General features: G+C 32.1%; 114 protein-coding genes and 3 tRNA genes (1 of these 117 only partly in view). 70 read left to right on the top strand and 47 right to left on the bottom strand.

Features of this window, described 5'->3' with window-relative positions; translation table 11 throughout:
- Both ACTPNM_RS01435 and ACTPNM_RS01430 read left to right on the top strand, forming a co-directional pair.
- Nucleotides 1–11: the 3' end of a ribonucleoside-diphosphate reductase subunit alpha gene (locus ACTPNM_RS01435; RefSeq protein ID WP_274638807.1), read on the top strand. The gene continues 2,377 nt to the left of window position 1, outside the view; only the last 11 of its 2,388 coding nucleotides appear in the window; its start codon lies off the left edge, out of view; it ends in the stop codon at nt 9–11.
- Between the two features lie 83 nt (nt 12–94).
- The gene (locus ACTPNM_RS01430; RefSeq protein WP_440122811.1) at nt 95–1,432 is read left to right on the top strand and encodes a deoxyguanosinetriphosphate triphosphohydrolase; all 1,338 of its coding nucleotides are present in this window, start codon (nt 95–97) and stop codon (nt 1,430–1,432) included.
- A gap of 62 nt (nt 1,433–1,494) precedes the next feature.
- On the opposite strand, the gene ACTPNM_RS01425 is transcribed toward ACTPNM_RS01430, so the two are convergent.
- Both ACTPNM_RS01425 and ACTPNM_RS01420 read right to left on the bottom strand, forming a co-directional pair.
- Nucleotides 1,495–2,193 (bottom strand): hypothetical protein, encoded by a 699-nt coding sequence (locus tag ACTPNM_RS01425; protein WP_440120298.1) that lies wholly within the window; start codon nt 2,191–2,193, stop codon nt 1,495–1,497.
- Between the two features lie 85 nt (nt 2,194–2,278).
- Nucleotides 2,279–2,851: a DUF3109 family protein gene (locus ACTPNM_RS01420; protein ID WP_440120297.1), complete on the bottom strand. Its 573-nt coding sequence runs from the start codon at nt 2,849–2,851 to the stop codon at nt 2,279–2,281.
- Nucleotides 2,852–2,960: 109 nt separating this feature from the next.
- Between ACTPNM_RS01420 and ACTPNM_RS01415 the strand changes: the two genes are divergently transcribed.
- The 3 genes from ACTPNM_RS01415 to ACTPNM_RS01405 are packed head-to-tail and all read left to right on the top strand — an operon-like array spanning nt 2,961 to nt 5,587.
- The gene (locus ACTPNM_RS01415; protein WP_274638803.1) at nt 2,961–3,542 is read left to right on the top strand and encodes a MarC family protein; all 582 of its coding nucleotides are present in this window, start codon (nt 2,961–2,963) and stop codon (nt 3,540–3,542) included.
- A gap of 1 nt (nt 3,543) precedes the next feature.
- Nucleotides 3,544–4,158: an FAD-dependent oxidoreductase gene (locus ACTPNM_RS01410; protein WP_440120296.1), complete on the top strand. Its 615-nt coding sequence runs from the start codon at nt 3,544–3,546 to the stop codon at nt 4,156–4,158.
- A 16-nt stretch (nt 4,159–4,174) separates the two neighbouring features.
- Complete coding sequence (locus tag ACTPNM_RS01405; RefSeq protein WP_440120295.1) at nt 4,175–5,587, top strand: endonuclease; 1,413 nt, start codon at nt 4,175–4,177, stop codon at nt 5,585–5,587.
- 222 nt (nt 5,588–5,809) lie between these two features.
- Here ACTPNM_RS01405 and ACTPNM_RS01400 read toward each other — a convergent pair whose 3' ends face one another.
- The 7 genes from ACTPNM_RS01400 to ACTPNM_RS01370 form a co-directional block, all read right to left on the bottom strand.
- Nucleotides 5,810–6,556, bottom strand: coding sequence for a succinate dehydrogenase/fumarate reductase iron-sulfur subunit (locus ACTPNM_RS01400; RefSeq protein WP_274638800.1), 747 nt, complete (start codon nt 6,554–6,556; stop codon nt 5,810–5,812).
- Between the two features lie 9 nt (nt 6,557–6,565).
- A complete protein-coding gene (locus ACTPNM_RS01395; RefSeq protein ID WP_274638799.1) occupies nt 6,566–8,581 on the bottom strand; it encodes a fumarate reductase/succinate dehydrogenase flavoprotein subunit in 2,016 nt (671 codons plus the stop codon).
- A gap of 12 nt (nt 8,582–8,593) precedes the next feature.
- Entirely contained in the window at nt 8,594–9,271 is a 678-nt protein-coding gene (locus ACTPNM_RS01390) for a succinate dehydrogenase cytochrome b subunit (protein WP_274638798.1), read from the bottom strand.
- Nucleotides 9,272–9,453: 182 nt separating this feature from the next.
- Nucleotides 9,454–10,038 (bottom strand): alpha-ketoglutarate-dependent dioxygenase AlkB, encoded by a 585-nt coding sequence (locus ACTPNM_RS01385; protein WP_440120294.1) that lies wholly within the window; start codon nt 10,036–10,038, stop codon nt 9,454–9,456.
- 9 nt (nt 10,039–10,047) lie between these two features.
- Nucleotides 10,048–10,734, bottom strand: coding sequence for an alpha/beta fold hydrolase (locus tag ACTPNM_RS01380; protein WP_440120293.1), 687 nt, complete (start codon nt 10,732–10,734; stop codon nt 10,048–10,050).
- A complete protein-coding gene (locus ACTPNM_RS01375) occupies nt 10,735–11,355 on the bottom strand; it encodes a DUF6973 domain-containing protein (protein WP_440120292.1) in 621 nt (206 codons plus the stop codon).
- A 5-nt stretch (nt 11,356–11,360) separates the two neighbouring features.
- On the bottom strand, nt 11,361–12,161 hold the full coding sequence (locus ACTPNM_RS01370) for an XRE family transcriptional regulator (protein ID WP_440120291.1): 801 nt from the start codon (nt 12,159–12,161) through the stop codon (nt 11,361–11,363).
- Between the two features lie 313 nt (nt 12,162–12,474).
- Here ACTPNM_RS01370 and ACTPNM_RS01365 point away from each other — a divergent pair, with 313 nt between their 5' ends.
- The 13 genes from ACTPNM_RS01365 to ACTPNM_RS01305 all read left to right on the top strand — a co-directional run bounded on the left by ACTPNM_RS01365 (nt 12,475) and on the right by ACTPNM_RS01305 (nt 27,322).
- Nucleotides 12,475–16,026 (top strand): hypothetical protein, encoded by a 3,552-nt coding sequence (locus ACTPNM_RS01365; protein ID WP_440120290.1) that lies wholly within the window; start codon nt 12,475–12,477, stop codon nt 16,024–16,026.
- A gap of 165 nt (nt 16,027–16,191) precedes the next feature.
- On the top strand, nt 16,192–18,855 hold the full coding sequence (locus tag ACTPNM_RS01360) for an HNH endonuclease (protein WP_440120289.1): 2,664 nt from the start codon (nt 16,192–16,194) through the stop codon (nt 18,853–18,855).
- Between the two features lie 5 nt (nt 18,856–18,860).
- On the top strand, nt 18,861–19,286 hold the full coding sequence (locus ACTPNM_RS01355; protein WP_253055538.1) for an SMI1/KNR4 family protein: 426 nt from the start codon (nt 18,861–18,863) through the stop codon (nt 19,284–19,286).
- Between the two features lie 305 nt (nt 19,287–19,591).
- Nucleotides 19,592–20,023 (top strand): TIGR02594 family protein, encoded by a 432-nt coding sequence (locus ACTPNM_RS01350; RefSeq protein ID WP_440120288.1) that lies wholly within the window; start codon nt 19,592–19,594, stop codon nt 20,021–20,023.
- A complete protein-coding gene (locus ACTPNM_RS01345) occupies nt 20,016–20,444 on the top strand; it encodes a phage holin family protein (RefSeq protein WP_440120287.1) in 429 nt (142 codons plus the stop codon). The genes ACTPNM_RS01350 and ACTPNM_RS01345 overlap by 8 nt, the downstream gene beginning before the upstream one ends.
- Before the next feature lie 69 nt (nt 20,445–20,513).
- Nucleotides 20,514–21,671: a hypothetical protein gene (locus ACTPNM_RS01340; protein ID WP_440120286.1), complete on the top strand. Its 1,158-nt coding sequence runs from the start codon at nt 20,514–20,516 to the stop codon at nt 21,669–21,671.
- Between the two features lie 7 nt (nt 21,672–21,678).
- Nucleotides 21,679–21,825 (top strand): hypothetical protein, encoded by a 147-nt coding sequence (locus tag ACTPNM_RS01335; protein WP_440120285.1) that lies wholly within the window; start codon nt 21,679–21,681, stop codon nt 21,823–21,825.
- A gap of 79 nt (nt 21,826–21,904) precedes the next feature.
- Entirely contained in the window at nt 21,905–22,732 is an 828-nt protein-coding gene (locus ACTPNM_RS01330; RefSeq protein ID WP_440120284.1) for a hypothetical protein, read from the top strand.
- 100 nt (nt 22,733–22,832) lie between these two features.
- Entirely contained in the window at nt 22,833–24,098 is a 1,266-nt protein-coding gene (locus ACTPNM_RS01325) for a hypothetical protein (RefSeq protein ID WP_440120283.1), read from the top strand.
- A 215-nt stretch (nt 24,099–24,313) separates the two neighbouring features.
- Nucleotides 24,314–24,913 carry a hypothetical protein gene (locus tag ACTPNM_RS01320; protein WP_440120282.1) on the top strand — a complete coding sequence of 200 codons (600 nt, stop codon included), beginning with the start codon at nt 24,314–24,316 and terminating at the stop codon, nt 24,911–24,913.
- Between the two features lie 143 nt (nt 24,914–25,056).
- Nucleotides 25,057–25,902, top strand: a complete 846-nt coding sequence (locus tag ACTPNM_RS01315; protein WP_440120281.1) for a helix-turn-helix domain-containing protein — start codon at nt 25,057–25,059, stop codon at nt 25,900–25,902.
- Between the two features lie 396 nt (nt 25,903–26,298).
- Nucleotides 26,299–26,856 (top strand): carboxymuconolactone decarboxylase family protein, encoded by a 558-nt coding sequence (locus tag ACTPNM_RS01310; RefSeq protein ID WP_440120280.1) that lies wholly within the window; start codon nt 26,299–26,301, stop codon nt 26,854–26,856.
- Nucleotides 26,857–26,959: 103 nt separating this feature from the next.
- Entirely contained in the window at nt 26,960–27,322 is a 363-nt protein-coding gene (locus tag ACTPNM_RS01305) for a cupredoxin domain-containing protein (RefSeq protein WP_440120279.1), read from the top strand.
- A gap of 78 nt (nt 27,323–27,400) precedes the next feature.
- Here the strand turns inward: ACTPNM_RS01305 and ACTPNM_RS01300 are convergent, their stop codons facing one another.
- The 10 genes from ACTPNM_RS01300 to ACTPNM_RS01255 form a co-directional block, all read right to left on the bottom strand.
- The gene (locus ACTPNM_RS01300) at nt 27,401–28,456 is read right to left on the bottom strand and encodes a class I SAM-dependent methyltransferase (protein ID WP_440120278.1); all 1,056 of its coding nucleotides are present in this window, start codon (nt 28,454–28,456) and stop codon (nt 27,401–27,403) included.
- Between the two features lie 199 nt (nt 28,457–28,655).
- Nucleotides 28,656–29,078: a hypothetical protein gene (locus tag ACTPNM_RS01295; RefSeq protein WP_440120277.1), complete on the bottom strand. Its 423-nt coding sequence runs from the start codon at nt 29,076–29,078 to the stop codon at nt 28,656–28,658.
- A gap of 16 nt (nt 29,079–29,094) precedes the next feature.
- Complete coding sequence (locus tag ACTPNM_RS01290) at nt 29,095–29,313, bottom strand: PLD nuclease N-terminal domain-containing protein (RefSeq protein ID WP_440120276.1); 219 nt, start codon at nt 29,311–29,313, stop codon at nt 29,095–29,097.
- A 102-nt stretch (nt 29,314–29,415) separates the two neighbouring features.
- Entirely contained in the window at nt 29,416–30,708 is a 1,293-nt protein-coding gene (locus ACTPNM_RS01285) for an aminopeptidase P family protein (RefSeq protein WP_440120275.1), read from the bottom strand.
- A gap of 73 nt (nt 30,709–30,781) precedes the next feature.
- Nucleotides 30,782–31,366, bottom strand: coding sequence for a Crp/Fnr family transcriptional regulator (locus ACTPNM_RS01280; protein WP_124587983.1), 585 nt, complete (start codon nt 31,364–31,366; stop codon nt 30,782–30,784).
- 82 nt (nt 31,367–31,448) lie between these two features.
- A complete protein-coding gene (locus ACTPNM_RS01275) occupies nt 31,449–32,228 on the bottom strand; it encodes a DUF4382 domain-containing protein (RefSeq protein WP_440120274.1) in 780 nt (259 codons plus the stop codon).
- A 124-nt stretch (nt 32,229–32,352) separates the two neighbouring features.
- Nucleotides 32,353–33,672, bottom strand: coding sequence for a DEAD/DEAH box helicase (locus ACTPNM_RS01270; protein ID WP_440120273.1), 1,320 nt, complete (start codon nt 33,670–33,672; stop codon nt 32,353–32,355).
- 134 nt (nt 33,673–33,806) lie between these two features.
- Nucleotides 33,807–34,061, bottom strand: a complete 255-nt coding sequence (locus tag ACTPNM_RS01265; protein WP_274638778.1) for a hypothetical protein — start codon at nt 34,059–34,061, stop codon at nt 33,807–33,809.
- A 76-nt stretch (nt 34,062–34,137) separates the two neighbouring features.
- Nucleotides 34,138–35,103, bottom strand: coding sequence for a succinylglutamate desuccinylase/aspartoacylase family protein (locus ACTPNM_RS01260; RefSeq protein WP_440120272.1), 966 nt, complete (start codon nt 35,101–35,103; stop codon nt 34,138–34,140).
- Nucleotides 35,070–35,972, bottom strand: a complete 903-nt coding sequence (locus tag ACTPNM_RS01255) for a RimK family alpha-L-glutamate ligase (protein ID WP_440120271.1) — start codon at nt 35,970–35,972, stop codon at nt 35,070–35,072. Before ACTPNM_RS01255 ends, ACTPNM_RS01260 begins: the two co-directional genes overlap by 34 nt.
- 141 nt (nt 35,973–36,113) lie before the next feature.
- Between ACTPNM_RS01255 and ACTPNM_RS01250 the strand changes: the two genes are divergently transcribed.
- The 34 genes from ACTPNM_RS01250 (at nt 36,114) to atpG (ending at nt 69,010) form a co-directional block, all read left to right on the top strand.
- Complete coding sequence (locus ACTPNM_RS01250) at nt 36,114–38,939, top strand: VPS10 domain-containing protein (protein WP_440120270.1); 2,826 nt, start codon at nt 36,114–36,116, stop codon at nt 38,937–38,939.
- A gap of 53 nt (nt 38,940–38,992) precedes the next feature.
- Nucleotides 38,993–39,205, top strand: a complete 213-nt coding sequence (locus ACTPNM_RS01245; RefSeq protein WP_440120269.1) for a zinc ribbon domain-containing protein — start codon at nt 38,993–38,995, stop codon at nt 39,203–39,205.
- Between the two features lie 133 nt (nt 39,206–39,338).
- The gene (folB, locus tag ACTPNM_RS01240; RefSeq protein WP_440120268.1) at nt 39,339–39,701 is read left to right on the top strand and encodes a dihydroneopterin aldolase; all 363 of its coding nucleotides are present in this window, start codon (nt 39,339–39,341) and stop codon (nt 39,699–39,701) included.
- A 55-nt stretch (nt 39,702–39,756) separates the two neighbouring features.
- Nucleotides 39,757–39,827 (top strand) — tRNA-Cys (locus ACTPNM_RS01235).
- An 80-nt stretch (nt 39,828–39,907) separates the two neighbouring features.
- Nucleotides 39,908–40,441, top strand: coding sequence for a hypothetical protein (locus ACTPNM_RS01230; RefSeq protein ID WP_440120267.1), 534 nt, complete (start codon nt 39,908–39,910; stop codon nt 40,439–40,441).
- A gap of 6 nt (nt 40,442–40,447) precedes the next feature.
- Nucleotides 40,448–40,963 (top strand): hypothetical protein, encoded by a 516-nt coding sequence (locus ACTPNM_RS01225; RefSeq protein WP_440120266.1) that lies wholly within the window; start codon nt 40,448–40,450, stop codon nt 40,961–40,963.
- Complete coding sequence (locus ACTPNM_RS01220) at nt 40,950–41,036, top strand: YegP family protein (protein ID WP_440122810.1); 87 nt, start codon at nt 40,950–40,952, stop codon at nt 41,034–41,036. The genes ACTPNM_RS01225 and ACTPNM_RS01220 overlap by 14 nt, the downstream gene beginning before the upstream one ends.
- 244 nt (nt 41,037–41,280) lie before the next feature.
- Nucleotides 41,281–42,126, top strand: a complete 846-nt coding sequence (locus tag ACTPNM_RS01215) for an MBL fold metallo-hydrolase (protein WP_440120265.1) — start codon at nt 41,281–41,283, stop codon at nt 42,124–42,126.
- 10 nt (nt 42,127–42,136) lie between these two features.
- Complete coding sequence (locus ACTPNM_RS01210; protein WP_440120264.1) at nt 42,137–43,756, top strand: S8 family serine peptidase; 1,620 nt, start codon at nt 42,137–42,139, stop codon at nt 43,754–43,756.
- Between the two features lie 69 nt (nt 43,757–43,825).
- Entirely contained in the window at nt 43,826–44,230 is a 405-nt protein-coding gene (locus tag ACTPNM_RS01205) for a hypothetical protein (RefSeq protein ID WP_440120263.1), read from the top strand.
- A gap of 1 nt (nt 44,231) precedes the next feature.
- Complete coding sequence (locus ACTPNM_RS01200) at nt 44,232–46,082, top strand: M1 family metallopeptidase (RefSeq protein ID WP_440120262.1); 1,851 nt, start codon at nt 44,232–44,234, stop codon at nt 46,080–46,082.
- A 212-nt stretch (nt 46,083–46,294) separates the two neighbouring features.
- Nucleotides 46,295–47,986, top strand: coding sequence for a glutamine--tRNA ligase/YqeY domain fusion protein (locus ACTPNM_RS01195; protein WP_440120261.1), 1,692 nt, complete (start codon nt 46,295–46,297; stop codon nt 47,984–47,986).
- 229 nt (nt 47,987–48,215) lie between these two features.
- Nucleotides 48,216–49,652 carry a regulatory iron-sulfur-containing complex subunit RicT gene (gene ricT, locus ACTPNM_RS01190; RefSeq protein ID WP_440120260.1) on the top strand — a complete coding sequence of 479 codons (1,437 nt, stop codon included), beginning with the start codon at nt 48,216–48,218 and terminating at the stop codon, nt 49,650–49,652.
- Nucleotides 49,642–50,127, top strand: a complete 486-nt coding sequence (locus ACTPNM_RS01185; protein WP_440120259.1) for a gliding motility lipoprotein GldH — start codon at nt 49,642–49,644, stop codon at nt 50,125–50,127. Before ricT ends, ACTPNM_RS01185 begins: the two co-directional genes overlap by 11 nt.
- Complete coding sequence (locus tag ACTPNM_RS01180) at nt 50,127–52,406, top strand: penicillin-binding protein 1A (RefSeq protein WP_440120258.1); 2,280 nt, start codon at nt 50,127–50,129, stop codon at nt 52,404–52,406. The genes ACTPNM_RS01185 and ACTPNM_RS01180 overlap by 1 nt, the downstream gene beginning before the upstream one ends.
- A 55-nt stretch (nt 52,407–52,461) precedes the next feature.
- Nucleotides 52,462–53,163 (top strand): CoA transferase subunit A, encoded by a 702-nt coding sequence (locus ACTPNM_RS01175; RefSeq protein ID WP_440120257.1) that lies wholly within the window; start codon nt 52,462–52,464, stop codon nt 53,161–53,163.
- A gap of 38 nt (nt 53,164–53,201) precedes the next feature.
- Complete coding sequence (locus ACTPNM_RS01170; RefSeq protein ID WP_408028643.1) at nt 53,202–53,555, top strand: four helix bundle protein; 354 nt, start codon at nt 53,202–53,204, stop codon at nt 53,553–53,555.
- Nucleotides 53,556–53,586: 31 nt separating this feature from the next.
- The gene (locus ACTPNM_RS01165) at nt 53,587–54,240 is read left to right on the top strand and encodes a 3-oxoacid CoA-transferase subunit B (protein WP_408028642.1); all 654 of its coding nucleotides are present in this window, start codon (nt 53,587–53,589) and stop codon (nt 54,238–54,240) included.
- A gap of 66 nt (nt 54,241–54,306) precedes the next feature.
- Nucleotides 54,307–55,068, top strand: coding sequence for an exodeoxyribonuclease III (locus ACTPNM_RS01160; RefSeq protein WP_274638763.1), 762 nt, complete (start codon nt 54,307–54,309; stop codon nt 55,066–55,068).
- Nucleotides 55,069–55,075: 7 nt separating this feature from the next.
- Nucleotides 55,076–56,584, top strand: coding sequence for a LysM peptidoglycan-binding domain-containing protein (locus ACTPNM_RS01155; protein WP_440120256.1), 1,509 nt, complete (start codon nt 55,076–55,078; stop codon nt 56,582–56,584).
- Nucleotides 56,585–56,610: 26 nt separating this feature from the next.
- Entirely contained in the window at nt 56,611–57,603 is a 993-nt protein-coding gene (locus ACTPNM_RS01150) for a DUF4837 family protein (protein ID WP_274638761.1), read from the top strand.
- 97 nt (nt 57,604–57,700) lie between these two features.
- Entirely contained in the window at nt 57,701–58,201 is a 501-nt protein-coding gene (locus ACTPNM_RS01145; RefSeq protein WP_273694097.1) for a DUF1761 domain-containing protein, read from the top strand.
- 117 nt (nt 58,202–58,318) lie between these two features.
- Nucleotides 58,319–59,791 carry a DUF5687 family protein gene (locus tag ACTPNM_RS01140; RefSeq protein WP_440120255.1) on the top strand — a complete coding sequence of 491 codons (1,473 nt, stop codon included), beginning with the start codon at nt 58,319–58,321 and terminating at the stop codon, nt 59,789–59,791.
- Nucleotides 59,792–59,812: 21 nt separating this feature from the next.
- Nucleotides 59,813–60,508 carry an ABC transporter ATP-binding protein gene (locus ACTPNM_RS01135; protein ID WP_274638759.1) on the top strand — a complete coding sequence of 232 codons (696 nt, stop codon included), beginning with the start codon at nt 59,813–59,815 and terminating at the stop codon, nt 60,506–60,508.
- A gap of 94 nt (nt 60,509–60,602) precedes the next feature.
- Complete coding sequence (locus ACTPNM_RS01130; protein ID WP_440120254.1) at nt 60,603–62,834, top strand: tetratricopeptide repeat protein; 2,232 nt, start codon at nt 60,603–60,605, stop codon at nt 62,832–62,834.
- Nucleotides 62,835–62,855: 21 nt separating this feature from the next.
- Nucleotides 62,856–63,263 (top strand): bactofilin family protein, encoded by a 408-nt coding sequence (locus ACTPNM_RS01125; RefSeq protein ID WP_099215020.1) that lies wholly within the window; start codon nt 62,856–62,858, stop codon nt 63,261–63,263.
- Nucleotides 63,232–63,462: an AtpZ/AtpI family protein gene (locus ACTPNM_RS01120; protein ID WP_099215021.1), complete on the top strand. Its 231-nt coding sequence runs from the start codon at nt 63,232–63,234 to the stop codon at nt 63,460–63,462. The genes ACTPNM_RS01125 and ACTPNM_RS01120 overlap by 32 nt, the downstream gene beginning before the upstream one ends.
- On the top strand, nt 63,455–63,835 hold the full coding sequence (locus ACTPNM_RS01115) for a DUF6168 family protein (RefSeq protein ID WP_440120253.1): 381 nt from the start codon (nt 63,455–63,457) through the stop codon (nt 63,833–63,835). Before ACTPNM_RS01120 ends, ACTPNM_RS01115 begins: the two co-directional genes overlap by 8 nt.
- Before the next feature lie 124 nt (nt 63,836–63,959).
- Complete coding sequence (gene atpB / locus ACTPNM_RS01110) at nt 63,960–65,078, top strand: F0F1 ATP synthase subunit A (protein ID WP_440120252.1); 1,119 nt, start codon at nt 63,960–63,962, stop codon at nt 65,076–65,078.
- Nucleotides 65,079–65,120: 42 nt separating this feature from the next.
- The gene (locus ACTPNM_RS01105) at nt 65,121–65,309 is read left to right on the top strand and encodes a hypothetical protein (protein ID WP_125066429.1); all 189 of its coding nucleotides are present in this window, start codon (nt 65,121–65,123) and stop codon (nt 65,307–65,309) included.
- 108 nt (nt 65,310–65,417) lie between these two features.
- A complete protein-coding gene (locus ACTPNM_RS01100; RefSeq protein WP_099215025.1) occupies nt 65,418–65,918 on the top strand; it encodes a F0F1 ATP synthase subunit B in 501 nt (166 codons plus the stop codon).
- A 7-nt stretch (nt 65,919–65,925) separates the two neighbouring features.
- Complete coding sequence (gene atpH, locus ACTPNM_RS01095; protein WP_274638755.1) at nt 65,926–66,483, top strand: ATP synthase F1 subunit delta; 558 nt, start codon at nt 65,926–65,928, stop codon at nt 66,481–66,483.
- Between the two features lie 21 nt (nt 66,484–66,504).
- On the top strand, nt 66,505–68,085 hold the full coding sequence (atpA, locus tag ACTPNM_RS01090; protein WP_274638754.1) for a F0F1 ATP synthase subunit alpha: 1,581 nt from the start codon (nt 66,505–66,507) through the stop codon (nt 68,083–68,085).
- 64 nt (nt 68,086–68,149) lie between these two features.
- Nucleotides 68,150–69,010 carry an ATP synthase F1 subunit gamma gene (atpG, locus tag ACTPNM_RS01085; protein ID WP_440120251.1) on the top strand — a complete coding sequence of 287 codons (861 nt, stop codon included), beginning with the start codon at nt 68,150–68,152 and terminating at the stop codon, nt 69,008–69,010.
- Between the two features lie 86 nt (nt 69,011–69,096).
- Here atpG and ACTPNM_RS01080 read toward each other — a convergent pair whose 3' ends face one another.
- Both ACTPNM_RS01080 and ACTPNM_RS01075 read right to left on the bottom strand, forming a co-directional pair.
- The gene (locus tag ACTPNM_RS01080) at nt 69,097–70,158 is read right to left on the bottom strand and encodes a hypothetical protein (protein ID WP_440120250.1); all 1,062 of its coding nucleotides are present in this window, start codon (nt 70,156–70,158) and stop codon (nt 69,097–69,099) included.
- A 139-nt stretch (nt 70,159–70,297) separates the two neighbouring features.
- On the bottom strand, nt 70,298–71,176 hold the full coding sequence (locus ACTPNM_RS01075) for a hypothetical protein (RefSeq protein ID WP_440120249.1): 879 nt from the start codon (nt 71,174–71,176) through the stop codon (nt 70,298–70,300).
- A 194-nt stretch (nt 71,177–71,370) separates the two neighbouring features.
- On the opposite strand from ACTPNM_RS01075, the gene ACTPNM_RS01070 reads away from it, so the two are divergent.
- The gene (locus tag ACTPNM_RS01070) at nt 71,371–74,061 is read left to right on the top strand and encodes an Ig-like domain-containing protein (protein WP_440120248.1); all 2,691 of its coding nucleotides are present in this window, start codon (nt 71,371–71,373) and stop codon (nt 74,059–74,061) included.
- A 49-nt stretch (nt 74,062–74,110) separates the two neighbouring features.
- Here the strand turns inward: ACTPNM_RS01070 and dxs are convergent, their stop codons facing one another.
- Nucleotides 74,111–75,880, bottom strand: coding sequence for a 1-deoxy-D-xylulose-5-phosphate synthase (gene dxs, locus ACTPNM_RS01065; RefSeq protein ID WP_440120247.1), 1,770 nt, complete (start codon nt 75,878–75,880; stop codon nt 74,111–74,113).
- Between the two features lie 38 nt (nt 75,881–75,918).
- Between dxs and rsmI the strand changes: the two genes are divergently transcribed.
- Nucleotides 75,919–76,590 carry a 16S rRNA (cytidine(1402)-2'-O)-methyltransferase gene (gene rsmI, locus ACTPNM_RS01060; protein ID WP_440120246.1) on the top strand — a complete coding sequence of 224 codons (672 nt, stop codon included), beginning with the start codon at nt 75,919–75,921 and terminating at the stop codon, nt 76,588–76,590.
- 3 nt (nt 76,591–76,593) lie between these two features.
- Here rsmI and ACTPNM_RS01055 read toward each other — a convergent pair whose 3' ends face one another.
- The 7 genes from ACTPNM_RS01055 to ACTPNM_RS01025 are packed head-to-tail and all read right to left on the bottom strand — an operon-like array spanning nt 76,594 to nt 80,286.
- Nucleotides 76,594–77,019, bottom strand: coding sequence for a hypothetical protein (locus ACTPNM_RS01055; protein WP_440120245.1), 426 nt, complete (start codon nt 77,017–77,019; stop codon nt 76,594–76,596).
- On the bottom strand, nt 77,001–77,270 hold the full coding sequence (locus ACTPNM_RS01050) for a hypothetical protein (RefSeq protein ID WP_440120244.1): 270 nt from the start codon (nt 77,268–77,270) through the stop codon (nt 77,001–77,003). Before ACTPNM_RS01050 ends, ACTPNM_RS01055 begins: the two co-directional genes overlap by 19 nt.
- Nucleotides 77,267–77,923 (bottom strand): hypothetical protein, encoded by a 657-nt coding sequence (locus tag ACTPNM_RS01045; RefSeq protein WP_440120243.1) that lies wholly within the window; start codon nt 77,921–77,923, stop codon nt 77,267–77,269. The genes ACTPNM_RS01050 and ACTPNM_RS01045 overlap by 4 nt, the downstream gene beginning before the upstream one ends.
- Nucleotides 77,924–77,928: 5 nt before the next feature.
- Entirely contained in the window at nt 77,929–78,591 is a 663-nt protein-coding gene (locus ACTPNM_RS01040; protein ID WP_440120242.1) for a hypothetical protein, read from the bottom strand.
- 4 nt (nt 78,592–78,595) lie between these two features.
- Nucleotides 78,596–79,291: a hypothetical protein gene (locus ACTPNM_RS01035; RefSeq protein WP_440120241.1), complete on the bottom strand. Its 696-nt coding sequence runs from the start codon at nt 79,289–79,291 to the stop codon at nt 78,596–78,598.
- Complete coding sequence (locus ACTPNM_RS01030; RefSeq protein ID WP_440120240.1) at nt 79,282–79,935, bottom strand: hypothetical protein; 654 nt, start codon at nt 79,933–79,935, stop codon at nt 79,282–79,284. Before ACTPNM_RS01030 ends, ACTPNM_RS01035 begins: the two co-directional genes overlap by 10 nt.
- Nucleotides 79,936–79,947: 12 nt before the next feature.
- Nucleotides 79,948–80,286 carry a PadR family transcriptional regulator gene (locus ACTPNM_RS01025; RefSeq protein WP_440120239.1) on the bottom strand — a complete coding sequence of 113 codons (339 nt, stop codon included), beginning with the start codon at nt 80,284–80,286 and terminating at the stop codon, nt 79,948–79,950.
- 149 nt (nt 80,287–80,435) lie between these two features.
- On the opposite strand from ACTPNM_RS01025, the gene ACTPNM_RS01020 reads away from it, so the two are divergent.
- Both ACTPNM_RS01020 and ACTPNM_RS01015 read left to right on the top strand, forming a co-directional pair.
- On the top strand, nt 80,436–81,485 hold the full coding sequence (locus tag ACTPNM_RS01020; RefSeq protein ID WP_440120238.1) for a 2Fe-2S iron-sulfur cluster-binding protein: 1,050 nt from the start codon (nt 80,436–80,438) through the stop codon (nt 81,483–81,485).
- A gap of 21 nt (nt 81,486–81,506) precedes the next feature.
- Nucleotides 81,507–82,184 carry a LysE family translocator gene (locus ACTPNM_RS01015; RefSeq protein ID WP_440120237.1) on the top strand — a complete coding sequence of 226 codons (678 nt, stop codon included), beginning with the start codon at nt 81,507–81,509 and terminating at the stop codon, nt 82,182–82,184.
- On the opposite strand, the gene mgtE is transcribed toward ACTPNM_RS01015, so the two are convergent.
- From mgtE to ACTPNM_RS00995, 4 genes are all read right to left on the bottom strand, one after another.
- The gene (mgtE, locus tag ACTPNM_RS01010) at nt 82,181–83,530 is read right to left on the bottom strand and encodes a magnesium transporter (RefSeq protein WP_440120236.1); all 1,350 of its coding nucleotides are present in this window, start codon (nt 83,528–83,530) and stop codon (nt 82,181–82,183) included. The genes ACTPNM_RS01015 and mgtE overlap by 4 nt on opposite strands.
- A gap of 88 nt (nt 83,531–83,618) precedes the next feature.
- Entirely contained in the window at nt 83,619–84,422 is an 804-nt protein-coding gene (rsmA, locus tag ACTPNM_RS01005) for a 16S rRNA (adenine(1518)-N(6)/adenine(1519)-N(6))-dimethyltransferase RsmA (RefSeq protein WP_440120235.1), read from the bottom strand.
- A gap of 62 nt (nt 84,423–84,484) precedes the next feature.
- Complete coding sequence (locus ACTPNM_RS01000; RefSeq protein WP_099215038.1) at nt 84,485–84,814, bottom strand: DUF4286 family protein; 330 nt, start codon at nt 84,812–84,814, stop codon at nt 84,485–84,487.
- A 44-nt stretch (nt 84,815–84,858) separates the two neighbouring features.
- A complete protein-coding gene (locus tag ACTPNM_RS00995; RefSeq protein ID WP_440120234.1) occupies nt 84,859–86,634 on the bottom strand; it encodes a tetratricopeptide repeat protein in 1,776 nt (591 codons plus the stop codon).
- A 176-nt stretch (nt 86,635–86,810) separates the two neighbouring features.
- On the opposite strand from ACTPNM_RS00995, the gene ACTPNM_RS00990 reads away from it, so the two are divergent.
- Nucleotides 86,811–86,954, top strand: coding sequence for a hypothetical protein (locus ACTPNM_RS00990; protein WP_176550555.1), 144 nt, complete (start codon nt 86,811–86,813; stop codon nt 86,952–86,954).
- A gap of 91 nt (nt 86,955–87,045) precedes the next feature.
- Here the strand turns inward: ACTPNM_RS00990 and serS are convergent, their stop codons facing one another.
- The 3 genes from serS to ACTPNM_RS00975 all read right to left on the bottom strand — a co-directional run bounded on the left by serS (nt 87,046) and on the right by ACTPNM_RS00975 (nt 89,709).
- Nucleotides 87,046–88,320 (bottom strand): serine--tRNA ligase, encoded by a 1,275-nt coding sequence (gene serS, locus ACTPNM_RS00985; RefSeq protein ID WP_440120233.1) that lies wholly within the window; start codon nt 88,318–88,320, stop codon nt 87,046–87,048.
- A gap of 66 nt (nt 88,321–88,386) precedes the next feature.
- The gene (locus ACTPNM_RS00980) at nt 88,387–88,671 is read right to left on the bottom strand and encodes a helix-turn-helix domain-containing protein (protein WP_099215041.1); all 285 of its coding nucleotides are present in this window, start codon (nt 88,669–88,671) and stop codon (nt 88,387–88,389) included.
- Nucleotides 88,672–88,770: 99 nt separating this feature from the next.
- On the bottom strand, nt 88,771–89,709 hold the full coding sequence (locus tag ACTPNM_RS00975) for a bifunctional riboflavin kinase/FAD synthetase (RefSeq protein ID WP_440120232.1): 939 nt from the start codon (nt 89,707–89,709) through the stop codon (nt 88,771–88,773).
- A gap of 193 nt (nt 89,710–89,902) precedes the next feature.
- Here ACTPNM_RS00975 and ACTPNM_RS00970 point away from each other — a divergent pair, with 193 nt between their 5' ends.
- Nucleotides 89,903–92,611, top strand: a complete 2,709-nt coding sequence (locus tag ACTPNM_RS00970; RefSeq protein ID WP_440120231.1) for a TonB-dependent receptor — start codon at nt 89,903–89,905, stop codon at nt 92,609–92,611.
- An 11-nt stretch (nt 92,612–92,622) separates the two neighbouring features.
- Nucleotides 92,623–94,272, top strand: a complete 1,650-nt coding sequence (locus ACTPNM_RS00965) for an SGNH/GDSL hydrolase family protein (protein ID WP_440120230.1) — start codon at nt 92,623–92,625, stop codon at nt 94,270–94,272.
- 31 nt (nt 94,273–94,303) lie between these two features.
- Here ACTPNM_RS00965 and ACTPNM_RS00960 read toward each other — a convergent pair whose 3' ends face one another.
- The 5 genes from ACTPNM_RS00960 to ACTPNM_RS00940 all read right to left on the bottom strand — a co-directional run bounded on the left by ACTPNM_RS00960 (nt 94,304) and on the right by ACTPNM_RS00940 (nt 98,774).
- Nucleotides 94,304–94,531 carry a hypothetical protein gene (locus ACTPNM_RS00960; RefSeq protein WP_440120229.1) on the bottom strand — a complete coding sequence of 76 codons (228 nt, stop codon included), beginning with the start codon at nt 94,529–94,531 and terminating at the stop codon, nt 94,304–94,306.
- Between the two features lie 152 nt (nt 94,532–94,683).
- Entirely contained in the window at nt 94,684–96,231 is a 1,548-nt protein-coding gene (locus ACTPNM_RS00955; RefSeq protein WP_440120228.1) for a glycine--tRNA ligase, read from the bottom strand.
- 109 nt (nt 96,232–96,340) lie between these two features.
- Complete coding sequence (locus ACTPNM_RS00950; protein ID WP_440120227.1) at nt 96,341–97,219, bottom strand: hypothetical protein; 879 nt, start codon at nt 97,217–97,219, stop codon at nt 96,341–96,343.
- Nucleotides 97,220–97,266: 47 nt separating this feature from the next.
- Complete coding sequence (locus tag ACTPNM_RS00945; RefSeq protein WP_440120226.1) at nt 97,267–98,166, bottom strand: hypothetical protein; 900 nt, start codon at nt 98,164–98,166, stop codon at nt 97,267–97,269.
- 47 nt (nt 98,167–98,213) lie between these two features.
- Complete coding sequence (locus ACTPNM_RS00940; RefSeq protein ID WP_440120225.1) at nt 98,214–98,774, bottom strand: class I SAM-dependent methyltransferase; 561 nt, start codon at nt 98,772–98,774, stop codon at nt 98,214–98,216.
- Nucleotides 98,775–98,979: 205 nt separating this feature from the next.
- Here ACTPNM_RS00940 and ACTPNM_RS00935 point away from each other — a divergent pair, with 205 nt between their 5' ends.
- Both ACTPNM_RS00935 and ACTPNM_RS00930 read left to right on the top strand, forming a co-directional pair.
- Nucleotides 98,980–99,519 (top strand): ComF family protein, encoded by a 540-nt coding sequence (locus ACTPNM_RS00935; protein ID WP_440120224.1) that lies wholly within the window; start codon nt 98,980–98,982, stop codon nt 99,517–99,519.
- A gap of 54 nt (nt 99,520–99,573) precedes the next feature.
- Nucleotides 99,574–101,169 (top strand): Ig-like domain-containing protein, encoded by a 1,596-nt coding sequence (locus ACTPNM_RS00930; RefSeq protein ID WP_440120223.1) that lies wholly within the window; start codon nt 99,574–99,576, stop codon nt 101,167–101,169.
- 89 nt (nt 101,170–101,258) lie between these two features.
- Here the strand turns inward: ACTPNM_RS00930 and ACTPNM_RS00925 are convergent, their stop codons facing one another.
- Both ACTPNM_RS00925 and ACTPNM_RS00920 read right to left on the bottom strand, forming a co-directional pair.
- Nucleotides 101,259–101,477, bottom strand: a complete 219-nt coding sequence (locus tag ACTPNM_RS00925; RefSeq protein WP_440120222.1) for a hypothetical protein — start codon at nt 101,475–101,477, stop codon at nt 101,259–101,261.
- A gap of 16 nt (nt 101,478–101,493) precedes the next feature.
- The gene (locus tag ACTPNM_RS00920) at nt 101,494–101,985 is read right to left on the bottom strand and encodes a DinB family protein (protein WP_440120221.1); all 492 of its coding nucleotides are present in this window, start codon (nt 101,983–101,985) and stop codon (nt 101,494–101,496) included.
- A 219-nt stretch (nt 101,986–102,204) separates the two neighbouring features.
- On the opposite strand from ACTPNM_RS00920, the gene ACTPNM_RS00915 reads away from it, so the two are divergent.
- A complete protein-coding gene (locus tag ACTPNM_RS00915; RefSeq protein WP_440120220.1) occupies nt 102,205–103,161 on the top strand; it encodes a helix-turn-helix transcriptional regulator in 957 nt (318 codons plus the stop codon).
- Here ACTPNM_RS00915 and polA read toward each other — a convergent pair.
- Nucleotides 103,158–105,980, bottom strand: coding sequence for a DNA polymerase I (gene polA, locus ACTPNM_RS00910; RefSeq protein WP_440120219.1), 2,823 nt, complete (start codon nt 105,978–105,980; stop codon nt 103,158–103,160). The genes ACTPNM_RS00915 and polA overlap by 4 nt on opposite strands.
- A 172-nt stretch (nt 105,981–106,152) precedes the next feature.
- On the opposite strand from polA, the gene ACTPNM_RS00905 reads away from it, so the two are divergent.
- Nucleotides 106,153–107,379, top strand: a complete 1,227-nt coding sequence (locus ACTPNM_RS00905) for a metallophosphoesterase (RefSeq protein ID WP_440120218.1) — start codon at nt 106,153–106,155, stop codon at nt 107,377–107,379.
- Between the two features lie 87 nt (nt 107,380–107,466).
- Nucleotides 107,467–107,760, top strand: a complete 294-nt coding sequence (locus ACTPNM_RS00900) for a thioredoxin family protein (protein WP_099215056.1) — start codon at nt 107,467–107,469, stop codon at nt 107,758–107,760.
- Here ACTPNM_RS00900 and ACTPNM_RS00895 read toward each other — a convergent pair.
- On the bottom strand, nt 107,757–108,386 hold the full coding sequence (locus ACTPNM_RS00895; protein ID WP_440120217.1) for a polysaccharide deacetylase family protein: 630 nt from the start codon (nt 108,384–108,386) through the stop codon (nt 107,757–107,759). The genes ACTPNM_RS00900 and ACTPNM_RS00895 overlap by 4 nt on opposite strands.
- A gap of 4 nt (nt 108,387–108,390) precedes the next feature.
- Nucleotides 108,391–111,504, bottom strand: a complete 3,114-nt coding sequence (locus ACTPNM_RS00890; RefSeq protein ID WP_440120216.1) for a DUF2723 domain-containing protein — start codon at nt 111,502–111,504, stop codon at nt 108,391–108,393.
- Nucleotides 111,505–111,719: 215 nt separating this feature from the next.
- Here ACTPNM_RS00890 and ACTPNM_RS00885 point away from each other — a divergent pair.
- The 4 genes from ACTPNM_RS00885 to ACTPNM_RS00870 all read left to right on the top strand — a co-directional run bounded on the left by ACTPNM_RS00885 (nt 111,720) and on the right by ACTPNM_RS00870 (nt 113,027).
- Nucleotides 111,720–111,790 (top strand) — tRNA-Gln (locus ACTPNM_RS00885).
- A gap of 95 nt (nt 111,791–111,885) precedes the next feature.
- Nucleotides 111,886–111,956: transfer RNA gene (locus tag ACTPNM_RS00880), tRNA-Gln, on the top strand.
- A gap of 106 nt (nt 111,957–112,062) precedes the next feature.
- On the top strand, nt 112,063–112,440 hold the full coding sequence (locus ACTPNM_RS00875; protein ID WP_440120215.1) for a hypothetical protein: 378 nt from the start codon (nt 112,063–112,065) through the stop codon (nt 112,438–112,440).
- Between the two features lie 104 nt (nt 112,441–112,544).
- Nucleotides 112,545–113,027, top strand: a complete 483-nt coding sequence (locus ACTPNM_RS00870; protein WP_440120214.1) for a DUF4252 domain-containing protein — start codon at nt 112,545–112,547, stop codon at nt 113,025–113,027.
- 104 nt (nt 113,028–113,131) lie between these two features.
- On the opposite strand, the gene ACTPNM_RS00865 is transcribed toward ACTPNM_RS00870, so the two are convergent.
- Nucleotides 113,132–113,479 (bottom strand): arsenate reductase family protein, encoded by a 348-nt coding sequence (locus ACTPNM_RS00865; protein WP_440120213.1) that lies wholly within the window; start codon nt 113,477–113,479, stop codon nt 113,132–113,134.
- Nucleotides 113,480–113,596: 117 nt separating this feature from the next.
- Between ACTPNM_RS00865 and ACTPNM_RS00860 the strand changes: the two genes are divergently transcribed.
- Nucleotides 113,597–114,052 carry a DinB family protein gene (locus tag ACTPNM_RS00860; protein ID WP_274638726.1) on the top strand — a complete coding sequence of 152 codons (456 nt, stop codon included), beginning with the start codon at nt 113,597–113,599 and terminating at the stop codon, nt 114,050–114,052.
- Nucleotides 114,053–114,105: 53 nt separating this feature from the next.
- Nucleotides 114,106–115,254 (top strand): cystathionine gamma-synthase, encoded by a 1,149-nt coding sequence (locus ACTPNM_RS00855; protein WP_440120212.1) that lies wholly within the window; start codon nt 114,106–114,108, stop codon nt 115,252–115,254.
- Nucleotides 115,255–115,343 lie beyond the last annotated feature (89 nt).

Below are 115,343 nucleotides of genomic sequence, written 5' to 3'. Positions count from 1 at the left end.
GTGGATCTTAATTAGAATTAAATTAAAAGTGATAAAGAGAAGTCGAAAGGCTTCTCTTTTTTAGTATTTTCGAAAAAATTTTTTACTCATAATGATGAACTGGGAACAACTCCTTTCTTTAAAACGTTTTGGTGATATCCAAAAACGTGAACGTGCAAAACAAGATGAAACTCGTTTAGGTTTTGAGGTAGATTTTGATAGAATTATATTTTCATCGGCTTTTCGCAGCCTGCAAGATAAAACACAGGTAATTCCATTATCAAAAACTGATTTTGTCCATACACGCTTAACACATAGTTTAGAAGTGTCAGTTGTTGGACGTACGTTAGGACGTAGAGTGGGTAAGGAGCTGTTAGAACGTCATCCACACTTAAAAGAATTAGGATATACTTTTAATGATTTCGGTGCCATTGTGGCTGCTGCATCTGTAATGCATGATATAGGAAATCCGCCGTTCGGACATTCAGGAGAAAAAGCCATTGGAGAATACTTTAAAACAGGAAAAGGGCTTCATTATAAAGATCAATTAACTGATTCGGAATATCAAGATTTAATAGATTTTGAAGGAAACGCCAACGGATTTAAAATTCTTACAGAAAATAGAGATGGAATTCAAGGAGGGTTACGTTTGTCGTATGCAACTCTAGGAGCTTTTTTAAAGTACCCTAAAGAGAGTTTACCAAAGAAACCGACCAATCATATAGTAGATAAGAAATACGGCTTTTTTCAGTCAGAAAAAGATGCTTTTTTAGATGTAGTTGAAGATTTAGGTTTATTAAAAAAAGAATCTGAAAGAATTTCTTATTACCGACATCCATTAGCGTATTTAGTAGAAGCGGCAGATGATATTTGTTATACAATTATCGATTTTGAAGATGGAATCAATTTAGGTTTAATTGAAGAAGATTATGCCTTAGAATACATGATTAAGTTGGTGAAAGATACGATTGATAGCAAAAAATACCATTCATTACAACACACTAAAGATCGGGTAAGTTATTTACGAGCTTTAGCCATAGGAGTATTAATTAATGAAGCAGTGACGATCTTTCTAGATAATGAAGAAACTATTTTAAATGGAACATTTGACAAAGGATTGTTAGATAAGTGTAAATATGAAGCACAGATTAATGATATTATTAAAATAAGTGTTGATAAAATTTACAGAAGCAAAGAGGTTGTTGAAAAAGAAGTTGCAGGATATAAAATTATTGCAGATCTTCTAGATGTTTTTGTAACGGCTTTGAATAATAAGTTTGATAGTAGACAATCTAATTATGATAAGTTAGTATTGAATTTAATTCCACAAGAGTATCAACAAGAAAAAGAAAGCCTATACGATAGAATTATGCAAATTTCTAGCTATGTGGCTGGTTTATCTGATGGGTATGCTATTCGTTTACACAGAAAAATAATGGGGAATATTAGTTAATTAAAACCATATAAAATAAAAAAACGACGCTATTTAGCGTCGTTTTTAGCAATATACCTTTTTTACCAAGTAAAAGTTTCGTTTGTTTCATGATTGGTATATGAACCCGTTCCGTTAGCATTCCAAATATATTTAGCTGTTAAAGAATCGCTTTCATAAACTTTAATAGTTCCTTCTTTAGTAGAAGTGTTAGTTTCTAAATATATTTTTTGATTTTCAGAAATCATTTCTGCTTTTATACTATCACCATTTACCCAAAACTTAAAAGTAGCAACAACAGAGTTTTCATTATACATCGAAAATTCAGCACAACTACCGTCTTTAAGTTGGTATCCACTTATTAGTTTTCCAGTAAAATCAGAACTTTCTACGTAGTAAGAAAAAGTATAACGGTCACTGGTTTCTGTAATAGTGTATTTAACTGTAATTCCGTCAGAAGACCAAGTATAGGTTTTACTACCACTAACATAAGTTCCTTTACCACTTCTTTCAGGTCTTGAGGATGAAGCATTAGAGGGTACTGTTAAAAAAGCAGAAAAACTTTGCCCTAAGTTTTTTACAGCATTAAACTGATATGAAGCTTCTTGTGCGTAAGTGTTTTCAGAGCTTTCTAAAGCAGAAGGTAAATCCATTTGGTTTACTTTCTCTTGAAACTCTTCAGTAACGGTCGCTAGTTCTTTTTCTTGAATTTCATCATCACTACTACATGACGTAAAACTAACAATCAAAGCAAGTAGTAAAAAGGTTGTGATTTTTTTCATAGTATTAAAATTTAAAGATTAACTTTTAAAATAAGTCATAAATTTAATACATTAATTAGAACAGCAATAAGAGAGTTAAATAAAATTATCTGTTTAGCTGTTTCTCAGCTACTTTTTCAAGTTCGTCGTACCAGTTTTGTCCAAATTTTCTTATTAAAGCTTGTTTTACAAATTTGTATACAGGAACACTCAACTCTTTTCCTAAAGAGCAAGCATCATCACAAATTTCCCATTTGTGGTAGTTTACAGCAGCAAACTCACTATAATCTTTTACACGAACAGGGTATAAATGACAAGAAACAGGTTTTTTCCAATCTACAATACCTTGGTTATATGCTTCTTCAATGGCACATAAGGCAGTGCCCTTATCATCAAAAATAACATAGGCACAATCAGCATCATTAATTAAGGGAGTTTCTAGTTCACCAAAATCACTAGTAACCCATGTACCTTGTTTTTCAATTGCTTCAATTCCTTCTTTTCGTAAAAACGGTTTTATCTTAGGGTAAATTTCCTCTAAAATTGTTGTTTCCTCTTTTTCAAGGGGTGCACCTGCATCACCATCTATACAACAAGCTCCTTTGCATGCAGATAAGTTACAGACAAACTCCTTTTCTATAAGGTCTTCTGAAACTATTGTTTTTCCTAATTGAAACATAATTTGTGTTTAAAATTGGAAGTTTGTATTAACTTCCCGTAAATTTAAATGCAAAAATACTAGATTGTAACATTACTTATATAATTTTGCACGCGAAAATATAGCAACTATGGACTTTAACTTCAAAGAAATCTTTACAGCCTTTATGGTACTGTTTGCGGTAATTGATATTGTTGGAAACATTCCTATCATTATTGATTTACGTAAAAAAGTAGGACACATTCAATCAGAAAAAGCTTCTGTAATAGCAGGATTTATTATGATTCTGTTTTTATTCTTAGGACAGCGACTATTAAATTTAATAGGTATAGATGTACACTCATTTGCAGTAGCAGGTGCATTTATTTTATTTTTTCTAGCATTAGAAATGATACTAGGAATCACTCTTTATAAAGAAGATGATGAGGAAGCATTAAGTGCAACAGTTTTTCCGTTAGCTTTTCCATTAATAGCAGGCCCTGGTAGTTTAACAACATTACTTTCGTTACGAGCAGAATTTAATCTTGAAAATATAATTGTAGCTGTTTTATTAAATGTAATCGTAATATACATTGTATTGAAAACTTCTACAAAAATTGAAAAAGTAATTGGACCAAACGGAATTAAAATTATTAGAAAAATATTTGGTGTAATTTTATTAGCTATAGCAGTTAAATTATTTGCAGCTAATTTTAAAATGTTGATAGCGTAATATGATTTTTGATGTACTTATTGTAGGAGGTGGAGTATCAGGTATGCAATGTGCCTTAGTTTTAGGTTCTGCACTTAATAAAGAATATGCTAAAGACAAAAAAGTAGGTATTATAATGCATCAGCGTTCTTCTCATCTACAAGATGCACTTTTTAACAATGTTCTTGGTTTGGTTCCTGGAACTTTAGGAAAAGATATTTTAAAGGAAGGTAGAGGTCAGTTGGAGAAGTTATACCCTGAGGTATCTCAAATTGAGAATGAAAAAGTAATAGCTGTTTTTGAAGAGGAAAATAGGTACAAAGTTGTTACAAATAAAAAAGAATATTACAGTAAAAATGTAGTTATTGCGCTCAATTATTCTAAACCTTTTGATATAGCAGGATTAGAGCAATATGTAGAACGTCATATTCGTGCAAATGCTATGAAGGACAGAATACAACTACGTAATTTTAATCATTTAATTAAAGAAGGGCTATATGTCTGTGGAACTTTAGCAGGTTGGAGAAGTCAGTTTGCAATAGCAGCCGGTAGTGGAGCAAGTGTAGCAACAGATATTTTGACTATATGGAATGATAATGTACCTACCAAAGTCCATGATAAACATAAAAAAGACTAATTATTTAATGAGAATTATGAAGAAAGAGATAGGAATAATAACAATGTTAGCATTGTTTATTAACTGTGGGGGAAGTGATAGCGAAGTTTTACCACCAAAAGAAGACAAGGTTGTCGCTTTAAATGATTCTTATGAAGTAACCGAAGATACAGCTTATGAATTAAACTTCTTATCAAATGATACGTATACGCAAGGAAGTATAGAAGTGTCGTTCCCAATAGCTTCTAATGAAAATGGTATTATAGTTCAAACCAACAATGAAGTGACATATACGCCAGCTAAAAGCTTTGTTGGGGCAGATTCTTTTACTTATACTATTTGTAGTACTAAAGAAGAGGATAAATGTGCAACAGCAACAGTAAGTATAACTGTTGTAGATCAAGGAAATCCAGAAGCAAAAGATGATGCTTATACTACACAAAAAAATACAGAAATTACGATTAGTAATTTCTTAGAAAATGACAGTCTAATTGATGATGCGCAATTAGATGCTATTAATAATTCTAGCACAAATGGATCGGTTACCTTGAATAGTAATGGAACAATAACATATATACCACAAGCTGACTTTGTAGGTAATGACATGTTTACGTATACAATTTGTGATGATGATGCTACAAAAAGTTGTTCTACAACCACCATAACTATTAAGGTAGAAGAGCCTTCTAATAATACTGGGAGTTTTAATATACCTTCTGAATTAGCTGAATATTATAAAAATACCGATTTCAATTTGACGGGTAATGACCTAAAAGAGGAATTAGCTACAACGACAATAAGCACACATACTACCAACTTATCATATACTCCTGGTGTATGGGATGTATTAAAACAATCAGATTTAGACACTACAGATAATAGCAAAGTAGTTTTAATTTACGGGTATGATGATAATGACGGAAATTATGTAACAGATAGAACCCGTAGTAAAGATGCAAATGGAGGTACACAAGGAACTGATTGGAATAGAGAACATGTGTATCCTAAGGCTTTAGGAAACCCGAATTTAGGTACATCTGGTCCTGGTGCAGATGCACACCATTTAAGACCTTCTGATGTTAAATTTAATAATGATAGATCGAGTAAAAAATTTGCTGCTGGCTCAGGAAATGCAGGTGATGTATCAGGAAATTGGTACCCAGGTGATGAATGGAAAGGTGATGTAGCGCGTATGATGATGTATATGTACTTACGTTATGGTAGTCAATGTTTACCAAAAAATGTAGCTGTAGGATCTGTTGTAGCGTCAGATAGTAATATGGTTGATTTGTTATTAGAGTGGAATGCTCAAGATCCTGTTTCAGATTTAGAAATACAACGAAACAATATTGTTGCTAATGAACAAGGAAATAGAAATCCATTTATTGATAACCCTTACCTAGCTACAGTAATTTGGAGTGGTAATGAAGCTGAAAATACTTGGAAATAAAGTATAAGTAAAATTAAAAATGCAAAAGCCTGAGTATATACTCAGGCTTTTTTGATTTAGTAATAGATAGTCCCCCACAGATTATCATATTGTAATCATTGGTAACAAATGTAGCTTCTTTCTATTCTTTTAAATTAAAAAAAGGCATGAGTGTTTAAATATTAAGTATAAAAAAAACCGAAGCACTAGCTTCGGTTTTTTCTATATAAGTAAGGTTGTATTTTATCCTTTAAAACTCGCTTTTAAGAACTCTGAATTCATACGAGCAATGTTTTCTAAAGAAATTCCTTTAGGACATTCAATTTCACAAGCTCCAGTATTTGTACAGTTACCAAAACCTTCTAAATCCATTTGAGCAACCATGTTTTTAACACGCTCAGTGGCCTCTACTTGACCTTGAGGTAGTAAAGCATACTGAGATACTTTAGCTCCCACAAATAGCATTGCAGAAGAGTTTTTACAAGTAGCTACACAAGCACCACAACCAATACAAGTTGCAGCATCCATAGCTTTATCAGCATTTTCTTTAGGAACTAAGATAGCATTTGCATCTGTGGTGTTTCCTGATGTGTTTACAGAGATATAACCACCTGCTTGTTGAATTCTTTCAAAAGAACCTCTATCAACTACTAAATCTTTAATTACTGGGAAAGCAGCAGCTCTAAATGGCTCAATTGTAATCGTGTCGCCATCGTTAAACATACGCATGTGTAACTGACAAGTAGTTACACCACGGTCTGGTCCGTGTGCTTCACCGTTAATGTACATCGAACACATACCGCAAATTCCTTCACGACAGTCGTGGTCGAATGCTACAGGCTCTTCACCAGTGTTTACTAATTGTTCGTTTAATACGTCCATCATTTCTAAGAAAGACATATGCTCAGAAATATCGGTCACCTTATATTCGACCATTTTTCCTTTATCACTTGCGTTTTTTTGACGCCAAATTTTAAGTGTTAAATTCATAATTCTCTCTTATTTGTATGAACGTTGTTTTAATTCAATATCGTTAAACTCTAATTCTTCTTTGTGTAAAACAGCATCAGCTGGTTCTCCTTTATATTCCCAAGCAGAAACGTAAGCAAAATTAGCATCATCACGTTTTGCTTCTCCTTTTTGAGGTCCATCTAATTCAACAGATTCTTCTCTAAAATGACCTCCACAAGATTCTGTTCTGTTTAAGGCGTCTTTAGCGAATAATTCTCCAAGCTCTAAGAAATCAGCAACTCTTCCTGCTTTTTCTAATTCTGGGTTCATTTCATTCGCATCTCCTGGAACAGTTACGTTCTTCCAGAAGTCTTCACGTAATGCTTTAATTTCAGCCATAGCTTCTTTTAAACCTTGTTCGTTACGTGCCATTCCACATTTTTCCCACATGATTTTTCCTAATTTCTTGTGGTAATAATCTACAGAATGCTCTCCTTTATTGTTAATGAAGAAATCGATACGATCTTTAACCGCTTTCTCAGCTTCTTCAAATTCTTTAGTCTCAGTTGAAATTTTACCTGTACGGATATCGTTAGATAAGTAATTACCAATTGTATAAGGTAATACGAAATATCCGTCAGCTAAACCTTGCATTAATGCAGAAGCTCCTAAACGGTTAGCACCGTGATCAGAGAAGTTTGCTTCACCAATAGCATAACAACCATCAATGGTAGTCATTAAGTTATAATCTACCCAAATTCCACCCATTGTATAGTGAGTTGCAGGATAAATCATCATTGGTGTTTTATATGGATTGTCATCAACAATCTTCTCATACATTTGGAATAAGTTTCCGTATTTAGCCTCTACTACTTTTTCACCTTCCTCAATAATTTTTTCTTGAGTAGGGTTTTTAATTCCGTGTAATTTACATTGCTCTTTACCGTAACGTTCAATAGCCGATTTAAAATCTAAGTAAACAGCCTCTCCTGTAGCATTTACACCGTAACCAGCATCACAACGCTCTTTTGCAGCACGAGAAGCTACATCACGAGGTACTAAGTTACCAAAAGCAGGATATCTTCTTTCTAAGTAGTAATCTCTATCCTCTTCAGCAATTTGAGTTGGTTTTAATTTTCCTTCTCTAATTGCTAATACATCTTCCATTTTCTTTGGAACCCAAATACGTCCATCGTTACGTAACGATTCAGACATCAGGGTTAATTTAGACTGATAGTCTCCTGAACGAGGAATACAAGTTGGGTGAATTTGCGTGTAACAAGGGTTTGCAAAGAAGGCACCTTTTTTATGAACTTTCCAAGCTGCTGTTGCGTTAGAACCCATTGCGTTGGTTGATAAGAAATACACATTTCCGTATCCACCAGAAGCAATTACTACTGCGTGTGCAGAGTGACGCTCAATTTCACCAGTAACTAAGTTACGAGCAATAATACCACGAGCTTTTCCATCAACAATTACCAAATCTAACATTTCATGACGATTGAACATTTCAATCTTACCACGAGCAATTTGACGGTTCATTGCTGAATAAGCTCCTAATAATAACTGCTGACCAGTTTGACCTTTCGCATAAAAAGTACGAGATACTAATACCCCACCAAACGAACGGTTATCTAATTGTCCACCATAATCACGAGCAAAAGGAACTCCTTGCGCCACACATTGATCGATGATGTTTGCAGAAACCTCAGCTAAACGATAAACGTTTGCTTCACGAGAGCGGTAATCACCTCCTTTTACTGTATCATAAAATAAGCGGTAAAAAGAATCACCATCTCCTTGATAGTTCTTCGCTGCGTTAATACCTCCTTGTGCTGCAATAGAGTGTGCACGACGAGGCGAATCTTGGTAAGCAAAAGCTTTAACGTTATATCCTAATTCTGCTAAAGTTGCAGAAGCAGAACCACCCGCTAAACCAGTACCCACTACAATAACGTCAATTAAACGCTTGTTAGCAGGGTTTACCAAGTCAATTTTATCTTTATAAGTTGTCCATTTATCTTTTAATGGACCTTTTGGAATTTTTGAATCTAAAGTTGCCATACTTGTTGCGTATTAGTGATTGAAATGATGAAATAATGCAATAATTACGAATCCTAACGGAATTAAGATTGCGTAAAGCTTACCAAAAGTTTTCAATCCTTTAGTATATTTATTATTTGCTCCCACAGATTGGAAAGCAGAATTAAATCCGTGTAATAAGTGTAATGCTAAGAATACAAAAGCAATTACATAAGCACCAACTCTAATAGGGCTTAAGAACTTGTGTTGTAATTCATGGAAGTACCTAAACTCACCATCGTGTAATCCACTCCAATCACCTTGAATAAATTTGGTGTTGATTTCAGGAAACCAAAAATCGATAAAGTGTAATACAATAAATGCTAAAATAGCAGCTCCACTGTAAATCATGTTTCTACTCATCCAAGTAGAATTTGCAGCTCCGTTATTTTTAGCATAGCTAACTTTACGTGCACTTTTGTTTTTAATTTCTAAGATGAATCCCATTACAAAGTGAAACACTACACCAATAATTAAAACTGGTTGCATTACATATTGAATTAACGGATTCGTCCCCATAAAGTGCGACAATTTGTTAAATGTTGCTCCGTTATCTGGAAAAATCGAAGTAATGTTAATTGCAAAATGTTGTAATAAGAAAAACATCAGGAAGAATGCCGAAAGTGCCATGGCAAACTTTCTTCCGATAGAAGATTTTAGTAATCCGCTCATTATTTTGTTTGTTGATTAAATAATAGCACAAATTTAAGAGGATGACAGTACTTGAACAAACTTTACGAATTGTTTTCTTAAATATTTAGAATGGGTTTAAATAGCGTCCTGAAAAACTATTTTCCCTAATATTTACAGGGGAAAGAATGAGAGTGAGCTAATGTTTTTTGGTGTAAACACCTTTAAAAACCATATTTTCTAAACGTTAAATTAACTCTAGGTTTTAAATATTTAGGGTTTTCGGGTAAGCTATGTTCGTAGTATTCTTGACAACCTTCTTCCATAACTAACAAACTTCCGTGCTTTAAAAGTATTTTGTTTTCAACCATCGTTTTGTTTTCTCGGATATAAAATAAACGTTCTTCACCTAAACTAATTGAAGGAATAATATCAGTGTTTCCAAAAGCCATTTTATCTGTATGATAATCAATACCAGAGTTTCCATCAGGATAATAAATACAAACACAAGTTTTAAACTCCTGTTCAGTATGTTCTTCAATCTGTTTTTTTATAGATAGCATATATTTTGGCCATACCATAACGTTTCCCCAAGTTGATTTTGGAAAAATATTTTTCTCTACCAAATCAGAGTCAACAAACATTAATTTACCAAAGTTGTATTTAACTACATCACCAGAAGGAAGTTTCATTTCCATCATATTTGTGAGTTCAGAGAGGCTTGTTAATTGCTTAAATAACTCTGTAGCATCTTTTTCAGTTAAAAAATTAGGGCTGTAACTGATAACATTGTTGATGTTAGTTGACATTTTATATTGTTAGTTGATGGTTAAGTTTAGTATTGATGCCAATTCTTCAGGTTTTTCAAGAGGAACCATATGACCACAATTCTTAATCATTACGTATGTTCCTTTTTGAGATTTGCTGACAAACTCTTTAAGTTTTTTGGGATTTACAAGTGCATCATTTTCGGCAGCAATAAAAAATATAGGAGTGTTTAAGGTTAAAACTTTTTGTGAAATATCTAACCGAGTTGAAGTTGCTCTTAATTGACGAAGTAGCACATCTTTTCCTAAATCGGCATCCATTTTTTTAATAACAGAAATAATTTCGGAATTACGGTGATTATCTGGGTGTAAAAACTGTTGAATTCTTGCTTGAGATATTCCTTTGTAGGTGTGCTTTTCTAAAAAGTCAATAGTGCTTTTTCTTAGTTGAATTTCTGAATCACTTAACCCATCAGTGTTGGCAGCAACTACAACTAACTTTTTTACTTTTTCAGGAAAATGGATGCTAAAATTCATTGCTGAAAATCCACCTAAAGAAAACCCGACAATAACTGCGGGTTCGGTAATAACTGAAAGAATAATTTTATTGATTTCTTCAAAAGAACTAGCAGGAGTAATATCAATATGGATTGGCAGTATATTTTTTAGTTTAGGAAAAACATGTTGCCATAAATCTACTGTACACATGGTACCTGAAATTACATATACTTTTTGCATTTACCTTTTGTAATTTGAATTAATTAAGCATTTGTTGTTTTCCCATTTTCCGACTAGTGATTTTTTAGGAATCATCTCATTATTACAAGTCAGAAAATTACCGTTTTTATCTTTTTTAATAATTTTTAATTTTCCTTGATGAATAGCGTTGATTACTCTGTAAATCAATCCATTTTTAGGAAGGTTACCTCCTTTTTTGGAAAGTGTTAAACCAACTTCGTTGTTAAATAAATCCATTTCTGAAGAAACTTTATCAGGAATAACACCGTCCTCTAATTTTCGTTCTTTGTATGTTTTGTAGTTGTCTTTTTCATGGGCTTTACCAAGTGAACGAGCTGCATTTTCACCAATTTGTTGTTTTAATAAAGCCATCCAAAAAGCATGACGAAATGCATCTACTTGTCCGCCTGCATGATCACCATCCAGTAGGGGAGAAACTCTTAGAGAGTCACTTACTCTTGATGCTTCACGTGAAACAATAAAAGCTTTTTTTGCTTTAAATGGATGGAGTAGTACCCATGTTTTTTGGGCTCCTTGTAGTTTTTTAAATTGTTGCCAGTTGGATTGGGCAGAGGTGTAAAAAGGGAGTAAAAGAACTAAAAAAAGCAGTTTTTTAAGCATAAAAATTAATTTTTACTGCTAATTTGCTCTTCTAATTCAACAATTTTACTTTCTAAATCGTGTAATCTATCATAAACATCAACAGGTTCAGGCATTTGTTTGGATGCGAACATAGTTACATACCAAACTTCCATAATTTCCTCAGCATTTATGGTATAAGTAGGATAGTTACCATCTTTATTGTCACTTTTTAAAATAAGTTTACCTCTTTCTTCTATTCTATTAATGACACGTTTTAAAACAATACCATCATTCTTACTTACAATTACACATACACGACCATCTTTAATATCATGTAAATTCTCAACATACTTTCCAAAAACTAAATCTCCATCAAAAAAAGTACGCACCATAGAGTTTCCCTGTACTTCAAAACAACGAAAGGTACCATTATTAAGATGAGGCATATTAAAAGAAGGAAGTTGTTCTATGTAACTTGAATCACCATAACCATTTAAATAACCAGCTCTTGCTTGTATAGGAACATAAACCACGTTTTCATTACCCGAAGAATTCACAGAAACAACCTGAGGAACTCCAGAATATGTTTGAATATTTGTAGGTTCAGTTTTTAGCATTATATCACTTTTTCCAAATAAATAATCAGGATTAATGTTAAATTCATTAATAATAGAAGTAAGAACATCGTAACCAGGTTTTGTTTTTTTTCTACTGCCGTCAGGTTGAGGTCTCCCATTAATAATGCTATCTATAGTGGTTCCAGTAACACCTATTTTTTTTGAAAAAGAAAAGTTGTTTAAGTTGAAAGCATCTCTAATTGCTGCTATTTTTTCGGAAATTCCCATAACATTTCATGTTTTTACATATTGCAAAAATAATTAAACTTTTGTTTGTTTAAGTGTGTAATATGTTTTATATTTGCATCGTTAATTAATTGCTAATATACAAAAAAATTGTAATAATCAAACATTTGTGTGGTTTTAGCGATTGTGTTTTTAAGATTTCAACTTGATTTTCTTCACTTTTTTGAAATCTATACTCGTTTATTCAAACATTTTTTTGAATAAAACCAAAAATCAAGAAAAAAGAACTGTTAGAAAAGCAACTAAACAGGGCTCTTTTTTGAGCTTGATTAAGAATTAATTAAATTTTATAAAAATGAGTAAAAAACCAATCAAATCAAACCTATTTAGGTTTGTAACATTACGTAGTCCACAATTAATTGAAGACAAAGAAATCGGATTTGTTTCCTTTCCAGAAGAAAAAAAAGCAGAAAGTTTAGCTTTTCAAGCAATACAAGGAGCTACTACAGATGAAGAAAGAAAAACAGCCTTAAAAGGAGCTTATAGTACGAATTTTACACCAATAGCTAGTAGGGTAGAGATTAAAAATTTACACGAAGCGTTATATCAGTTTTCTGGATGGTTAGTGCGCAATAAGACAGTATTATCGTATGCTGGTATTGATGCTAATTTATATGCAGCACAAGAACTTACTGTTGATGAAGAGTTAGTTTTATGGGAAAACTTATTTCATCAAACCATTAATAAGGAATCGGCTATTGTTCGAGAAGGACTGATTCAAATGTTGGTAGCGAATAAGTTTTTAAAAGCATTTAATGTATTTACTAACAGCTTTTCAAAAGAAACAGAGGGGGAAATTGTTTTTACAGAAGAAAATGAAAAAGAATTTGTACGTAGAGCGAATGCAAGTGTTATTGTGCCTAAAGAAGTGGTTATTTCAGATCAACAATTTGAAGGAGGAGCTACAAACATAAGTCCTAGTTCATCAGAGTATTTGACATCTAGTTTACAGGTTGAGATGGCTAAAACACGTTTACAACAATATGAACTAGGTTTAAAGGAAATTGAAAAAGCTGAGTATGTTTATAATAAAAGTGAGCAGGTACGATATAAAGAAGCTTTACAAGCTCATGAATTAGCTGTAGAAGATATAAAAAATGCAGCTCAACCAACAATTCAAACAATTGTAGACGCTAAATCAGGATTTGAAAAAAGATTAGAAATATATCCAGATTTAGAATTGCCTAAGTTTGAATTTGAAAAAGCAGAAGAGATTAGTAGAGCTGCGGACGGTACAACAACAACTACTTTTCAGTATTCAGAAGAGACTAAAGATTTATTAAATTCAGAAGGGCTTAAATTATATGATAATTTTTATGAAGCTAAAACGGTTCTTAGACAAAAAATAAAAGAAGAGAATCAGAAAATTTTAGAAAATACTCCAGAAAAAGTAAGAGCTGTTTCTATTCAAGGAGGGACTCTAAATTATAACCTTAGTAAAAGTACACCATTGTACTCTTATTCGGGAGATGTTTTTGGTCAAATAGGGAAGGGATCAAAAATTATTATGTTTTTAAAGGTTGAAGATTCTACTAATGTAAGAGTAACAGAAGCAAACTATACTTTAGATGATGCTGATGCTCAGGTGCCATATACTGGTACTTCATTTAAGAGTAGTCCTGCTAGTTTTGATAATACATTGTTACGAATTGAATTATTTCCAGAAAATTTACAACAGTTAATTTCAGGACCTGTATTTGGTTTGAACGGTAGTTTTGTTTTAAGTAACGGAGTGTCATTAGAGTTTAAAAACATTATGTTTCAGGTTAAGTTTGATGATGGGTACTATGAAATTGCTAACAAGTTCGTTGGTCAATGTATAGTTAGTGGTAATGTCCCTGAGGGGTCAAGTGCTGACGGAAAAGGTGTTCTTTATGGAATATCTCAATTAGGAGTGGCAGATTTTAGGCGAGTAGAACAAGAAGTGTGTTGCTATGTGCCCGGAGAAGTGTCGCATATAGAAAATATCATGGCACGCGAATATAAAGAGCGTTCTACTAGAGACTTAAGAGTTTCAGAAACAACTACGGAAACAACAACAGAAAAAGAAGTAGAAAACTTGACGGACACTACTTCAACAGAACGTAATGAAATGCAAAACGAAGCGTCGTCTATTGTAAATAGTGATAATGCTACTAGTTTTGGAGCAAATGCAAGTGTGTCTGCTGAATTTGCTAAAACTAGATTTTCTGCAGGAGCTAATTATAATAACTCTTCATCAACTTCTGCTTCTGATTCTAATTTACAAGCGCAAACGTATGCTCAGGAGGTAACAGAAAGAGCTTTAGAACGTGTGGTTCAGAAAATTAGTACCAAACGTACGTCTCGTATATTACGAGAATATGAAGAGAATAATACTCATGGATTTGACAATCGTAAGGGAGATAAGCATGTAACAGGAGTATATCGTTGGGTAGATAAGATTTATAAGAATAAGTTGATAAATTATGGTAAACGCTTAATGTATGAATTTGCGTTACCAGAACCTGCGAAGTTTTATATTGAGTCGTATTTAAAAAATGGAGAAGGAAGTAGAAAAACATCAACAGGATTTGATATTTCGGGAAAACCTGTTCATCCAAGTGGTTTAAGAATGTATGCTATTAATAACTCAAAAGAATTAAACCAAAACAATTACCAGTATCTAGCTTCGATTTATAATGCAGAGGTTGAAACCGCACCAGTTAATGAGATTTATGTTAGTGAATCTTTTAAATTAGATTCGACTAAAACTATTAACGCTTATGAGTCATCTTCAATAGAAGGGGATGTAAAATTACCTGAGGGTTATGAGTCGGTTGAAGTTAGTGTAAGTTATTCAGGTGTGGAGGATGATAAAGCTGAAAATGCAAAAGGGTTCTTTATTAATGTAGGGAGCATTAAAATAACAGATAGAGAAAATCAACCGAAGTTGCATAAAGAGGTTACTAGAACAATGTCAGGACATACAGGTAATGTTGCTGTTTCTGCTACACAAGTTGATTTTTTTACTGGTAGTTTAAATGTAGTTATAAAGTGTAGGGTAGATAGAAAAGGTATTGAAAAATGGCAAAATGAAACTTATAAAGCTATTATAGATGCTTATAATGAGCGTTTAAAAGAATATGAAGATTTAAAAAAATCTCAAGAGACGGAAAAAGAGCCTAATGAAAAGAAAAAAGAACTAAGTTCTCAAATAAACCGTAGTATTGAAAAACGTGAACTAAAACGTATTGCTATCGACTTAATGACAAAACCTTTTGATATTGTTACCGCTCAAGATAATTATAAAGAAGAAGGTAAAGAAGTGGAAGCCAAACATGTTGTAAGAACGTCTAAATTTCAAAAGCACGCTGAAACAGTTAAGTTTTTTGAACAAGCATTTGATTGGGAAATTATGGCGTATACATTCTATCCTTATTTCTATGGAGCAGAAGGTAGTTGGGATGCTAATTTTGAGTATAACGAAGGTAGCGACCCTATTTTCCAAGCTTTTTTACAAAGTGGTATGGCAAGATCTGTAGTACCTGTACGTCCAGGTTTTGAAGAAGCTGTAAACTGGTATATGAAAACTGGTGAAATTTGGAATGGTCAAGGAATGGTTACCGATATGGACGACGATTTATATGTTTCTGTTGCCGAAGAAATGCAAACCATTGAAGGTGAAGTAGAAGGTACTTGGGAAACTCGTGTACCAACAACCTTAACCGTGTTACAAGCAGATTCTGTTGTGTTAAACGAAGGAGGTTTGCCGTGTAATCCAGACTGTGAAGGTCAAGGCTTATTTGATGTAAGTACCTATAAGATAGGAGATGGACCAGATGGTGTAGATTACGATATTGTAGGCGATACCAACAATGTAGCATAAGTGCAGTAAAAATGTTTGTTAAACAAACATTTTTCTATACACACAGTCACAAACCTTACCCAAAAAAATCAGTAAAACTTATTGTATTTGTTAGTTCCTTCCTCTTTTTGAGAAGAGGAGGGCTGGGTGAGGTTTGTTTTTTATTAATCATAAAAAATAAAAAATATGCATGCTCATGAATATGGAAGCAAACATTTTAAACACAAAACCAATTTTAAAGATTTGGTCGTGTTTTCAGATGTTCAGCAACAAAAAATAAAAGAAACAGCAGTTCCAAGCCCCAATATATATGTAGAAATAGAAAAAGGAGTAATTACTTCAGATAAATGGTTACTTCATTTTAATAGTCGATTGTCTGGTGAATATGGAGATTTTTTTCTAGAAAATAATCCTCCTTATGGGCAAATTAATAAACTAGAATATGAAGAAAATGATGAAAACTTTGCATTTATTCAAAATACCATTGTTGATTTTCAAAACGGAACATTGCCTTATTATAAAATTAATGAGAAGTTTTATATCCAACTTGATAATAGTATCGATTTAGAGGAGGTAATTGTAAATGCAAATCCATCGCCAACACCTAGAAAGGTAAAAAGTATCGAGTATGACGCTTTTACCACCTTGTTTATTTCTGAAGATGGAGCGCAATTATTACAAGCTTATGAAGCCATACAAAGTGTAAGTGCACACGAGGTAGTTATTTTTATTGAGCGTAGCTCGGGAAGTAACCTTTTCGGAACAGTGTTCAGAATAAAAAAAGGGAAAAATGTAAGTTCTCTTATAGAAACGAACAGAATTCGCATTGCAGAAATTACCAGAGCTTATGGGGTAGATGTTTTTACGAACGAGCTAAGTAAAATGCTGGAACAAGAACTTAAAAAGAAAGAAGAAAGCGATTTTTACTTGGTCTTGGCAAAAGGTGGGCAAGTGGTGCGTTGGGGAGCGGATGTCACCTTAAATAATTTGTCTAAATTTCTAAGAAATATAGGTAAAGAAATTGATGAGTTAAAATTTGGGGAAAACTATTGGAAAACAACGGTAGACGGAAAAGAGAACTCAAAATACAATCCGTTATTACCCAAGCTTAATATTAATGAGAGTTTTTCTTCCGAGGAATTGGCAAATTCAATTTATAAAAATTATGTAGTTCACATTGAAGCCCCTATTGTAACGTTTGCAGAGCGATTTAATAAACATTGGTTGTTTAAAGAGCTTATGCCTTTTAAAAGTGAACGTATTACCAAGTTGTTTAAGCAAGTACCAGGTATACTTAAAGAGTTTTTAGATGGTGTAAAAGAAAACGCACAAAACACCTACAATTTTATTAACGGATTGTTAGTAGGGCTTATTAATAGTATAATTGACTTCTTTAAATCTATCTTTGATATTTTAGCTATTTTGGTAGATGTTTTAAACGGCGTTATCCAAACAGGAAAGTTCTTTGAAAAACCAGGTCATTACCTACGTTTATTAGCAGAAGGCTTTGAAAACCTTATCGATTTAGTACTCAGTACTTTTACATTAGCAAACCTAAAAGCGTGGATGCAGTTTTTAATAGAAATGCCTATAATAACTGCTAAACTATTAATAGTTTTATTAGCTAAGGCATCTAATACAAAAATCAAGATAGATACAGGTGCTTTAGGGTATTATATAGGTTTTATTGTTGGTTTTATCGCTTCAGAAGTAGTACAATTTATTGCCACTGGAGGAACAGCTAATATAGCCAAAGCAACCAAAGCAGTATTAAAATCGTATCAAGAGTTAGCGAATGTAGTAGCTAAAAAAGTGGTAAAAACAGCAGAAATAACAGTAGATGTAGTTTTAGCTGCGATTAGAAAGCTTAAAGAATTTGCTAAAAACTTTGCGAAACATTTAGATGATCTTAAAAAATGGATTAGTGAGTTGGTTGTTAAGTTGGTAAACGTGGCTAATCAATTATTTAAAGGGTTTGAAGCTGTTTTAGAATTATTGTATGATTTAGGAGTTGTTGTTTTTGAGAAACTAGACCCTAACACGGGAAAAGTTTTAGTAAGCCCTGACGGAGTTATTTATACTATAAAACAAGGAGATAAAACCATTTTAGAAGGGACTGAAGATGCTATTCGAAAATTTGCTCAAAAGATTGATGAAATTCGTTCTAGTGGTGGGAATAGTAAAAAGAAAGTTCAAAATTATTTGGATGAGTTGGCTGATAGCTTGAATGTAAAGCATAAAGATTTTCTTGAAACCAATGGTTTAAGGATTGAAAAACCGACAAGAGCTAGAAATAACCTTCAACTTTTAGATAAAAATGGAGATGTTTATTTTTATGGAAAGCCAGAGGAGGTAGATGAATATATTCGATTAACAACTAGAACTAATACAGAAAAAATTGCAGATTATAAAAAAGTAATTGAATATTTTGATTCGAGTACTGCTAAATACAGGAGAGAAAAAATTTGGGATAATGGTGCTGCTTTGAAGTTTAGTGAACATAATACCCCTCCTTTAAGCGTTGATTTTAAACATACACCTCAATTTCTTTATGGGAAAAAGAATGGAAAACCAGGAGTTGTTAAAATTAAATTAACGGGAAATGATTTAATTGACTTTAAAATGGCTTTTAAAAAAGCAGGCATATCAGATGATTTGGCTAAAAACCTTAAGGAAGACTATGTTTGGCATCATTTGGATGATTTTGACCCTGTTACTGGAGAATGCTCTATGCAGTTGGTTAACAGGAAAGTACATGAGTTTTCTTGTCCGCATATTGGAGGAGGTGGACTCTACAAAGCCTTTATGGGTATAGGGTATCCTAATAGAAAAATTAATTTTAGTTTATAATAAAGATGAAAAAAATAACATTAAATAATAGTAAGAATTCTTTAACGAATTTAGAGATTGAGAATTTCGAAAAGAAAAACAATTTTACTTTTCCTGTATCCTATAAAAAATTTTTATTAATAGGAAATGGAGGAGTACCAAAAGAAAATATTTTTTGGGATGGGGAAATAGAGAGTGATGTATCATTTTTTTACTCACTTATATATGGAAGTAATAATATTGAAAGTGTTTTAGAAAATCTTCACAGAGAAGATGCTCTACCTAAGACATTTTTCCCGTTTGCAAGTACTGGAGGAGGAAGTATATATGCTTTTTCAATGAGAGAAGATAGTTTTGAGGAGGTTTATTTGTTTCATTTTGATGGTTCAGAACCTTTAAAGTTGTGTAACACATTTAAAGAATTTATAAATAACCTTGAAGAAGATGAATAAAGAGTGAATTATCTCAAAACCGCCTAAAATTTTAGGCGGTTTTTTTATGTAAAAAGTTATAGGGAATTTTCAAGAACACCCTAAATTAAAACATAATGCAAAATATTTGTAATTTGTTTTGTTTTAATTGTAATATGTTGTATATTTGTCTTGCTTTTCTAACAGTTCATTGTTATTTATTAATCTTTAATGTAAGCAGAAACGAAAAAAAGTTATGATTAACCCCTTTCAGGTCTAGAAAAAGAAAAAGAATCAACAACTTACAAGTTTTGTCTGCAAGCGCTTTAAAAAAATTAAACATTTGTATGAATAATTTAATATCAGTAGCGTTATCGCAATACGGAGTCAAAGAGGTGAAAGGCTCAAAAGATCATCCTCAAATTGTAAACTATTTTACTTCATTAGGTTTTGATGGAGGAAAATTTAAAGATGAAACTGCTTGGTGCAGTGCCTTTGCAAATTGGGTAGCTAAAAAAGCAGGTTATGAATACACAAACCAGCTAACAGCACGCAGTTGGTTGTCGGTAGGAGACTCTACTACAAAACCAGAACCAGGAGATGTGGTGGTTTTATGGAGAGAAAATCCTAATAGTTGGAAAGGACATGTTGGGTTCTTAATTAAAGAAACCCGACGATATGTATACCTATTAGGAGGTAATCAAGGAAATAGTGTAAGTATTAAAGCATATCCTAAAAACAGGGTATTAGACTTTAGAAAACTAAAAAAGAATGGATAAATTTTCGCATTTCATTTTTTGGTTGCTTGCTTTACTGTCGCCTTTAAATGGAGTGTTAACTACCATGATGTTACTAATAGTAGTTGATTTTATTACAGGAGCTTATGCCTCTTTAAAATTACAAATACCTATAAAAAGCGAACGAATTGGACATACCATTTCTAAGTTTGTTATTTATAATTTGGTAATTATATCAGCTTATTTTTTAGAAAAACACATTGTAAATGAAGTTCCTTTTTTAAAAATAATAGCAGGATTTATAGCTATTACCGAAACAAAGTCAATTTTAGAAAACTACAACAAAATTTATGGAGTAAACCCCTTTAAAGCATTGCACAGTTTGTTAAAACAAGCGGATATGCAAAGTACCTTAGAGCAAACAACCGAAAAACAAAAAAACAACGACAAAGAAAAAGTTTAGTCGCTAACACTCTTTTTAGCGACTCTTTTTTATCAAAAACAAATTTAAAAACGATAAAAAAGAACAAAAATGAAACAAAACAAAGAAACATTAAAACAGTTTTTTGAAACAGGCGATAAACCTACTCAAGAACAGTATTCCGATTTAATTGATAGTTATATCGACGCCAAACAACCAGAAGGAGAGGCAAACCGCAGGTTTGTAATTGACGAAACAGGAGAAGTAAGTGTAGCTTCTGAACAGCAAGTTCCAACTTACCAAGCAGGAACTAATATTATGATTGATGAAACAGATCCAGATAGACCTATAATAAATGCTGATACAAGCAACCTAGTACCATATACAGGAGCTACACAAGATGTTGACTTAGGAGAACATGTATTAAAAGTTGGAAAAGAAATAACTATACCTAATAAAGCTAAGTATGAAACATATTTATTAGATGATTCTAATAGACCTATTTTTAGAAATATTAAATCTATATGGAATGGTTTTTCTTATATACCTGTAAGTTCAGCTTTAGGTTTTGGCTTTAAATCTTTGGAAGAAGCACACGGTCTTGAGTTAACAGGTTTTGGAGATAACACTTTAAGATATAATAATGGTAGTTATAATGTTGGAGTAGGGACTACTTCTTTGTCTTTTAATACTTCTGATCATAATACTGGAGTAGGTTATTATACATTAAGGTTTAATGAAGGTATATATAATACTGCAGTTGGAGCAGGAGCAGCTGATAGTTTTAATGGTTTATATCTTCAAAGAAAAGTTTTTAGCAATACGGATGTAAATATTGTTACAAACAGAATTACCTTACCTAGTCATAATTTAGGTCCAAATAATAAAGTTATCCTACTCAAATATAAAAAGACAAGTGGTGCTAATATTAATGGGTTTATAGGTTCTGGAATACAGCAATATAAAATTATAGATAGTGATACAATTGAAGCCTTTAATTTTGAATTGTCAGGGACAAACTCAACAGGTACCCATACCTTTGAGTTTCAAGAAGTATTTAATAATACAACTGTTTTAGGAGCTAGAGCAAAAGCATCAAAGTCAAATCAAGTTGTTTTAGGTGGTCCTGGAACTCAAGAGGTTACAACGCAAGGAGATTATATAAGTACAATGCCATCTAGAGGAATGGTATTAACGACTCCTGATGGTACAAAACAATATCGTATTAGTATTGATGACTCAGGAAACATTGTAACTTCTTTAATTTAGATGAATAATGGATAAAGAGCAAAAAGAAGCACTTACATTTTTAATAAAAAGTATAGAATATGCACAAAGTAAAGGGGTTTTTAGTTTATTAGAAGCTAATACAGCATTAAACTCCATAAACATATTAATGCCTTTCTTGGAGGAAAAAGAATAAAAGTCTAGCCACTAACAAATACAGTTTTTAGCGGCTCTTTTTTATCAAAAAAAAATAAAAACGATAAAAAAGAACAAAAATGAAACAAAACAAAGAAACCTTAAAGCAATTTTTTGAAACAGGCGATAAACCTACTCAAGAGCAGTATTCTAATTTAATTGATAGTTATATTGATGCCAAACAACCAGAAGGAGAAGCAAACCGAAGGTTTGTAATTGATAAAACAGGAGAAGTAAGTGTAGCTTCTGAACAACAAGTGCCAACATATAAAGCAGGTGCAAATATTACACTAGATAATTCAGATTACTTAAACCCTGTGATTAGTGCGAATATAAGTGGTTTAGAATTCGTTAGTCAGAGTCCTGGTAGAAGGGGGTGGAGATTAATAGGTCGGGATGAGACAAAAGATGGTCAAGTAGGTTACCTATCTGTCGACTTCTCATATTCTACTTTTTTTGAATATAGTAAAGGAGCTTCAGGTATGTATTCATTTACAACAGGTCAAGATGTTACTGCTTTAGGAAACAATTCATTTTCTACGGGTATTTCAAATTTTTCAAAAAGTTTTGCTGAAACATCAGTAGGGCATTATGGTACTTCATATGAAGGAAATGGTTCTTTAATAGTACCAATTGATAGGTTGTTCAATGTAGGAAACGGTATAGATACAAGTAATAGAAACGATGCTTTTACAATTTTGAAAAGAGGAGATGTAGGTATTGGGATTGATAATTTTGAAGCCAATACCACAGGGGAAAAATTACAGGTAAACGGAGTTATAAAAGCAGAGAAAATTAATTTTACAGGGTTACCTACTTATGCAGATGATGCTTCAGCAGGAACAGGAGGATTAATAACTGGAGACTGTTATAAAACTTCTACTGGAGAATTGAGAATTAAATTATAAATTTTAGAAACAAACAAAAAGTCTAGCCCCTAACAAAAACAGTTTTTAGCGGCTCTTTTTTATCAAAAAAACAATTTAAAAACGATAAAAAAGAACAAAAATGAAACAAAACAAAGAAACCTTAAAGCAATTTTTTGAAACAGGTGACAAACCAACTCAACAACAATATGCCGATTTAATTGATAGCTATATCGATGCAAAACAACCTGAAGGAGAGGTAAACCGTAGGTTTGTCATTGATGAAACAGGAGAGGTAAGTGTAGCTTCTGAACAGCAAGTACCTGAATATACATTATCTCCCATTTCTGGAACTAATACGGTTGATTTATTAAAAGACGGGGTAAGTGTTTCACAAATTGATTTAACACCGTATTTAGACAATACAAATTTAGCGCGATTAGTATCAGGAACTGTTGATGCTAATGGGGTAGCCACTTTTACACGAGATGATAACTCAACATTTACAGTAGATTTAAGTAATTTGAAAGACAACCCTACCTTACAAAATGCGACTGATAATGGAAATGCAACAACAAATGAAATTAAGTTAATTAATACTAAAACAGATAATTACCTAAATCTATCGTCATCTAAATTGACAGTAGATAGTGCAAGTGCTACTTCTCCCTATAGAAAATCAGAATTAAATAGTAAATCTTTAAGACTTTATAGAGAAAACAATCATGTAACATTGAGTTGTAGTTCTAGCTTAGCATCAGATAAATCAGTTTACTTAGATAATGTAGCTCATTTAAATGATATTCCACAAATACAAGCAGGTTCAAACATTACGATTGATAACACAGATCCATTACAACCCGTAATTAATGCGACAGCAGGCAGCGGAGGAACTACAGATTTATCATACGATGTAGCAACGAGAACGGTAGCGTCTAGTTCAGGAACAGGTGCAGTTTTACCTCTAGCAGATGCTACTAATGCTGGATTACAAAAAGCGAATTTTTATGAAGAAGGTACTTTTACACCTGCTTTGGAAGACGCTAATGGAGCGTCTACATATAGTTCTTCTATTGATGCAAGGTTTAAAAGGGTTGGGAATATTGTTCAGTTCAGTATATTTTTTAATGGAATAACTACAAATGTAACTCCTTCAGGTTCTTTAAAAATAACAGGAATGCCTTTTTCAGCAGAAACAGCCCCTATGGGAACTACAATTAGTTTTAATAGAATGTTAGGTTCTGATTCGTCACAAACACCTAATTCGGGATATGTAGGGAACACAACTCTGTATCTAAGAGATCAACCAATAGGAGCTACTTTAGATTCAGGTTATATAGCACCAACTTTTACAACAGGTGTTTTTGCATTAACAGGAACATACACAACAAACGTATACACCCCATAACCCAAAACAAAGTCTAACCACTAACATTCGTTTTCAGAGGTTCTTTTTCTAGTAAATTTTAGTGTTTTGTGTCATTTCGACAAGGTACGAGGAGAAATCTCATTTTTAAGAGGTTTCTCGTCACTCATTCTTCGTTCTTTGGACTGACAAACATTTTTCTAATACCAGTTATGATTTCAAGTTGTAAATGGTATAAACGCTAAAACAAAAACATCATGAATTTTTTTAACTATAAAACCGATAGGTTGCTATTGGGTGTCATTATAGTGCTGTTATTTGTCAATCTTTTTAACAAAAGAAATCAAAAAGTAGCACCTCAAGAACCTAAAATAACCGTGATAAAAGACACGGTTTGGCAAACCAAAATAGATACGTTTAAAGTACAAACCATTAAATACAAAAAAGTATATGTGCATAAAAATGATGTAACCAATGTTGTAAAAGACACCATTTTTATCAAAGACACTACCGACTATGTAGCCGCAAAAATATACCGAGATACCTTAAAGAATGCCGATATAGAAATTTATAACTACGATTTGGTAAAAGGAAAATTGTTAGATAGTCAGTTATCGTATAAACTCAAAGTACCACGAGAAATAACCATTACCAAAACGATTGAGTATCCAAAAACCTACAGAAGTGGCTTGTATCTCTTTACCGAGATAGGAGGAAATCCACAAACCTTTGACAACCTTAGTTTCGGATTACAATACAACCGAAAAGGAAAATGGTTTGCTAGTTACCGACTCAATATTAACCAAGGTAATCAACCTACCCATAATGTAGGTGTAGGGTATCGATTGTTGAATTAAAAGAATTAATATTCAATCATAGAAGTTAAAAATTCGTTTTAAAACCCGAATTATCAGTTATTCGGATTTTAAAACGAATTTTAAGTTTTAAAAACTTGTCAGTTCTTCCTATTTTTTTCGACAAACGATAAAACTATGTATAAATGGCGGTACAAGATATTCAAAACTATTCCTATCAAAATATTTTTTCGTTACAAACAGTTCAGTTTGAAGAATTATGTGTGGTAAACTCACCACAGCAAATAGATCAATACAAGGTGTTTTGGATAAAAGAAGGAACAGGTAGGTATAATATCGATTTTAAAAGCTATTCTTTTGAAGATGGAGTATTGTTTTTTTTATCACCAGGACAGGTATTTTCAGTAGATTCAGAAAAAATTAAAGAAGCTTATCAACTTAGTTTTACTAGAGATTTTTATTGTATTCAAACGCACGATGCTGAGGTGTCATGTAATGGAGTGTTGTTTAATAATATATATGAAACCCCTTTTGTAGTACCTTCAGAAAAAGAAACACAAAAATTAGATTTTATTCTTCAAAACCTAATAGAAGAGTTTGAGTTAGAAGAAACAGCCCAATACGATATGTTGCAATCGCTTTTAAAGCAGTTTATTGTATATTCTGTACGTATAAAAAAAGAAAAAGATGTTGTAAAAGAGAGTGTAGAAACCAAGCTTTTTAAAGATTTTAGCCTATTGGTAGAGCAAAATTTTAAAAAGATACACCGAGTTACAGGGTATGCTTATCGGTTAGGTTTATCACCAAAATCACTAACAAAACACCTTCAAAAAATAGGAACGGAAACTCCAAGCGACTTTATAAAAAACAGAATTATTACCGAAGCAAAAAGATTGCTACTCTATACTGATAATTCTATTAAAGAAGTTGCTTTTGATTTAGGATTCAATGATCCTGCATACTTTTCTCGATTTTTTACAAAATCTACAGGGCAATCGCCAAAACAATTTAAAAGAAGCTATAGCTTATAAAAGAAAAAACCACGCAACGCGTGGTAAACTACACAACTAATAAAGTTTTTTGTTACACTAATACAAACAACCTTTTTTCGACGAGATAAAAGTACTACAGTAAACATGTTAATGCGTTACCTGTACTTTATGAAACCGTGAATAAAAAGCTAGCTTTTTGTAAGAAAATTGTTAGCAAAACAGTATGTCCAAGTTTTAAGAACCTTTGTCCATTTTTTAAGGTCTATTCCTGTCGCACCTTTGTACCAGAATTCAAAAACAACGAATTATGAGAACAGAAATTAACCAATGCCCAAATTGTTGGGGATACCAAGAATACGACGAGCAGTTTCCAGAAAGAGAATTATGTAACTGCGAAAAAATAAACTAAAAATAGAATCTTAAAATAGTAAAATTATGAGTACAAGAATTGAAACGTTGAATCCAGAAACCACAACAGGAAAATCAAAAGAATTGTTTGATGCAGTTCAAAATAAGTTAGGATTTATTCCAAACCTAATTAAAGTAATGGGGAATTCACCAGCACTTTTGCAAAGCTATTTAAGCTTAGGAGAATTAAACGGAGGTGGAAACTTTTCAAACAAGTTTAGAGAGCAATTAGCTTTAGTTATTGCAGAAGAAAATGAATGTAACTATTGTTTATCTGCACACACAGCTATAGGAAAAAATAATGGTTTATCAGAAGAAGAAATTGAACAAAACAGACAAGCTGAGGCTTCTGATGCTAAAACCAAAGCAGGTTTAAAATTTGCACAAAGTGTTACAAAAAACAAAGGAAATGTGAGTTCAGCAGAAATAGCTGAGGTAAAAGCAGCAGGATATAACGACGGAGATATTTTAGAAATCGTATTAAATGTTGTTGCAAATACCTTAACAAATTATGTAAACCACATAGCAGAAACCGAAGTTGATTTTCCAAAAGTAGAAGCAGGAAAAATTAAACAAAACGCATAAAAAACGAATAGCTCTTGTGGCCTTATTTTCAAAGTGTAGTTACGGGGTTTTAGGTTACAGAGCTATTCATCTATAAAAAGTAAAACCATAAAAATCAATAAAAATGAAAAAAGTAGTAGCTATTTTAGTATTATTAGTAGGATTTGCATTTACAGCAAATGCACAAAAAGCAAAAACCATTTCTTTAGAACAAACAAAAGGAAAATTCACTCAAAAATCGTTAACCATTTCAGAAGGAACTTATGTTTTTGAAATTTCAAACAAGAATGTAGGACATGATGTAGGTTTTGTATTAGCGCCAAAGGGAAAAACAGATGAAAAGCATCATATAAAAAATGCATACGTAACATCTTTGGTAAAAAACAATAGTAAGTCAAGCTCTAAGAAAGTAACCTTAACAAAAGGAGAGTACGTTTACTTTTGCCCGTTGAATCCAACACCTCAATACACTTTAACGGTGAAGTAATAATTAAAATTTGATTAATAATTTTAAAGAGCCCTAAATAAGGGCTCTTTTATGTTTTTTAATAATGAAATAGTATTATTAAGGTCTGGCTTCTAAAATAAGGTTAAAAGGATTTTGTGTTGCTAGCCTAAATTGAGTAAATCCTCCTCTTGTAGCAACATCTTCTAATCTTTTTTGTCCTGCTTGAGCTCCAAGCGCAAGTCCAACTTCCTGATTTAAAGAACATGGAGTGCAAATAGTGGTTGAAAAAGCATAAAAAGCACGTCCAACAGGGTTTAAGTTATCTTTTAATTCGTCATTAGCAAAAGGTTCAACAATCATACAAGTTCCATCTGGTTTTAAAGCACTTTTTACATGTCTACAAGCGCCTACAGGATCTCCCATATCGTGTAAACAATCAAAAAAACAGATAAGGTCATAATCCTTTCCAGGAAAATCTTTAGCAGTAGCTACTTGAAAAGAAATATTATCAACTCCGGCTTCTTTAGCTTTTTCTGTTGCTTTTTTTATAGATTCATCATGAAAATCGTATCCAACAAAAGTAGAATTTGGAAAAGCCTTTGCCATTATAATTGTTGAAGCAGCATGACCACATCCAATATCGGCAACTTTAGCACCTTTTTTTAACTTTTCTACCACACCGTCCAATTCTGGAAGCCAGTTATTAACCAAGTTGCCTTCATAAGAAGGACTAAAGAATTTTTCGGTACCACAAAACAAACAAGTGCTATGATCTCCCCAAGAAATTCCTTCTCCAGTTTTAAAAGCTTCTTCTACTTTGGGTTCGTCATGATATACAGAAGAAACAGCGTAAAACCCACCAGTCATAAAAACAGGGCTTTTATTATTACCAAAAACAGCAGTTTGTTCAGGTGTCATGTAAAATTTATTACTGTCAGAATCATATTCTACATATCCAGATGCAGCTTGAGTGGCTAACCATTCCCTTACATATCTTTCAGAAGTATTTGTTTTTGCGGCTAATTCACCAGAAGATAAAGAATCAGATTCAGAGAGAGATTTGTACAATCCAAGTTTGTCACCAATGGTAACAAGAGGTCCATTAGCAGCGGCTCCCATTTCAGTAACCACTTTGCCTAATAAATCGTGTAATTTAGTTTCGTTTAGTTCCATAATTAACAGTTTAGTTATTCTTAAATCAGCTAATGAGCATCAATATGTTAATTATAAAAAGTACAGAAAGACAGTTGAGAGACTCATTAGTTACATGAGGGAGAAGAGCCTAAGTAAATATTTTAATTTGAAATAAACAAAGGAAAACCCCGCTAAGCAACAGGGTTTTTTTACTGTTTTTAATAAAAAGAGATTTTATTTATTCAACACGTGAAAACATGCTTCCTAGTCCGTCGTAATTATTATCGGAAATCTCTAAGACGTTAGGTTTTGTAACTCTAATGATTCCTGACAGTATAATTCCAGAAATTTGTTGGTCGCCAGATAGTTGTATAAACCTTTCTTCTTTATTTGAATAAATAGCTTTTTTCATTGTTATAGTATAGGTACCTTTTAAAGTTTCTTTACCATCTTCAAAAATTGAAAACTGATAGTTTTTTTCTAAGGTAACTTGTACTTTTTTACCAAGTGACTCAGGAGTTTTATGAATGTGGTTTCCAAAACCACCATCGGTATTGGTCCAATTCCAAGTTCCGACCAAATCGGAATTATCAAATTTGTTTATTTGGCTAGAAGCACATGAAATTAATGCGAAAGCGAATATGTAAAGTAGGTTTTTCATCGTGAAGGGTTTTTGTTTACTTTTTTATCTTTTGTTCTCTTCCAATTAGAAAATATAAAACAGCACCAAAAAAGTTAGCTAATAAAACAACGAGAATCCAAACAATTTTATTGTTTCCTTTAAACTCACTTTTTAAAATATCAACAAGAGCAATAATTGTTGGAATAATTCCAATTAAAATAATTAAGATTAAAATTAGTTGCCATACTCCAATCATTTCTAAATAAGTCATCATCATAACAATTTTTAAACACTAAAAATACTAAAAAACAAAAACGTCATTAAAATTTCCAAAAAAAGGAGTTTTAATGACGTTTTAAAAGTATGGGAAATGATACTATTTATTCATAATATCTTCTATTTCGTCAGCTTCAATAGGTATGTTGCGCATTAAGTTGAATGGCTCACCTGTTTCTTGAACAACAACATCATCCTCTAAACGAATACCAAAACCTTCATCAGGAATATAAATACCAGGTTCAACTGTAAATACTTGGTTTGCTTGCATTGGCTCATGTAACAGTCCGTAGTCATGCGTATCTAGCCCCATGTGGTGAGAAGTACCATGCATAAAATACTTTTTATATGCTGGCCAGTTTGGGTCTTCGTTTTGAACATCTGCTTTGTCTAATAACCCTAAACCTAATAATTCCGAAGTCATTAATTTACCAACTTCAACATGATACTCAGCCCAAAGAGTTCCTGGAACTAACATTTTTGTCGCGTCATTTTTTACACGATTTACAGCATTATATACCTCTTTTTGTCTGTCTGTAAAACGCCCAGAAACAGGAATTGTACGAGACATATCTGATGAATAGTTAGCGTACTCAGCACCAACATCCATTAAAATTAAATCACCAGCTTTACATTGTTGGTTGTTTTCAATATAGTGTAACACGTTTGCATTGTTACCTGAAGCAATAATAGGAGTATAAGCGAATTTCTTAGATCGATTTCTGATGAATTCGTGAATGTATTCTGCTTCAATTTCGTATTCCCAAACACCTGGTTTTACGAAATCTAAAACGCGTCTAAAACCTTTTTCAGTAATATCACAAGCCTTTTGAATTAAATCAATTTCAATTTGATCTTTTACAGAACGTAAACGTTGTAAAATAGGATTGCTTTTTGCTACTGAATGTGCAGGGTATTTGTTTAATAACCATTTTGTAAAACGAGCTTCACGAGTTTCAGTTTCAATATTTGCACGATAGTGCTCGTTGGTATTAATATAAACGGTATCGGCTAAAGCCATCATTTCAGCTAATACTTTTTCTAAATCTTGTAGCCAATGTACGTTTTTAATCCCACTAGTTTCTAAAGCCTTTTCTTTGGTTAGTTTTTCACCTTCCCAAACAGCAATATGCTCATTAGTTTCACGTAAAAATAGTACTTCACGTAAATTTTCTTTCGGAGAATCAGGAAATAAAATTAAGATACTTTCTTCTTGATCAACACCACTTAAAAAGAAAATATCACGATGTTGCTCAAAAGGTAAAGTGCTATCAGCACTTACAGGGTAAATATCGTTTGAGTTAAAAATTGCTAAACTATTATGCTTCATTTGAGTCATAAAGTTCTTGCGATTTTTTATAAATAATTGACTGTTTATTGCGTCGTACTTCATAATGATTCAATTAAATTGATAAGATTCCCTCAAAAATACGGAAAGAAACTGTGCAAATATTAGCCATTTGGCGCTAATTTATATTTTTTCGAATTCTACTCATATGTCGAGTAGAAATTCCTAAAAATGAAGCCAAATAATGTAGTGGAACTTCTTGAAGTAATTTGGGTTCATTTACGAGTAGCTTTTTATAACGTTCTTCAGGAGTTAAAGTCAACAAATCAATACGGTAATCATCAATTAAAAAAATTTGATTTTCTATAAAGTTGTAATAAAATTGATGAAAAGCTTTGTTATTTTTCATTAAGTGTTTAAAGTCATTAATTTTTAGCCCCCAAAGTTTACAGGCACTTAATGCTTTTATGTTTTTTGGTGAAGGAGTTTGTTGTAAAAAACTTTTTAAAGAAGAAGCAAAGCCATTTCTTAAAGCTAAATAGGTGGTTTTTTCTTGTCCAGAAACGGTAACAGCGTATTGTAAAATACCACTTTCTACAAAACAGAAATACCGACAAGCTTCTCCTTTTTTGACTAAAAATTCATTTTTTGATAAGGAAAACTCTTTAAAACAGTCAATAATTTCTGGAATTAACGTGTTTAAGTTTTCATCATTTATGATGTTTTGTATGCGCTGTGTAATAGCTTTTTTAGAAGCGTCCATTTATGGAAATAAATTTTAGCTTAAAAGTATAAAAAAAGGATGCTTTTTACAGCATCCTTTTTAATAATTTATGTTGAGTGAGTTATTCTAACTCAACCGTCCCCATATCTGTATTTTCTCCTAATACTACAGTAACTTCTTCAACTGTTTTAGCAGTTAATCCAGAAGCTTCATCAGGAGTAAAAGTTACGCTATAAGTACCAGCAGGTACTCCGTGTAACATAAATTTACCTTCTTCATTTGTTAAAGTAGTGATAGCCTCTTCGGTACCAGAAACAGCACTAACCTCTACTTGATATTCAAATGGGTTTACCATTCCAGAAATAGCACCAGAAGCAGCTTCAGTAGTTACTCTAATAGTTGGCTTTAGGCTGTAATCACCAGTACCTTCAACTACGATTGACTTATCAACCATAAAGTCTAAGATAAACGTGTACTTTACACCACCTACTAAATCTTGGTGTACGTTTAATTTTAATCCTGATTGTTGTGCGCTTGGGGTTGCTAATGGATACGTTTCTCCATCTACTACAATAGAATTGTTTTCACCTAAAACTAAACGAATTTGCCCAATTTTACCAGCAGGAATTTCAGTGTCTACTAATAAAGCGTCAATTCCACCTGTTAACTCAAGTAAGTTGTATACTTGTGGAGTAACGTTTCCAAGGCTTTGCCAACCATTTTCTTCGTCTCCGGCGTTAATCATAACATCCTGTACGTCGATGTTTACTTCATCGTAATCTCCAGGTGCATCTACTAAGCGAACTGCTACTTGAGACGTTTGGGGATCGTCACTAGAACAGCTAACAAATGCGGTAAAAAAAGTTGCTAATGCAACTAGTAATAAAACATGTTTTTTCATAATTATTGGTTTTTGTAATACACAATAAATATAACAATATTTATACCAAAATATTGTTTCACTTAGTGAGTAAAGTGTCAAAAACACTGATAATTAAACAGATAAAATGTTATTTTGTTAACTCTTAAGATGGTTTGTTGTTATTCCTTCTATTACGGTTATTTCGTTTTCTAGGTGTATGTTTTTTTGAACTTTCTGTTGAGGTTTTTTTGTTTTTTTTCTTTGGATTAGAAGATGTTTTAAACGGTTTTTTAGCAGGTTTATTTTTAGGTTGCTGCTTTGGTCGTTCAGTTTTAACTTCATTTTTTATAGTAGATAAATCAAACCCTTCTAACTCGGAAATAGTGATTTTTTGTCCTAATAACTTCTCAATACTTTTTAAGTAAGTTTCTTCTTCTTGAGCTACTAATGAAATAGCTTCTCCACTAGCACCTGCTCTTCCTGTTCTACCAATTCGGTGTACATAATCTTCAGGAACGTTTGGAAGTTCAAAATTAATAACATGTGGTAGTAATGGAATATCTAATCCACGTGCAGCAATATCAGTAGCTACCAAAACACGGATAGAGTTGTCTTTAAAACCTTTTAAGGCTTTAGTTCTTGCTCCTTGACTTTTGTTTCCGTGAATAGCGGCGGCAGAAATTCCTCTTTTAATTAGTTTTTCAGTCAATCTATTAGCACCATGTTTAGTTCGAGTAAAAATTAAGACTTGGCTCCAATTTCCTTTTGAAATTAATTGACCAACTAATTCGGTTTTCTTGCTTTTCGGAACTTTGTAAAGTTTCTGATTTACTTTTTCAGCAGTCGTATTTTCAGGAGCTGCTTCAACCATTACAGGATTGTGTAAAATACCTTGCGCTAATTTTTTTATTTCTTTTGAAAAAGTAGCTGAAAACAATAAGTTTTGACGTTTTTGAGGTAAAAAAGAGATGATTTTTTTAATATCTCGTAAAAACCCCATGTCGAGCATTCTGTCTGCTTCATCTAAAACTAAAACATCTACACGTTTTAAAGAAAGTTGATTTTGTTCGTGTAAATCTATTAATCTACCAGGCGTAGCTACCAAAACATCAATTCCGTTTTTAAGTGTTGCTATTTGTGAACTAGGTTTTACCCCGCCAAAAATAGCGGTAGATTTAATATTTAAATGTGTACTGTATTCGCGCACATTATCATATACCTGTGCAGCTAACTCTCTTGTAGGTGTTAGTACCAATGCTTTGATTGGACGATATTTTGGATTCTTTTTTTCTGATATGTTTTGTAAAATAGGCAAGGTAAACCCTGCTGTTTTACCTGTTCCGGTTTGTGCAGAAGCTAATACGTCTTTGCCTTCTAAAATAACTGGAATTGCTTTTTCTTGAATAGGAGAGGGGGTTTCATACCCTTTTTCGGTTACAGCTTTCACTAAAGCTTTTGATAAACCTAACGATGTAAATGTCATATATAATTCTTCAGTAGTATCTAAAGAAAATACTACTATGAGCCAACAAAGGTACTGCTATTTTATTGGGCTTCGGCTATAAATAAAAAAGACGCCTTATTTAGACGTCTTTTTTTTAAAGTTTTAATATGTGTTTAACTTTTAGCCATGGCGCTTTTAATAACACCAACAATAACTAGTAAAACAGCTCCACCAACACCACTGGCTGCAATGTTACCGATAATACCAGAAATATCAATATTTAACATTCCTAGTAATTGAGCTCCTAGCCCCCCACCTAAAATCCCTACAACAGAGTTCCAAAGGGTACCTAAAGAAAACTTTTTTAACAATGCACCAGCAAGATTACCACCTACTGCTCCACTTAATAAGCTAATAAGAAATTCCATAATTTATAATTTTTGATTAGTTAATTGGAATTAAAGTAAGTAAAAATTAACGGATAAAACAAATAAAATCAGATTGTTATATTTTGCCTAAATGAAATAAAGCGTCGCCCATATTAATAATAGGGAAGTTGTTTTTAGCAATAATATAACCGTCATAAGGAGACTTTACTGAAAAATTTGTTTCTCCATAGGTATCCATAATATGTCCTAAAATCTGTCCTTTTTTTACTTTTTCTCCATTGTGAACAATAGGAGTAAATAAGCCCGCAACTTTAGCTCTAACCCATTTGTGTTTATTAATGTGTATTGAAGTTGGGTTTTTAGGTATTTCTATACTTTTTTTTACCATTTTAAAGTGTTTTAAAATACGAAGAGTTCCATTAATACCTTGTTGAATAGCTTTTTCTTCTAGTCTTAATGATTCTCCTCCTTCATATACAATTACAGGAATATTGTTTTTATAGCATTGATTTCTAAAAGATTTTGGAATAAGTTTAGAACCAAACATAAAAGGAGCATTAAAAATATTGGCTAGCTGAAGAGCTCTATCATCTTCAGGAGTATATCGTATTTGCGGAAAGTTGTTTCGTTGTTCTCCTCCTGTATGGAAATCAATAGCAAAATCTACATTATTTGTAATTTCTTTCATTAAATAATATGCCATTCTGCTTGCCAAAGAACCAGTTTTTGAACCTGGAAAACTTCTATTTACATCTTTGCCATGCATATCGCGAGACATGTTTAAAAAACCAAAAATGTTCAATAATGGAACTACAATAACACAACCACGATGAATTTTGTACGATTTATCAATTAACATTCTACGCACCAATTCAACACTATTTACTTCGTCACCATGTAAACCACCTTGTAGTAGAATAGTTGGTCCTAATTGGTCACCATTAAAAATATACACAGGAATTTCTATTAGAGTTCCTGTAGGCAATCTATCAATAGGAATTTTAATTAATTTAGATTCACCTAAACCAATTTTTTGTCCACGAATTTCTATGATTCCGTTTTTAAAATTTTGTTCGAACATTTTTCTTCTAAAAATTTAATAATAGCCTTAGCAATATTATCCTTAGTGTAAACTTCAATTCCTTGTAATCCAGGAGTCGAGTTAACTTCAATTAATAAGGGACCTCTTTTTGATCGTATCATATCAACGCCAGCAATAGGAAGTTCTAAGTATTGAGCTGCTTTAATAGCTATTTCTTCTTCCTCAGCAGTTAAAGTAACCTTGTGTCCACTTCCACCTTTATGAATATTAGAACGAAAATCTTCCTTCAATCCTTTACGTTTCATAGAAGAGACTACTTTACCATTTACAACAAAAGCACGAATATCTTCACTGTTACTTTCTTTTATAAACTCTTGAAGTAAAATACTGGTATTAGTTCCGTGCATAGTATCTATGATAGACATGGCAGATTTTTTACTTTCAGCCAAAATTACACCTGAGCCATGTGTTCCTTCTTGTAATTTAATAATTACAGGAGAGCCACCTAATAAATCTATTTGCTCACCAATATTTTCAGCGTCAACAGAAAAAACAGTCTGAGGAATAGGAAGTCCATTTCTGCTCATTATTTGTAAAGTACGAGCTTTGTTCTGTGCATCAACAATACCTAAATAACTAGCAGTACTATATCCCCCGTTCATTTCAAATTCTTTTACAACGGTAGCCCCATGTTTCATAGCAGAAACACCTATTCGAGGAATAATTATATCAGGAATATCAATAATATTTTTGCCTTTATATATAATAGCAGGCTTACCATCACCAAGTTTTATAGAACATTTTAAATGGTTTATAATTTCAACTTTATGTCCACGACGACGAGCTTCTTTGTATATTCTTTGTGTTGAATAAATTTGGTCACTAACAGAAAGAATAAAAATAGTCATAGCCTAAAAATTTTGAGGTTAAACAAAGCTAATAATTTTTTTGTTTGACAAGAGCTTCAAAAGAAGTCTCTCAATATTCTGTTAATTTTTTTGAAATACTATTAGCTTACTGTATTTTCACTTCTTCTAAACCAAATTATAATGAGAATCTTAGCCAAAGTTTTTATAGCTTTATTTCCGTTTACAGTAGTTGCTCAGCAGCCTACATCAGCAGAAAAAATACAGCAAGCTTTACAACAAAAGAAAGCTTTAATTACAAACTCCACCGTAAAAAATATACCGTTTAAAAACATTGGACCTACAGTGATGAGTGGACGTGTGGTAGATATTGATGTAAATCCAGAAAATACTACAGAGTTTTATGTAGGATATGCTTCAGGAGGAGTATGGCATACCAATAATAACGGAACTACTTTTACTCCAGTTTTAGATAATTCTTCAACACAAAACGTGGGTGATATTGCTGTAGATTGGAAAAATGGGACAATTTGGGTAGGTACAGGAGAAAATAATTCTTCTCGTTCGTCATATGCTGGAATTGGAATTTTAAAATCTACCGATGAAGGTAAAACTTGGGCAAACGTTGGATTACTCGATTCACATCACATAGGGCGTATTTTAATCAACCCAAACAATCCTGATGAGGTAATTGTTGGATCTATTGGTCATTTATACTCATCAAACAAAGAAAGAGGAGTTTTTAAAACTTTTGATGGAGGAAAAACTTGGGCAAAAACCTTGTTTATTAATGAAAACACAGGGATTATAGATATTCAACCAGTACCAAATAACTTCAATATTTTATATGCTGCTGCTTGGGAACGTGAACGTAAAGCATGGAATTTTGATGGAGACGGGAAAAATTCTGCAATTTATAAATCGACTGATGCTGGAAATACTTGGACTAAAATTTCTGATAATAATGGTTTTCCAAATGGTAAAGGAGTTGGTAGAATAGGATTAGCCGTATATGACGAAAACACAGTATACGCTTTTCATGATAATCAATTTCGAAGAAAAAAAGACTCTACTAAAAGTGCAAAAGGATCTGGTGCTCTGACAAAAGAAGAACTTGCATCAGTTTCAACTGATGAGCTTTTAAATATGAAAGACAAAAAATTGAATTCATATATCAAAATGAATGGTCTTCAGGAGAAATATCGTGCAGAAAATATTAAACAAATCATTCGCTCAAGTCCAGGAGAAATAAGACCAAGTGATTTGGTTGGTTACTTAAAAGATGCTAATGCTGCATTATTCGATACTCCAGTAATAGGGGCGGAGGTTTTTAAAACTACTGATGGAGGAAAAACTTGGAAAAAAACACATAAAGGTCATTTAGACGATTTATACTATTCGTATGGTTACTATTTTGGGGAAATTCGTGTTGATCCGCAAGACCAAAATGGAATTTATGTATTGGGAGTTCCAATTTTAAAATCGAAAGATGGTGGAAAAACATTTACATCTATTAGTAAAGAAAATGTGCATGCAGACCATCAGGCTTTATGGGTAAATCCTGAAAAACAAGGGCACTTAATTGATGGGAATGATGGTGGTTTGAATATCTCTTATGATGATGGTGAAAGCTGGATTAAATTAAATCAGCCAGCAGTTGGGCAGTTTTATACCGTATATGCGGATAACCAAGAAAATTATAAGGTGTATGGAGGAATGCAAGATAATGGTGTTTGGGTAGGAAACCACAATGCAAAAATTGACAAAAGTTGGCATCAAACAGGAAAGAATCCTTATGAAAGTTTAATGGGAGGTGACGGTATGCAAGTTGCCGTTGATGGTAGAAACCCAAACATTGTGTATACAGGATATCAATTTGGAAACTATTATCGAATAGATAGAGCTACAGGAAAACAAACTTATATTCAACCAAAACCAGAAAAAGATAAACCAGCATATCGATTCAATTGGCAAACTCCTATTCAGTTATCAAAACACAATCAAGATATCCTGTATTTAGGAGGGAATAAGTTACACCGTTCACTAAATAAAGGTGATGATTGGGAAGAAATCTCAGGAGATTTAACCAAAGGAGAAAAGGAAGGAAATGTAGCTTACGGAACTTTAACCACCATTTCTGAAAGCCCATTTCAATTTGGACTAATCTATGTAGGTTCTGATGATGGATTGGTACAGGTGACAAAAAACGGAGGAGGAAGTTGGGAGAAGATTTCAAATTCTTTTCCACAAAATTTATGGGTAAGTCGTGTAATAGCTTCAAAATATAAAAAGGAACGTGTGTATGTTACATTAAACGGATACCGTTTTGACGATTTTACTCCGTATGTATACGTTTCTGATGATTATGGAAAAACATGGAAAAACATCAGTAATAATATTCCAACTTCTGCGGTAAATGTGATTAAGGAAGATCCTAAAAAAGAAAATGTTCTATACTTAGGAACTGATAACGGATTATATGTTTCTTTTAATCAAGGTTCAACATGGGAAGCTTTTAGTAACGGATTACCAAATGTAGCGGTACACGATTTAGTAATTCAACCTAAAGCAAAACATTTATTAGTAGGAACACATGGGCGTAGTTTATACAAAGCAAATATTACTTCTTTACAAGAGTTTGATAATAAAGAGGCTGTTTTCAGTATTAAGGACATTAAGAAAAGGAAATCTTGGGGTAGTTCTTGGAGTAAGTGGTTAGAACCAAATACACCAAAAATTACAATTCCTTTTTATGTAAATGCAGATAAAGAAGTTGTATTAGAAGTATACTCAGATAAAGTTTTGGTAAATATTATAAAAACGAATGCAACAAAAGGATTTAATGAAGTGGTGTATGATGTTTCTTTTTCTGAAAAAGGAAGAAAAAAGTATTTAAAGAAACACAAAGATGCTGAGATAAAAAAAGCAAAGAACGATAAATACTATTTGCCAAAAGGAAAGTATAAAGTAACGATGGGTGAGTTAAATCAAACATTTGAAATAAAGTAGTTTGTAACGTTTTTTAATTTTTCGACTCTTATAAATAAAAACTAAAAGTATTTATGAGTAAGCCATTAAATTATACCTGTCCGAAATGTAATAATAAAACCTATGAAGTAGCTGAAATGAGGGCTACTGGAGGGACGTTGTCTAAAATTTTTGATGTACAAAACAAAAAATTCACGAGTATAACATGTAAAAGATGTAGTTATACTGAGTTTTACAAAGCGAGAACAAGTGCTTTAAGCAACATATTCGATTTCTTTACGAATTAATAGACACGTCATTTCGAACGAAGTGAGAAATCTTATTATTTTAAGAAATGAATAATATTGTTAAGGTCTTTTACGATTATTGAAAAAACACGAAGAATGCTTTTAAATAAGTAAACATTGCTATTTTTGTGGCATGGGAATTATACGTGTAAACGACATTCGTATTTTTACAAATCACGGATGTTTAGATGAAGAAGCTAGAATAGGTTCGGAATACCGAGTAGATATCGAAGTAAAAGCCGATTTACAAAAATCAGCACAAACTGATGATTTGGTTGATACAGTAGATTATGTGCATTTGAATCAAATTGTAAAAGAAGAGATGGCAATTCGTTCTAAATTACTAGAGCATGTTGCTCAACGAATTTTAGATAGAATTTTTAAAGAAATACAACTGGTTGATGAAGCGGAAGTTAGCGTAGCAAAAATTAACCCACCAATTGGCGGAAATGTTGCTGAGGTAGCAATTGTTTTATCAGATGTGCGTAAAAAGTAAAAAAAGCTTGCAAAAAAAGATAAAAGCTGTAAATTTGCAGTCCTTATCAATATAAGGTGTCGTGGCCGAGTGGCTAGGCAGTGGTCTGCAACACCATCTACAGCGGTTCGAATCCGCTCGACACCTCAAAAAGCTCATCAATAATTGATGAGCTTTTTTTGTTTTTATCGAAATAAAAAAGAGAAAGAAAACAAATTGAAAAGTCAATGAAAAACAAAATAATTAAGCTTTTATTAATGTGTCTACTATTATCTATAGTCTATTATGTAGCCACTATTACATTGACAAATCATGGACAATTTGTGAATTATTATCATTATCCGTCGAATAGTATCTCAGAATCTAAAGAGTATTCCAACTTTTTAAGGGTTGTACCAAAAAAGAATGTAATAATAGTTGAAGGAGATGAAGAGTTTAAGAAATTTATAGAAAATGATTTGAATTTATGGTTTGATAAATTTAAAGTTAATAAGTCTTTTGGACTGCTAAACCTTTTTTCATACAACACAATTAATGAAAAAAAAATATTTTTAAGAATAGGTTATAAAGACTCTGATAAAAGTCACTCATTAAGTTATGATGAATTAACATGGCTAACGATACAAAATAATGAAATAAAAAGTGTTTCAAATACCTATGGCATGCCTTCTAAGGTAGGTAGTACAGTAACTTTAAAGTTTTACGAAGACAAAAAGAAGAAAAAACCTTTGGGAGCTTTAGAAGTTTTAATTGATAAATAATAGGATATGAAAAACTTAGCTATAAGATTTATAATTTTTTTAGGTATATCATTATGTGTCAATTATAAAATTCCAGAGACTTTCTATGATATTATAATTGCTTTATTATTGTTGCTAGGGCTTATTATATCATATAAAGAAATTAGAGAGAATAATATCAACAATATTCTATCAAATTATTTATTTTGGATTGTTTGTTCATATATTATTTTAATAGAAAAAAAAGAGGTTGTTTTTAGTCTCAGTAATGTATTTGTTATATTATTTATAATTAAATCAGTTTTGCTTGTTATAAACTATTTTAAGTTTAAAAAATTAGAGACACCAAGTACAGTTTTAAGTAAAATGTGGGTTTTTACTTTATTTCTTTATTTAATTGAGTTGGTGTTAAATTCAACACATGGAACTAAATACTTGTTTTACTATATAGGTCTGGTTTCTTCTATTGAACTTTTTATTATTCTTTTAGTTATAAAAGAATGGAAGCTAAAAATAAATTCAGTTATAAATGTATTCAAGTAAAGACGCTATGGAAAATGGTATAACTTCAGTAAAAAAGAATACACCAAATGCTACTGTAGAAGAGTTTTCTTAGTATAGAAATAGCATATTAAAACAAGCAAGAAGATAGACTTAGGTTCATCTTTTTGTTTTTTGTTTAGTTTTTTCAAAATTATACAGCTCAGTTACCCAAAAGTAAGATGTCTTTTTTATTAAAACAATTAAGGTTTGTTAAACATCTACAATGCGTTAATTATGGCAGATAGCATTTTTAGAAACTAGGCACTTTTTGTTTTCATTAACAAAATAATTCGTTAAAAATCTGCATCTTTGTAGCTATGCGAATTTATCCAATAGAAACAGGAAACTTTAAATTAGACGGAGGCGCTATGTTTGGCGTAGTTCCGAAAACGATTTGGCAAAAGACAAATCCAGCCGATGAAAACAACATGATCTCAATGGGCATGCGTTGTATGCTAATTGAAGATGGTGACCGTTTAACACTAATTGATACAGGTATTGGTAATAAGCAGTCCGATAAATTTTTTGGATATTATTATTTATATGGAGACTTTTCATTAGATACTTCTTTAGCAAAATATGGTTTCCATAGAGATGATATTACCGATGTGTTTTTAACACACCTACATTTCGACCATTGTGGAGGAGCAATTCAATGGAATAAAGACAGAACAGGCTACGAACCAGCTTTTAAAAATGCACGTTTTTGGAGTAACCAACGTCATTGGGACTGGGCAGTACACCCAAATGCGAGAGAAAAAGCATCTTTTTTAAAAGAAAACATCTTACCCATTGAAGAAAGCGGACAACTAAACTTTTTGCATCTAAACGCAAAAGATTATGTTGGGTTTGATGTGCTGTTTAAAGATGGACATACCGAAAAACAAATGCTACCGAAAATAGAATGTCAAGGAAAAACATTGGTGTTTATGGCAGATTTATTGCCAACAGCAGGTCATGTTCCTTTGCCTTATGTTATGGGGTATGATACAAGACCACTACTTACCTTAAAAGAAAAAGAAGCTTTTTTAAACGAAGCAGCCGATAAAGAATTTTACCTGTTTTTAGAGCACGATGCTTACAACGAAGTAATAACAGTAAAACATACAGAAAAAGGAGTTCGTTTAAAGGAAACATTTAAGTTTACAGATATTTTTAATTAAGATAGAGATTATGAGAGTTTTAAAGCCCGTATTTTATTCGGCAATTGCAGTGGTTACCTTAGCTAGCTGTAAGACAATAAGCAAAATCCCTGTGCCAGCAGGTAGTAATACCGTAGTGAATATTCCAGCAAAAAAAGCTGAATTAACAGACTATGAGCAAGAAAACTGGCAACATTTAGACTTGGCCACAGATACAATTCCAGGAATGAGTGTAAATAAAGCCTATGAGTTCTTAAAAGGTAAGAAGCATGTAGGAGTTGTAGTTGGTGTAGTTGATTCAGGAACTGATTTAAAACATGAAGATTTAGTTGATGTAGCTTGGGTAAATGCTAAAGAAATAGCTGGAGATGGAATTGATAATGATAAAAATGGATATGTTGATGATATCAACGGTTGGAATTTCTTAGGAGATGCTTATAAAGAACACTTAGAGTATGAGCGTATTTTAATGAAGCCAGAAGTTGCTGATGCTGAAACCTTAGCAGAAGTAAAAGCGTATCAAGCTGAGAAAATAGCAGAAGCAAAGAAAACAGTTGCTCGTTATGGAGGTTTAAAAGGAATGGTTTCAGATGCTGATAAAGCATTTACCAAATACTTTGGGAAATCAACCTATACTAAAGACGAAGTAGAAGCTATCAATACAAATGACGAGATGTTAGGTAATGCAAAAAACTTTGCAACTAGAATGTTTGGTTATTTTGATACGCTAGAAGAAGCTAAAGAGTACTTTGAAAAAGGTATTAAAAATGCAGAAAAGACAATAAACGGAGACAATTTAAAAACTGATTACCGCACAGTTGTTGGTGATAATGCATATGATATTAACGATAAGCCAGGATACGGAAATGGTAATACAGGTCATTCTGAAAAAGATGAAGCGCATGGTTCTCACGTTTCTGGTATAATTGGGGCAGCAAGAGATAATGATAAAGGAATGAACGGAGTTGCTAATGTGAAAATTATGGCTGTACGTTCAGTATCTGATGGAGATGAGTATGATAAAGATGTTGCTTTAGGTATCCGTTATGCGGTAGACAATGGAGCAAAAGTTATCAATACGAGTTTTGGTAAAGGTTTTTCACCAAACAAAGAGTGGGTTTATGATGCAATTAAATATGCAGCATCTAAAGATGTATTAATTGTAAATGCAGCAGGAAATGATGGAAAGAATATTGATGTTGAGAAGACTTTCCCTAACGACGCACCAGATTTAGTGAATGAAATTGCAGATAATTTTTTAACTATTGGAGCAATGAGTGCTAATTATGATAAAACATTACCAGCGAACTTCTCTAACTACGGTAAAAAGAATGTAGACGTATTTGCCCCTGGGGTACAAGTATATTCAACTACTCCAGATAATGAATACAAGAAGTTTAACGGAACTTCTATGGCATCTCCAGCAGCAGCAGGAGTTGCAGCATTAGTGCGTTCTTACTACCCTGAGTTAACGGCAAGTCAAGTAAAGCATATTTTAATGAACTCTGGAACTAAGATAGATTTAGAGGTTGTTAAACCAGGAACCAGAGATGAGATGGTACCTTTCTCAGAATTATCAGTATCAGGACGTGTTGTAAATGCATACAATGCAGTTAGAATGGCTGATAGAATGGTAAACGGAAGAAAGTAATATAATATTTAGATAGATTAAAAAAAGAGCATTGTTATTTGATGCTCTTTTTTTGTTATAACAAGCATCATGCAGCTAGAATTTAACAAAAAAACACAGGAATTAACAATTAAAGATGAAGTACCAATGCATTCATGGTTAATAATCTCTTTGATGTTAATTAATGGAATTAATATGGGAGTTCAGTTGTATTTAATGAGTTACAAAAACAATGAAACTCTTTTTGTTTTTATGTTTTTACTTGCAGTAGTTTCAGTAGTAGTAATATTTTATTACATGGTAAAAAGATCATGGAAATCTAAATATCATCTTAATGAAATTGAAGGAATAGAAACAAGAAAAGTTTATGGGAAAGAACGAGTTTTTCTAAAATTACGTAACGGAAAAAGACGTAGTTTTCCAGTGTTAAAAAATGAAAAAGAACTAAGTGATTTTAAGAAAACACTAATCTCAATGGGAATTAAACTAGTTTAATATGAAGAAAATAATCTTAAGCCTTTTATTGTTACCGGTTATTTCTTGTGCTACAGTAAATAGTACAACTAACAAAACCATAACAAAAACAAAAGTACACAAACAGTCTAACAGAGGGTATTGGCAACAACATGTTGATTATACTATGGATATTGATATGAATGTTAAAACATATCAATACAAAGGAACACAAAAATTAGTGTACACAAACAACTCACCTGATGTATTAAATAAAGTATTTTATCACTTATATTTCAATGCATTTCAACCAAACTCTCAAATGGATGTTCGTTCAAGAAATATTAAAGATCCAGACAGAAGAGTAGGAGATCGTATTAGTAAGCTATCACCATCAGAAATAGGGTACATTAAAGTTAATTCATTAAAACAAGATGGGGCGATAGTAAAACACGAGACTGTTGGAACGATTTTAGAAGTAACATTAAATAAATCAATTCAACCAGGAGAAAGTGTAACGTTTGATATGATTTTTGATGCACAAGTACCAAAACAAATCCGTCGTTCTGGGCGTAATAGTGCAGAAGGAGTTGCTTTGTCAATGACACAATGGTATCCTAAAATGGCAGAATACGATTTTGAAGGTTGGCATACACCACCATACTTAGGAAGAGAATTCCACGGAGTTTGGGGTAATTTTGATGTAACACTTCATATTGATAAAAACTATGTAGTTGGGGGAACTGGATATGTGCAGAACCCGCAAGAAGTAGGTCATGGTTATGAAGACAAAACGAAACCATTAAACGCACCTTCAGGAGATAAATTAACTTGGAAGTTTACAGCACCAAATGTGCATGATTTTACTTGGGGAGCTGATCCAGAGTTTATTCACGATACGTATAAAATGGATAACGGAATCGACTTACATTTCCTATACAAGAAAACATTAGATGCGGATTATTTAGAGAACTGGAAAAAACTACAACCTAAAACAGCTGAGTTAATGAACTACTTCAGTAAGCATATAGGTCAGTATCCATATAAGCAATACTCAGTTATTCAAGGAGGAGATGGGGGTATGGAGTATGCAATGTGTACACTAATTACTGGGCAACGTAAATGGGGAAGCTTATTTGGTGTAACAGCACACGAATTAGCACATACTTGGTTCCAATTCTTATTAGCAACGAACGAAAGCAAGCACCCTTGGATGGATGAAGGGTTTACAACCTATATTTCAAACAAAGCAGAAAATGAAATCTTAGGAGAAGGAAAAGAAAACCCGCATGCTGGTTCTTACAGAGGATACAATTATGTGGTAGGTAATAATATTGAAGAGCCTTTAACAACGCATGCTGATAGGTATCATACAAATACAGCGTATGGAGTTGCGAGTTATTCTAAAGGAAACATTTTCTTATCTCAGTTGGAATATGTTATTGGAAAAGAAAATGTAGCAAAAACGTTGAAGAAGTATTTTGAAGATTTTTCTTTTAAACATCCAACCCCAAACGATATTAAGCGCACTGCTGAAAAAGTTTCAGGACTTCAGTTAGATTGGTATTTAAATGAATGGACGCAAACAACACATACTATTGATTACGGAATTAAAGCAGTAAACGGAAAAGAAATCACATTAGAGCGTATTGGTCAAATGCCAATGCCAATTGATGTTGAGGTTACGTATACAGATGGTTCAAAAGAATCATTCAATATTCCGTTACGTATGATGCGTGGAGAAAAACCAACTGATGCAACAGTTATTACCGATTGGACTTTTGCACATCCAACATATACTTTTACAGTCAAAAAAGATGTAAAATCAGTTGAAATTGATCCGTCTAAATTAATGGCAGATGTAAATCAAGCAAACAATTCGTACGGTAAGTAAAACTTATTGATAATAAATACTAAAAACGGAAAATCTATATAGGTTTTCCGTTTTTTATTATAAAAAATCTAATCCATAATTTTCTTTGTGTAATTATCTCATAGATTCTATGTAATTTTGTTGCTTAAACCTTTTAAGTAGCTCTTAATTAATTATGTTTTAAAAGAGAATTACATAAGGTTATAAATAGAACACGTACATAATTTATAAAGATGTCAGAAGAAAAGAAATCATTGAATTTTTTAGAGCAAATTGTTGAAGAAGATTTGGCAAATGGAATGCCAAAAGAAAATTTGCGTTTTCGTTTTCCACCAGAACCAAACGGATATTTACATATAGGACATACAAAAGCTATAGGTATTAGTTTTGGTTTAGGAGAAAAATACAATGCTCCAGTAAATCTTCGTTTTGATGATACAAACCCAGCAAAAGAAGAGCAAGAATATGTAGATGCTATTAAGCGTGATGTAGCTTGGTTAGGATATCAATGGGAAAAAGAGTGTTATTCTTCTGATTATTTCCAGCAATTGTATGATTGGGCAGTTCAATTGATTAAAGACGGAAAAGCATATGTAGATAACCAGTCTTCTGAAGCTATGGCTGAGCAAAAAGGAACGCCAACGCAACCAGGAGTCGCAGGTCCGAATAGAGACAAAAGTGTTGAAGAAAACTTAGATTTATTTACACGTATGAAAAATGGTGAGTTTGAAGAAGGGTCTCATGTGTTACGTGCTAAAATAGATATGGCTTCACCAAATATGTTAATGCGTGACCCTATCATGTACCGTATTTTAAAGAAAGAACACCACCGTACAGGAAGCGATTGGGTAATTTATCCAATGTACGATTGGACTCATGGTGAAAGTGATTATATAGAACAAATATCGCACTCATTATGTTCATTAGAATTTAAGCCTCACCGTGAACTGTATAATTGGTTTAGAGATAATGTGTATGAGTACAGTCAATCAGAATACCCATTACCACCAAAACAACGAGAGTTTTCACGTTTAAACTTAAGCTATACAGTAATGAGTAAGCGTAAGTTGATGAAATTGGTTGAAGAAGGAATTGTTTCAGGATGGGATGATCCACGTATGCCTACTATTTCAGGATTACGTCGCCGTGGTTATACACCTGCTTCTATTCGTAGTTTTGTTGAAACAGTAGGGGTTTCTAAACGCGAAAATGTGATTGATGTGGCGTTGTTAGAGTTTAAAATCCGTGAAGATTTAAATAAAACAGCAAATCGTGTGATGGCGGTTTTAGATCCAGTAAAAGTGGTAATTGATAATTACCCTGAAGATCAAGAAGAGATTTTAATTGCTGAAAACAATCCAGAGGACGAAAACTCAGGAACAAGAGAAGTTCCATTTTCAAGAGAAATTTATATAGAACGTGAAGACTTTAGAGAAGAAGCAAACAAAAAATTCTTCCGTTTAAAATTAGGAAAAGAAGTTCGTTTAAAGAATGCTTATTTTATCACAGCTAATAGTGTAGAAAAAGACGAAAACGGAAACATTACCTTAATTCACTGTACGTACGATCCATTAACAAAATCAGGAAGCGGTACAGAAGAAAGTAAACGTAAGGTAAAAGGGACATTGCATTGGGTGTCGGTAAAACATGCTGTAAAAGCTGAGGTAAGAGCGTATGACAGACTGTTTTCAGATGAGGCACCAGACAGTCATAAAGACAAAGACTTCATGGAATTCTTAAACCCTAATTCTTTAGAAAAAATTACAGCTTATGTTGAACCAAGCTTACAAACAGCACAAATTGGAGACCGTTTTCAGTTTCAACGTTTAGGATACTTTAATGTAGATGACGATTCAACATCTGAAAGTTTAGTATTCAATAAAACTGTTGGGTTACGAGATAACTGGGCAAAAAAGAACAAATAGTACCTAAAGACATAAAAACAAATAAAAAATGCTGCTTTTTAACTTAAAAGCAGCATTTTTTTTAACAAAAAAATCAATTTTCACTTTTCATTAGAATATGTATCTTTACAGATTAAGGATAGTTGTTATAAAGTAAATTTTATACAGCTGAAAATCAAATAATAAAAATGTTTTTTGATACTGTAAATATCACAGGTTTAAAAAATATTTCAAAAAAATATACTATCGTATGAGTTGTAGCAGTTGCTCAACTAACAAAAGCGGTGTGCCAAATGGCTGTAAGAGTAACGGAAATTGTGCAACAGGCACATGTGGAAGTGGAAATAAACTCGCTGTTTTTGATTGGTTATCAAATATGACTTTACCTTCAGGTGAAGCACCATTTAATATTTTTGAAGTCCGTTTTAAAAATGGACGAAAACACTTTTATAAAAATCCTGAAAATTTAACTCTTTCCATGGGAGATGTGGTTGCAGTTGAAGGATCTTCAGGGCACGATGTTGGTATTGTTTCTTTAGCAGGAGAGCTTGTAAGAGTTCAAATGAAAAAAAGAAAAATTACTGCAGATAGTGATGAAGTAAAGAAAATTTACAGAAAAGCCTCTCAAAAAGACATTGATGTTTGGCAAGAAGCCAGAGGAAGAGAGCTAGAAACACAACGAAAAGGAAGAGAAATTATTAGCCGTTTAGGATTGAAAATGAAGCTTTCTGATGTTGAATATCAAGGAGACGGAACCAAAGCTACTTTTTACTATACAGCAGATGAACGTGTAGATTTTCGTCAGTTAATTCGCGATTTAGCAAGTGCTTTCTCTATTCGTGTAGAAATGCGTCAAGTTGGAATGCGCCAAGAAGCAGCTCGTTTAGGAGGAATTGGTTCTTGTGGTAGAGAGCTCTGTTGTTCTACTTGGTTAACTGATTTTAGAAAGGTAAATACCGCAGCAGCTCGTTATCAGCAACTATCATTAAACCCACTAAAATTAGCAGGACAATGTGGTAAGCTAAAGTGTTGTTTAAACTACGAATTAGATACGTATTTAGATGCACTACAAAGCTTCCCTAAACAAGATAAAGTACTAAAAACAGAAAAAGGAGATGCTGTTTTCGTTAAAATGGACATCTTCAAAAAGTTACTTTGGTATACCTACAAAGAAGAAAGTTTTAAATGGTATAAACTATCGTTAGATCAAGTTCAAGAAATTATAGAATTAAACAAAAATAATGAACTTGCGTTACCGTTAGAAGAGTATGAATTAGAGATAACAGAAGAAGTTTCAGTTGACTTTGAAAATGTTGTTGGTCAAGATAGTTTAACGCGTTTTGATACGCCTAAAAAAGGACGTAAAAATACTAGACGCAGAAAAAGAAAGCCAACAGGTAAAAAGGAAGAAAATAAACAACCTCCTGCAAATAAAAGACAAAAGAAAAAGCCACAAGGAAAACCAACCAAAACTGAAGGAGGGCAAAAAACGGAAAAAAAGAGAGTTGATAATAGGAAACCAAGACCTAAAAACAACCCAAAAACTAGAAAGCCTAAGCCAGAAAGTAAAACAACTGATAAGCCACAAGGGCAACAAAAGAAACCAAGACCCCCTAGAAAAAAAAATAACAATCAACGTAAAAAAAACAATAGCGATAATAAAAATAACACCAATAATGAAAAGTAAAGTTGGCATCTTTTTTTTAGTAGCTATGCTATTAGCTTCATGCGACTCAAACAGTGAGTTTGATAACTATATTACACTTCCAAAAAGCGCATGGAATAAAAAAAACACAATACAATTTACATTTCCAATTAACGATTCAATTGGTAAGAAAAACCTTTTTATAAACCTTAGAAATAATAAGGATTACGCATACAGTAATCTTTTTTTAATCACGCAAATGAATTTTCCTGACGGACAAATAATCATAGATACTCTGGAATATGATATGACTGATGTTACAGGAAAGTTTTTAGGGCAGGGTTTTACTGATATTAAAGAAAACAAACTTTTTTATAAAGAAAACATAACGTTTCCCCGCAAAGGAGAATATACCTTTAAAGTTCGACAAGCCATGAGAAAAAATGGAGAAATAGAAGGGATTGAAGAACTAGAAGGAATAACTCATGTAGGGTTTAGAATTGAAAAAATAAAGTAATGACAGAGAAAAAAACAACAAATTTTAGCAAGTACATTAAATGGTTTTGGGGAATCATTTTAGGAGGTTTTTTATTTATTAGCCTGCTATTTTTACTAGCTTCTTGGGGAGTGTTTGGGGCATTGCCAACTTTTGAAGAGTTAGAAAACCCAGAAAATAATTTAGCCACAGAAATTATTTCATCAGACGGTAAAACTTTAGGAAAATACGCTGTTGAAAATAGAACACCAATAAAATATAAAGATATTCCAGAAAGCATGGTTAAAGCGTTAGTTGCAACAGAAGATGAGCGCTTTTATGAACACTCAGGAATAGACTTTAGAGGAACAGCAAGAGCTATTTTAAAACCAGGAAGTGGAGGTGCGAGTACAATAACCCAACAGCTAGCAAAAATGTTATTTACGAAAAAAGCCTCTCGAAACATTTTTAAAAGAGTACTTCAAAAAGTAAAAGAATGGGTAGTAGCTGTAAAGCTAGAACGCCAATATACCAAAGAAGAAATCATAACCATGTATTTAAATAAATACGATTTCTTAAATCAAGCGGTAGGAGTACGTTCGGCAGCTAGAATTTATTTTGGAAAGGAACCAAAAGAGCTAGATGTAGAAGAATCTGCAATGCTAGTAGGAATGCTTAAAAACTCTTCTCTTTTTAACCCGTTAAGAAGGAAAGAGATGGTAAAACAACGAAGAAATGTTGTTTTAAAACAAATGACTAGAAACGAGTTTATTACTCAGCAACAAAAGGACTCATTACAAAAACTAGGTTTAGGACTTAATATAAATAGAGAAGGGCATAGTGATGGTTTAGCAACATACTTTAGAGAGCATTTGAGAAGTATTTTAAAAGAGTGGGTAAAAGAACATCCAAAGCCAAACGGAGAAGAGTATAATATTTATAGAGATGGATTAAAAATTTATACAACAATAGATTCTCGTATGCAAAAATATGCTGAAGAAGCAGTATATGAACATATGGCAAACCTTCAAACATATTTTGATAAGGAACAAAAAAGAAATAAAAATGCTCCTTTCTATGATATAAGCAAAAAAGATATAGAGAAGATTATAAGAAGAGCAAAACAAAACTCAGACCGTTATAAGCGAATGAAAGCAGCAGGGAAGTCTGAAAAAGAGATAGATAAGGTCTTTAATACAGCTACCGATATGCGTGTTTTTACATGGAAAGGTGAACGTGATACGGTAATGACACCTTATGACTCAATACGTCATTATAAATATTTCTTACGTTCAGGTTTGGTATCTATTGAGCCTCAAACAGGTCATATTAAAGCTTGGGTAGGAGGAATTAATCATAGGTATTTTAAATATGATGCGGTAGAACAACAAAAGCGTCAAGTAGGTTCTACATTTAAACCTTTCGTATACGCTACGGCAATTAACCAGTTAAAAATGTCACCATGTGATAAATTACCTAATACCCCATATACTATTCCTAAGGAAAAATATGGAATGCCAGAAGATTGGACACCTAAAAATGCAGGAGGTAAATATGGAGGTGAGTTAACGCTAAAAGACGCGTTAGCAAGTTCTGTAAATGTAATTACTGCACAGTTAATAGACAAAGTCTCACCTATAAATGTGGTACGATTGGCAGAATCTGCAGGAATAAAATCTAAATTAGAGGCAAATCCATCTATTGCATTAGGAGCAGTTGATTTATCTTTATTAGAAATGGTAAGTGCATATTCAACCTTTGCCAATAAAGGGTTACGTGTAAGTCCTTTAATGATTACCCGAATAGAAGACAAAAATGGAACTGTTTTAGAAGAATTTGTACCAGAAACTAAAGAGGTATTGAGTGAAGAGTCCGCCTATGTAATTTTAGATTTAATGCAAGGAGTAACGCATAGAGGTTCAGGAGTATGGTTACGTTCATCATGGGCTTCAGCAGGAGACGCAGTAACAGGTTTTCCGTATAAGTTTACCAATCAAATTGCTGGTAAAACAGGTACAACACAAAACCAATCAGATGGTTGGTTTATGGGAATTGTTCCTAACTTAGTAACAGGTGTTTGGACAGGAGGAGAAGACAGGGCTACACACTTTGCAGGACTAAGATATGGACAAGGAGCGACTATGTCATTACCAACATGGGCTATTTTTATGAGAAAGTGTTATGAAGATAAAACATTAGATATTAGTCAAGAAAGTTTTGAAAAACCTAAAGATATAAGTATAAATTTAGACTGTTCAAAAGTAGAAGAACCAAAAGAAGGAGAGGAAGAAGAAACAGCGCCAGACGATACAGATTTTTAGTATATTATAAGATGTTTAATCACTTAGTAAACAAAGCTTAAAAACAACAACTATAATGATAAATAAAAAAGTAAATAACGTACAAGAAGCATTGCAAGGTGTACAAGATGGAATGACCTTTATGTTAGGAGGATTCGGTTTATGTGGAATACCTGAAAATGCTATTGCTGAGTTAGTAAAAATAGGAGTAAAAGAAGTTACTTGTATTTCTAATAACGCAGGAGTTGATGATTTTGGCTTAGGGTTGTTATTACAAAATCGTCAAATAAAGAAAATGATTTCTTCTTATGTAGGAGAAAATGATGAATTTGAACGTCAAATGTTATCTGGAGAACTTGAGGTAGAGTTAACACCACAAGGAACTTTAGCAGAAAAATGTAGAGCAGCACAAGCAGGTTTTCCAGCATTTTATACTCCAGCAGGTTATGGAACAGAGGTAGCAGAAGGAAAAGAAACTCGCGAGTTTGACGGAAAAATGTATGTGTTAGAACCAGCATTTAAAGCAGACTTTGCTTTTGTAAAAGCATGGAAAGGAGATGCTGCTGGAAACTTAATTTTTAAAGGAACTTCAAGAAACTTTAACCCAAATATGTGTGGAGCAGCTACAATAACAGTTGCTGAAGTTGAGGAGTTAGTCCCAGTAGGAGAACTAGACCCAAATCAAATTCATATTCCAGGAATTTTTGTACAACGCATTTTCCAAGGAGAAAAGTATGAGAAGAGAATTGAACAACGAACCGTTCGCAAACGAGACTAGTCTTTAATGGATCAATTTGAAAATTTGAAAATGTAACAATGAGAAGTGATAAAGAAAATTTAATTGTAAAATTAACTTTTGAGTTTTCTCTTGAAATTATCAAGTTTTCAGAAGAAATAAGGGCTTTACATCGTTATGAAATGGCATCTCAGGTTTTTAGAAGTGGAACATCAATAGGAGCCAATATTAGAGAAGCACAAAATGCAGAAAGTAAAGCAGATTTTATTCATAAATTTAAAATTTCAGCGAAAGAAGCTGATGAATTGGAGTATTGGTTATTATTATGTGAACAATCAGAATTTTATCCAAGCCCAAAAAAGAAGTTACTAACAGATTTGAAAACAATTATTAAGATAATAAGTAAAATAATAGCTTCCTCAAAAAAGAAGTAATTTTCAAATCAACAAATTTTCAAATTAAAAAATGTTAGATAAAAACGGAATAGCGAAGAGAATCGCAAAAGAAGTAAAAAACGGATATTATGTAAATCTTGGTATCGGAATACCAACATTAGTAGCAAACTTTGTTCGTGATGATATTGAAGTAGAATTTCAATCAGAAAATGGCGTATTAGGTATGGGACCTTTTCCTTTTGAAGGAGAAGAAGACGCAGATATTATCAATGCGGGAAAACAAACTATAACTACGTTGCCAGGAGCAAGTTTTTTTGATTCTGCTACTAGTTTTTCAATGATTCGTGGTAAACATGTTCACCTAACTATTTTAGGAGCTATGGAAGTAGCTGAGAATGGAGACATAGCTAACTGGAAAATACCAGGAAAAATGGTAAAAGGTATGGGAGGAGCAATGGATTTAGTAGCCTCTGCCGACAATATTATTGTAGCAATGATGCATACCAACAAAAGGGGAGAATCAAAGTTGCTTAAAAAATGTTCATTACCATTAACAGGTGTAGGTTGTGTAACAAAAATTGTAACAAATCTAGCGGTATTAGAAATTAAAGACAATAAATTTCACTTATTAGAAAGAGCTCCAGGAGTATCTGTAGAAGAAATTCAAGCAGCTACAGAAGGAACTTTAGTAGTCGAAGGAGACATTCCAGAAATGGATATTTAACAAAATTATAGGATTAAAAAAAGACGTAAAGCACTATGCTTTACGTTTTTGTATTTTTAAAAGTAGATGAAAATAATCTCATACAACGTAAACGGAATTAGAGCAGCATTAAAAAAAGGATTTATCGATTGGTTACAAGCAGCAAATCCTGATGTAATTTGTATTCAAGAAACCAAAGCACACAAAGAACAATTAGATGTAACAGAGTTTGAAAACGCAGGCTATCCACATCATTTTTGGTTTTCAGCAGAAAAAAAAGGGTATTCATCAGTTGCAATTTTCTGTAAAGAAGAACCAAAACATGTAGAGTACGGAACAGGAATTGAATCAATGGATTTTGAAGGAAGAAATCTTCGTGTAGATTTCGATGAGGTTTCAGTAATGAGCATGTATTTGCCTTCAGGAACTAATAGTGCTCGATTAGACTATAAATTCAACTACATGGATGAAATTCTAGACTACGCTACAGAGTTAAGAAAAGAAATTCCTAACTTAGTTATTTGTGGAGATTATAACATTTGTCATGAAGAAATAGATATCCACAACCCAAAAATGAAAGGTGTATCTGGTTTTTTACCAGAAGAACGAGAGTGGTTAGGAAAATTTATTAATAGTGGATTTATTGATAGTTTCCGTCACTTACATCCAGAAAAACAAGAATACTCTTGGTGGAGCTACCGAGCAAATGCAAGAGCAAATAACAAAGGTTGGCGTATTGATTACAATATGGTAACTGAAACATTAAAAGATAAAATTTCAAGAGCATATATTTTACCAGAAGCAAAACATTCAGATCATTGCCCAATTGCTGTTGAATTAGATTTATAAAACCAAAATGAAGAAATTACTAACACTACTCCTTTTTACAACTTCAATTTTTGCGCAACAACCTGTTGATAGCTTATTCGTAGCTAAAGACAGTGTTAATGTTGTAGTAAGCGATTCTATAAATCCAACACAAAGCCAAGAATTATTTTCTACGGAAGATTTAAAGATGATTGATAGCTTACTAATTGAAGAAAAGTTCAATTCGTCTTTGTTTGACAGTATTCAATATGTAATTAATGATAAAGACATTTTAGGTAACACAACCACAATTCTTACAACCGACTTATTAAAGAAAAGGCTACAAGATTTAAATGTAAAGACACCATTTCATTTAGAATATAATCCTGCGTTAGAAAAAGTAATCAACAGTTATTTAAAATACCGTAAAAAATACTATCCAGCTTTAATGGCTCGTGCTCAATATTATTTTCCAATGTTTGAGCAATACCTAGATCAATATGATATTCCGTTAGAAATGAAATATTTGGCTATTGTTGAGTCAGCGTTAAGACCAGACGCACGATCTTGGGTAGGAGCTACTGGTTTATGGCAGTTTATGTATGGAACAGGAGTTCAGTTTGATTTGAAAGTGAATTCGTATGTAGATGAACGTCAAGACCCTGTAAAATCAACAAAAGCAGCCTGTCAATACTTAAGTCAATTATATAAAATTTTTGGAGATTGGGATTTAGCTTTAGCTGCATACAACTCAGGACCAGGAAATGTATCAAAAGCGATAAAGCGTTCAGGAGGGTATAAGAACTATTGGAACATTCGTCCATTTTTACCTCGTGAAACAGCAGGTTATGTACCAGCATTTTACGCAACGATGTATATTTTTGAATACGCAGAAAAACATCACATTTACCCTGAAGCACCAAAAATTTTCAACTTTGAAACAGATACGGTTCGTGTAAAAAGAACTATTAGTTTTGATCAGATTTCAGAAAAAACTGGGATTGATTCTGATTTATTAGCTTTTTTGAATCCGTCGTACAAACTAGACATTATTCCGTATGTAAAAGAAAAAAAATATGCAGTTCGATTACCTCGAAGAAACTTAATGGACTTCTTAGAAAAGGAAAAAGAAATTTATGCCTTAGCAAATGAAGATGATGCTAAAAGGGAGAAACCATTACCAAAGTACTTTGAAATGGATAAACGCATTCGTTACAGGGTTCGAAGTGGAGATTATTTAGGTAAAATAGCTAATAAATTCGGGGTGCGAGTAAGTGATATTAAACGTTGGAATGGTTTACGCACACATCACTTAAAAATAGGTCAAAGATTAAGTGTTTATCCTAAAAGAATGGCTGTTCCAAAAAAGGTTTCAAAGAAAAAATATAAAACACCAACAGGCAAGCATGAGGTGTATGTTGTTAAAGAAGGAGATTCATTATGGACCATTTCAAAAAAGTATCCATCAGTTTCTGTTGAAGAAATTAAAAAATGGAACAATATTTGGAGTGTTAAAAGTTTGAAACCAGGAATGAAACTTAAAATTTTTAAAAGTTAAAAAACAACTACTAAACACCACAAACTATGAATAAACTAATAGCATTATTTGCCCTAATTTTTATAACAGTTTCGTGTAAAAATAATGGAGGGAAAAGCGACTACGTTTTACCAACATCAAACGGAAACACCAATAAAATATTGGTAGTGATTAAAGGAAATGATTGGGAAGGTAAAATTGGTGACGAAATCCGTTCTGTTTTTGGAGAACACCAAGTAGGTTTACCACAACCAGAAACACTACTTTCAGTAGGTCAAATAGACCCTGTTGGGTTTAATGGATTTATGAGGCATGCAAAAGCCGTTTTAATTCTTAGAGAAGGAGAGAAAGAAAAAATTGAAGTAGAAAAAAACAAGTATGCTGAACCTCAAATATTAGTTTACGCAACAGCCAAAAGCAAAGGGGATTTGGTAGATTTAATTCGAAACAGAGGAAAAGAAATAATTAAGTTATTTAAAGATGAAGATGTAAGATTTACTCAAAGAATCTTTAAAAAGGAAAAACTAGATGAAAGTAAGTTTCAAACAATTAAAAATTTAGGAATTACATTAACCATTCCTGAAAGATTTAAACTAGTTGAAGATACAGGAGACTTTTTATGGTTACGCCAACACTTAAAAAGTGGAATTGCTAGAGGAGATGGAACGAACAACATTTTAGTATATAGTTATCCATTAGAAGATGAAAGCAAAGTGGCCGATAATATTACAAGAATGAGAGATACAATCGGTAAAAAATATATTCCAGGAAGTAAAGAAGGGATGCACATGATTACCGAACAAGCGTATACACCATTTACTTTTGATGCAGAGATTGATGGAAAAAAGGCCTTTGAAACAAGAGGTAAATGGGAAGTGAAAAATGATTTCATGGCAGGACCATTTATCAATTATACAGTAATTGATAAGGAAAACAAACGTGTTATTGTGTTTGAAGGGTTTACCTACGCACCATCAGTAAATAAAAGAGATTTTATCTTTGAGTTAGAAGCGATAGCAAAATCGTTAAAAATTAAATAAGAAGAATATTACTTCATAAGAAACAAGTAAAAGCATTAAACGTAAGTTTGGTGCTTTTTTTGTTATATTTGATTGACAACCAAAACTTTATAATCTTATGAAATTTAATTTTTTAATTACAGCAATTGCTGCCTTAGTACCTATGGTAATGGGTTTTATTTGGTACGGACCTATGTTGTTTAAAAACGCTTGGATGAAAGAGGTAGGTTTTACCGATGAATCTATGAAAGGCTCAAATATGGGGCTCATTTTTGGTTTAGCTTATGTGTTTAGTTTTTTGTTAGCTTTTATCTTACAAACATTAGTAATCCATCAATGGGGAGTGCAATCAACCTTAATGGGAGAACCGGGTTTTGTAGAACAAACAGGGGGAGCATATGCCTACTTTCAGGAGTTTATAGCCAACTTTGGAGACCGATTTAGAACATTTAAACATGGGGCGTTACATGGAACTATGATAGGTTTACTAATTGGTTTACCTATTTTAGCTACACAAGCATTATTTGAAAGAAAAAGTGTTAAGTATGTAGCTATTAATGCTGGTTATTGGATTATTACATTAGCCTTAATGGGAGGAGTAATTTGTCAATGGGCATAACTGATTTATTTAAAAAAGATAAATTTAAAAGCATCAATTTTTAAAATTGATGCTTTTTTATGTAACAAAAAACTGTTAGAAAAGACAAATAAGATAGTCAACCAAATACAAAACCAAATGATTGCACATTTTTTAAAGTTAGAGTGGAAGCAGTTTTTTCGCTCCTCTTATTTCGGAAAAAGTATTGCACTAAAAATTATCATGGGCTTTTTTGCATTGTATATGCTAGTTTCATTTTTAATGATAGGAATAGGAGGGTATTTTTTCATAAAAAAAGAATATCCAAATACAGATCCACTATTTCTTGTTAATGGTCTTCTTGTTTTTTTACTACTGGGAGATTTAATTTTTCGCTATTTAATGCAAAAATTACCAGTACTAAACATTAAGCCGTTTCTAAACTTACCAGTAAAAAAAGAAAAGTTAGTTCATTTTGTGTTGGGAAAATCAGCATTGTCATTTTTCAATATAATGCCACTGTTTTTTTACGTGCCTTTTTCAATAGTACTAATAGGTGAAGGTTATGATATTATGGGAGTTTTAGGATGGTTGTTTTTAATGTTAATGCTGGTGTTAAGTGCTAACTATGTAAATTTTCTAATCAACAAAAATAATTATGCACTAGGAGCAATGATTGCTGTACTAGCGATATTGTTTTTTGCAAATAAATACCAGCTATTTAATGTAAACGATGTATTTGCACCTGTTTTTCAATCAGTATATAATTTTCCTGCATTATCTTTAATAGGAGTGGTTCTATTGATAGGTTTATATTATGTAAACTTTAAATTATTAAGAGAAAAAGCATATTTAGATGATGCTATAAAAAGTAAAGAAGAAGTAGCTAAAGAGTCAAATTTATCTTTTGTTGATAGACTAGGAGATGTAGCACCATTTATAAAAAATGATATCCGTCAAATCTGGAGGAATAAACGAACTAAAACAGTGTTTTTTATGTCGTTTTTATTTCTTTTTTATGGAGCTATTTTCTTTGGAGAAGAAACTTATCGAGAAAAAATGCCAGCTTTCTTAGTATTTGCAGCAATTTTTGTAACAGGAGGTTTTACATTAAACTATGGTCAGTTCATCCCAGCATGGGATAGTGAGTATTATAAAATGCTTATGAGTCAAAACATTCGTTATAGAAAGTTTTTAGAAAGTAAGTGGTATTTAATGGTTGTAGTATCAGGAGTGTTATATCTTTTAAGTATTCCTTATATTTATTTCTACGGATTAGATATTTTTTTAATGATAACCGCTGGGGCAATATTTAATATAGGGTTTAATTCACTCTTTTTGTTATTTGCAGGTTCTTTTAACCGAAAACGTATAGACCTAAATAAAAGTGGGTTTTCAAACTATCAAGGAACTAGCGCAACACAATTTTTAATAATAATTCCAATAATGGGAATTCCTATGTTCCTATTTTGGATTTTTAACAAGTTTGTTGGCTTTAATGCTGGAGTTTTAGCAATTGCTATTGCAGGAGTACTAGCATTAGCGTTCAAAAATTACTTTATGAATTTTATAGAAAAAAGATACATTAAAAGTAAGTACGCAGTAATACATGCATTCAGCCAAAAATCATAACCAACTAAAAAACTAAACAAAATGATATTTATAAATAACATTTCAAAAACATACGGAACTACACAAGTCTTAAATCTAGAAGAATTAAAAATTCCTAGCGGACAATCTTTTGGGTTAGTAGGAAATAATGGAGCAGGAAAAACGACGCTATTTAATCTGCTGTTAGATTTAATTAGACCAACTACAGGAGAAATTATAAATAATGAAGTTACTGTAAATAAAAGTGAAAATTGGAAGACGTTTACAGGGTCGTTTATAGATGAAACTTTTTTAATAGGGTACTTAACACCTGAAGAATATTTTGATTTTGTTGGAGACTTACGTGGAATGAATAAAGCTGATGTAAAAGCTTTCTTAGCTCAATTTGATGAATTTTTTAATGATGAAATTTTAGGAAAGAAAAAATATTTACGAAGTTTAAGTAAAGGAAATCAGAAAAAGGTAGGTATTGTTGCTGCAATGATGGGGAATCCGCAAGTGATAATTTTAGACGAACCTTTCGCTAATTTAGACCCTACAACACAAATTCGATTAAAAAAAATAATTAAAAGGCTAACAGAAAATAATGATGTAACCGTATTAGTTTCTAGTCACGATTTAAGTCATGTAACTGAGGTTTGCGAACGTATTGTAGTTTTAGATAAAGGAAATGTTGTAAAGGACATAAATACATCGCAAGAAACCCTACAAGAATTAGAAAGCTATTTTTCTGCATAAAACAAGGTGAAAATCATCTTATAATTATTATTTTTACCTCTTTACGTACAAAAAACACAATTATTACGTTGTTGTACTGTAAAAGTAATAGTATATGAAAAAAGGGGTAAAGATAATAGTATTCAGTGTTTTAGCAGCTATCGTGTATTCGTGTAGTGTTAAAAAGGATGCTTTTTTAAATAGAAATTACCATGCTGTTACCACCAAATACAATGTGCTTTTTAACGGGGAGCAAGCGTATTTAAAAGGACTTGAAGAAATTCAAGAAAAGCACGAAGACAATTTCTGGAAACGCTTGCAAATAGAGCCTATAACTTTTAATGAAAGTAAATTAACTACAAAAGTACTTACCCCAGGTACAGGTTTTAAAGCAGATGAAGAAGAAGAAAATAAGAATCTAACGCCCTTTGAAAAAGCAGAAGAAAAGGCTATAAAAGCAGTTCAAACTCATTCAATGAACATTAATGGTTATGAAAGAAATAGCCAAATAGATGATGCTTATTTATTATTAGGAAAGTCAAGATACTACACACAACGTTTCATTCCTGCATTAGAAGCTTTTAATTATGTAATAGTTAACTATCCAAAGGCTGATTTAAACTACGAAACAAAAATTTGGAGAGCAAAAACCAATATTCGTTTAGGGAATGAAAAAAGAGCCATAGAAACATTAATGCTATTGTTAGATGTTTTAGATGAGAAAGAAAAAATAAACAAATCGGTAAAAGAGCAAGCTTACACAGCTATGGCTATGGCTTATGAACAAACAGATACCATCCAAAAAATGGTAGATTATCTAAAGTTAGCTACTAGAACACATTATAACAGAGAACAATCAGCTCGAAATATGTTTGTTTTAGGGCAAGTTTACAGCGAATTAGATAGAAAAGATTCAGCAAGAATGGTGTTTCGAAAATTATCAGAATTTAAAAGAGCACCAGACAAATTCCGTATTCGAGCAAATATAGAACTTGCTAAAAATACACCAAATGATTCAACATCAATATTAATGTTGGCGAGGTTAAGAAAACTGATTAAAAATTCTGATAACCGTAAGTTTTTAAACGAATTATACTATCAGGCAGGAGTAATTCAAGAAGGAAGAAATAACCCTGAAGCTGCTGCAGAATATTATAAAAAGTCTTTACAAGCAAAGCATAATAACAATTATCAAAAAACATATGCCTATGAACGCTTGGCAAACATGGCTTTTGAAAAAGAGAATTATTTGTTAGCAGGCTCGTATTACGATAGTGTAATGCAAGTGGTTTCTAAAGAGTTTGATCAAGAAAAAAGAATCCGTAGAATTCGAAGAAAAAATAAAGGACTTACAACTCTAAGAAAGTACGAGGAAACTGTTAAAAATAACGACAGTATTCTTGGTTTGGTGGCAATGACACCAGATGAAAGAACTTCTTTTTTTGAAGCATATATTGAAAAAATAAAAAAAGAGGACGAAGAAAAAAGACAACAAATACTCAATGCTCAAAACTTTGGAAGTGGTTTTGGTGGAGGAGCATCTATAAATAATACCGCGAATAAAGGGAAGTGGTATTTTTATAACACACAAGCTTTAGGATTTGGAAGAGCGGAGTTTCAAAAAATATGGGGAACACGTCCTTTGGAAGATAACTGGCGATTATCAGATAAATCTATCAGTGTTGCAGATAATGTGTCAAATGACACTGATGGAAACAAGGTAAATAAGAGATATGAACTTTCAACATATCTTGATGCTATACCTACAGATAAAAATGTAATTAGTGAGCTAGTAAAAGAACGTAACGACGCATTATATCAACTAGGTTTAATTTATAAGGAGCAGTTTACAAATGAAACACTAGCTATTAAGAATCTAGAGCGTTTAAAAGAAGTAAGTACAGATGATAAATTAGAATTGCCAATAAGTTATCATTTGTATCAGATATATAAAAACCAAGGAGAGGTAGCTAAGGCAAATGAATACAAGAATGCTATCTTGCAAAAGTATCCAGAAACAAGTTTTGCTCAAATAATTTTAAATCCTGAGAAAAAACTTGTGGAAGAGAAAAAAGAAGATGAGGTTTTAAATAAATATAAAGAAATATATTATTTATATAAAGAAAATAAGTTTGAAGAGGTTGTTAATGAGGTAGATAATTTTTCAACGACCCTAAAAAATTCAAATTTAATCCCTAAATTTGCGCTCCTAAAAGCCTTGGCTATAGGTAAATATCAAGATAAAGATACCTATAAAAAAGCATTAGAGTTTGTTGCAGTTAGTTATGCAACTACGCAAGAAGGTAAGAAAGCAAAAGAAATCATAGAACAATTAAATAAAACATAAACACCCATAAATTCCCCGAATATGTTTGGTAAAGAGAGTAAAAAAACAGGAGAAAATAAAGTTGCAGAGAGAAACATTATAGGAAAAAACACTAAAATTACTGGAGAAATCATTTCTGAAGGAGATTTTAGAATCGACGGAACCTTAGAAGGAACTATAGAAACTAATGGTAGAGTAATTATTGGTAGTACTGGTTTAATTAAAGGAAAAGTAGAGTGTACTAATGCTGATGTAGAAGGAGAGTTTTCAGGAGAGTTATTTGTATCAAATACATTAACAGTAAAATCTTCAGCAAACATTACAGGAGATGTAGTTATAGGAAAGCTATCTGTAGAACCAGGAGCAGAATTCAACGCTACTTGTGCCATGAAAGGAGCGGTAAAAGAATTAAATAAGAATGAGCAAGGACTCAAAGAAAAATCCGCTTAATAAATACATACGATTCACAGGAATCGCACTTCAAATGGGACTAACTATTTACCTAGGAAGTTTACTAGGTGAATGGTTAGACCAAAAATACCCAAACGACAATCAACTTTACGTAAAAATTTGTACACTTGTTGCGGTTTTCGGAGCCATGCTTTCGGTAATTATACAAGTAACCAATCTAACAAAAAACGATGATTAAACGAATTATAATTTTTACTGTAGTTGTAGTTGTATTAGCTACTTTAGGATTCTTTATTAATAATTATTTCATAGAGAAAAACGCTGTAAGTTTATCTTTTTCGTTACTATCAGTGTATACATTTAATTTAGTAGCTTCGTTAGTAATTTATATTGCAGTTGAAATAGTAATAAGCTATTTACCTAATGAAACAGGTTATTTATACCTTGGTTTAATGTTGGTGAAGTTTGGAGTGTTTATTTTATTATATCAAGATTCCATTTTTTCTGAAACAGGTTTAACTAAACCTGAAAAAGTTTCAATACTACTTCCTATTCTTACTTTTTTGTTAGTAGAAGCTATTGGTGTTTCAAAGTTGTTGAATAATAGATAGTTTGCTGTTTTTTGATGTCTTTGGAAGGCTTAGAAAAACTAAATAAAAAAACCGTTTGTAGTTTTAATTTATTGTGTACCTTTGCACGGAAATTTAGAGACCATAATTCTATATTTAGTAAGGTATGATGATAGCAAAAAAACCTATCTATTTTTTAACGGTACTAGCAATAGTATTTAGTTCATTTACAGCATTCGCTGGAGGAGGTGATACTTCAAACGGAGGTCAAATTAATACACGAGAGCAAATTGATGGATATATTAAACATCACTTAGCTGATTCACATGATTTCACATTGTTTTCGTATACAAATGATGCAGGAGAGCGTAAGCATGTTGGTTTTCCTTTGCCAGTAATCGTTTGGACAAGTCAAGGATTAAAAACATTTATGTCTTCAGAATTTCACCACAATGATGACGGTCACGTTGTTTTAGAAAAAGGTGGAGTAAAACTTACTAAAATTCACAGTAAAATATACGAGTTAAACGAAGGAGAAACAGTTGTTTCTTTTGATGAAGCTCATCATGCTACTAATGCACACAGAGTATTAGATTTTTCTATAACTAAGAGTGTGTTTGGTATGTTGTTCGCAGGTTTGTTAATGTTGTTAGGTTTTGGGTCTTTAGCTAAAAGCTATAAGAAAGGAGCAATCCCAACGGGAGTTGGACGTGTGTTAGAGCCTTTAGTACTTTACGTAAGAGATGAAATAGCACGACCAAACATAGGTGAGAAAAAGTATATGAAGTTTATGCCTTACTTATTAACGGTATTTTTCTTTATTTGGATATTAAACTTGTTAGGATTAACTCCGTTAGGATTTAACGTTACAGGGCAAATTGCAGTAACAGTGTGTTTAGCATTGTTTACGTTAGTAATTTATTTAACAAATGGTAGTAAAGATTTCTGGGCTCACACATTATGGATGCCAGGTGTTCCAGTAATTCTAAGACCAATATTAGCAGTAATCGAATTGATTGGTTTTATTTTAATTAAACCTTTCTCATTATTAGTGCGTTTATTTGCAAACATTACTGCGGGTCACTTTGTGGTAATGAGCTTAATAGCATTAATGATTACATTAAAAAATCAGTTCGGATCTGTAGGTTCAACAAGTATTTCATTATTGTTAGCATTATTTATTACAGTAATTGAAATTTTAGTAGCGTTCTTACAAGCATTTATTTTTACAATGTTATCGTCATTATTTATTGGTATGGCGGTTGAAGAGCACGAACATCATTAATTTAGAATAAGAATTTGTTTAATTATATATAAATCAATTAGTATGTACAATTTAATTGGAGCAGGATTAATCGTTATCGGAGGAGGATTAGGATTAGGTAAAATTGGTGGTAGCGCAATGGAAGCTATCGCTCGTCAACCAGAAGCAGCTGGTAAAATCCAAACAGCGATGATCATTATCGGAGCATTATTAGAAGGATTAGCATTTGGTGCTTTAATCTTAGGAAAATAATTCCGAAACAAAACAGAAGTAAAACATTTTCCTGTAACGATTGGTTGCAGGAAATGTTTTCAAATTAAACAAAAAACAAAACAGTAAAAAGATTAAATTTCAGATACAATGGATCAGTTAATAAATGATTTTTCTCCAGGGCTATTTGCTATGCAAGCATTAATATTAGTAATCTTACTAGTTTTATTGTTCAAATTTGCATGGAAACCAATTATGGCTGCTTTAACAGAACGTGAAGAAGGTATTCAAAATGCATTAGATCAAGCAGAAAATGCTCGTAAAGAAATGCAAAATTTACAAGCTGATAACGAGCGTTTATTAAAAGAAGCAAGAGCTGAGAGAGATGCGATGATGAAAGAAGCTCGTGAGATTAAAGATAAAATCATTGCTGATGCAAAGCAAGAAGCTGAAGAGCAAACATCTACTATGGTAGAGAATGCTAAAGCTACTATTAAGCAAGAGCAACAAGCAGCAATCGCTGAGTTAAAGAAGAAAGTAGGAGACTTGTCTATCGAAATAGCTCAAAAGGTTGTAAGAAAAGAATTAGCTTCACAAGACGATCAATTAAAGCTTGTAGAAGGAATGTTAGAAGAGGTTACTTTAAACTAATCAGTAGATGAAAGAAGCAAGAGCAGCATTACGTTACGCAAAAGCAATTTTAAAATTAGCTAAAGATTCAGGTAATGAAACTTTAGTAAACGATAACATGAAGTTAATCGTAGATACAATTGCTGAGAGCGCTGATTTAGATGTTATGCTTAAAAGTCCTGTAATCAAAGCTGCAGATAAGAGTAAAGTTTTAAATGCACTTTTTGGTGATAAAGTAGATAACATTGTAAAAGGGTTATTTAACTTATTAGAGGAAAATAAGCGTATGGTGATGTTAGAGCCTATTGCTAAGCAATATGCTGTTATATATGATCACTACAAGAACATGAAAGTTGCTAGAGTTACTACAGCAGTAGCTTTAACAAAAGAGTTAGAAGATAAAATACAAGCTAAAATTGTAGCCCTTACAGGAAACAATGCTAGTATTGAGAATATAGTAAATCCTGATATATTAGGAGGATTTATCTTACGAGTTGGAGATGTGCAATACGATGCAAGTATCTCTAGCCAATTTAATGAGTTAAGGAGAGAGTTTGACAACGGTCATTACATTCCAAAAATTTAATTATACATCAAAAGAAATAAGATGGCAGCAATTAAACCAGCTGAAGTATCAGCAATTTTAAAGGAACAATTAACAAATTTTGAGTCTAAGGCTTCATTAAACGAAGTAGGGACAGTATTACAAGTAGGTGATGGTATTGCACGTGTTTATGGATTATCTAACGTACAATACGGAGAATTAGTAGAATTCGATAACGGATTAGAAGGTATCGTATTAAACTTAGAAGAAGATAATGCAGGTGTTGTATTATTAGGAGCTTCTACTTCAGTAAGAGAAGGATCTACTGTGAAACGTACAGAAAGAATTGCTTCTTTAAAAGCTGGAGAAGGAATCGTAGGACGTGTTGTTAACACTTTAGGACAACCAATAGATGGTAAAGGGCCAATTCAAGGTGAAACTTTTGAAATGCCTTTAGAGCGTAAAGCACCAGGGGTTATCTTCCGTGAGCCTGTAACTGAGCCAATGCAAACAGGTATCAAATCTATTGATGCAATGATTCCAGTAGGACGTGGTCAACGTGAGTTAATCATTGGAGACCGTCAAACAGGTAAATCAACTGTTGCTATTGATACTATCTTAAATCAGAAAGAATTTTATGATGCAGGACAACCAGTGTACTGTATCTACGTAGCTATCGGTCAAAAAGCTTCAACAGTAGCAGCTATTGCTAACATGTTAGAAGAAAAAGGAGCGTTAGCTTATACAACTATCGTTGCTGCAAATGCATCTGATCCTGCACCAATGCAAGTATATGCACCATTCGCAGGAGCTGCAATTGGAGAATATTTCCGTGATACTGGTAGACCAGCTTTAATTGTTTATGATGATTTATCTAAGCAAGCAGTAGCGTATCGTGAGGTGTCTTTATTATTAAGAAGACCACCAGGACGTGAGGCTTACCCAGGGGATGTATTTTACTTACACTCAAGATTATTAGAGCGTGCTGCTAAGGTAATTGCTGATGATTCTATCGCTAAAGAAATGAATGATTTACCAGAATCATTAAAGTCTAAAGTAAAAGGTGGAGGATCTTTAACAGCTTTACCAATTATTGAAACTCAAGCAGGAGACGTTTCAGCATATATTCCAACAAACGTAATTTCGATTACTGATGGACAGATTTTCTTAGAGTCTGATTTATTCAACTCAGGGGTTCGTCCAGCGATTAACGTAGGTATCTCTGTATCACGTGTAGGAGGATCTGCTCAGATTAAATCAATGAAAAAAGTATCTGGTACTTTAAAGTTAGATCAAGCTCAGTACCGTGAATTAGAAGCATTCGCTAAGTTTGGTTCTGATTTAGATGCTGCTACTTTAAATGTAATTGAAAAAGGTAAGCGTAACGTAGAGATCTTAAAGCAAGCTCAAAACGATCCTTATACTGTAGAAGATCAGGTAGCTATTATCTATGCAGGTTCTAAGAACTTGTTAAAAGATGTACCTGTAAACAAGGTGAAAGAATTCGAAAAAGATTATTTAGAGTACTTAAATGCTAAGCATAGAGATACTTTAGATACTTTAAAAGCAGGAAAGTTAACTGATGAAGTAATTGATACTTTAAGAGACGCTGCTAAAGAAGTTTCAGCTAAATTTTCAGCTTAATAAAAACAAAAAAGGCATCCCCGCATAACAATGCGGGGGTTTTATAAATTTTAAGTTCAATTAAATGGCAAACTTAAAAGAAATACGTAACAGAATTACTTCGATTAAATCAACAATGCAGATTACCTCTGCCATGAAAATGGTATCGGCTGCAAAGTTGAAAAAAGCTCAAGATGCAATTACAGCAATGCGTCCGTATTCATCTAAGCTTACCGAATTATTACAAAGCTTAAGTGCTACATTAGATAGCGATGCAGGTGGAGTATATTCAACAGAAAGAGAAGTAAACAAAGTATTGTTAGTTACTGTAACTTCAAATAGAGGTTTATGTGGAGGTTTTAACTCATCTATTATTAAAGAAACGGTTAAAACTATCAACGAGAAATACAATGATGCTGCTGTTGATTTATTGACTATTGGTAAAAAAGGAAACGATATTTTATCAAAAGACTATACAGTTATCGAGAATAGAAGTAATATTTTTGATGACTTAACTTTTGATAATGTTGCTGAAATAGCTGAACAGTTAATGAATTTATTCGTAGATGGTTCTTATGACAAGATAGAAATCATATACAACAGATTTAAAAACGCAGCGACTCAAATACCACAGGTAGAGCAATTCTTACCAATTCAATCTGTAGAAGGAGAATCAAAAGCTAATTTAGATTACATTTTTGAGCCTTCTAAAGAAGAAATCATTTTAGAGTTAATTCCTAAGTCATTAAAGACGCAATTATACAAAGCAATTCGTGATTCATTTGCTGCCGAACACGGTGCTCGTATGACTGCAATGCATAAAGCAACTGATAATGCTACGGAATTACGTGATGAGTTATTATTAACTTATAACAAAGCACGTCAAGCTGCAATTACAAACGAAATCTTAGAAATCGTTGGTGGAGCAGAAGCTTTAAATAACTAAGAAAAGAGAATTTCTCAGAAATATTCTGAGAGTTACCATAAAAAAAGCGAACCAATTTGGTTCGCTTTTTTATTTATATAATTTTATTATTCAAAATCAGATGATAAGTAATAGTTTTCTAATGTTACTGGATATAAATCATTTTCAAAAAACTGATTCATAATTCTTGTGGTAACAGGGCTAATTCCTGTACTTACTCCATCTACTTCATGAGGGTATGTCATATTTGAAGAATGGTTATAACCAATAGTATGTCCTATTTCATGTGCTGTTATAAAACCAGTTTCTTTACGAATATAATCTCTTAGTACATGTTCAGCTAAACCAAAGGTTGCGCCACCACCTAAACCAGAAACATTAACAACCTTACCACAGTTATAGCGAGTTTTGTTTAAAATAATATTATAAGCTCCTTTCTTTTCGTTTTCTGTTAAAGCAGTTGTGCCATCATTTCCGATAATATTTTCATTAATAAATTCATTTTTAAAATTATCAGAAGCAAAAACAACTCCAAGGTTAATCATTAACCCAGTAAACCTACGGATATCTTTTGCAGTAATATCTTCGGCCCAATTGTTATCTGGATTGTTGTCTGTATCAAAGTCATGGTATTTTATCGTCCACTTTAGTTTATGTAAACCTTTAAGCTTTTGGATAATTTCGTTATCACCAGTAAAATCAAAAACAATATTACTAGGGTCAATACCTGTATCTTTAAAAATTGAAAGATCAACTTCTTGATTGCTTGTATTTAAAAACAAGGAAGAGTTGTTTATAAAAGGGTAGTTAATTTCTTGCTTACCATGGGCTCTTATTTTATCAATTTTAAATAATTTAATAGGTTTATGAAAACCTTCAGCCTCAATCGTAGCTGTAATAGTTATATCTTCTAAATCTATCGGAGCAAAATTAGCAATCTCAATAGTTTTATTATCAATTGGCTTAACTCTTATTACTTTACTTATTTCATACACACGAGATTCTGAAGTCATTACTTCTTGAGGTTCTCCGTCTTGAAACATTAAGCTAGAATTGGTTTCAGAATCAAAAGAATAAGTTTTAAGCTCAACGTTAGGGATACTTTCTTTATCACTACATGAAAAGAATAAAAAGGAAGAACAAACTAATGTTTTAAATAATAGTTTCATTTTTGAAATATTAGGGGGTTATTTTTTGGCGAATATAAAGCTTACAAACTATAAGTTTCAGAAAGCACTAAAAAACAACTTCAAATTTATTTCTACCTATAATCATTCACATGTGGTAAGGTATAATTAGGTAAATAAATTAGACAGAAACTAAACTGTTGTTAGTTCTAGACTTTTCAGAATTGTTTTTGACTAAGTATAGATAAACCAGTAGTGGTATTAATCCGTGAGGAAGTCTATATATTGTTAAGTATAAATACTGATGCATAATACTTAAAGAAAAATCATAATGAAAGCCACTAAGAATTCTTGCTAAAGCAGTAACAATACCCCAAAAGCATGCATATAGCAAGGCTGCTTTTGAAAGTTTAGGAATAAATATAGCAATAGCAATAATGAAATCTAAAACACCAGCTACAAATAATAGGTTTTTAGCCATTTCTTCTTGTACAGGAAGTATGTTCAACGTCATGGTAACGAAATTACCTGGTAACGGATAAAAAACACCAATAGCGTACATTCCATGACAAGTGAAAGCTAATGCAATAAAAACTTTTAGGTAAAAAAGTAAGATAGGTGTGTTTTTGTGTTTTAAAAAATATAATAAAGCGACAGGAACTCCAAACTGAATGGTGTGCTCAAAAAACATTATAAAGTGATAAAACTTATTTTTTGTAATCATTAAAGCTAAAAAAATTAAACTTACTGCGCCTAATTTTAAAATATTACTCATCCATTTTTTTGAGTTTTCATTTATTAAAATTGAAATAACAGCACAAACTAGATATAAAACACCAATGCTTCTGGTTAAAACTTGAATAGCAAAATCGGTGTTAAGATTTGTAACGTATGATTGCCAACTAGTGTTAAAAAGAAAATTAATAACAGGCTCCAATAAATGTTGATCCCAAAAAAAGCTTCGGTAGGGTGCATCCCAAAATAAATGCTGGTAAGCTCTGCCAAAAAAAATAAAAAAAGAACAGAATTTTAAAAAAGTAAGAAGGGTTTTAGTGTTCATAAATTAAGGTTTAAACAAAAGTAAAAATAGGGGGTATGTAGTTTGTTAAAATAAGATTAGTAAACTATAAAACAATAGTTAGGTTAAAGTTAATCAGGTTATTATATAATTAATTTTAATAAAAATAACCTATTAATTTGAAAGGGAAAAAATATATTTGTGTAACTAACTATTAAACTTTAAAGTCCCTCACAATGAAAAAAATTATTTTAACACTGTTATTATTAGCTGTTCTTAGTACTTATGCCTCTAATGATAAGTACAGATTAATCATCACAGACAATCCGGCAACAACTATAATGATTGGTTGGAATCAAATTTCAGGATCTAACCCAATTGTATACTATGGAACGACAGATAATGGAACTAACTGGTCAAATTATCCAAATTCCAAATCTGTAGATCGCTCAGTTTCTTATAAAGGAATGAGTAATACTTTTGCCAAATTAACCGGATTAAGTCCTAATACTAACTATTATTTTGTAATTAAAGATAGCCAAGGGGTAAGTAGCCGTTTTTGGTTTAAAACAGCTCCAAATACCAACGATAAAATGTCTTTTATTGCTGGAGGAGATTCAAGAAATAATAGAACACCAAGAAGAGATGCTAACTTGTTAGTTTCTAAATTAAAGCCAACCGCAGTGTTCTTTGGTGGAGATATGACTAACGGAGACTCTAGTTCTGAATGGCAAGACTGGTTTAATGATTGGCAATATACCACAGCAAATGACGGAAGAATGTTTCCTATAGTGCCGACAAGAGGAAATCACGAAGGTTCCAATAATAGTATTTATAACCTGTTTAATGTTCCATCAACAAGTGTTTATTACGATATAACTTTTGGAAACAACTTGTATACAATTTATACACTGAATTCAGAAATTTCCGCTGGTGGTACTCAGTATTCATGGTTAAGTCAAAAATTGAATGCAAATAATTCTATTTGGAAGTCTGCTCAATATCACAAACCGATGCGTCCACACGTATCATCAAAATCAGAAGGAAATGATGAATACTCTAGTTGGTCTCAATTATTTTATGATAAAGGAGTGAATTTAGTATTCGAATCAGATTCTCATACAGTAAAAACGACATGGCCGGTAAAACCTTGTTCCGGCGGAAGTAATTGCGATGAAGGTTTTGTTAGAGATGATGCTAACGGAACCGTTTATGTAGGGGAAGGTTGTTGGGGAGCACCTTTACGATCATCGAATGATTCAAAAAACTGGACAAGAGACGCGAGTACCTTTAACCAGTTTAAATGGATTTTTGTTGAAGAGTCTAAAATAGAAGTTAGAACAATTAAGGTAGATAATGCGAGTAGCGTTGGTTCTGTTTCAAACCAAAACCCATTCATAATACCGTCTAATTTAGATATATGGAGCCCATCTAATGGAAGTGTGGTAACAATTATAAGTAGTAACGTTAGCTATCCAGAAGTTGCAATTACAAGTCCATCATCAGGTTCATCACATACCGTAAATACTCCAGTAACAATTTCCGCTACTGCTACAGATAGTGATGGAACAATTTCAAGTGTTAAGTTTTATGTAAATAACACTTTAGTAAGCACAGATACAAATACTCCATATTCTTATAACTGGACGCCTACAATTGATAACCAATCATATACTCTGAAAGCAATAGCTACAGATAATGATGGATATGAAACTACCTCTGAAGAAGTTTTAGTTTTTGTAGGAAACGTTTCTAAGACAGTAACATCAACAATAAATAGCACAAATGATGATGCAGAGCAATATGAGTCTTCAGGACAAATGTATATGGACAGTTCTGATTTAGAATTAGTGTATGATGGAAGTTCGAAAGGAAATCAACATGTAGGAATGTTATTTAGAAACTTAAATATACCTGCAAATGCTACGGTAACGAATGCATACATACAATTTACAACAGATGAAACAAATTCGGGAAGTACATCATTAGCAATAAAAATTCAAGATTCATCAAATGCACCAGACATTACTTCACAAAGCTATAATATAACCTCAAGAAGTTATTACAGTCAATCGGTTGCTTGGAATCCTAGTTCTTGGAGTTCTGTTGGAGCATCTGGTACAGCACAAAAAACACCAGATTTAAAATCACTAGTACAATATGTAGTGAATAAATCCAATTGGAATTCTGGTAATTCAATGATGTTTTATATTTCTGGAACAGGAGAACGAACAGCAGAATCGTATGATGGAACTAGTGCGAGTGCACCAAAATTAGTAGTTACTTATAGTACTGGAAACCCCGATAATGGAGGAGAAACTCCAGAATGTGAGGATGTAAACGTAACAATTACCTTCGATAAATATTCTTATGAAACTTCTTGGGCTTTGAAGGATGGCAATGGACAAACGGTGATGAGTGGAGGTGATTATACTCAAGGAAATGGAGAATCTATTACCGTTTCAGAATGTTTACCTGTTGGGTGTTATGATTTTACAATTAATGATACATATGGTGATGGCATTTGCTGTAGTTATGGAAGTGGTTCGTATGAAATAACTAATAATAATGGAGATGTATTAGCTTCAGGAGGAAGCTTTGGCTCTTCTGAAACCAAACAAGTTTGTTTAAATACTTCTACTTCTGCAAAGGAGCAATTAAGAAGTAAAAAAATAGAAGAAAGAAAAACCTCAGAAATGAGTATTTATCCCAATCCAGCTGTTGATAGGATTTATATTAAAGGAGGAAAAAATACAGTTTTGTGGATCGCAAAAATAATAGACGTATCAGGAAGAAAAGTAATAGAAGCACCTGTAATTAATAATTCGATAGATGTTTCTACAGTTTCAAGCAACTCAATTTACATTGTTGAAATATATGATGAACTAGGACAAAAGAAACTTTCTGAAAAGACAATGAAGAAATAAACTTTGAAATAAAGAGTTGAAAAGCGAACCAATTTGGTTCGCTTTTCTTTTATAGTAGACTTTTAATTACTTTTTGAATGAAGATTGTATCAATTCCACATACTTCTTGCAACTGTTGAATCGTACCATGATGGATAAACTCATCAGGAACTCCTAAAAGTTTAATTTTTCCTTGATAGTTTACTTCGGAAGCATATTCTAACACAGCACTTCCAAATCCACCTTTGATAGTGCCATCTTCAACAGTAATAATAGTCTCGAATTTATTGAAAATAGTGTCTAAAAGTTGCTTGTCTAAAGGTTTTACAAAACATAGGTCGTAATGTGCAATGGATTTGTTGTTTTCAAACTGATTTATTGCTTCTGAGACATTATCAGCTATTGTTCCAATAGATAACACTGCAATTTGAGTTCCTTCTTTTAAACAGGTTCCTTTTCCAACTTCTATGGTTTCGAATGGAAGTTGCCATTGCTCTAATTTGCCTTTCCCTCTGGGATACCTAATAGCTATCGGATGTTCAAGACCCTGTTGTGCGGTAAACATCATGTTACGTAGCTCAATTTCATTGCGAGGAGCAAATACAATTAGGTTAGGAATGCAACGTAAATAAGCCAAATCAAAAACACCGTGATGTGTGGCTCCATCTTCACCTACTAACCCAGCTCTATCTAAGCAAAAAATTACAGGTAAGTTTTGTAAGGCTACATCGTGAATTACTTGGTCGTATGCACGTTGTAAAAAGGTAGAATAAATATTACAAAACGGAACTAGTCCTTGTGTAGCCATACCAGCCGCTAAAGTTACTGCATGTTGTTCGGCAATACCTACATCAAATGTTCTATCAGGAAACTCTTGCATCATAAACTTTAAGGAACTTCCAGTTAACATAGCAGGTGTAATTCCTACAATTTTTTCGTTTTGCTGCGCTAGTTCAACTATAGTTTTCCCAAAAACATCTTGAAATTTAGTGTATTTGCTTGCTTCTTTAGGTAGGACATCTCCAGAAACTTTGTCAAACTTCCCAGGAGCATGATACCTTACTTGGTCTTGTTCAGCTTGTCGTAACCCTTTCCCTTTTGTAGTTATTACGTGTAAAAACTTAGGACCTTGAACACCTTTTAAGCGTTCTAGTTCACGTAACAACTCTTCAAAATTATGTCCGTCAATAGGTCCAGAATAATCAAAGTTTAAGGCTTCAAAAATATTGTGTTGTTCGATTTCTAATCGAGGAGCTTTAATTTTTGTTAAATAATCTTTTAAAGCACCTACCGATGGATCAATACCAATCGCATTGTCATTTAGAATAACTAACAAATTTGCATTCGTGTCTCCTGCATGATTCAAAGCTTCAAAAGCCATTCCGCTAGCGATAGAAGCATCGCCAATAACAGCAATATGATGTTTTTCAATATCTTGTAATTTCGAGGCAATTGCCATCCCTAAAGCTGCTGAAATAGCGGTAGAAGAATGTCCTACACCAAAAGTGTCATACTCACTTTCTGAGCGTTTTGGAAATCCTGAAACACCATCAAACTGTCTATTAGTATGAAAAACGTTTTTTCTTCCGGTTAAAATTTTATGCCCATAGGCTTGATGCCCAACATCCCAAACTAATAAATCGTTTGGAGTATCAAATAAATAATGTAGTGCAATAGTGAGTTCAACGACACCTAAACTCGCACCTAAATGACCTTCTTTTGTAGAAACTACATCAATAATAAATTCACGCAATTCTTTCGCTAATTGCGGAAGCTTTTCAGGTGTTAACTTCCTTACATCTGAAGGGAAATCAATATTTTTTAACAGCTTTTTTGGCATAGGACAAATGTAAGAAAACTTTGTTGTAGCTTTGTTGTATGAGTAAACTGTATTTGGTACCTACACCGATTGGAAATTTAGAAGATATTACGCTAAGAGCACTAAATATTTTAAAAGAAGTAGACTATATTTTAGCTGAAGATACACGTACAAGTGGAAAACTGTTAAAGCATTATGATATTGCCACACCAATGCAATCGCACCATATGCATAATGAGCATAAAACAGTAGAAACAATTGTAAAACGTTTGCAAAGTGGTGAAACATTTGCGTTAATTTCTGACGCAGGAACTCCCGCAATTTCAGATCCTGGTTTTTTATTAACTAGGGCGTGTATACAGAATGGGGTAGATGTAGAATGTTTACCAGGCGCTACTGCATTTATACCAGCGTTGGTAAACTCTGGATTACCAAATGATAAATTTGTTTTTGAAGGCTTTTTACCTGTAAAAAAGGGACGTCAAACACGATTAAAATTTTTAGCGGAAGAAACTCGCACCATGATTTTTTATGAGAGTCCACATAAATTATTAAAAACCTTAGCAAATTTTGCAGAGTATTTTGGAGAGGATAGACAAATATCTGTTTCTAGAGAACTAACAAAATTATTTGAAGAAACCAAACGAGGAAGTGTAAAAGAAGTGTTAGCATACTATACTGAAAAACCACCGAAAGGTGAAATTGTTATTGTTGTTGAAGGTAAAAAGTAGTTTTTACTTATTTGCTAGTTTATATTCTAGATAATGTTCTTCGAGAAGTTCTTTTGACTTTTTAGGGATTAACTCTAAAGTGATGTAAGACACTAATATTAAAAGAACCGAAAAGACAGAAATATGAAGTGTGAACTCTTTTCTATGCATCAGTTCTGCTAATCGAAAAATATTATACACATTACAAAAAAAGACAATAAAGTTAGAAGATGCCATTTTAAAAATAATATCTTCTAATAACCAGTTTTTACCAGTTTCTATTACTCGCTGCTTTTGTTGCTTGATTAAAAATTGACATCTAATTATTATAAAAAGGAAAAAGAAAACGTCTAAACTATAGAAGAAATACTTTCCATAATATGGTATTTGGAATAAAAAATAAAAGATAAAAACAGAACTTACAGTTAAAATTATTTTAGGTAGCTCCATATAATTTTTCGGTACTTTTTTCCCAGTTGTTTTTGTTTTTTTTCTACCACGGTCATAAATCCAAACATACCAAATTTTTTAAACGAGTTTTCTCTAGCTTGCTCAAAAGTGAGTGTTGGGTTTTCTTCCCAAATTTGCTCAATATCGTTAGCAAGATGATCTACTAACTCGGTTTGTACATCATAATGCTCAACAAAATGTTGACGGGTAAACCTGTATAATTGTTCTATATGTTGGTCGGTTAGTTTCATATAGCTAATTCTTTTTTTATTTTCTCAATTTTTGTAAAGGCAGTTCTAAAAACTTTGTATCCAGTATAATTTAGTACCCAAAAAAGCGATAACAAGAAAATACTAATCAATTTTTGAGAATTTTCTGGCAATTCCTTACTTAATTGTAAAGGAAGACTGATTATTAAATAAGGAAATGAAAAGTAGAACATACCATAATCTAAATTTACAGATCTCCCATATTTTTTAGATAGTTGTTTTAAGGAGATAAAAAGAAATAGAATTGAAGGAATTAAGAAAACAGCTAGGCTTATTTTTTTAAAGCTATCAAAACTTAGTTGTTTTGAAATGGAGTAATATAGAAGAGTGATTATACTATATATAAAAAGAGTTCTAGGAGATTTAAAAAAACGTATAATTTCTTTTACATAGCTTTTTCTGTATTTTCCGTTTACATTTTTCCAGCCTTCTTGATTTTCCTTCCTTAAATTTTCGTGCCAACTTAATTTTTTAAGAGATTTTTCCAATTCTACTTTAAAGTCGTTTGTTGTTGCGTTTTCTTCAATATCAGAAATAACATGGTCTACCATTTCGATACGCAAATCCCAATATTTTATTCCTCTTGTTTTTAGATGAGTATCTATTTTTTTTATTTGCTCTTTGGTTAATTCCATAGTAATTAAGCTAAGTTTTTAAGGCGTTTTTGAATATTTGTTTTTTCATTTAGAAAACACTTAAAAACTAAAAAATTAATAATTAGAGCTGTAACACATTTATATAGAAGAAAAGGTGAATAATTACCTTCACTAAAAATGGGAGTAATTCCGGGAAAGTGAAAAGAGATAATGTAGTTAAACATTAAAATAGATGTATAAGCATGAATAATCTTAACGTCTCCAAATTTCTTTTTAAACTGATTAAATTTTATTGTAAAGTAAAAGAAAGTAAGAAAAAATGAAATAAAAACAACTTCACTTGTATATTTTAGACTGAACTTCTCTAGGAGGTTAATAGCAAATAAAAAGAGTAAAATAGCTATAAAGTTGATAGGTTTTATAGACTCTTTGAAAACAGTAACTAGTGTTTTTTTTATATTAAACCAAAGAGCTCTTCTTTTTTGCTTTTTATAGCTTTCGAAGTATTCCTTTTTTCTGCTAAGCATATATTTTATGAAAGGAGTTTGAAAGCCATTATACTCAAAAAAAGTAGTAGTATCGTCAATGTTATTTTCAATTTCAGTAGCAATATGATCTACCATTTCAAAACGAATATCTATATATTCAATTCCTATTCCTTCTAAAAAAAGGTCTATTTTTTTAATTTGTTCTTTGGTTAATTCCATTAGCTTATACCAATACGTGAGGATATTGTTTTTTTACAGTTTGTTTGTTTTTATAAAATACATATTCACCTGACCAATAAAAAAGTAGCAATAAAACAAATACTCCTAAATGAATTAAATTATAATTAGTATTAGTAAAGCTCTGGTTATTTCTAAAAGTAACACTGCTGTTAAAAAAGATAAAAAGAGTATTAATAAGTTGTAAAAACATATCTGACTTATTGAGTACTAAAAAATGTTCCTTTCGATTAAAGCGTTCTCTTTGATTACCAAATTCAATAGAAATACGGATTAATAATTGTACAATTATTAAAAGACCAATCCCACTGAGCAAATCGAAGAAGTATTCTTTGTTTTCAAAAAGATTCATTAGTTCTTTAAATATAAAAAAAAGAGCTACCGTAATTAATACTTTAGGTAGTTTAAAGAATGATTGAAGGTGTAAAAAAGTCAGCTTATAAAAGCGTTTGCGAACAGTATCAGCTTTTGTTTTTAATAGTTTTTTAAAGCCTTGGTCACTAAATTTTTTATGTTCTTCTATAATAGCTTTATGAATATCTAATTTAGGTTCTATTTCTAGACGTTCTTCTAAAATTGAGGCAAAATGATCTACTAATTCAGCTTTTACATCATAAAATTTAATACCACATGCAGCAATATAGTTGTCAATTTCTTGTATTTGTTCTTTTGTTAATTCCATTTGTAAGCATATTTTTTTACAGATAAGAAGTGGTTTTTATATAGCTTTATACCTAGTTGTACAGTAAAAGCACTAAATAGTAGCATTACCATTTGAACAAGGTCAAGATTACCCTTTTCAGTAAGAAAATCACCGAAAAGCATCAGGGGTAAAAGTATATAAGGTAATACTTGCGATTCAAAAAGAAAACGATAGGATGTTTTTTGTTTTGATTGCCATATTACGATGTAGCCTAAACTAATAATAAAAGATACAGTATAGATAAAAAGTTTTGCAAAAAAGTTTATTGTTTGCGCATGTGAAGTAGTTACTTCTAGTTTTGAACTAAGTAATAAAAACATTAAAGCAATAGTCCCCCATATTTTAATAACATGTGGTCTACCATATTTTTTCATTTTATCAATCACAATTTTCGGCTTTACATAGGCATAGCCTAAATAAACACTAGAAGAGCTTTGTAAAAGAGTATTCCATTTTTTAATGGTGTTACTAAAAGTATTTTCAAACGAAAAATTTTTATCTATATCGTTTTCTAATTCTGAAAGGATATGGTCGAGAACTTCAACTCTAACATCTATATAGTTTATTTTTTTTACATCAAGATACTTTTCTACTCTTTGTATTTGTTCTTTTGTTAATTCCATAGCGATATATTTTTATTCGAAACTAAACTTAGGGTTTACCAATTGTTGCATGGTGTTTAAAAACTCTTGCATTTCTGAAAGACGATTTGCGGTTTCTTTAGTACCATTTTCAGTAAGCTTGTAATATTTACGTAAACGATTTCCTACTTTGGCTACTTCAACATCTAGTAGACCTTCAGCTTCTAACTTATGTAATGCAGGATACAAAGCTCCTTCAGTAATTTTTAATTCTCCTTTAGTAAGTTCTTTTACTTTTTGAGTGATTTCATATCCGTACATTTTATCATTTTGAGCTAATAACTTCAAAATAATAGTCTGTAATGATCCTTTGTATAGTTTTTGGTTTCCCATAATTATGAGTTTTCTTATACCTAAGAATTTTAGGTATACAAATATACATAATTTTCTTATGTATAAAACTCTTGTATATATTTTTTATAAAAACCCTAACTTTTCTTCTTCTTGAGTTTCTTATTTTTGTAACTCTTTAAAAAGATCAAATGTCTACATTTCATAAACTACGTATAGAAAAAATAATAAAAGAAACGGCAGATGCTGTATCTATTTTATTTGATATTCCAGCAGAACTAAAAGATAACTACACTTTTGTTGCTGGTCAATATATTACCATAAAAGCTATCTTAGACGATAAGGAAATAAGAAGAGCTTATTCTATTTGTGCTTCTCCAAACAGTAAGCAAATTAAAGTTGCTGTAAAAGCAGTTGATCATGGAAAATTTTCAACCTATGCAACTACTAAGCTAAAAGAAGATACTTATTTAGAGGTTTCTGAACCAGAAGGTAAATTTATTTTAGAGCCTCAAGCACAAAAAAACTATCTTGCTTTTGCCGCAGGAAGTGGAATTACTCCAGTTTTATCAATGGTAAAAACGGTGCTAGAGAATGAACCTACTTCAACAGTTACACTAGTTTTTGGAAATAAAAAAGCAGAAAGCACAATTTTTTATGATGAGTTAAATGAGTTAGCTGAAAAGTATTCTTCTCAATTAAACTTACACTATGTGTTTAGTCAAGAAGTAAGAACTGACTGCAAATTTGGTAGAATCGATAAAGGACATGTAAATTATTTTGTAAATAATATTCACAAGGATATTTCTTTTAATTCTGCATATTTATGCGGTCCTGAAGAAATGATTCAAACAGTTTCTAACACACTTCAAGAAGATGGTTTTGATGAAAGAGACATTTATTTTGAATTATTTACCGCTACCATTTCAGATGAAGAAGCAGCATTAAATATTCCTGATGGAAAATCAGAGATTAAAGTAGTGTTAGATGATGAAGAACACACTTTTATGATGGAGAAAACCGATACGGTTTTAGCAGCTTCTTTACGCAACAAGTTAGACGCTCCATATTCTTGTCAAGGAGGAGTTTGTAGTAGTTGTATAGCAAAAGTTACGGAAGGAAAAGCTGTAATGGCAAAAAACTCTATTTTAACTGATGACGAATTAGAAGAGGGTTTAATACTTACATGTCAAGCACACCCAACTACACAGAAAATAGTGGTAGATTTTGACGATGTTTAGGTAAAATCGTAACTTTATAGAATGGATTTTTACGACTTTAAAAACGCATTTTTTGTAGGTGTTTTCATGGCTTTTATGATAGGCCCCGTGTTTTTTATGCTGATTAAAACCAGTATTTTAAAAGGAGCTAGAGCAGCTATAGCCTTTGATGTGGGTGTAATCTTAGGAGACATCTCTTTTATGTTAATAGCTTATTTTGGAAGTAGGAGTCTGCTAGAAAAAATAAAAGATGATCCGCGTTTATTTCTTATCGGAGGGTTGGTACTAATTGTTTATGGATTAATTACTTATTTAGATAAAAACAATAAGAAAGAAGCAAAAGCTCCCGATGTTGTTTTACCTGTAAGTAATAATTATTTAAAACTCCTTTTTAAAGGCTTTTTCTTAAATTTTATAAACATAGGAGTATTAGCTTTTTGGCTGGGATTAATTGTGGTTATAGGACCAACGTATGATATGAATCCGAAGTATTTGGTTTGGTATTTTGGTACTGTAATAGCAGGTTACGCAATTACAGATTTAGGAAAAATATTACTAGCTAAACAACTTAAGAGTAGGTTAACCCCATTAGTTATTTATCGAATAAAACGTGGAATGGGAGTGTTATTAATCGTTTTTGGTGCTGTGTTAATGCTAAAAGGATTTATTCCTGAAAGTAAGATTGATAACCTGATTGAGAAAGTAGAATCGCTAGATTAAAAGCCAATAATCATTTTTGCTATCCAAAAATAGATTAAAATCCCAAAAATATCATTACTCGTTGTAATAAATGGTCCAGTAGCAATTGCAGGGTCAATACCTCTTTTATCTAAAAATAATGGAATAAAAGTACCCACCAAACCAGCTACAATAATTACCGTAAATAACGAAGATGAAATAGCAGAGGCAATTGTTATATCTCCTTTCCAAATCCAAATAAAGAAAAACAAGATAACAGCCAAAACAAGCCCATTTACAGCGGCTAAAGACATTTCTTTTAATAACCTATTAGTAACACTTCCTTTTACATCATCGTTAGCTAAACCTTGTACAATAATTGCTGAAGATTGTACCCCAACATTACCAGCCATAGCTGCAATAAGAGGTGTAAACATAAAAAGAATAGCATTTTCTTCTAATGCACCTTCAAAAAAGCCCATAATTCTTGCAGCTCCAATACCTCCAATTAAACCTAGGAACAACCATGGTAATCGAGCTCGGGTTAACTGTAAAATGCTATCTTCAGAGTCAACATCTTGGGTAATACCTGCTGCTAATTGATAATCTTTTTCAGCTTCCTCTTTAATTACATCAACAATATCATCAATAGTAATTCTACCCACTAAAACACCTAATTCATCCACAACAGGAATAGCTTCTAAGTCATATTTACGCATAATGTTAGCTACGTCTTCCGCTTCATCGTGTACATGAACAAAATCTACTTTAGGAATATAAACATCCGAAATTTTAGAACGAGTAGAAGCCATTAACAAGTCTTTTAACGATAAACGCCCTTTTAACTTACCTTCATCATCAACCACATAAATAGAATGAACTCTAGTAACCTCTTCTGCTTGCTGACGCATTTTTTTAACACAGGTAAGTACATTCCAATTCTCATTTACTTTTACAAGCTCTTTTGCCATTAATCCACCAGCAGAATCTTCATCATATCGTAGTAATTCTACAATTTCTTTAGCATGTTCACGGTCTTCAATTTTTCGAATTACATCTTGTTTTCGTTCTTCAGGAAGTTCAGCAATAACATCGGCAGCATCATCGGTATCAAGTTCATTAACCTCTTCGGCAATTTCTTTGGCAGATAGTTGTTCAAAAACTTTTTCACGAACTTCTTCATCAACTTCCATTAATACATCCGAAGTTGTTTCACTATCTAATAAACGTATAATGTAAACTGCTTCTTCAAAAGTAAGTTCATCTAAAACTTCAGCAATATCAGCGTAGTGAATATCTGAAAAAACCTCAGAAAGAGCTGTGTCTTTTTGTTGCTGAATCAGTTCTTTTACGTTTTCTAATAAGTCTTTTGTGATTTCTAATGCCATTGCTTGCAATTTTGCTCGATAATCGAGGTTTTGAATATGTTGAAATCTAATTCAAAAAGAAGACTTGTTCTTATCTAAAAAAGGACTCTTAACTATTGTTTTGAGCTATCTTTTGTGTCAACTCAATGAATTTTTGCACCGACAACTGTTCCGGACGCATCGCAAATATAGGGTCTTCTTTTAAGGTATCCGAAAGATTAAAAGATTTTAAACTGGAACGTAACATTTTTCTTCGTTGATTAAAAGCTGTTTTTACCACTCTAAAAAATAATTTTTCATCAACAGGAAGTGTGTAGTTTTCTTTTCTGATAAGTCTAATAACTCCAGAATCTACTTTTGGCGGTGGATTGAATACAGAAGGAGGTACGGTAAATAAGTATTCAGCATCATAAAAAGCTTGCGTTAATACCGAGAGTATTCCGTAAGTTTTACTTCCTTCTTTTTCAGCAATTCGCTGAGCAACTTCCTTTTGAAACATTCCTGAAAATTCTGGAACAAATTCGCGGTTTTCAATAGCTTTAAAAACAATTTGTGATGAAATGTTGTATGGAAAGTTCCCGATAATTGCTACTTGCTGATTTTTGAAAATTTCAGTGAAATCTTTCTTTAAAAAATCACCTTCAATAATGGTAAACTTTTCTTTTGAAGTATTTAGTTTTATGTGCTCAACAGGAAATGTTTCTTGTAAATAGGTTACTGACTCTGAATCTAACTCCATTACCGTAACTTTTGGTTTTTTCTCTAACAAATATTTAGTTAGAACTCCCATACCAGGACCAATTTCTAATACGTCATCGTATCCTTTTTCGGTTAACGAATCGGAAATTTTCTTAGCGATGTTTTCATCGTTTAAAAAATGTTGTCCTAAATGTTTTTTTGCTCTTACGGTCATAGATTCAGTTTAATAGATTTTTCTATACGTAATACGTTTAGAATCTTGGTTTTGGGTCTTAACTAATTACTATTTACTGTAGGGAAAAACTCATTTACTACTTTTAATTCAGTACGGAAAGCTAGCATTTTATCAGCAAATTTTTTTAATCCGTCGTTACGTAGTTTGTCTGCACTATGTTTATAATAGTTGTCTAAATCTTCACGTGTTTTAGCGGTATATTGAATAGAGTAGGTAATACCTCCCATTTCTTCTTCAACCAACACTTGTGTCATTTTAGCACTTAAAAAGTGTCCTGTTGCTAATACTTCAGGTATATGGCTTTCAATCCAAGTTAACCATTCAGCATGTATACTTTCGTCTATATTTATTGTTACGTTGTATATGTACATATTTTTAATTTTAAAAATGAAGTAAAAGGAACATCTTCAGTTTTTTAAATGTCGTCTCCTCTTAATTTTCTAAACTTTTTTCGGGCTTCTACTAGGTAGATACTCGATGGGTGGTCAAAAATAATCTTTTGATAGTATTCTTTAGCCTTTTCTGGATTATTTAATTCATTGTTATATAATTCAGCCATGTGATAATATACATCGTCAACATAAATTCCTTCTTTATCCAAGGCAGTTATCTTGGCATAATTTAAAATGGCTTCATCATATTGTTTCTTTTTAACAAATAGTTGAGCTTGTTTAAATAATGCTTCATCTTCAATAGATTGCCCACCGTAATTAGCAATTATAGTACTTAAAATAGCAATTGCTTCGTCATTTTTATTTTGATAAGCTAACAGGTCAGCTTTGGCATACTCTTTTAAACCAGTACCAATACTATCTTTAGGCTCGTTATCTGAAATTGTCAAGAACAAATCGGCAGCATCGTTAGCAATAAGTTGTGTTGCTGATCCTTTTAAAACTTTTAGTTGAGCCTTTGCCCAAGTAAAATCATTTTTAAAATAAGAAGCTTGTGCTACTTTAAAGCGGGCTTCTTGACCTATATAATTGTTTTTAAATAGCGTTTGAACTTGAGAAAAATAAATTAATCCTTTGTTAAATTTACCCATATATACAAAAACATCACCAAGCTTAAGTTTTATAGTTGCTTTTATAAACTTTGAATTGGTAAAATTTAAGGCATTTTTTAAAATAACAGATGCTTCTTGTGGGGTGTTTTTTGTAAACGTTAAATAATTAGCGTACTCTATTTGTGTGAAAAGTGTTTTGGAGTTAATTCCATATTCTTTAAAAATAGCATTAAAACGCTCATCTACATCAGGTTGTTTTGTCTCAATTGCTATTTTAAGGTTGTTATTTATAGCTTTAAACTTGTCTCTAGGGTAATTCGTTTTTTCAATAATAAGATCAAAACACTCTTTTGCAGTTTCGTAGTCTTTGTTCTCTAGAGATATTTTACCTAAATCATTAATTTTACCTAAATTATCAGGGTCTCTTGCAAGTAATGCCTTGTTTTGAATAAGGGCTTTGCTGTATTGTTTTTGCCTAATAAATAACCAAGAAAGTAAATCATTCCAAATGTCTTTAGGGTTACTTATAGATTTTCGTAATAGTGCTTTTTTGAATAAAACATTGTTCTCATCTTCGCTATCATCAGTTAAATATTTACCAGCATAACGTTTTACATTGTTGAGGTAGCCACTATTTTTGTCAACCAAATCAATGTATGATTTGAACATTTGTTCAAAATCTCCTTTTTCACCATAAATTTGTGCCAATTGAAACCCATAATTAGCTTTTGGGTTAATTTCCATTACTTTATTAAAAGCTTCAATAGCTAAATCTAATTTACTATAGTTTTTAAACAAGCCAGCGATTAAAGAACCGTAATTTGCTTTTTTATTGATGGATTCGATTGCTTTTTGATAATATTTATTAGCGTCTTCTATTTTTTCTTGTCGTTCACTATTATAACCTAGAATTACATATAAGTAAGATAAATTAGGTTTTTCTTTTAGTTTTTGAGTGAGTAAATTTTCAGCAGTAGTAAATTGTTCTGTCTCCTGATAACAAGTGATTAACTTTTTTAAATAAGTTGTGTTATATGGGCTTTGATCGTATAATCTTTTATATAACTGAATTGCCTTTTCATATTCATTATTTCTAAAATAATTTTCAGCAATGATAAATTCGTTTTGCTGTGCTTGGCAAAACAAACTTAAAATCAGTAAATTAAATAAAATAATGGCTTTTTTCATTTTGAAAATTTTAAGCGTTGTGTTTTTGTGCTTAATTCAGTTAAGAGGGTTTTGTCTATCAAAAATACAGAAGATAATTGTTAAAATACTATTAAAAGAGGTGCTTTTTTGAAAAGCAGTGTAACATTTTGGCACGAACTTTGTCTTATTAGTAAAACAACTAAACAATGTAAACTATGAGAAACTTTACGACACAATATGAAATAGCAAAGCAGAATGCAAATGAGTTTATGAGAAAAGGTCAAATAACTCAATATTTTGAAGCATTGCTAGAAATGAATAAGTACAAGAGATTAATGGTAGCGGTAGTTGCCAACTAAACATATTTTTTTCAATGGGGATTGATTAATTAAAAATCCCAAGCATCGTAATTGAGGCTTGGGATTTTTTCATTTTTATATTTAAGATTGATTAATCAATCATATCAAAACCACAATAAGGAACTAATACTTCAGGAATTTTAATTCCGTTTTCAGTTTGATAATTCTCTAAAATACCAGCAAGTACACGAGGTAATGCTAAAGAACTTCCGTTTAAAGTGTGTACTAATTGACTTTTTCCTTCTTTGTTTTTAAAACGTAACTTTAAACGATTTGCTTGAAAAGTTTCAAAGTTTGAAGCAGAACTAATTTCTAACCAACGTTCTTGAGCTGTAGAATATAATTCAAAGTCAAATGTAAGGGCAGAGGTAAACCCTGTATCTCCACCACAAAGACGTAAAATACGGTATGGTAATTTTAGCTCACGTAAAATTTCTTTGATATGTTCAACCATTCCATTTAAAGCATTATATGAATTGTCAGGGTGTTCAACACGAACAATCTCAACTTTATCAAATTGGTGTAAACGATTTAATCCACGAACATGAGCTCCATAACTTCCAGCTTCACGACGGAAACAAGGAGTATAGCCTGTAACTGCAATAGGTAAATCAGCTTCTTTTACTAAATCACCTCTAAACATATTAGTTACTGGAACTTCAGCGGTAGGGATTAAGTATAAGTTATCTCCAGTTACATGATACATTTGTCCTTCTTTGTCAGGTAATTGACCTGTACCAAAACCTGAAGCTTCATTTACTAAATGAGGAACTTGTACCTCGTTATATCCAGCTGCTGTGTTTTTATCTAAGAAGTAATTAATTAAAGCACGTTGTAAACGAGCTCCTTTTCCTTTATACACAGGAAAACCAGCACCCGTAATTTTGGCACCTAAATCAAAATCAATAATATCATACTTTTTCGCTAATTCCCAGTGAGGTAATGCTTTTTCTCCTAAATCAGGAATAATTCCTTCTTTAAAAATTTCTTCGTTATCCTCTTCACTTTTTCCTGCTTTTACAGAAGGATGAGGAATATTAGGGATTTGGTACAACAATTCGTTTAACTTATCAGCAGCAGAGTTTAATTCTTCTGTTAATTGTTTAGATTGCTCTTTTAATTCACCTGTTTTTGCTTTAAGTTGATTTGCTTCTTCAACTTTTCCAGACTTAAAAAGTCCCCCAATTTCTTTGGATATTTTGTTCGATTCAGCTAAGACATTATCTAAAGAAACTTGTGTAGCTCTACGCGTTTCATCAGCAGTTAATACTTCTTCAATAATTGTTTCGGCATCAGCAAAATTACGTTTTGCTAATCCGTCTAAAACAGTTTGTTTGTTTTCTCTAATAAACTGAACCTGTAACATCTTTTTAATTTTTTAAGAAAAGCAAAGATAAAAGAAGCTATAGACTTAAGCAATGTGTTTTGTGTACTAAATTTCTTCGAGCATCATAAAGAAGTCAGATAAAGTAATGTTGAAATAATCACATATTTTCTGAAGAGTGGTAATAGTGACATTTGTTTTTCCTTGTTCTATTCTTGCCAAATGTATTCCAGTATCAATATAAAACTCATTTGAAGTAATATGATACTCTTCTCTTAAAGTTTTTACGCAAAGGGCCACCTTTTTTAAGGTTACCTCATTTTTTGACAGCATTATTCTTTTTCGATACAAAATCTTAAAAACATATGAAATACATAATGACATACTTGTCATTATGTGGGTTTTAAAAAAATTAACTTTGTATGCAGTTACGTCAATAATACTAATTCTAAAGCTATTTGAAACCGGGGGGCTTTGAGTATGATTTTAAGGTTAGACTTTGGCGTAACTTTTTAAAAAGAGCATTGAATTTTGCTTGTCTTTTTTTAATTGAGAAATTAAGCCAGAAACAGAATCGAACTTTTGTTCGTCTCTTAAATAGTAAAGTAGCTCAATAGTTAACTCTTTACCATATAAATTTTGGTTAAAATTGAAATAATGTACTTCAATTGTTTGATGCTCTCCATCAACTGTTGGTCGATTACCAATATTCATCATTCCATAAACAGTAGTGTTATCAATAGTAGACTTTACTATATAAACACCTGTTTTAGGAATTAACTTATAATCTTCAGGTATGTCAATATTTGCGGTAGGAAAACCTATTTTTCCACCTAGCTGTTTTCCATTCACAACTTTTCCAGTAAGTGAAAAGTTATACCCTAAGTAATTATTAGCAGTTTTTAAATGTCCGTTAGCAAGGGCTTTTCTAATTTTGGTAGAACTAACTGAGACTTCGTCAATGTCTTGGGCAGGAATTTCTTCAACAGTAAAATCATATAAGTGAGAATACTCAGTTAATTGTTCAATATTACCTTCTCTATTTTTTCCAAAATGATGATCGTAACCAATAATCAATTTAGATATATTCAGTTGGTTTACTAAAATATCACGAACAAAATCTAAAGCGGTAAGTCTTGAAAATTCTCTACTAAAAGGATGAATAATTAAATAATCTAATCCTAATTTTTCGAGGTGTTGAGCTCTTTCATCAATAGTATTTATTAGTTTAATGGAAACATCTTTTTGTAATACCATCCTTGGGTGAGGAAAAAATGTTAGCAATACCGATTTTTTATTACTAGCTTTTGCTTCACTAACTAGTTTCTCAATAATTTTTTGATGCCCAATATGCACTCCATCAAAAGTACCGATGGTGACCATTGTTTTTTGAGAAGGGGTAAGATCAAAAATAGAATGTATAATTTCCAAGACTACTAATAAGTTTAGGCAAAAATACAATTTGTATAAGATGATAAATAATAAATTAAGAAATAAAATATAAAATTAGTTTTTGGTAAGTTTTTGTCTTTATAATTACTATAATTACAAAAAAAGAGGGTAAATATTTCGCAAATGAAAAAAAATTGTATTTTGCACTACAGTTAACAAATTATTTTACATTATGATGAAAAAACTATTACTTGTTGCATTTGTGCTATTTGGTACGGCAATGATGGTTGCTCAAACTACCATTACAGGTACGGTTAATGATGCTTCGCTTGGTGGGCCACTACCGGGAGCAAACATTAAAGTTTCGAGAAAAGCAGTAGGAACGTCTACCGATTTTGATGGTAAGTTTACAATGACGGTAACAGATATCCCTCCGTTTACCATTGAAATTTCTTCTTTAGGGTATCAAACAAAAACAGTTGAGATAACAAAAAACAACCAAGTTGTTGAGGTTAGCTTAACAGAAAATGCAACATCTTTAGATGAGGTAGTTGTATCGGCTTCGAGAACTCCAGAACGTGTTATGGAATCACCTGTAACAATTGAACGTTTTGATTCTAGAGCGATTAAGAATACAGCTTCTGCTTCATATTACGATGGATTAGAAAATTTAAAAGGAGTTGATATCAACTCAGGAGGTTTAACATTTAAAACAGTAAACACACGTGGTTTTGCTACGTTTGGTAATGAGCGTTTTGTACAGTTAGTTGATGGTATGGATAACGCTTCTCCAGCACTTAACTTTGCTATTGGAAACTTATTAGGAATTTCTGAAGTAGATGTAAAAAGTGTTGAAATTTTACCAGGAGCAGCTTCAGCTTTATATGGGGCTAATGCATTTAACGGTATTATGTTAATGCGTAGTGAAAACCCATTTAATGAACAAGGTATTAGTGTTGGTTTAAAAACTGGCTTAACTAGTCAAGAAGCAGCAGGAGATAATGGATATTATGATGCTACAATTAAAATGGCACATGCTTTTGATGATTACTTTGCAGTTAAAGCTAGCTTTTCTTATTTGAAAGGAGAAGAATGGCATGCAACTGATTATAGAAATACAACAGGTATTGGAGGTACATACATTCCAGGAATGAGTCATAATGATGATCCTAACTATGATGGTGCAAATGTATATGGAGATGAGGTTTCTGTTGATTTAGGAGGAGCTATTGGAAAAGTTAGTAGAACAGGATATAGAGAAGTAGACTTAATGTCTAACGAAGCTAAAAGTGTAAAATTCAATGGAGCTATTCATTACCGCCCTCTAGGTAATGACCGTGTTGAAATTATTTGGAATTCTAAATACGGTAGAGGTAATACTATCTATCAAGGACAAAACCGTTACAATTTAGCTAACTTCTTTATGGAGCAACATAAATTAGAAGTAAGAGGTAAAAACTTCTTCATAAGAGGGTATTATGCAGGAGAAGATGCAGGTGATTCTTATGATACTCGTTTTGCTGCAATTAATATTAATAGCAAATGGAAATCTAACACAGATTGGTTTGGACAATATGCAGCAGCATACTTAGGTGCTATACCAGGTGTTCCTGCTTCTAATCATGCAGCGGCAAGAGCAGTAGCTGATAGTGGAAGACCAGAACCGGGTTCTGCTGAGTTTACAAGATTATTTAATGAAGTAACAGCTGACCCAGATTTATTAACAGGGTCAAAGTTTAGAGATAATACAAGCTACTATCATGCAGATGGTAACTTAAACTTACGTGATTATATCGATTGGGCAGAGGTTCAAGTAGGAGGTTCATATAGACAATATAGATTAAACTCTTATGGAACTATTTATACTGATAGTGACGGTCCAATTAAATATGGAGAGTATGGATTATATACTCAAATTCAGAAAAAAATGATGGATGATCGTTTAAAATTTACAGGGTCTATTCGTTATGATAAGTCTGATAATTTTGATGGAAACGTTACACCTAGAGTTTCTTTAGCTTATGCAGCAGGAGAAAACAAAAACCATAACTTTAGAGCGTCTTTCCAAACAGGTTTCCGTAATCCAACAACGCAAGACCAATATATAGGTTTAGCAACAGGAGCAGGATTTATTTTAGGAACAGCTCCAGATAATATTGGGCGTTTTTCTGCACCAGCAATTACAACAACAGGAAGTTTTGTTTTAACAGGACAAGATGTATTTGATAGAGGTTATTCTGCTAACTCTATAGCAAACGGAAATCCTACTTTGGCAACTACAGATTTAGTAGAGCCAGAAAAAGTAAAATCTTTTGAAGTTGGTTATCGTGCAGCAGTTCCTTTAGGAGAAAATAAGTTGTCTATTGATTTTAGTACATACTATAATATGTATTCTGACTTTATTTCTAATAAAGATGTAGTTGTATTGGTAGATCCAAATACACCAGTAACCGTAGGTAACTTAACGAATAGAGATTTAGTTAGAACATTTAGTGTAAAAACTAATTCAACAGTTGATGTAGATTCTTATGGAGTAGGTTTAGGATTAAACACGAAGGTATTTAATGGGTTTGATGTTGGATTAAACTATACATGGTCTAAGTTTGATTTTGATCAAGCTGCTGACCCTGATTTTGAAGCCGGATTTAATACGCCAGAACATAAAGTAAAAATGCAATTTGGACACACAAATTTATTTGAAAACTTTGGATTTAATGTAAGTGCTCGTTGGCAAAATGAGTTCTACTGGCAGTCTACTTTCTTAGAAGGTACTGTAGAGGAAAGAACAGTTCTTGATGCTCAAATTAACTATTCTGTTCCTTCAATTAAGTCGGTGTTTAAAGTAGGAGGGTCTAATTTAACAGGTGAAGAATACTTAAGTGCACCTGGAGTAGGAGCGGTAGGTTCTCAATACTACATTTCTTGGACTATCAACAACTAAAAAAAGAAACAATGAAAAATACAATTAAATATACTTTTTTGTCTGCATTATTTCTAGGTTTAGCCGCCTGTGATGTAGATAATACATTACCTGAAATTAAAGGAGAAGCAGAAAGTACTGTAGCATTGCAGGCTGGTAGCGTAGATTTTTCTAATTATGTCGCTGTAGGAGCTTCCTTTACAGCAGGCTTTTCAGATGGAGCTTTATTTAAAGCTTCTCAAGAAAATTCTTTTCCAAATATATTAGCTAGTAAGTTTGCTATGGTAGGCGGAGGAGATTTTACACAGCCTCTAATGAGTGATAACATAGGTGGTTTTTTAATAGCCGGGGTAGAAAAAGCTGAACCAAGGTTTTATTTTAATGGAACTGGACCTACAAGGTTATCAGCAACTCCAACTACTGAAATAGGAAATATACAGGCAGGACCTTATAGTAATATGGGGGTGCCAGGAATAAAAAGTTTTCATTTAGGAGTAGAAGGTTATGGAGCATTAGCAGCTTTACCAAATGCTAACCCTTATTATGTAAGAATGGCATCTAACCCTATGGCAAGTGTTATACAAGATGTGTTAATGCAACAACCAACATTTTTTACATTATCTGAAATAGGAGGAAATGATGTTTTAGGTTATTCTATTGCTGGTGGTGTAGGTGAAGATCATAATGAAACAGGAAATGTAGATCCAACAACTTATGGAATAAATGATATTACAAACTCTAATGTTTTTGCTTCAGTTTTTTCAAGTACTGTAGACGCTTTAGCAGCAGGAGATAGAAAAGGAGTTGTAGCTAATTTACCATATATAACATCGTTACCTTACTTTACTACAGTACCTTATGCACCATTAGATCCTAGTAACCCTGATTTTGGAGCACAAATTCCGACATTAAATAATGTTTTTGGGGCAATTAATGGAGTTTTTGAAGCAATTGGTGTTCCAGAACGATCAATAGTTTTTGCTACAGATGCTGCAAGTGCAGTTGTAATTAAAGATGAGTCTTTAGAAGATAAAACAGCTCAAATAGTTGGCGCTTTATTAGCAAGTCCTACATTCCCTCCTTTTGTGGCAAGTTTCGGATTACCTACTGATGCAACTACATTACAAAAAGTAGCAGGTTTATTAGGTACTTATTACGGTCAAGCAAGACAAGCAACAGAAGAAGATTTATTAGTATTACCAAGTAGTACTATAATAGGAGAGGTAAATACTGATTCTGTAGAATTTTTAATGTTACAAGGTCTACCAGAACAGTTAGCAGGAATGTTTTCTGTAGAAGGAGTTTCACTACCTCTTGAAGACAAATGGGTGTTAACTCAAGATGAAGTAAGTAGAGTTAAGAGTGCTACAGATTCATATAATGCAACTATTAAAGCGGTAGCCGAAGCTAAAGGTTTAGCTTTTGTAGATTTTAAAGCTATTTTACAAGAAGCCTCTACATCTGGGTTAGAGTTTGGAAATTATAATATGAATACTAGTTTAGTAACTGGTGGTTTAGTCGGTTTAGACGGAGTTCATTTAACTGGTAGAGGGTATGCATTAATGGCTAATAAAATGTTAGCTGCTATTGATGCTACATACGGATCTAATTTTACTATAGGTAAAGATGGTTTAGCTAAACCAGATGATTACCCAACAAATTACTCACCTACTTTACAATAGTGAGCAAAATATAAAGTAAAAAAGCTGAAGATTAATCTTCAGCTTTTTTTTTGTCCTTATCAGAGTTCATAACGTACTTTTTGTACTTACCATCTTTATATCTATGGTAAATAAATAAAGGCATTAATATAAATGACATATATAAAACTCCTAAACCCATTACTATTTGTGCTTTAGGGTGCTCTGTGTTTAAAAGATAAGCACCAGTTATCATCCAAAGTAAAAAGATGATAAATAATATTTTAAGTACAGTTTTCATCTGTTCCCTATTTTATCGGTTAGTTATGATCTAATATTAAAAACCTTATTTAATATTAAGATTCGTATGTGAAAAAATTATTTACTATTGCAAAAATAAAAATCCTAAACAGTTACGTTTAGGATTCTTGCTTTATTTTGTCGTTTTAAGATTTATGCTTCCATTTTTTGTAACCAAGAACGTACATCTACCTCTTGTTTAATAATGTTGCTTAATTCTTCTATTTTAACACGTTTTTGCTCCATAGTATCTCTATGACGAATGGTAACAGTATTGTCTTCTAAAGTATCATGGTCTACTGTAATACAGAAAGGTGTACCAACAGCGTCTTGACGACGATATCTTCTTCCAACAGCATCTTTTTCATCATAAACAACATTAAAGTCCCATTTTAAATCGTCAACAATTTTACGAGCGATTTCTGGTAAACCGTCTTTTTTAACCAATGGTAAAATAGCTGCTTTGGTAGGTGCTAAAACTGCAGGTAATTTTAAAACTGTTCTAGTTGAACCGTTTTCAAGTTCTTCTTCTTGTAAAGAGTTAGAGAAAACAGCTAAGAACATTCTGTCTAAACCAATTGAAGTTTCAATTACGTAAGGAACATAACTAGTATTGTCTTCATGATCGAAGTACTGTAGTTTTTTACCAGAAAACTTTTCATGCTGACTTAAGTCAAAATCAGTACGAGAATGAATTCCTTCTAATTCTTTGAATCCAAAAGGAAAATTAAATTCAATATCAGCAGCAGCATCAGCATAATGAGCTAATTTATCATGATCGTGGAAACGGTAGTTTTCTTCTCCCATTTCTAACGACATATGCCATTTTAAACGGGTTTCTTTCCATTTTTCATACCATTCCATTTGAGTGCCTGGTTTTACAAAAAATTGCATTTCCATTTGCTCAAACTCTCGTTGTCTAAATATAAATTGACGCGCAACTATTTCGTTACGAAAAGCTTTACCAGTTTGTGCAATTCCAAAAGGAATTTTCATACGTCCAGTTTTTTGTACGTTTAAAAAGTTTACAAAAATACCTTGTGCTGTTTCAGGTCGTAAATATACTTCTGTAGAACTGTCAGCAGAAGCTCCAAGTTGCGTTCCAAACATTAGGTTAAACTGCTTAACTTCTGTCCAGTTTTTAGAACCAGAAACGGGACATGTTATACCTAAGTCTATAATTAAATTTCTAAACCCTTCTAAGTCGTTTTCCTCCTGAACTCTAGTTAGTTCAACTGTTATTTCGTCAATTTGCTTTTGACGTCTTAAAACGTTAGGATTTGTACTTCTAAATTCATCTTCATTAAAAGCATCACCAAAACGCTTTTTTGCTTTGGTTATATCTTTTTGAATTTTTTCGTTGATTTTTTCTCTAAAATCTTCAACTAAAACATCAGCTCTATAACGTTTTTTAGAGTCTTTATTATCAATTAAAGGATCGTTGAAAGCATCAACGTGGCCTGAGGCTTTCCAAGTAGTTGGGTGCATTAGTATTGCTGCGTCAATACCTACAATGTTTTCGTGCATTTGCACCATTGCTTTCCACCAATAATCACGAATATTTTTCTTTAATTCTACTCCATTTTGAGCATAATCATACACCGCGCTTAAACCATCATAAATTTCAGATGATTGGAACACATAACCGTATTCTTTTGCGTGCGATAATACTTTTTTAAATTGATCTTCTTGTTTTGCCATGTTGCAAAAATAAAATAAGGATTTAAACTAAGGGTATGGAAAAAGAAAAAAGTGAAGAATTAATTAAACTCTTCACTTTTTAGTTGCGTTTTGTGCTTATTATCGTTGTTTATCTTAGTTTTATTATTGTGTTTCCAGAGTAAACACCATCAACAAATGCGCTAATTACATATTTTCCTTTTTTAATATCGTCTCTGTTTACTAATACTAAAGACACAAGGCTTAAACGATTGTTATTATAGTTAATCTCAAGAGAGTCTGTATATTGAACTTTTTGTCCGTTTTTTAGGTCAGTTTTCCCTTTTGGAGCAACTACATTTTTATTTTCATCAGCAATTTGAATATATACGCGTTTTTCACCTGCCGTAGTTATTGGGTTTTCTAACAAATCAAAATTGATTCTAAAAGCATCAGTTCTGCTAGATCTACTTGTAGATGTTAGTTTACCACTACTACGTTCTTTCATAGCAACTGCTTTTACGGGGCTTGTTTTAATAATTCCACCAATAGCAACTTTAGCTTCTAATTCTTTGTTCTTTTCCGTTAAAGTTTCATTTACACTATCTTTTTGTTGTAAAATTTCGTTAGCGATAACATTTTCTTGTGTTAAAGCATCATTAGCACTATTTAGAGAGTCTATTTGAATGAAAAGCTTTTTATTTTCACGCTCTAAGCTTGCAATTCTACTTCTGTATTTTCTTATAAGTCCAAAATTGTCAGACTTTAAGAGTTTGATAGAGTCTCTTAGGTTTTTCATTTTTATTAGCTCTACTTCTAATCTGTCAGCTAAACGTTTTTTTCCAACAACAACATCAGTGTAGTCTTTAATCATTTCATCAAGATCTTGTTGTAATTCAGCTTTTTCTTCTAAGAAAATGTTTTGAAGGTTCTCATTTTCACTTGATTTTTGAAACGAGTAATAAAAAAGGAAAAGAGATAGGATAATTAATACTAAAATTAAAACATTCTTGGTTTTTTGTTGATTCATGGTTTAGGGGGGATTGATTTATATTAAGTTTTATTAATTTAAGGGGATTATTTTAATGCTAGAGATTTATTGCCAGCTTGAATACCATTTACAAATGTATTAATGTGATAGGTTCCAGCATCAATTTCGCCATTTACATTAACAAAAGAAATCATAGATAGCTGTTTGTTATTATATTCGGCAGTTAAAATATCACTACACCATATTTTTTTGTTGTTTTGCAAACTTACTTCTTTAAATGGGGTAATAACTTTTTTATTTGTATCCATCACTTGGATATAAACTTTTTTAGGACCAGGGGAGGCCACTTTGTTTTCTAGTAAATCGAATTCTATTTTAAATGCATTTACCTTATTAGATCTTGTTGTTGAGGTGAATTTTCCATTTCTTTTCTTTTTCATAGCCTCTGCCTTAATAGTAGAAATTTCAATAATTTCAGCAGTAGCTATTTTTCTTTTTAAGTCTTGCTTTTCTTTACTTAAAAAACGGTTTATGTTAGTAAGTTTAGTGTTTTGTTTTTCTTTTACGAACAAAGCTTCTTGTACACTATCGTTTTTTGTAATTAATTCGTTGTTAATTGTATTAAGATGATTTAATTGAGTGAAAAGCTTTTCGTTTTCCTCAATAAGTATTCCTGTTCTTTTTCTGTAGTATCTAATAAACTTATAGTCTACTTCCTTTAAGTTTTTAACAGAATCTCTAAGTTGAATTACTTTATGAATCTCATCTTTTAGTTTTAATGAGTATTCACTTTTTTTATAATTTGTTTCTTCATAATCTTCTATAATATTTGTTAACTCACCTTCTAACTCTTTTTTTTCTTGCTCAAAAACAGCTTTGAGCTCAGAGTAATCTCTGGCATTTTCGTAGGATAAAAATCCAATAACAAGTATTAGTAAAATTAAAAAGGCAATGAAGCCGTTGTTTTTTATTCTTGAGGCAGGCATCATTTTAGGGGTTATAATGAGGGTTATGCTCCGTGCTAATATACTATTTATTTTTTAACACATTTGTAAATAAAAGCAGGAGGGAAATTTAGAGGTTCAAAGCTTAAATCGATAGCGTTACCAAAAACTTCTTTTAGTTTTTTGTAGTAAGTCAAACTATATTGATATTGAATAAAAAGCCCTGTGGTAGTTAAAAAGTTATAGCTTTTTGTTAAAATAGAGTGCGATATTTCTTTAGGAATTATTGTTAATGGTAAACTAGAAACAATATAGTCTGCTTTTGAATATCCTAATTTTTCTATTTCAAACTTTATATTTTCAGCAGAAGCTTTTAAAACAACTAATTGTGGGTGTTTTATTTTTTTAAGCTCTTTGTAAAAAGCATTGTTTATTTCAAAACATATTAATATGGTATTAGGCTGAAGTTTTTTTAATATGTATTGTGTGATGGCTCCATTTCCAGGTCCTAGTTCTACAATAACTTCAGCAGTTTTAAAATCAATTTCTTTTAGCATTTTATTTGCCAAGTATCTAGAACTTGGAACAACTGTACCAGATGTTTTGTAGTTTTTTACGGCTTCTTTGAAAAAATTAAACTTTTTACTCAAAATATAACTTCTGTTGTTTTTTGTATCTTTCTGTTAAAAAAGGCTTGTAAAGATGCAATTTTTAAAAGAGATATTCTATTTATTTTACCCCAATTTATGTGTTAACTGTGAAAAGACGTTGTTACAAAATGAAACATTCGTATGCACTTTTTGTAAAAACGACTTACCAATTATAGACGATAATGAGCATACAAATGTTACATTAATGTCAAATTTTTATGGAAAAGTGCCAATACAAGCTGTACGTTCTTTTCTTTTTTACAGAAAGAAAGGAGTAACCCAAAAACTTATTCATCAGTTAAAATATAAAAACCAACCAGAAATAGGAATATTTATAGCAGACTGGTTTGGAGAAAAATTAAAGAAATCAAGTATTTTTGTAGATGTAGATTACATTATTCCTGTGCCACTACATTCAAAAAAGTTTAAAAAGAGAGGGTATAATCAAGTAACTATGTTTGGTGAACGATTGAGCGATATTTTGAATATTGAGTATAAATCAGATATTCTAATTAGAACTTCTAAAACTAAAACACAAACTCTAAAACAACGATTTGAACGGTTTTCTAATAACAAAACAAAGTTTAAACTTGTTGATACGACTTTTTTTGAAAATAAACACGTCTTGCTTATTGATGATGTTATTACTACAGGAGCAACATTGGAAGCTTGTGCAAACGAACTTTTAAAAACGCAAAATATAACTATAAGTGTAGCGACAATGGCTTATACACAAAAAGACTAATACAATTCCATCTTAATTTACTACTTTTGAAAATGGATTTTAAACCATTAATTTGTGAAAAATAAACACTTTATTTTAGTAACTCTTTTCGCTTTTTTAATAAGTAGTTGTGCACGTAAGGGACGACCAGAAGGAGGTCCAAAAGATGAAACTGCACCAATAATGGTTACTGCAAATCCTCCTTATGAAACTATTCATTTTGATGATGATAACATTCGTATTTATTTTGATGAATATATTGTTTTAAAAGACTTACAAAAACAGTTGGTAGTTTCTCCTCCAATGAAAAATCCACCATTAATTACACCTCAAGGAACACCAAGCAAGTATATAAATATTAAAATATTAGACACATTACAACCGAGCACTACTTATACCTTTAATTTTGGAAACGCAGTTCAAGACAATAATGAAAATAATAAGTTAGAGAGTTTTAAATATGTGTTTTCAACGGGAGACTATATTGATTCTTTAAAAATTAAAGGGACAGTAGCTGATGCTTTTGATAAAAAAGAGGTAAAAGAAATTAGTGTTTTACTATATAAACTAGATAGTACCTATAATGACACTATTATTTTTAAACAGAAACCAAACTATGTAACAAATACACTAGATTCTACAAATTTTGAGTTTAGTAATTTGCGAGAAGGAAAATATTTAATGTTAGCATTAAAAGAACCTTCAAACGATTATATTTTTAATAGTCGAACAGATAAAATTGGGTTTGTAGTAGATACAATTACGTTGCCTCAAGATACTTTAATAAGTAAGCCTATCCGTTTCTTTAAAGAAATTCAACCGTATGAGTTTAAAAGAGGAAAAGAAGTAACAAAAGGGAAAATTCAGTTTGGTTTTGAAGGTAAGCAGAAAAATATGAGTATTGAATTGCTGTCAGAGGTTCCACAAGATTTTAAGTCGTTTACTCAATTTGAAAAAGATAAAGACACGCTAAATTATTGGTATACGCCTTTAGAAAGAGATTCATTGAATTTTATAGTAAATAATGAGAATTTTAAAGATACTGTTACAGTGTTTTTAAGAAAAAAGAAAATTGATTCTTTATCTGTGTCATCTAGTGTAAGTGGAGACCTGAATTTAAAAGACACAATGTTTATCAAAACAAACAACCCAATTGTTTCTTATGATAAATCTAAATTCTCATTAATTGATAAAGATACTGTTGATGTACCTTTTGAATTGAAAAAACAATCAATTAATAAAATAGCAGTATTATTTGAAAAGAAACCCAAATACGGTTATATTTTTAAAGGGTTACCAGAAGGGATAACTGATATTTATGAAACTACAAACGATACATTAGATTATAAGTTTTCAACACGAACAGTAGAAGATTATGGAAGTATTGTATTAGATGTTAAAAACGAAACAGAATCTCCTGTTATTATTGAACTATTAAGTCAAGATAAGGTAGTAGAAAAAAGATATATTACATCGTCTAAAAAAATAGAATTTACTCTATTAGAACCTAAAGAATATAGTGTTAGAGCGATAGTTGATGAAAATAACAACCGTATGTGGGATACTGGTGATTTCTTATTAAGAAAACAGCCAGAGCAAATCATCTATTTAGAAACAATATTTAAGCTAAGGGCTAACTGGGTACAAAATGAAACATTTGTAATAAAGTAGATAATGTCATCTTGAAAGAATAAAGAAACCGAATACAGAAACTAATAGCTTCTCTATTCGGTTTTTTGTTACATTATACTTTATTGTTTTTACAACAATTCTTCACAATAAAACCCATGATGTTGTATTGCTTTTAAAACGTCATCAGCTTTAACCATTTGAGTCTCTACTCGAAGGATATTATCACAATCTTCTAAGTCAAAATTCCAGCGGTCATTTTTGGTAATCAAACGATTTAAAGTAGGTTGAACAATTTTAATTTCTTTGTTTCTTGTAACTGATGTTTTAAATACCAAAACTGTTTTCATTTTAGGTGCTTTTTTATTAACGTTCATAAAAATAAGGAGGCTCAATACCTAAAGCACGTAGATAAACATATCCCTGTCCGCGATGATGGATTTCATTATCAATAAAATAAAAAATTGATGACCAAACCGTACCTTCATATTGACCAAATATTTTAATGTTCTGCTGGAATTGTTCTGGTTTAATTTGTGCCCAATAGGTGTTTATTTCATCAGTAGCTTTATCCCAAAGTTCAAGAATTTTTGCTTTTTTGTTGCCGTGATCAACCTCTTCAATTAGTTCTTGTATTTCTCCAGTAGCAATTTCTTTAATACCTGGACCTGCTATACCTAAAAGTTCCATAACCATATCAGCAAAAGTACGCATGCCTCCTATAGAATAATTAAAGAAGGCTTCTTCAGGAAAAGCTTCAATAGTTCTTCGGGTTAAACCTCTGTGTCCTTGCCAATGTGCTAATAACTCAGATGGTGTAATTACTTGTTTTAATAATGTGCTTGTTGTTGATTCCATAATTGTAATTTTTATTATTTGAAACCAAAATTAATATGGGGTAGTGACAGCATTATGTCAGTAGGAAGAAATAAAATTTAAAAATATCTATTGACAAGCAGTTGTCACTTACCGTATGTTTATTTGTGTATCATAAGAAGTAGAGTTATTATGTTGAAGCAAAAATTTAAAAAATACTTCAGCCTGAAATCCTATCTTTGGGAAATATGTTATAGCATTATGAGTTTAGACACGGTAAAACGGTTTGATAGAATTGTAGCCATCCTTATTCAGTTACAATCCAAACGTATTGTAAAAGCACAAGAATTAGCTGATAGATTTCAAGTAAGTTTACGTACTATTTATCGTGATATACGAACACTTGAAGCTTCGGGAGTACCCATTATAAGTGAGGCAGGAGTTGGTTATTCTATTATGGAAGGATACCGTTTACCACCTGTTATGTTTACTAGAGAAGAAGTAGGAAGTTTTGTAGCAGCCGAAAAATTAATGCAAAAGTTTGTAGATAAATCGTTGGGAAATTACTACGAATCTGCCATGATGAAATTAAAATCAGTTTTACGTGGTCGTGAAAAAGATTGGATTTCTGCTTTAGAATCACAAATACTGGTTGACCCTACAAATAAATTATTCAATGATAGTTTACCAAATGCGCTTGAAACATTATTTGAAAGCATTGCTGAAAAAAGACAGGTATTTTTAAAATATCAAGCATTAAATCGAGAAACACCTTCTGAGCGTTTTGTGGAACCTGTAGGTATTTATCATGAGTCAGGATTTTGGTATGTATTAGCTTTTTGCCATTTAAGGAGTGATTACAGACAGTTTAGAACCGATAGAATGTTAGCTATTAAATCAACCCAAAATAGTTTTACTAGAGAACACATTACTTTAGATGAATACCGCAGCCAGTATGAAAATACACCAAAAACAAAAGTTGTTATTTCTGTTGATAAAAGTGTCGTACGGTATATAAGCAATAGTAAAATGCAACATGGTTTTGTCTCTGAAAAAATTAAAGGAAACCAGGTAGAAATGACATTTATGACTTCTTATGTTGAACACGGCTTTTCCAGATGGTACATTGTGTTTTCTGACTATGCTAAAATTATTGAACCTGAAAGTTTAAAACTTCAGGTAAAAGAGATTTTAGAGAAAGCAATTACTAAACTTTAATGTGCTTCTAACCAATTAACTCCTGTATCAATTTCAACATCTAATGGAACAGTCATTTTAAAGGCATTTTCCATTTCTTGTTTAATGATAGGTTTAATGATGTCTACTTCATCTTTATGTGCATCAAATACCAATTCATCATGTACTTGTAATAACATTTTCGATTTAAAGTTTTCTTGCTCAAATCGCTTGTAAATGTTAATCATGGCAAGTTTTATAATATCCGCAGCAGAACCCTGAATAGGTGCGTTTACGGCATTTCTTTCCGCAGCACCACGAACAATAGCGTTACGAGAATTAATGTCTTTTAAATAACGACGACGATGTAATACAGTTTCTACATATCCGTGCTCACGAGCAAAATCAACTTGTTTAGAAATGTAATTTCGTAGTTTCGGATAGGTTGCATAATAGGTGTCAATCAACTCTTTTGCTTCTTTACGAGACAAATCGGTTTGATTACTTAATCCGAAGGCAGAAACCCCATAAATAATTCCAAAGTTTACTGTTTTAGCATTACTACGTTGCTCACGAGTTACGTCTTCAATAGGAACGTTAAATACTTTTGCAGCAGTAGAAGCGTGAATATCTTCCCCATCTTTAAATGCCTTAATCATGGTTTCTTCTTCACTTAAAGCAGCAATAATTCGTAATTCTATCTGGCTATAATCTGCTGCTAACAACACATAATTTTCATCTCTTGGAATAAATGCTTTACGAACTTCCTGTCCGCGCTTAGTACGAATAGGAATGTTCTGCAAGTTCGGGTTGTTAGAACTTAAACGCCCAGTAGCAGCAACAGCTTGAGCATATACAGTGTGTACTCTTCCTGTTTTTGGATTGATTTCGTTAGGAAGTGCATCAACATAGGTACTTTGTAATTTTTTATACTGACGATATTTTAAAATATCAGCAACAATTTGGTGGTCTTTAGCTAAGTAAGAAAGCACATCTTCCGCAGTAGAATATTGCCCCGTTTTGGTTTTCTTAGGTTTGTCAACCAGTTTTAACTTGTCAAATAGAATAGGTCCTAATTGCTTTGGTGATGCAATATTAAATTCTTCACCAGCTTGTTCGTATATATTTTGTTCAAGTTGAGAAATATCTTTAGATAATGCTTCAGAAAGAGTTTTTAAGAAGTCGACATCTAAATTAATACCTTCAATTTCCATAGCTGTTAATACAGAAACTAACGGAGTTTCTACTTCGTTAAATAACTTGGTAACATTACCACTTTCTAGTTCTTTAGAAAAGTGCTCTTTTAATTGATAAGTAATATCAGCATCTTCAACAGCATATTCAGTTTGTTTAGGTAGTTCAACTTGTCGCATTGAAAGTTGATTTTTACCTTTTTTACCAATCAACTCTGTAATAGGTTGTGGTTGATAGTTTAAGTATGTTTCTGCAAGTACATCCATATTATGACGCATATCTGGATTGATAAGGTAATGCGCAATCATGGTGTCAAACAATTTACCTTGTACAGGCATGTTGTAGTTTGACAGTACTTTAATGTCGTATTTTAAATTATGACCAATTTTTTCGATGGTTTCGGCTTCAAAAAATGATCGGAACTCTTCTAGAATAGTCTTTGTTTCTTCTTGGTTTTCAGGAAAAGGGACATAATAGCCTTTGCCAGCCTCCCAAGAAAATGCAATTCCAACAAGCTCAACTTCTAAGGCTTTTAATCCTGTCGTTTCAGTATCAAAACAAACAGAGTTTTGTTGCATTAATTTCTCTAACAATAATTTTCTTGAAAGAGGCGTATCTACTAATTGATAGAAGTGATTAGTGTTTTCAATGGTTTTAAAGCCGTTGATATTTGTGTCTTTAGAAGCACTTCCACTACCAGGAGCAGCAAATAAATCAAACTGTCCAGCTGCACTAGCCTTTGTTGTTTTTGGTTTTTCAGTCGTGGTAGTACTTTCTTCAGTAGGAGCAAATGTTTTTAAGAAGTTTTCTGTTAAACGACGGAACTCTAGCTCCGTAAAAATTTCTTTGGTAGCTTCTATATTAGGTTGTTCAAAAACTAATTTATCCAACTCTAATTCAACAGGAACATCTAGCATAATAGTAGCTAGCTTTTTAGAAAGTAGACCTAATTCTTGATTAGCTTCTACCTTTTCTTTCATTTTTCCTTTTAGCTCATGTATATTTTCAAATAAGCCTTCCATACTTCCATAAGCAGCAATGAATTTTTTAGCTGTTTTTTCACCAACACCAGGTAAACCAGGAATATTATCAACAGCATCACCCATCATTCCTAAAAAGTCAATTACTTGCAAAGGGTTTTCAACACCAAACTTTGTTTTAACTTCTTCAATACCCCATTTTTCGTAACCATTTCCCATACGAGGCGGACGGTACATAAAAATATGTTCAGAAACTAGTTGAGCAAAATCTTTATCAGGTGTTACCATATAGGTGTAAAGCCCTTCTTTCTCGGCTTTTTTAGCAAGTGTTCCTATAATATCATCAGCTTCATACCCCTCTTTTACAATGGCAGGAATGTTCATGGCTTCTAATATTTTTTCAATATAAGGCACTGCTAAGCGAATGGCTTCAGGCGTTTCTTGTCGGTTTGCTTTGTAATCTTCAAAAGCTTCAACACGATCTACACTTCCGCCTCTGTCAAAACATACCGCTAGGTAATCAGGCTTTTCACGCTTTATTACATCTAGTAAAGAGTTAGTAAAACCCATAATTGCAGAAGTATCTAATCCTTTAGAGTTGATACGTGGATTTTTAATAAAGGCATAATATCCTCTAAAAATTAAAGCGTATGCGTCGAGTAAAAAAAGTCGTTTATGATCTGCCATGTTTTGTCTTAAGCCTATTGAAATAAAATGTTGATACCGATTTGTTTACAGAAAAAAGTAGAAAACTATAGTTTCTTTGAACTTTGGAGGTAAAGCTACAAAACTTTAACAAGATGTTAAAAATCAATTTTAAGAATCGCTGTATCTTTGTTTCTCCTTAAAAATGAAATAGATGTCTCGTTGGTTAGTAACAGTTATTATAATATCAGCAATAATTATTGTGTTTGAAGCATATGCTTTTCAGGCAATAAAAACACTTACTAAAAGTAAGATTATTCGTTATGGGTGGTTGTTTATTGGACTGCTAGCTTATGCAAACTTTTTTTATGTGATATTTACTTCTGATAGAAGTTCTGGTCAAACAAGAGAGTTTCAATGGGCAATGGGGATGCTTTTACTTGTTTTAATTCCTAAAGTGGTAGTTTTTATATTAATGTTTGGAGAAGATGTGGTGAGATGGATTCAAAAGGGAATTTCTTTTTTATCTAAAGGAGAAACTAAAGATTTGAATGGAAGAAGAGCTTTTATATCGAAAATAGCCTTAGGATTGGCAGCTTTACCATTTGCAAGTTTGTTGTATGGTATGGTTAGAGGAAAGTATAATTACAAGGTGTTAAAATATCAATTAAGTTTTAAAGATTTACCAGAAGCTTTTGATGGTTTTACCATATCTCATATAACTGATATTCACTCAGGAAGTTTTGATAATAAAGAAAAAATCCAATATGGAGTAGATTTAATTAACGAGCAGGAATCAGACATGATTTTGTTTACAGGTGATATCGTTAATAATTTTGCTCATGAAATGGATGATTGGGTGTCAATGTTTTCGGAACTAAAAGCACCTATGGGGAAATATTCCATTCTTGGAAATCATGATTACGGAGATTATTCTGATTGGAAAACACCAGAAGATAAAAAGGCAAATTTTCAAGCGGTAAAAGATATTCATCCAAAAATAGGGTTTGAGCTATTGTTGAATGAAAATAGGTATATAGAAAGAAATGGAGAGAGAATTGCTTTGGTTGGTGTAGAAAATTGGGGAAAAGGACGTTTTAGCAAAGCAGGAGACCTTAAAAAAGCATCAGAAGGGGTAAGTAAAGAAGATTTTAAAATTTTACTGTCTCATGATCCTAGTCATTGGGAACATAAGGTAAAGCAAGATGATTTTAATTATCATTTAACCTTGAGCGGTCATACCCATGGTTTACAGTTTGGTATTGAAATTCCTGGTTGGATTAAGTGGAGCCCTTCTAAATATGTATATAAGCAGTGGGCAGGATTGTATAAAGAGTTTGATAGATATATTAACGTAAATAGAGGTTTTGGGTATCATGCTTTCCCAGGTAGAGTAGGAATTTGGCCAGAAATTACTGTAATTGAGTTAAAAAAAGCTTGATTTTCAGTATTTTTAAGATTTTCATAATAATTACCTAACAAAAAATTAGTAATTTTAGGCTCTTTAGTGATTAAACGTATGCAAAAGATGACAAAGTTTGGTGAAATTATAAGCATTAACAAACCTGTGTTAATCGATTTTTATGCAGATTGGAGTGAACTAGAACCTAGTTTAGACACGCTTCGTGATGTAGCTGCTGCATTAGGTGATAAAGCCAAAGTAATTAAAATAGACATTAAAAAGAATGAAATTCTTGCCGATGCCCTACGAGTTAAGGGGAATCCTACTTTTATGATTTATAAAAACGGTGAGATGAAATGGCGTCAAACAGGAGAGCAAGATGCTAATACGTTAATAGGATTGGTTCAGCAGTTTGTTTAAGTTATTGCTTTAAAGTCATACCCTTTTTGCGAAAATTCTTTTAAAACTTTTGGAAGCGCATAATACAATTTGTCGCTAGCTTTTATACTATCGTGAAAAACGATGATACTTCCGTTTTGTACATTTTCAAGTACGTTTTGCAAACATTTTTCCTTTGTGACGCTCGAATCAAAATCTGCGGATAATACGTCCCACATAATAATTTTATAGCCACTAGCAAGAAGTTGTTTAGCTTGTTTTCTTTTTATTTTTCCATACGGAGGACGAAATAATTTTGTTTTTTGATTAGGTAATAAGCCTTCACATTTACTAGTATTTTCAATATAAGTCGTATAGCTACTTTTCCAGCCGTTTAAGTGATTAAAAGTATGGTTTCCTACCGAATGTCCTTCTTTAACAATTCTTGAGAAAACAACAGGGTGTTTTCGAATATTATCACCAATACAAAAAAAGGTAGCTTTTGCATTAAAATTATGTAGTTGGTCTAATACAAATTCAGTAACCTCAGGAATAGGTCCATCATCAAAAGTGAGATAGATTTCTTTCTTATTGGTAAAAAAAGACCACGTATACTTAGCAAATAAACGTTTAAGTATACGTGGTGTCTTTATAAAATATAACCTCATTAAATTAAGGTTTAATAGTATCGAGTTCTTGAGGTAACTCAGTTTCTTCTTCAGGCATTAAATGACTAAATAAGCGAGCGTGTGTTATATAATTTTCAAAAAACTTTTTACCGTATTCTTCGTCTTTGTCGTATCGAGTAATTTGTTGAACTAAGTTTTGATACATGTATAAACTAGTCTCTAAATTATCGATGATTAAATCAATATCCTGAGTATTAAATGTGCTGTAATATTTTAATTTTTGTTGAAAAATATCAGCTAAAGTTTCTGCAGTTTCTCTAGCTTTTTCAATATCACCTATGCGATAATATAACTCTGGATAACCTAAAGAGAAATTGTAATGATCAAAATCTTTAATAGGCATTTTGTGTAACGATAAATCTAATACATCTTTTGCGTTTACAGAATCTCCCTTCTGTAAAAACTCTTCTGATAGACGAATTAAGTTATTACGTAATGAAATTGCGTTACGCTTACTTTGCTCATCTAGGTAAATTTCTCCGTTATTGATTGTTTTCCAATCCCATTTTTTAACATTATCATACATTTTTTCAGGATCTATACGTCCCATATCAAAAATTGTACGCCCTTTATTAGATGTTTTAATAGGTACTAATTTGTACGCCATTCCATCTAATTGTAAGTAATCTTTTAACCAAATGTACTCTTCATCTGCATTTGCACCGCCAGTGAAGTAAATAGGTCGCTTCCAATCAAAATTGTTCAAGATATCTAACATTAAAAGCCTTGCTTTTGATAAGGCTCTATCATCAACAGTAATATCAATATAATCTACCATTTTATCAGCATCTTTTTGAGCCACTAATCCAGTTTTTAACGCGTTTTCTTTGTTAACAGGAATGCGAATTTTGTTAGTTGGGTAAAATTTTTCTTTAGCGCCATCACCAGCGTCTAAATAGGTAGCATCGTTATCACTGTCAATCCAACGCATAAAATCTTTTATAGTAAGTAAAGAATCTTTTAGCTGTGGAAGAGGGTAGTAATACGCCATATCTAAGGTTCCATACTTGTACTGATCGTGTGTTAACTGTGACGGAATAGGATCTGCATCGTAGGTTTTCTTTTTCATTTGGTCGATGTACCAATCTGTTTGAAAAAGACTTGTATTTACTATTTTAATATCTCTACGAACACCTTCTACTTGTTGCATATACCAAAGAGGGAAAGTATCATTGTCTCCAATAGTAAAGATGATTGCATTCGGATCGCAACTTTCTAAATATGTTTGTGCATTTAACTGTGCTAAATAACGGTCAGATCTATCATGATCGTCCCAGTTTTGGAAGCCCATTAAAATAGGAACAGCTAGCAATGAAACTACTGAAACAGCAATAGCAACTACCTTTTTACTAGCGTACTTTTTAAAATAATCATATAAGGCAAGTACTCCGAAACCAATCCAAATGGCAAATACATAAAAAGAACCTACTACCGCATAATCACGCTCACGAGGTTCAAAAGGTTTTGGATTGGTGTAAAATATAATTGCTAACCCAGTAAATAAAAAGAACAGTGTTAATACATAAAAATTCTTTTTATCCTTATTGAGTTGATATAATAAACCAATAAGACCTAAAATAAAAGGTAAAAAGAAGTAAGTATTACGTCCTTTATTATTTTTAATATCGTCTGGTAAGTTTTGTTGTGAGCCTAAGCGGGCTTCGTCAACAAAATTAATACCACTTAACCAATTTCCGTTTTCAACATCCAAATGTCCTTGAATATCATTTTGGCGACCTACAAAATTCCACATAAAATAACGCCCGTACATATATCCAAATTGAAAATCAACCATGAATTTTATGTTTTCTAAAAACGTTGGACGTCTTTTACTACGAGCAGGAATTCCAGCAATACTTTTGTATTGTTGCTCAGAAGCAGGATTTACCATACGAGGAATGAACCCTTTGTGTTTACTTGAATAATTTGGAAGTACGTTTTTGTATCTGTTTACAATAACGTACTTACCATCTATTTTTTCGTACTTAGGTTTGTCGTCTTTATAAGGATTATCAGCATCTTGTTCTCTATCATAAGCTACAGAATAGTAATTATCATAAAAAACATTAGAGTCACCGTATTGTTCACGGTTATAGTAAGCTAATAATTCACGTGCACTTGATGGATTATTTTCGTTGATAATAGTATCAGCATTTGCACGAATTGGTAACATTAACCAAGACGAGAATCCAATCATAATAAATAATACTGAAAGTACTAAAGTATTTGCCGTAACTAGGTTCTTTTTACGAGTGTATTTTAAACCGTAAAAGAACAAACCTATTAAAACAATTCCAGCAATGATGGTTCCTGAGTTATAAGGCAATCCTACTTGGTTGATAAAAAATAGTTCAGCAGCACTAAAGAATTTTAAAGTAAAAGGGAATAAAAACTTAAATACAAAAGCTAATACTAGTATTGCCACTAGGGTAGCAATTGCAGTTGTTTTTATGTTGATGTCTTTATATGTTTTGAAGAAATATACTAAAACGATTGATGGAATTACTAATAAAGAAAGTATATGAACCCCAAAAGATAGTCCAACTACAAAACTGATTAATACCAACCATTTATTTCCTCTAGGAGTATTTAACTCACTTTCCCAACGCAATCCTAACCAAAATAGTAACGCCATTAAGAAAGAAGACATGGCATACACTTCACCTTCAACAGCACTAAACCAAAAACTATCAGAAAAAGTATAGGCTAAAGCACCTACTAATCCACTTCCTAAAACAGCAATAGCTTCATTATTACCTAACTTTCCATTTTTAAAGGCCATTTTTCTGGCTAAATTGGTAATTGTCCAAAACATGAAAAGAATGGTAAAAGCACTTGCTAACCCAGACATAAAGTTGACCATTTTTGCTAACTGACTAGGATCACTAGTAAACATAGCGAAAAAAGCACCTAACATTTGAAATAAAGGAGCACCAGGAGGGTGTCCAACTTCTAAATTTACAGCAGTTGCAATATATTCTCCACAATCCCATGAACTCACTGTAGGCTCAAGAGTTAAGGTATAGGTAATTAACGCTACTGCAAACGAAACCCATCCTAAAATGATGTTCCACTTTTTATAGTTAAACTCAGTCATAGTTTTTTATCTAGATATAAAGTACGAATGTATTAATTACTAATGATTTTTTAGTTGAAAACAAAAATATAATTTTAACAGTTTCTCTAAAACAACCTCCTATATAAAGTTCTGTTAAATGAATTTTAAGGAGTAAAAAAGATGTAAACGAAAAAAAGTGTAAAAAATTTGCTAAAATAAAAGTTTGTTTTATATTTGCACCCGCAATAAGCAATTGGCCTATGGTGTAATGGTAACACACCGGTTTTTGGTACCGATATTCAAGGTTCGAGTCCTTGTAGGCCAACAAAATCCTTACGAACTTCGTGAGGATTTTTTTATAAAAAGTGTTTAATGATTTCTAAATATAAAACTTTGTTTTTATATTTGCACTGTAAACATTGGCCCATGGTGTAATGGTAACACACCGGTTTTTGGTACCGATATTCAAGGTTCGAGTCCTTGTGGGCCAACTAAAAAGTCTTAACTGAATAAGTTAAGGCTTTTTTTGTGTTAACAGTTAATCAAATTTATAATGAGTATAATTGAGGTTGTTATTAATAAATTAAGGATTGCTATATGGTAAGTATTGAAAAGGTAAAAAAATACTCAATTGAAGAACTTATAGAGTATATATATAATAATAAAATAAGTAAAGATACATTTATCAATGCTTATGATAAAAGTTCTTTAACTATAAAAGAAGCAGAAAGTCTGCTTTATAATATTGATGTTTCTTACAAAAGAATTAATGAATCTTTAGAATTTGAGTTGAAGCTTTTTTATGTACTAGTTCCTTTTGGTATTGTTAATGTATTTCTTGATTCTCATAATTCAGATATTAAAAGATTTGAAACATTTAAGTTTAAAAGAAAAATTAGGCAATATTACCTTTATTCTTCAGTAGGTAGTATTGCTTACATAATAAGTGGAATACTTATAGGAATATTCTCTTAACCAAAAAAGCAAATAAAATACCTCAATAAAAATTATTAAACGCTAATATAATTTTTATGTAACAAAACTTTAGTCATTTCGTCTTCATTTAAAACACTATTATTATGAAACGAATTGCAACCATCTTTTTCTGCTTTTTTGTGTTAAGCTCTTTTGCACAAAAAGAAAATTTTAAAACATTTTACCAATCTAATAAAGATAGAGCTGAAGTATCTTTAAATATCCCTAGTTTTTTTGCCAATATGTTCATCTCTGATGAAGACACCGATGAGTTTGGCGTTTTCTTGAAGAAATCTAAAAATTATAAAATCATGGTGTTCAATAACAACATGGCTTCAGTGCAAAAAGATTTTAAAAAGTTTGCAAGAAGAAATAATTTAAAAACTTTAGTAAGAGTAAAGGATGGTCAAGAAAGAGTTACAGTATATTTTAGAAAGACAAAAGATCGTATCAAAGAAATTATTGTAAATGTTCACGATAAAAGTGACGAAATGGTATTGTTAGGGATTAAAACAAACCTTACGATGGATGAACTATCGGCTATGGTTGAGGCTTCCACCAAGAATAATAGTGTTGCTGTTAACTAATATCGTTATGTGTAATTAAATATACTTCCTGAATGTAGTAGAAGGAATATAAATAATAAAGAATCCTATTAAAAACTCCGACTTTTAAAGTCGGAGTTTTTCAATTAATTAAGTAATGCTTTTAAACTTTCCACTACCTTTTTACTGTTCCCAATAAAAGTTTGGTTATCAACAATAAAAACAGGACGTTTTAAAAATGTGTATTCATTTAAAATATATTGCTTGTAATCAGCTTCCGCTAAATTCTGATTTTTCAAATCCATTTCACGATATAGTTTTGCGCGTTTGTTAAACAAGCTTTCGTAGCTATCTGTCAATTTGCGCATTTCTTCTAATTGAGTAACGGTAACCGGATTTGCCTTTATTTCTTGCTTTTCAAATCCGTCAAGATTTACTGCTTTTAAAATTCGTCGGCAAGTATCACAGGTTTGTAAAAAATAAACTTTCTTCATTTATATAAGTTTTGTTGTATTAGCTATAGATTAGTTTTAACCATTAAATAACAAATACTCATTATAGGTTTTCATGGCTAAATAGGTATCTTTGATGTAGCTAAAATAAGTAGAAAAATGAACAAACAGTTTGAAGTTTTAAAAAGATCAAGAGACTTAGTTCTAAAAAGAATAGAAGGATTATCATTAGAACAATTGCACATAACTCCTGAAGGATTTAATAATAACATTGCATGGAATGTAGCACATTTAGTAGTTACACAACAATTATTACATTACAAGTTATCAGGATTAAATTGTTTAGCACCAGATGAGTTAATTGAAGGTTATAGAAAAGGAACTTTTCCAACGAAAGATTTTACCGAGGAAGAATTTGAAGAGGTAAAAGAACTATTAATTGGTTTACCAGAAACCTTAGAAGAAGATTTTGAAGCAGGTATTTTTAAAGAATATCAAGAATATGAAACAAGCACAGGTTTTGTGATAGATTCTTTTGAAAGTGCTGTAGCTTTTAATAATTTACATGAGGGAATGCACTTAGGAATTATCATGAACCTGAGTAAATTAGTTTAGTTCTCTAATAATATAATGTTGCTTTAAAGTATGGCAATAATAAATGTTAACAGATGAAATTCAACACAAAAACTATACATGGGGGTCAACAACATGAAGAAGCTACAGGAGCAGTAATGCCTCCGATTTTTCAAACGTCAACCTATGCACAGTCAAGTCCAGGAGTGAATAAAGGATATGCTTATTCACGTTCAGCGAATCCTACACGTACCGCTTTAGAAAATGCATTTGCATCTCTTGAAAATGGAACACACGGATTTGCTTTTTCTTCTGGTTTATCGGCTATTGACTGTGTGCTTCGCACATTAAATCCAGGTGATGAGGTTATTGCAGGCGATGATATTTATGGGGGGACATATAGAATGTTTACAAACATGTTTGAAAAATATGGATTGAAGTTTCAGTATGTTGACATGAATGAAGTAGCCAATGTAGTTAATGCAATTTCAGAAAAAACAAAACTAATTTGGATAGAAACACCTACGAATCCGTTAATGAAAATTGCGGATATAGAGGAAATCACCAAAGCGGTGAAAAATAAAAAACCAGCTATTATAGTAGCGGTTGATAATACTTTTGCAACACCGTATTTACAGCGTCCGTTAGATTTGGGTGTAGATATCGTAATGCATTCAGCAACTAAGTATTTAGGAGGGCATTCTGATTTGGTGATGGGAGCTTTAATGACTAAAAATGCTGAGTTAGCAGAACAATTACACTTTATTCAGTTTGCTGCAGGTGCTATTGCAGGGCCTATGGATTCGTTTTTAGCACTTCGTGGAGTAAAAACCTTGCATTTACGTATGCAACGTCATTGTGAGAATGGAAAAACAGTAGCTAAATATTTATCAGAACATCCAAAAGTAGGAGAGGTATTTTATCCGGGATTAGAAAATCATCCAAATCATGAAATAGCCAAAAAGCAAATGGATGATTTTGGAGGCATGGTTTCTTTCCGTTTAAAAGATCAGAGTAAACAAGCAGCCTTATCTTTCTTAGAAAATACTAAAATTTTCACCTTGGCAGAATCATTGGGAGGAGTAGAGAGCTTGGTAAGTCACCCAGTAACGATGACGCATGCATCAATTCCTGAAGCTGATCGTTTAAAAATAGGAATTACCGACTCTTTAATCCGTTTAAGTGTTGGAGTAGAAGATATCGATGATTTACTAGGTGATTTAGAGCAGGCACTTTCTAAATAAAAAAGACAACCAAGAATAAAAATGAAAAAAACCGAAGCATCAAAGCTTCGGTTTTTTTATCCTTTCAAGGATAAAATATACCGTTCAGT

This window comes from Tenacibaculum sp. Ill (assembly GCF_051938915.1).
GTDB lineage: Bacteria > Bacteroidota > Bacteroidia > Flavobacteriales > Flavobacteriaceae > Polaribacter > Polaribacter larymnensis.
Note: the sequence above shows the minus strand (reverse complement) of the source record. Positions and strands in the feature narration are given on the sequence as shown.

Excerpts from the sequence above, each read along its gene's own strand:
- ACTPNM_RS01280 (WP_124587983.1), bottom strand. The coding sequence starts at position 31,366 with ATGGACGCTTCTAAAAAAGCTATTACACAGCGCATACAAAACATCATA.
- atpB (WP_440120252.1), top strand. The coding sequence starts at position 63,960 with ATGATGATAGCAAAAAAACCTATCTATTTTTTAACGGTACTAGCAATA.
- ACTPNM_RS00905 (WP_440120218.1), top strand. The coding sequence starts at position 106,153 with ATGTCTCGTTGGTTAGTAACAGTTATTATAATATCAGCAATAATTATT.
- ACTPNM_RS01075 (WP_440120249.1), bottom strand. The coding sequence starts at position 71,176 with ATGAACACTAAAACCCTTCTTACTTTTTTAAAATTCTGTTCTTTTTTT.
- ricT (WP_440120260.1), top strand. The coding sequence starts at position 48,216 with ATGAGTTGTAGCAGTTGCTCAACTAACAAAAGCGGTGTGCCAAATGGC.
- folB (WP_440120268.1), top strand. The coding sequence starts at position 39,339 with ATGGGAATTATACGTGTAAACGACATTCGTATTTTTACAAATCACGGA.
- ACTPNM_RS01220 (WP_440122810.1), top strand. The coding sequence starts at position 40,950 with ATGTATTCAAGTAAAGACGCTATGGAAAATGGTATAACTTCAGTAAAA.
- ACTPNM_RS01275 (WP_440120274.1), bottom strand. The coding sequence starts at position 32,228 with ATGAAAAAACATGTTTTATTACTAGTTGCATTAGCAACTTTTTTTACC.
- ACTPNM_RS01015 (WP_440120237.1), top strand. The coding sequence starts at position 81,507 with ATGGATTTTTACGACTTTAAAAACGCATTTTTTGTAGGTGTTTTCATG.
- ACTPNM_RS01055 (WP_440120245.1), bottom strand. The coding sequence starts at position 77,019 with ATGGAGCTACCTAAAATAATTTTAACTGTAAGTTCTGTTTTTATCTTT.
- ACTPNM_RS00990 (WP_176550555.1), top strand. The coding sequence starts at position 86,811 with ATGAGAAACTTTACGACACAATATGAAATAGCAAAGCAGAATGCAAAT.
- atpA (WP_274638754.1), top strand. The coding sequence starts at position 66,505 with ATGGCAGCAATTAAACCAGCTGAAGTATCAGCAATTTTAAAGGAACAA.
- ACTPNM_RS01050 (WP_440120244.1), bottom strand. The coding sequence starts at position 77,270 with ATGAAACTAACCGACCAACATATAGAACAATTATACAGGTTTACCCGT.
- ACTPNM_RS01195 (WP_440120261.1), top strand. The coding sequence starts at position 46,295 with ATGTCAGAAGAAAAGAAATCATTGAATTTTTTAGAGCAAATTGTTGAA.
- ACTPNM_RS01385 (WP_440120294.1), bottom strand. The coding sequence starts at position 10,038 with ATGTCAACTAACATCAACAATGTTATCAGTTACAGCCCTAATTTTTTA.
- ACTPNM_RS01230 (WP_440120267.1), top strand. The coding sequence starts at position 39,908 with ATGAAAAACAAAATAATTAAGCTTTTATTAATGTGTCTACTATTATCT.
- ACTPNM_RS01300 (WP_440120278.1), bottom strand. The coding sequence starts at position 28,456 with ATGGAACTAAACGAAACTAAATTACACGATTTATTAGGCAAAGTGGTT.
- ACTPNM_RS01405 (WP_440120295.1), top strand. The coding sequence starts at position 4,175 with ATGAAGAAAGAGATAGGAATAATAACAATGTTAGCATTGTTTATTAAC.
- dxs (WP_440120247.1), bottom strand. The coding sequence starts at position 75,880 with ATGCCAAAAAAGCTGTTAAAAAATATTGATTTCCCTTCAGATGTAAGG.
- ACTPNM_RS01030 (WP_440120240.1), bottom strand. The coding sequence starts at position 79,935 with ATGGAATTAACAAAAGAACAAATACAAAGAGTAGAAAAGTATCTTGAT.
- ACTPNM_RS01310 (WP_440120280.1), top strand. The coding sequence starts at position 26,299 with ATGAGTACAAGAATTGAAACGTTGAATCCAGAAACCACAACAGGAAAA.
- ACTPNM_RS01105 (WP_125066429.1), top strand. The coding sequence starts at position 65,121 with ATGTACAATTTAATTGGAGCAGGATTAATCGTTATCGGAGGAGGATTA.
- ACTPNM_RS00955 (WP_440120228.1), bottom strand. The coding sequence starts at position 96,231 with ATGGCAAAACAAGAAGATCAATTTAAAAAAGTATTATCGCACGCAAAA.
- ACTPNM_RS01390 (WP_274638798.1), bottom strand. The coding sequence starts at position 9,271 with ATGAGCGGATTACTAAAATCTTCTATCGGAAGAAAGTTTGCCATGGCA.
- ACTPNM_RS00995 (WP_440120234.1), bottom strand. The coding sequence starts at position 86,634 with ATGAAAAAAGCCATTATTTTATTTAATTTACTGATTTTAAGTTTGTTT.
- mgtE (WP_440120236.1), bottom strand. The coding sequence starts at position 83,530 with ATGGCATTAGAAATCACAAAAGACTTATTAGAAAACGTAAAAGAACTG.
- ACTPNM_RS01150 (WP_274638761.1), top strand. The coding sequence starts at position 56,611 with ATGAATAAACTAATAGCATTATTTGCCCTAATTTTTATAACAGTTTCG.
- ACTPNM_RS01035 (WP_440120241.1), bottom strand. The coding sequence starts at position 79,291 with ATGGAATTAACAAAAGAACAAATACAAGAAATTGACAACTATATTGCT.
- ACTPNM_RS01350 (WP_440120288.1), top strand. The coding sequence starts at position 19,592 with ATGAATAATTTAATATCAGTAGCGTTATCGCAATACGGAGTCAAAGAG.
- ACTPNM_RS01260 (WP_440120272.1), bottom strand. The coding sequence starts at position 35,103 with ATGTTCGAACAAAATTTTAAAAACGGAATCATAGAAATTCGTGGACAA.
- ACTPNM_RS01135 (WP_274638759.1), top strand. The coding sequence starts at position 59,813 with ATGATATTTATAAATAACATTTCAAAAACATACGGAACTACACAAGTC.
- ACTPNM_RS01395 (WP_274638799.1), bottom strand. The coding sequence starts at position 8,581 with ATGGCAACTTTAGATTCAAAAATTCCAAAAGGTCCATTAAAAGATAAA.
- ACTPNM_RS00870 (WP_440120214.1), top strand. The coding sequence starts at position 112,545 with ATGAAACGAATTGCAACCATCTTTTTCTGCTTTTTTGTGTTAAGCTCT.
- ACTPNM_RS01160 (WP_274638763.1), top strand. The coding sequence starts at position 54,307 with ATGAAAATAATCTCATACAACGTAAACGGAATTAGAGCAGCATTAAAA.
- rsmA (WP_440120235.1), bottom strand. The coding sequence starts at position 84,422 with ATGACCGTAAGAGCAAAAAAACATTTAGGACAACATTTTTTAAACGAT.
- ACTPNM_RS01120 (WP_099215021.1), top strand. The coding sequence starts at position 63,232 with ATGAGCAAGGACTCAAAGAAAAATCCGCTTAATAAATACATACGATTC.
- ACTPNM_RS01170 (WP_408028643.1), top strand. The coding sequence starts at position 53,202 with ATGAGAAGTGATAAAGAAAATTTAATTGTAAAATTAACTTTTGAGTTT.
- ACTPNM_RS01100 (WP_099215025.1), top strand. The coding sequence starts at position 65,418 with ATGGATCAGTTAATAAATGATTTTTCTCCAGGGCTATTTGCTATGCAA.
- ACTPNM_RS01345 (WP_440120287.1), top strand. The coding sequence starts at position 20,016 with ATGGATAAATTTTCGCATTTCATTTTTTGGTTGCTTGCTTTACTGTCG.
- ACTPNM_RS01315 (WP_440120281.1), top strand. The coding sequence starts at position 25,057 with ATGGCGGTACAAGATATTCAAAACTATTCCTATCAAAATATTTTTTCG.
- ACTPNM_RS01200 (WP_440120262.1), top strand. The coding sequence starts at position 44,232 with ATGAAGAAAATAATCTTAAGCCTTTTATTGTTACCGGTTATTTCTTGT.
- ACTPNM_RS01320 (WP_440120282.1), top strand. The coding sequence starts at position 24,314 with ATGAATTTTTTTAACTATAAAACCGATAGGTTGCTATTGGGTGTCATT.
- ACTPNM_RS00970 (WP_440120231.1), top strand. The coding sequence starts at position 89,903 with ATGATGAAAAAACTATTACTTGTTGCATTTGTGCTATTTGGTACGGCA.
- ACTPNM_RS01210 (WP_440120264.1), top strand. The coding sequence starts at position 42,137 with ATGAGAGTTTTAAAGCCCGTATTTTATTCGGCAATTGCAGTGGTTACC.
- ACTPNM_RS00855 (WP_440120212.1), top strand. The coding sequence starts at position 114,106 with ATGAAATTCAACACAAAAACTATACATGGGGGTCAACAACATGAAGAA.
- ACTPNM_RS01305 (WP_440120279.1), top strand. The coding sequence starts at position 26,960 with ATGAAAAAAGTAGTAGCTATTTTAGTATTATTAGTAGGATTTGCATTT.
- ACTPNM_RS00980 (WP_099215041.1), bottom strand. The coding sequence starts at position 88,671 with ATGACAAGTATGTCATTATGTATTTCATATGTTTTTAAGATTTTGTAT.
- ACTPNM_RS01225 (WP_440120266.1), top strand. The coding sequence starts at position 40,448 with ATGAAAAACTTAGCTATAAGATTTATAATTTTTTTAGGTATATCATTA.
- ACTPNM_RS01025 (WP_440120239.1), bottom strand. The coding sequence starts at position 80,286 with ATGGGAAACCAAAAACTATACAAAGGATCATTACAGACTATTATTTTG.
- ACTPNM_RS01115 (WP_440120253.1), top strand. The coding sequence starts at position 63,455 with ATGATTAAACGAATTATAATTTTTACTGTAGTTGTAGTTGTATTAGCT.
- ACTPNM_RS01130 (WP_440120254.1), top strand. The coding sequence starts at position 60,603 with ATGAAAAAAGGGGTAAAGATAATAGTATTCAGTGTTTTAGCAGCTATC.
- ACTPNM_RS01285 (WP_440120275.1), bottom strand. The coding sequence starts at position 30,708 with ATGAAGTACGACGCAATAAACAGTCAATTATTTATAAAAAATCGCAAG.
- ACTPNM_RS01365 (WP_440120290.1), top strand. The coding sequence starts at position 12,475 with ATGAGTAAAAAACCAATCAAATCAAACCTATTTAGGTTTGTAACATTA.
- ACTPNM_RS00960 (WP_440120229.1), bottom strand. The coding sequence starts at position 94,531 with ATGAAAACTGTACTTAAAATATTATTTATCATCTTTTTACTTTGGATG.
- ACTPNM_RS00875 (WP_440120215.1), top strand. The coding sequence starts at position 112,063 with ATGGTAAGTATTGAAAAGGTAAAAAAATACTCAATTGAAGAACTTATA.
- ACTPNM_RS01215 (WP_440120265.1), top strand. The coding sequence starts at position 41,281 with ATGCGAATTTATCCAATAGAAACAGGAAACTTTAAATTAGACGGAGGC.
- ACTPNM_RS01375 (WP_440120292.1), bottom strand. The coding sequence starts at position 11,355 with ATGCTTAAAAAACTGCTTTTTTTAGTTCTTTTACTCCCTTTTTACACC.
- ACTPNM_RS01360 (WP_440120289.1), top strand. The coding sequence starts at position 16,192 with ATGCATGCTCATGAATATGGAAGCAAACATTTTAAACACAAAACCAAT.
- ACTPNM_RS01370 (WP_440120291.1), bottom strand. The coding sequence starts at position 12,161 with ATGGGAATTTCCGAAAAAATAGCAGCAATTAGAGATGCTTTCAACTTA.
- ACTPNM_RS00920 (WP_440120221.1), bottom strand. The coding sequence starts at position 101,985 with ATGGAATCAACAACAAGCACATTATTAAAACAAGTAATTACACCATCT.
- ACTPNM_RS01020 (WP_440120238.1), top strand. The coding sequence starts at position 80,436 with ATGTCTACATTTCATAAACTACGTATAGAAAAAATAATAAAAGAAACG.
- ACTPNM_RS01430 (WP_440122811.1), top strand. The coding sequence starts at position 95 with ATGAACTGGGAACAACTCCTTTCTTTAAAACGTTTTGGTGATATCCAA.
- ACTPNM_RS01340 (WP_440120286.1), top strand. The coding sequence starts at position 20,514 with ATGAAACAAAACAAAGAAACATTAAAACAGTTTTTTGAAACAGGCGAT.
- polA (WP_440120219.1), bottom strand. The coding sequence starts at position 105,980 with ATGGCAGATCATAAACGACTTTTTTTACTCGACGCATACGCTTTAATT.
- ACTPNM_RS00900 (WP_099215056.1), top strand. The coding sequence starts at position 107,467 with ATGACAAAGTTTGGTGAAATTATAAGCATTAACAAACCTGTGTTAATC.
- ACTPNM_RS01270 (WP_440120273.1), bottom strand. The coding sequence starts at position 33,672 with ATGACATTTACATCGTTAGGTTTATCAAAAGCTTTAGTGAAAGCTGTA.
- ACTPNM_RS01380 (WP_440120293.1), bottom strand. The coding sequence starts at position 10,734 with ATGCAAAAAGTATATGTAATTTCAGGTACCATGTGTACAGTAGATTTA.
- ACTPNM_RS01165 (WP_408028642.1), top strand. The coding sequence starts at position 53,587 with ATGTTAGATAAAAACGGAATAGCGAAGAGAATCGCAAAAGAAGTAAAA.
- ACTPNM_RS01125 (WP_099215020.1), top strand. The coding sequence starts at position 62,856 with ATGTTTGGTAAAGAGAGTAAAAAAACAGGAGAAAATAAAGTTGCAGAG.
- ACTPNM_RS01080 (WP_440120250.1), bottom strand. The coding sequence starts at position 70,158 with ATGAAACTATTATTTAAAACATTAGTTTGTTCTTCCTTTTTATTCTTT.
- ACTPNM_RS00890 (WP_440120216.1), bottom strand. The coding sequence starts at position 111,504 with ATGACTGAGTTTAACTATAAAAAGTGGAACATCATTTTAGGATGGGTT.
- ACTPNM_RS01245 (WP_440120269.1), top strand. The coding sequence starts at position 38,993 with ATGAGTAAGCCATTAAATTATACCTGTCCGAAATGTAATAATAAAACC.
- ACTPNM_RS01255 (WP_440120271.1), bottom strand. The coding sequence starts at position 35,972 with ATGACTATTTTTATTCTTTCTGTTAGTGACCAAATTTATTCAACACAA.
- ACTPNM_RS01425 (WP_440120298.1), bottom strand. The coding sequence starts at position 2,193 with ATGAAAAAAATCACAACCTTTTTACTACTTGCTTTGATTGTTAGTTTT.
- ACTPNM_RS01185 (WP_440120259.1), top strand. The coding sequence starts at position 49,642 with ATGAAAAGTAAAGTTGGCATCTTTTTTTTAGTAGCTATGCTATTAGCT.
- ACTPNM_RS01175 (WP_440120257.1), top strand. The coding sequence starts at position 52,462 with ATGATAAATAAAAAAGTAAATAACGTACAAGAAGCATTGCAAGGTGTA.
- ACTPNM_RS01070 (WP_440120248.1), top strand. The coding sequence starts at position 71,371 with ATGAAAAAAATTATTTTAACACTGTTATTATTAGCTGTTCTTAGTACT.
- atpG (WP_440120251.1), top strand. The coding sequence starts at position 68,150 with ATGGCAAACTTAAAAGAAATACGTAACAGAATTACTTCGATTAAATCA.
- ACTPNM_RS01140 (WP_440120255.1), top strand. The coding sequence starts at position 58,319 with ATGATTGCACATTTTTTAAAGTTAGAGTGGAAGCAGTTTTTTCGCTCC.
- ACTPNM_RS01410 (WP_440120296.1), top strand. The coding sequence starts at position 3,544 with ATGATTTTTGATGTACTTATTGTAGGAGGTGGAGTATCAGGTATGCAA.
- ACTPNM_RS00965 (WP_440120230.1), top strand. The coding sequence starts at position 92,623 with ATGAAAAATACAATTAAATATACTTTTTTGTCTGCATTATTTCTAGGT.
- ACTPNM_RS00935 (WP_440120224.1), top strand. The coding sequence starts at position 98,980 with ATGTCAAATTTTTATGGAAAAGTGCCAATACAAGCTGTACGTTCTTTT.
- serS (WP_440120233.1), bottom strand. The coding sequence starts at position 88,320 with ATGTTACAGGTTCAGTTTATTAGAGAAAACAAACAAACTGTTTTAGAC.
- ACTPNM_RS01295 (WP_440120277.1), bottom strand. The coding sequence starts at position 29,078 with ATGAAAAACCTACTTTACATATTCGCTTTCGCATTAATTTCATGTGCT.
- ACTPNM_RS01325 (WP_440120283.1), top strand. The coding sequence starts at position 22,833 with ATGAAACAAAACAAAGAAACCTTAAAGCAATTTTTTGAAACAGGTGAC.
- ACTPNM_RS00865 (WP_440120213.1), bottom strand. The coding sequence starts at position 113,479 with ATGAAGAAAGTTTATTTTTTACAAACCTGTGATACTTGCCGACGAATT.
- ACTPNM_RS01265 (WP_274638778.1), bottom strand. The coding sequence starts at position 34,061 with ATGGAATTTCTTATTAGCTTATTAAGTGGAGCAGTAGGTGGTAATCTT.
- ACTPNM_RS01205 (WP_440120263.1), top strand. The coding sequence starts at position 43,826 with ATGCAGCTAGAATTTAACAAAAAAACACAGGAATTAACAATTAAAGAT.
- ACTPNM_RS01155 (WP_440120256.1), top strand. The coding sequence starts at position 55,076 with ATGAAGAAATTACTAACACTACTCCTTTTTACAACTTCAATTTTTGCG.
- ACTPNM_RS00860 (WP_274638726.1), top strand. The coding sequence starts at position 113,597 with ATGAACAAACAGTTTGAAGTTTTAAAAAGATCAAGAGACTTAGTTCTA.
- ACTPNM_RS01355 (WP_253055538.1), top strand. The coding sequence starts at position 18,861 with ATGAAAAAAATAACATTAAATAATAGTAAGAATTCTTTAACGAATTTA.
- ACTPNM_RS01040 (WP_440120242.1), bottom strand. The coding sequence starts at position 78,591 with ATGGAATTAACCAAAGAACAAATTAAAAAAATAGACCTTTTTTTAGAA.
- ACTPNM_RS01045 (WP_440120243.1), bottom strand. The coding sequence starts at position 77,923 with ATGGAATTAACCAAAGAGCAAATAAAAAAAATAGATACTCATCTAAAA.
- ACTPNM_RS01180 (WP_440120258.1), top strand. The coding sequence starts at position 50,127 with ATGACAGAGAAAAAAACAACAAATTTTAGCAAGTACATTAAATGGTTT.
- ACTPNM_RS00915 (WP_440120220.1), top strand. The coding sequence starts at position 102,205 with ATGAGTTTAGACACGGTAAAACGGTTTGATAGAATTGTAGCCATCCTT.
- ACTPNM_RS01250 (WP_440120270.1), top strand. The coding sequence starts at position 36,114 with ATGAGAATCTTAGCCAAAGTTTTTATAGCTTTATTTCCGTTTACAGTA.
- ACTPNM_RS01415 (WP_274638803.1), top strand. The coding sequence starts at position 2,961 with ATGGACTTTAACTTCAAAGAAATCTTTACAGCCTTTATGGTACTGTTT.
- atpH (WP_274638755.1), top strand. The coding sequence starts at position 65,926 with ATGAAAGAAGCAAGAGCAGCATTACGTTACGCAAAAGCAATTTTAAAA.
- ACTPNM_RS00925 (WP_440120222.1), bottom strand. The coding sequence starts at position 101,477 with ATGAAAACAGTTTTGGTATTTAAAACATCAGTTACAAGAAACAAAGAA.
- rsmI (WP_440120246.1), top strand. The coding sequence starts at position 75,919 with ATGAGTAAACTGTATTTGGTACCTACACCGATTGGAAATTTAGAAGAT.
- ACTPNM_RS01000 (WP_099215038.1), bottom strand. The coding sequence starts at position 84,814 with ATGTACATATACAACGTAACAATAAATATAGACGAAAGTATACATGCT.
- ACTPNM_RS01335 (WP_440120285.1), top strand. The coding sequence starts at position 21,679 with ATGGATAAAGAGCAAAAAGAAGCACTTACATTTTTAATAAAAAGTATA.
- ACTPNM_RS00945 (WP_440120226.1), bottom strand. The coding sequence starts at position 98,166 with ATGCCTGCCTCAAGAATAAAAAACAACGGCTTCATTGCCTTTTTAATT.
- ACTPNM_RS01290 (WP_440120276.1), bottom strand. The coding sequence starts at position 29,313 with ATGATGACTTATTTAGAAATGATTGGAGTATGGCAACTAATTTTAATC.
- ACTPNM_RS00895 (WP_440120217.1), bottom strand. The coding sequence starts at position 108,386 with ATGAGGTTATATTTTATAAAGACACCACGTATACTTAAACGTTTATTT.
- ACTPNM_RS01145 (WP_273694097.1), top strand. The coding sequence starts at position 57,701 with ATGAAATTTAATTTTTTAATTACAGCAATTGCTGCCTTAGTACCTATG.
- ACTPNM_RS01330 (WP_440120284.1), top strand. The coding sequence starts at position 21,905 with ATGAAACAAAACAAAGAAACCTTAAAGCAATTTTTTGAAACAGGCGAT.
- ACTPNM_RS01400 (WP_274638800.1), bottom strand. The coding sequence starts at position 6,556 with ATGAATTTAACACTTAAAATTTGGCGTCAAAAAAACGCAAGTGATAAA.
- ACTPNM_RS01420 (WP_440120297.1), bottom strand. The coding sequence starts at position 2,851 with ATGTTTCAATTAGGAAAAACAATAGTTTCAGAAGACCTTATAGAAAAG.
- ACTPNM_RS00950 (WP_440120227.1), bottom strand. The coding sequence starts at position 97,219 with ATGAATCAACAAAAAACCAAGAATGTTTTAATTTTAGTATTAATTATC.